Annotated in this window: 89 protein-coding genes, 1 tRNA gene and 3 pseudogenes (1 of these 93 running past the window's edge); 42 read left to right on the forward strand and 51 right to left on the reverse strand. The window is 41.1% G+C overall.

The genetic code is table 11. The annotated features are described in order from the left end of the window. Both N5O98_RS05585 and N5O98_RS05590 read left to right on the forward strand, forming a co-directional pair. The coding region (locus N5O98_RS05585) for a transposase (protein WP_442864632.1) at positions 1 to 240 on the forward strand (240 nt) is incomplete at its 5' end. Positions 241 to 793: 553 nt separating this feature from the next. Next, positions 794 to 2,002: a hexokinase gene (locus tag N5O98_RS05590; RefSeq protein WP_004307069.1), complete on the forward strand. Its 1,209-nt coding sequence runs from the start codon at positions 794 to 796 to the stop codon at positions 2,000 to 2,002. A gap of 153 nt (positions 2,003 to 2,155) precedes the next feature. On the opposite strand, the gene N5O98_RS05595 is transcribed toward N5O98_RS05590, so the two are convergent. From N5O98_RS05595 to N5O98_RS05635, 9 genes are all read right to left on the reverse strand, one after another. Beyond that, positions 2,156 to 4,150, reverse strand: a complete 1,995-nt coding sequence (locus N5O98_RS05595; protein WP_061448170.1) for a glycoside hydrolase family 97 protein — start codon at positions 4,148 to 4,150, stop codon at positions 2,156 to 2,158. A 115-nt stretch (positions 4,151 to 4,265) separates the two neighbouring features. Further along, positions 4,266 to 5,360, reverse strand: coding sequence for a cellulase family glycosylhydrolase (locus tag N5O98_RS05600; protein ID WP_061448171.1), 1,095 nt, complete (start codon positions 5,358 to 5,360; stop codon positions 4,266 to 4,268). A 126-nt stretch (positions 5,361 to 5,486) separates the two neighbouring features. Continuing rightward, on the reverse strand, positions 5,487 to 7,598 hold the full coding sequence (locus N5O98_RS05605; protein WP_008774532.1) for a beta-galactosidase: 2,112 nt from the start codon (positions 7,596 to 7,598) through the stop codon (positions 5,487 to 5,489). Positions 7,599 to 7,733: 135 nt separating this feature from the next. Beyond that, positions 7,734 to 9,782 carry a DUF5125 domain-containing protein gene (locus N5O98_RS05610; RefSeq protein WP_061448172.1) on the reverse strand — a complete coding sequence of 683 codons (2,049 nt, stop codon included), beginning with the start codon at positions 9,780 to 9,782 and terminating at the stop codon, positions 7,734 to 7,736. A 26-nt stretch (positions 9,783 to 9,808) separates the two neighbouring features. After that, positions 9,809 to 10,807 (reverse strand): family 43 glycosylhydrolase, encoded by a 999-nt coding sequence (locus N5O98_RS05615; RefSeq protein ID WP_004310635.1) that lies wholly within the window; start codon positions 10,805 to 10,807, stop codon positions 9,809 to 9,811. A gap of 31 nt (positions 10,808 to 10,838) precedes the next feature. Beyond that, entirely contained in the window at positions 10,839 to 12,494 is a 1,656-nt protein-coding gene (locus tag N5O98_RS05620; RefSeq protein ID WP_061448173.1) for a RagB/SusD family nutrient uptake outer membrane protein, read from the reverse strand. A 10-nt stretch (positions 12,495 to 12,504) separates the two neighbouring features. Continuing rightward, entirely contained in the window at positions 12,505 to 15,870 is a 3,366-nt protein-coding gene (locus N5O98_RS05625; protein WP_118161264.1) for a SusC/RagA family TonB-linked outer membrane protein, read from the reverse strand. A 267-nt stretch (positions 15,871 to 16,137) separates the two neighbouring features. Further along, complete coding sequence (locus N5O98_RS05630; protein ID WP_004307061.1) at positions 16,138 to 17,151, reverse strand: FecR family protein; 1,014 nt, start codon at positions 17,149 to 17,151, stop codon at positions 16,138 to 16,140. A gap of 71 nt (positions 17,152 to 17,222) precedes the next feature. Then, positions 17,223 to 17,813 carry an RNA polymerase sigma-70 factor gene (locus N5O98_RS05635; protein WP_004307060.1) on the reverse strand — a complete coding sequence of 197 codons (591 nt, stop codon included), beginning with the start codon at positions 17,811 to 17,813 and terminating at the stop codon, positions 17,223 to 17,225. 188 nt (positions 17,814 to 18,001) lie between these two features. Between N5O98_RS05635 and N5O98_RS05640 the strand changes: the two genes are divergently transcribed. Then, positions 18,002 to 19,516 (forward strand): SLC13 family permease, encoded by a 1,515-nt coding sequence (locus N5O98_RS05640; RefSeq protein WP_008774540.1) that lies wholly within the window; start codon positions 18,002 to 18,004, stop codon positions 19,514 to 19,516. 61 nt (positions 19,517 to 19,577) lie between these two features. On the opposite strand, the gene N5O98_RS05645 is transcribed toward N5O98_RS05640, so the two are convergent. The 7 genes from N5O98_RS05645 to N5O98_RS05675 form a co-directional block, all read right to left on the reverse strand. Next, a complete protein-coding gene (locus tag N5O98_RS05645) occupies positions 19,578 to 23,609 on the reverse strand; it encodes a hybrid sensor histidine kinase/response regulator transcription factor (protein ID WP_061448175.1) in 4,032 nt (1,343 codons plus the stop codon). Positions 23,610 to 23,853: 244 nt separating this feature from the next. Beyond that, on the reverse strand, positions 23,854 to 26,379 hold the full coding sequence (locus N5O98_RS05650) for a family 20 glycosylhydrolase (protein WP_022200209.1): 2,526 nt from the start codon (positions 26,377 to 26,379) through the stop codon (positions 23,854 to 23,856). A gap of 7 nt (positions 26,380 to 26,386) precedes the next feature. Beyond that, positions 26,387 to 27,460: a cellulase family glycosylhydrolase gene (locus tag N5O98_RS05655; RefSeq protein ID WP_015531699.1), complete on the reverse strand. Its 1,074-nt coding sequence runs from the start codon at positions 27,458 to 27,460 to the stop codon at positions 26,387 to 26,389. 34 nt (positions 27,461 to 27,494) lie between these two features. Next, positions 27,495 to 28,973, reverse strand: a complete 1,479-nt coding sequence (locus N5O98_RS05660; RefSeq protein WP_022200210.1) for a BACON domain-containing protein — start codon at positions 28,971 to 28,973, stop codon at positions 27,495 to 27,497. A gap of 46 nt (positions 28,974 to 29,019) precedes the next feature. Continuing rightward, positions 29,020 to 30,435, reverse strand: a complete 1,416-nt coding sequence (locus N5O98_RS05665; RefSeq protein WP_118161268.1) for a DUF5125 domain-containing protein — start codon at positions 30,433 to 30,435, stop codon at positions 29,020 to 29,022. Next, entirely contained in the window at positions 30,435 to 32,078 is a 1,644-nt protein-coding gene (locus N5O98_RS05670; protein WP_022200212.1) for a RagB/SusD family nutrient uptake outer membrane protein, read from the reverse strand. Before N5O98_RS05670 ends, N5O98_RS05665 begins: the two co-directional genes overlap by 1 nt. Positions 32,079 to 32,110: 32 nt before the next feature. Next, complete coding sequence (locus N5O98_RS05675; RefSeq protein WP_004310626.1) at positions 32,111 to 35,527, reverse strand: SusC/RagA family TonB-linked outer membrane protein; 3,417 nt, start codon at positions 35,525 to 35,527, stop codon at positions 32,111 to 32,113. 327 nt (positions 35,528 to 35,854) lie between these two features. Between N5O98_RS05675 and N5O98_RS05680 the strand changes: the two genes are divergently transcribed. Together N5O98_RS05680 and N5O98_RS05685 are read left to right on the forward strand one after the other, a co-directional pair. Next, positions 35,855 to 36,442: an RNA polymerase sigma-70 factor gene (locus N5O98_RS05680; RefSeq protein ID WP_004310625.1), complete on the forward strand. Its 588-nt coding sequence runs from the start codon at positions 35,855 to 35,857 to the stop codon at positions 36,440 to 36,442. Between the two features lie 53 nt (positions 36,443 to 36,495). Then, the gene (locus N5O98_RS05685; protein ID WP_004310624.1) at positions 36,496 to 37,539 is read left to right on the forward strand and encodes a FecR family protein; all 1,044 of its coding nucleotides are present in this window, start codon (positions 36,496 to 36,498) and stop codon (positions 37,537 to 37,539) included. 130 nt (positions 37,540 to 37,669) lie between these two features. Here N5O98_RS05685 and N5O98_RS05690 read toward each other — a convergent pair whose 3' ends face one another. Then, positions 37,670 to 39,868, reverse strand: a complete 2,199-nt coding sequence (locus tag N5O98_RS05690) for a GH92 family glycosyl hydrolase (RefSeq protein ID WP_032856059.1) — start codon at positions 39,866 to 39,868, stop codon at positions 37,670 to 37,672. Positions 39,869 to 39,900: 32 nt separating this feature from the next. Further along, positions 39,901 to 41,175 (reverse strand): histidine-type phosphatase, encoded by a 1,275-nt coding sequence (locus N5O98_RS05695; protein WP_004310622.1) that lies wholly within the window; start codon positions 41,173 to 41,175, stop codon positions 39,901 to 39,903. 230 nt (positions 41,176 to 41,405) lie between these two features. Between N5O98_RS05695 and sppA the strand changes: the two genes are divergently transcribed. The 5 genes from sppA to N5O98_RS05720 all read left to right on the forward strand — a co-directional run bounded on the left by sppA (position 41,406) and on the right by N5O98_RS05720 (position 46,379). Next, positions 41,406 to 43,184, forward strand: coding sequence for a signal peptide peptidase SppA (gene sppA, locus N5O98_RS05700; RefSeq protein ID WP_004310621.1), 1,779 nt, complete (start codon positions 41,406 to 41,408; stop codon positions 43,182 to 43,184). 10 nt (positions 43,185 to 43,194) lie between these two features. Further along, positions 43,195 to 44,325, forward strand: coding sequence for a tetraacyldisaccharide 4'-kinase (gene lpxK / locus N5O98_RS05705; protein WP_004310620.1), 1,131 nt, complete (start codon positions 43,195 to 43,197; stop codon positions 44,323 to 44,325). Next, complete coding sequence (locus N5O98_RS05710; protein WP_004298940.1) at positions 44,282 to 45,091, forward strand: purine-nucleoside phosphorylase; 810 nt, start codon at positions 44,282 to 44,284, stop codon at positions 45,089 to 45,091. Before lpxK ends, N5O98_RS05710 begins: the two co-directional genes overlap by 44 nt. 16 nt (positions 45,092 to 45,107) lie before the next feature. Next, on the forward strand, positions 45,108 to 46,142 hold the full coding sequence (thiL, locus tag N5O98_RS05715) for a thiamine-phosphate kinase (protein WP_004310619.1): 1,035 nt from the start codon (positions 45,108 to 45,110) through the stop codon (positions 46,140 to 46,142). A 164-nt stretch (positions 46,143 to 46,306) separates the two neighbouring features. Further along, a tRNA-Phe gene (locus tag N5O98_RS05720) sits at positions 46,307 to 46,379 on the forward strand. Positions 46,380 to 46,462: 83 nt separating this feature from the next. Here N5O98_RS05720 and N5O98_RS05725 read toward each other — a convergent pair. The 5 genes from N5O98_RS05725 to N5O98_RS05745 form a co-directional block, all read right to left on the reverse strand. Further along, on the reverse strand, positions 46,463 to 46,669 hold the full coding sequence (locus tag N5O98_RS05725; protein ID WP_004307025.1) for a hypothetical protein: 207 nt from the start codon (positions 46,667 to 46,669) through the stop codon (positions 46,463 to 46,465). 52 nt (positions 46,670 to 46,721) lie between these two features. Continuing rightward, a complete protein-coding gene (locus tag N5O98_RS05730) occupies positions 46,722 to 47,207 on the reverse strand; it encodes a cold shock domain-containing protein (protein ID WP_004307024.1) in 486 nt (161 codons plus the stop codon). Positions 47,208 to 47,260: 53 nt separating this feature from the next. Next, positions 47,261 to 48,385, reverse strand: a complete 1,125-nt coding sequence (locus tag N5O98_RS05735; protein WP_004296138.1) for a DEAD/DEAH box helicase — start codon at positions 48,383 to 48,385, stop codon at positions 47,261 to 47,263. Between the two features lie 89 nt (positions 48,386 to 48,474). Then, complete coding sequence (locus N5O98_RS05740) at positions 48,475 to 49,548, reverse strand: NAD(P)H-dependent flavin oxidoreductase (protein ID WP_004307023.1); 1,074 nt, start codon at positions 49,546 to 49,548, stop codon at positions 48,475 to 48,477. Positions 49,549 to 49,919: 371 nt separating this feature from the next. Beyond that, positions 49,920 to 50,219: an RNA recognition motif domain-containing protein gene (locus tag N5O98_RS05745; protein ID WP_004296140.1), complete on the reverse strand. Its 300-nt coding sequence runs from the start codon at positions 50,217 to 50,219 to the stop codon at positions 49,920 to 49,922. 315 nt (positions 50,220 to 50,534) lie between these two features. On the opposite strand from N5O98_RS05745, the gene ung reads away from it, so the two are divergent. Both ung and N5O98_RS05755 read left to right on the forward strand, forming a co-directional pair. After that, complete coding sequence (ung, locus tag N5O98_RS05750; RefSeq protein ID WP_004310617.1) at positions 50,535 to 51,197, forward strand: uracil-DNA glycosylase; 663 nt, start codon at positions 50,535 to 50,537, stop codon at positions 51,195 to 51,197. Positions 51,198 to 51,244: 47 nt separating this feature from the next. Beyond that, complete coding sequence (locus N5O98_RS05755) at positions 51,245 to 52,018, forward strand: LuxR C-terminal-related transcriptional regulator (RefSeq protein ID WP_004310616.1); 774 nt, start codon at positions 51,245 to 51,247, stop codon at positions 52,016 to 52,018. Between the two features lie 37 nt (positions 52,019 to 52,055). Here the strand turns inward: N5O98_RS05755 and N5O98_RS05760 are convergent, their stop codons facing one another. Next, positions 52,056 to 52,640: a phosphoglycerate mutase family protein gene (locus N5O98_RS05760; RefSeq protein ID WP_118161262.1), complete on the reverse strand. Its 585-nt coding sequence runs from the start codon at positions 52,638 to 52,640 to the stop codon at positions 52,056 to 52,058. 138 nt (positions 52,641 to 52,778) lie between these two features. Here N5O98_RS05760 and N5O98_RS05765 point away from each other — a divergent pair, with 138 nt between their 5' ends. Then, on the forward strand, positions 52,779 to 54,842 hold the full coding sequence (locus tag N5O98_RS05765) for a HelD family protein (protein WP_004310614.1): 2,064 nt from the start codon (positions 52,779 to 52,781) through the stop codon (positions 54,840 to 54,842). A 101-nt stretch (positions 54,843 to 54,943) separates the two neighbouring features. Here N5O98_RS05765 and N5O98_RS05770 read toward each other — a convergent pair whose 3' ends face one another. The 4 genes from N5O98_RS05770 to N5O98_RS05785 all read right to left on the reverse strand — a co-directional run bounded on the left by N5O98_RS05770 (position 54,944) and on the right by N5O98_RS05785 (position 58,554). Beyond that, a complete protein-coding gene (locus tag N5O98_RS05770) occupies positions 54,944 to 56,500 on the reverse strand; it encodes an ATP-binding protein (RefSeq protein WP_004310613.1) in 1,557 nt (518 codons plus the stop codon). Positions 56,501 to 56,648: 148 nt separating this feature from the next. Beyond that, positions 56,649 to 57,569, reverse strand: a complete 921-nt coding sequence (locus N5O98_RS05775; RefSeq protein ID WP_004310612.1) for an N-acetylmuramoyl-L-alanine amidase — start codon at positions 57,567 to 57,569, stop codon at positions 56,649 to 56,651. A 30-nt stretch (positions 57,570 to 57,599) separates the two neighbouring features. After that, complete coding sequence (locus N5O98_RS05780; protein WP_032856058.1) at positions 57,600 to 57,950, reverse strand: hypothetical protein; 351 nt, start codon at positions 57,948 to 57,950, stop codon at positions 57,600 to 57,602. A gap of 85 nt (positions 57,951 to 58,035) precedes the next feature. After that, on the reverse strand, positions 58,036 to 58,554 hold the full coding sequence (locus N5O98_RS05785; protein WP_004310610.1) for an HU family DNA-binding protein: 519 nt from the start codon (positions 58,552 to 58,554) through the stop codon (positions 58,036 to 58,038). Between the two features lie 512 nt (positions 58,555 to 59,066). Here N5O98_RS05785 and N5O98_RS05790 point away from each other — a divergent pair. Next, positions 59,067 to 59,639, forward strand: a complete 573-nt coding sequence (locus N5O98_RS05790; protein ID WP_004310609.1) for a type IV toxin-antitoxin system AbiEi family antitoxin domain-containing protein — start codon at positions 59,067 to 59,069, stop codon at positions 59,637 to 59,639. Beyond that, complete coding sequence (locus tag N5O98_RS05795) at positions 59,636 to 60,505, forward strand: nucleotidyl transferase AbiEii/AbiGii toxin family protein (protein ID WP_004310608.1); 870 nt, start codon at positions 59,636 to 59,638, stop codon at positions 60,503 to 60,505. Before N5O98_RS05790 ends, N5O98_RS05795 begins: the two co-directional genes overlap by 4 nt. A 299-nt stretch (positions 60,506 to 60,804) precedes the next feature. Here the strand turns inward: N5O98_RS05795 and N5O98_RS05800 are convergent, their stop codons facing one another. The 12 genes from N5O98_RS05800 to N5O98_RS05855 form a co-directional block, all read right to left on the reverse strand. Beyond that, a complete protein-coding gene (locus N5O98_RS05800; RefSeq protein ID WP_004310607.1) occupies positions 60,805 to 61,464 on the reverse strand; it encodes an MIP family channel protein in 660 nt (219 codons plus the stop codon). Positions 61,465 to 61,503: 39 nt separating this feature from the next. After that, a complete protein-coding gene (locus tag N5O98_RS05805; protein WP_008649874.1) occupies positions 61,504 to 61,908 on the reverse strand; it encodes a hypothetical protein in 405 nt (134 codons plus the stop codon). A gap of 159 nt (positions 61,909 to 62,067) precedes the next feature. Continuing rightward, a complete protein-coding gene (locus N5O98_RS05810; protein ID WP_004310605.1) occupies positions 62,068 to 63,237 on the reverse strand; it encodes an OmpA family protein in 1,170 nt (389 codons plus the stop codon). A 41-nt stretch (positions 63,238 to 63,278) separates the two neighbouring features. Continuing rightward, positions 63,279 to 63,545 carry an HU family DNA-binding protein gene (locus N5O98_RS05815; protein WP_004310604.1) on the reverse strand — a complete coding sequence of 89 codons (267 nt, stop codon included), beginning with the start codon at positions 63,543 to 63,545 and terminating at the stop codon, positions 63,279 to 63,281. 29 nt (positions 63,546 to 63,574) lie between these two features. Further along, complete coding sequence (locus N5O98_RS05820; RefSeq protein ID WP_022200222.1) at positions 63,575 to 66,427, reverse strand: hypothetical protein; 2,853 nt, start codon at positions 66,425 to 66,427, stop codon at positions 63,575 to 63,577. 30 nt (positions 66,428 to 66,457) lie between these two features. Beyond that, complete coding sequence (locus N5O98_RS05825; RefSeq protein WP_229127974.1) at positions 66,458 to 68,461, reverse strand: hypothetical protein; 2,004 nt, start codon at positions 68,459 to 68,461, stop codon at positions 66,458 to 66,460. Positions 68,462 to 68,508: 47 nt separating this feature from the next. Continuing rightward, complete coding sequence (locus N5O98_RS05830; protein ID WP_229127973.1) at positions 68,509 to 69,066, reverse strand: hypothetical protein; 558 nt, start codon at positions 69,064 to 69,066, stop codon at positions 68,509 to 68,511. A 28-nt stretch (positions 69,067 to 69,094) separates the two neighbouring features. Further along, positions 69,095 to 71,104 carry a hypothetical protein gene (locus tag N5O98_RS05835; protein ID WP_004310601.1) on the reverse strand — a complete coding sequence of 670 codons (2,010 nt, stop codon included), beginning with the start codon at positions 71,102 to 71,104 and terminating at the stop codon, positions 69,095 to 69,097. Positions 71,105 to 71,131: 27 nt separating this feature from the next. Beyond that, a complete protein-coding gene (locus tag N5O98_RS05840) occupies positions 71,132 to 72,106 on the reverse strand; it encodes a FimB/Mfa2 family fimbrial subunit (protein WP_004310600.1) in 975 nt (324 codons plus the stop codon). Positions 72,107 to 72,392: 286 nt separating this feature from the next. Next, the gene (locus tag N5O98_RS05845) at positions 72,393 to 73,964 is read right to left on the reverse strand and encodes an Mfa1 family fimbria major subunit (protein WP_022200224.1); all 1,572 of its coding nucleotides are present in this window, start codon (positions 73,962 to 73,964) and stop codon (positions 72,393 to 72,395) included. 59 nt (positions 73,965 to 74,023) lie between these two features. Further along, entirely contained in the window at positions 74,024 to 75,328 is a 1,305-nt protein-coding gene (locus N5O98_RS05850) for a DUF3868 domain-containing protein (protein ID WP_004310598.1), read from the reverse strand. Between the two features lie 4 nt (positions 75,329 to 75,332). Then, entirely contained in the window at positions 75,333 to 75,902 is a 570-nt protein-coding gene (locus N5O98_RS05855; protein ID WP_004310597.1) for a DUF3575 domain-containing protein, read from the reverse strand. 268 nt (positions 75,903 to 76,170) lie between these two features. Between N5O98_RS05855 and N5O98_RS05860 the strand changes: the two genes are divergently transcribed. Beyond that, positions 76,171 to 77,085: a helix-turn-helix domain-containing protein gene (locus N5O98_RS05860; protein ID WP_004310595.1), complete on the forward strand. Its 915-nt coding sequence runs from the start codon at positions 76,171 to 76,173 to the stop codon at positions 77,083 to 77,085. A 187-nt stretch (positions 77,086 to 77,272) separates the two neighbouring features. On the opposite strand, the gene N5O98_RS05865 is transcribed toward N5O98_RS05860, so the two are convergent. After that, positions 77,273 to 78,493, reverse strand: a complete 1,221-nt coding sequence (locus tag N5O98_RS05865) for a site-specific integrase (protein WP_032852803.1) — start codon at positions 78,491 to 78,493, stop codon at positions 77,273 to 77,275. A 563-nt stretch (positions 78,494 to 79,056) separates the two neighbouring features. Between N5O98_RS05865 and N5O98_RS05870 the strand changes: the two genes are divergently transcribed. Both N5O98_RS05870 and N5O98_RS05875 read left to right on the forward strand, forming a co-directional pair. After that, positions 79,057 to 79,539: a hypothetical protein gene (locus tag N5O98_RS05870; protein ID WP_004310593.1), complete on the forward strand. Its 483-nt coding sequence runs from the start codon at positions 79,057 to 79,059 to the stop codon at positions 79,537 to 79,539. A gap of 146 nt (positions 79,540 to 79,685) precedes the next feature. Continuing rightward, on the forward strand, positions 79,686 to 79,955 hold the full coding sequence (locus tag N5O98_RS05875) for a DUF1653 domain-containing protein (protein WP_004310592.1): 270 nt from the start codon (positions 79,686 to 79,688) through the stop codon (positions 79,953 to 79,955). 386 nt (positions 79,956 to 80,341) lie between these two features. Here the strand turns inward: N5O98_RS05875 and N5O98_RS27575 are convergent. Next, positions 80,342 to 81,333, reverse strand: a pseudogene (locus tag N5O98_RS27575) (DNA cytosine methyltransferase). A 132-nt stretch (positions 81,334 to 81,465) separates the two neighbouring features. On the opposite strand from N5O98_RS27575, the gene N5O98_RS05890 reads away from it, so the two are divergent. The 6 genes and pseudogenes from N5O98_RS05890 to N5O98_RS05915 all read left to right on the forward strand — a co-directional run bounded on the left by N5O98_RS05890 (position 81,466) and on the right by N5O98_RS05915 (position 86,516). Continuing rightward, on the forward strand, positions 81,466 to 81,678 hold the full coding sequence (locus N5O98_RS05890) for a helix-turn-helix domain-containing protein (RefSeq protein ID WP_004310589.1): 213 nt from the start codon (positions 81,466 to 81,468) through the stop codon (positions 81,676 to 81,678). Then, a complete protein-coding gene (locus N5O98_RS05895) occupies positions 81,671 to 82,567 on the forward strand; it encodes a hypothetical protein (RefSeq protein WP_004310588.1) in 897 nt (298 codons plus the stop codon). The genes N5O98_RS05890 and N5O98_RS05895 overlap by 8 nt, the downstream gene beginning before the upstream one ends. A 27-nt stretch (positions 82,568 to 82,594) precedes the next feature. Next, positions 82,595 to 83,101, forward strand: a pseudogene (locus tag N5O98_RS05900) (very short patch repair endonuclease); the annotation flags it as partial. Continuing rightward, a complete protein-coding gene (locus tag N5O98_RS05905) occupies positions 83,081 to 84,121 on the forward strand; it encodes a HaeIII family restriction endonuclease (RefSeq protein WP_342997807.1) in 1,041 nt (346 codons plus the stop codon). The pseudogene N5O98_RS05900 and the gene N5O98_RS05905, both read left to right, overlap by 21 nt. Positions 84,122 to 84,126: 5 nt before the next feature. Then, positions 84,127 to 85,140, forward strand: coding sequence for a DNA cytosine methyltransferase (locus N5O98_RS05910; RefSeq protein ID WP_004310586.1), 1,014 nt, complete (start codon positions 84,127 to 84,129; stop codon positions 85,138 to 85,140). Further along, positions 85,137 to 86,516, forward strand: coding sequence for a DNA cytosine methyltransferase (locus N5O98_RS05915; protein ID WP_022200231.1), 1,380 nt, complete (start codon positions 85,137 to 85,139; stop codon positions 86,514 to 86,516). Before N5O98_RS05910 ends, N5O98_RS05915 begins: the two co-directional genes overlap by 4 nt. 36 nt (positions 86,517 to 86,552) lie before the next feature. Here the strand turns inward: N5O98_RS05915 and N5O98_RS05920 are convergent, their stop codons facing one another. Further along, positions 86,553 to 86,756, reverse strand: a complete 204-nt coding sequence (locus N5O98_RS05920; protein ID WP_061448182.1) for a hypothetical protein — start codon at positions 86,754 to 86,756, stop codon at positions 86,553 to 86,555. Positions 86,757 to 86,769: 13 nt separating this feature from the next. On the opposite strand from N5O98_RS05920, the gene N5O98_RS05925 reads away from it, so the two are divergent. The 4 genes from N5O98_RS05925 (at position 86,770) to N5O98_RS05940 (ending at position 89,213) form a co-directional block, all read left to right on the forward strand. Next, a complete protein-coding gene (locus tag N5O98_RS05925) occupies positions 86,770 to 86,967 on the forward strand; it encodes a helix-turn-helix domain-containing protein (RefSeq protein ID WP_373147953.1) in 198 nt (65 codons plus the stop codon). 83 nt (positions 86,968 to 87,050) lie between these two features. After that, positions 87,051 to 87,659 carry a TetR/AcrR family transcriptional regulator gene (locus tag N5O98_RS05930; RefSeq protein ID WP_004310582.1) on the forward strand — a complete coding sequence of 203 codons (609 nt, stop codon included), beginning with the start codon at positions 87,051 to 87,053 and terminating at the stop codon, positions 87,657 to 87,659. Then, positions 87,656 to 88,345, forward strand: coding sequence for a hypothetical protein (locus N5O98_RS05935; RefSeq protein ID WP_080558409.1), 690 nt, complete (start codon positions 87,656 to 87,658; stop codon positions 88,343 to 88,345). Before N5O98_RS05930 ends, N5O98_RS05935 begins: the two co-directional genes overlap by 4 nt. Positions 88,346 to 88,394: 49 nt before the next feature. Continuing rightward, positions 88,395 to 89,213, forward strand: a complete 819-nt coding sequence (locus N5O98_RS05940) for a 4Fe-4S dicluster domain-containing protein (RefSeq protein WP_004310580.1) — start codon at positions 88,395 to 88,397, stop codon at positions 89,211 to 89,213. Between the two features lie 138 nt (positions 89,214 to 89,351). Here N5O98_RS05940 and N5O98_RS05945 read toward each other — a convergent pair whose 3' ends face one another. Then, a complete protein-coding gene (locus N5O98_RS05945; RefSeq protein WP_032856055.1) occupies positions 89,352 to 90,059 on the reverse strand; it encodes a TIGR02757 family protein in 708 nt (235 codons plus the stop codon). Between the two features lie 42 nt (positions 90,060 to 90,101). Continuing rightward, positions 90,102 to 91,394 (reverse strand): annotated as a pseudogene (locus N5O98_RS05950) (MATE family efflux transporter). Positions 91,395 to 91,833: 439 nt separating this feature from the next. On the opposite strand from N5O98_RS05950, the gene N5O98_RS05955 reads away from it, so the two are divergent. Both N5O98_RS05955 and proC read left to right on the forward strand, forming a co-directional pair. After that, positions 91,834 to 93,147: an amino acid kinase family protein gene (locus N5O98_RS05955; protein WP_004311974.1), complete on the forward strand. Its 1,314-nt coding sequence runs from the start codon at positions 91,834 to 91,836 to the stop codon at positions 93,145 to 93,147. Positions 93,148 to 93,200: 53 nt separating this feature from the next. Beyond that, complete coding sequence (gene proC, locus N5O98_RS05960) at positions 93,201 to 94,016, forward strand: pyrroline-5-carboxylate reductase (RefSeq protein WP_004311973.1); 816 nt, start codon at positions 93,201 to 93,203, stop codon at positions 94,014 to 94,016. 92 nt (positions 94,017 to 94,108) lie between these two features. On the opposite strand, the gene N5O98_RS05965 is transcribed toward proC, so the two are convergent. Beyond that, positions 94,109 to 95,449: a sigma-54-dependent transcriptional regulator gene (locus N5O98_RS05965; RefSeq protein WP_004311972.1), complete on the reverse strand. Its 1,341-nt coding sequence runs from the start codon at positions 95,447 to 95,449 to the stop codon at positions 94,109 to 94,111. A gap of 129 nt (positions 95,450 to 95,578) precedes the next feature. Between N5O98_RS05965 and N5O98_RS05970 the strand changes: the two genes are divergently transcribed. The 4 genes from N5O98_RS05970 to N5O98_RS05985 all read left to right on the forward strand — a co-directional run bounded on the left by N5O98_RS05970 (position 95,579) and on the right by N5O98_RS05985 (position 99,969). Beyond that, on the forward strand, positions 95,579 to 98,083 hold the full coding sequence (locus N5O98_RS05970; RefSeq protein ID WP_022200084.1) for an FAD-dependent oxidoreductase: 2,505 nt from the start codon (positions 95,579 to 95,581) through the stop codon (positions 98,081 to 98,083). Positions 98,084 to 98,114: 31 nt separating this feature from the next. Continuing rightward, entirely contained in the window at positions 98,115 to 98,468 is a 354-nt protein-coding gene (locus N5O98_RS05975; protein WP_004296191.1) for a MarR family winged helix-turn-helix transcriptional regulator, read from the forward strand. A 223-nt stretch (positions 98,469 to 98,691) separates the two neighbouring features. Next, the gene (locus tag N5O98_RS05980) at positions 98,692 to 99,327 is read left to right on the forward strand and encodes a DUF4136 domain-containing protein (RefSeq protein WP_004307006.1); all 636 of its coding nucleotides are present in this window, start codon (positions 98,692 to 98,694) and stop codon (positions 99,325 to 99,327) included. Positions 99,328 to 99,342: 15 nt separating this feature from the next. Next, the gene (locus N5O98_RS05985; protein ID WP_004296194.1) at positions 99,343 to 99,969 is read left to right on the forward strand and encodes a porin family protein; all 627 of its coding nucleotides are present in this window, start codon (positions 99,343 to 99,345) and stop codon (positions 99,967 to 99,969) included. Positions 99,970 to 100,056: 87 nt separating this feature from the next. On the opposite strand, the gene N5O98_RS05990 is transcribed toward N5O98_RS05985, so the two are convergent. Genes N5O98_RS05990 through N5O98_RS06000 form a run of 3 tightly spaced genes read right to left on the reverse strand, consistent with a single transcriptional unit; the run spans position 100,057 to position 104,715 of the window. Next, positions 100,057 to 103,068, reverse strand: a complete 3,012-nt coding sequence (locus N5O98_RS05990; protein ID WP_022200085.1) for a glycoside hydrolase family 3 N-terminal domain-containing protein — start codon at positions 103,066 to 103,068, stop codon at positions 100,057 to 100,059. Then, the gene (locus N5O98_RS05995) at positions 103,065 to 103,904 is read right to left on the reverse strand and encodes a bifunctional metallophosphatase/5'-nucleotidase (protein WP_004311968.1); all 840 of its coding nucleotides are present in this window, start codon (positions 103,902 to 103,904) and stop codon (positions 103,065 to 103,067) included. The genes N5O98_RS05990 and N5O98_RS05995 overlap by 4 nt, the downstream gene beginning before the upstream one ends. Before the next feature lie 25 nt (positions 103,905 to 103,929). Continuing rightward, positions 103,930 to 104,715 carry a 5'-nucleotidase C-terminal domain-containing protein gene (locus N5O98_RS06000; RefSeq protein ID WP_004311967.1) on the reverse strand — a complete coding sequence of 262 codons (786 nt, stop codon included), beginning with the start codon at positions 104,713 to 104,715 and terminating at the stop codon, positions 103,930 to 103,932. Between the two features lie 155 nt (positions 104,716 to 104,870). On the opposite strand from N5O98_RS06000, the gene rplS reads away from it, so the two are divergent. Beyond that, a complete protein-coding gene (gene rplS / locus N5O98_RS06005; protein ID WP_004296199.1) occupies positions 104,871 to 105,221 on the forward strand; it encodes a 50S ribosomal protein L19 in 351 nt (116 codons plus the stop codon). A gap of 273 nt (positions 105,222 to 105,494) precedes the next feature. On the opposite strand, the gene N5O98_RS06010 is transcribed toward rplS, so the two are convergent. Then, positions 105,495 to 106,475 carry an ROK family protein gene (locus tag N5O98_RS06010; RefSeq protein ID WP_004307000.1) on the reverse strand — a complete coding sequence of 327 codons (981 nt, stop codon included), beginning with the start codon at positions 106,473 to 106,475 and terminating at the stop codon, positions 105,495 to 105,497. Positions 106,476 to 106,654: 179 nt separating this feature from the next. Here N5O98_RS06010 and N5O98_RS06015 point away from each other — a divergent pair, with 179 nt between their 5' ends. The 6 genes from N5O98_RS06015 to msrB all read left to right on the forward strand — a co-directional run bounded on the left by N5O98_RS06015 (position 106,655) and on the right by msrB (position 113,549). After that, on the forward strand, positions 106,655 to 107,371 hold the full coding sequence (locus tag N5O98_RS06015) for an ABC transporter ATP-binding protein (RefSeq protein WP_004296202.1): 717 nt from the start codon (positions 106,655 to 106,657) through the stop codon (positions 107,369 to 107,371). 30 nt (positions 107,372 to 107,401) lie between these two features. After that, the gene (locus tag N5O98_RS06020; protein WP_004311966.1) at positions 107,402 to 108,661 is read left to right on the forward strand and encodes an ABC transporter permease; all 1,260 of its coding nucleotides are present in this window, start codon (positions 107,402 to 107,404) and stop codon (positions 108,659 to 108,661) included. Between the two features lie 4 nt (positions 108,662 to 108,665). After that, positions 108,666 to 109,907 (forward strand): ABC transporter permease, encoded by a 1,242-nt coding sequence (locus N5O98_RS06025; protein ID WP_004296204.1) that lies wholly within the window; start codon positions 108,666 to 108,668, stop codon positions 109,905 to 109,907. A gap of 80 nt (positions 109,908 to 109,987) precedes the next feature. After that, positions 109,988 to 111,088: an efflux RND transporter periplasmic adaptor subunit gene (locus N5O98_RS06030; protein ID WP_004311963.1), complete on the forward strand. Its 1,101-nt coding sequence runs from the start codon at positions 109,988 to 109,990 to the stop codon at positions 111,086 to 111,088. Positions 111,089 to 111,097: 9 nt separating this feature from the next. Next, positions 111,098 to 112,435 carry a TolC family protein gene (locus N5O98_RS06035; RefSeq protein ID WP_004311962.1) on the forward strand — a complete coding sequence of 446 codons (1,338 nt, stop codon included), beginning with the start codon at positions 111,098 to 111,100 and terminating at the stop codon, positions 112,433 to 112,435. Positions 112,436 to 112,520: 85 nt separating this feature from the next. Next, positions 112,521 to 113,549, forward strand: a complete 1,029-nt coding sequence (gene msrB, locus N5O98_RS06040; protein WP_004296207.1) for a peptide-methionine (R)-S-oxide reductase MsrB — start codon at positions 112,521 to 112,523, stop codon at positions 113,547 to 113,549. 138 nt (positions 113,550 to 113,687) lie between these two features. Here msrB and N5O98_RS06045 read toward each other — a convergent pair whose 3' ends face one another. Next, a complete protein-coding gene (locus N5O98_RS06045) occupies positions 113,688 to 114,203 on the reverse strand; it encodes a DUF3836 domain-containing protein (RefSeq protein WP_004296208.1) in 516 nt (171 codons plus the stop codon). 360 nt (positions 114,204 to 114,563) lie between these two features. Between N5O98_RS06045 and N5O98_RS06050 the strand changes: the two genes are divergently transcribed. Then, positions 114,564 to 115,343 carry the 5' end (the start) of a transglycosylase domain-containing protein gene (locus N5O98_RS06050; RefSeq protein ID WP_004311960.1) on the forward strand. 1,170 nt of this gene lie beyond the right edge of the window, so only the first 780 of its 1,950 coding nucleotides appear in the window; the start codon lies at positions 114,564 to 114,566; the stop codon falls past the right edge of the window.

Here is a 115,343-nt window from a genome sequence, read left to right on the forward strand (position 1 = left end):
GCCATCAGGCAGCATTGGTCTATTGAAAATAATCTTCATTGGCAACTGGATGTTACCTTTCGAGAAGACTACAGTAAAAAGGTGAAAAATGCAGCCAGAAACTTTTCGGTGGCAACAAAGATGGCACTTACCATACTAAAGAATGAAAAAACAACAAAAGGAAGCATGAATCTGAAAAGACTAAAAGCCGGATGGGATGAAAAATATTTGTCACAACTTTTACAGGAAAATAATTTTTAATGCGTCTGCCCTGTAGCAGGAAGAAATGGCAATGAGTAAGGGAAAACAGTAAGATATAAGGTGAATGATACACAGGAAAGCAGTAAACAATAGGAAGTTGATTAATAAACAACATAAGGAAAGGAATAATCGTAAGTCCGGCGAGAGTTCGGGAAAAGCTGCAGCCATCATGCATGAGAAATAAGCAAAACAGATAAAAGGAGTATGAGAATAAGAGGAAAAATGAGTTGAAACCGATGAGAAATGCAGCTTTTTTAAGGATAAATGATGGAAATACTATGAGAAATACCACTTTACAGTTTATTTTTCATAGCATTATATTATTGATTTACAAACAAATACCATACAACTTATGAGAACATGAGAAATGAAAATGAAAAATCATTTGCAGGAGAACTTGAATTCAACGAAAGGTTATTTTTTAGGAAAGAGCAAAAAAGAAAGAGATAAATCAGGAATCCGGCCGAATCCATATACCGTATACCGACCGAGCAAAATTCCTTTTCAGTTGTTATTCATATATATCATAGTATACACAATAAAAGTCAATATCATGGAGAAGAATATTTTTCAGTTAGATAATGAGCAACTCAAAGAAATTGCCCGTTCATTCAAAGCAAAAGTAGAAGAGGGATTGAACACTGAAAATGCAGAGATACAATGCATTCCAACTTTTATCACTCCGAAAGCAAGTAGTATTAATGGTAAATCGTTAGTGCTTGATTTGGGAGGAACCAATTATCGGGTGGCAATCGTTGACTTCAGTAAAGTTCCTCCAACTATTCACCCCAACAATGGTTGGAAGAAAGACATGTCGGTTATGAAATCTCCCGGCTATACCCGCGAGGAATTATTCAAAGAATTGGCAGACATGATTACCGGAATAAAACGGGAAAAAGAAATGCCAATCGGATATTGCTTTTCTTATCCGACAGAGTCTGTGCCAAGCGGAGATGCAAAACTCTTACGCTGGACAAAAGGAGTTGACATAAAAGAGATGATCGGAGAAGTGGTAGGGAAGCCTTTATTGGATTATCTAAACGAAAGAAATAAAATCAAGTTTACGAATATAAAAGTACTTAATGACACCGTAGCCAGTTTATTCGCAGGACTTACCGACAGCAGTTACGATGCATATATAGGTCTGATTGTGGGAACAGGTACCAATATGGCTACTTTTATTCCGGCTGACAAAATTAAGAAGTTAAGTCCGTCACATAAGGTTGATGGCTTGATTCCCGTTAATCTGGAGTCAGGGAACTTCCATCCACCATTCCTCACCGCAGTAGATAATACGGTAGATGTAATCTCCGACAATCCGGGAAGACAACGTTTCGAGAAAGCTGTATCCGGCATGTACTTGGGAGACATTCTAAAAGCGACTTTCCCTCTGGAAGAATTTGAAGAAAAATTCGATGCACAAAAGCTTACCTCTATCATGAACTATCCCGATATTTATAAAGAAGTGTATGTGCAGGTAGCACAGTGGATATATGGCAGATCAGCGCAATTGGTTGCAGCTTCACTTACAGGGCTTATCATGTTGCTAAAGTCATACAATAAGGAGATAAGGAGAATTTGCCTGGTTGCCGAAGGAAGTCTTTTCTGGAGCAAGAACAGAAAAGATAAAAACTATAATATGATTGTCATGGAGAAATTACGGGAACTCTTCAGTTTATTTGGTTTGGAAGACGTAGAGATCGACATAAAAAGTATGAATAATGCCAATCTGATAGGAACAGGTATTGCGGCATTATCCTGACACGTTCTAATTTGTCATTGCATGGCAGGTCTTCAATCAACCTGTTCATAAAAATTCGATGCTGTATCAAATTTACTGAACAGCATCGAACCTATTTCAAACTTATCAAATCCGGTTCAATATTTAGATAGAATATAGAACCTAAAGTAGCTATTATTTGATCTTCAGTGCAAAACCGCCTCCGGGTGCCAAATGAATCTTCAACTTACTGTCATTCTTTATCCGGAAAGATTCACATTTATAATCACGTCCAACCCGGTGGGCATTCACTCCATCTTTAAATAATGTAGCATCGTATGTCTTGTCGCCCAAGAAGGAACAATCGACTTCAATGTCACGTGCCGTCCAATCGGTAATTCCACCTACATACCAGACATTTCCTGCCCGGCGTGCCGTTACGATGTACTCTCCCATTTTACCATCAAGCACGATACTTTCATCCCATACGGTCGGAATATTGGCAATAAATTCGGTCGATTCCGGTTCGCGCATATAGTTGCTTGGCGCATCGCACAGCATATTGAAAGGAGACTCGAATACCACATACAGAGCAAGTTGGCGACAGCGAGTTCCCTGGCTCATAGGTTCCGAGTTACAAGGATAATAGTTACCTTTCGAAGCATTACGCATCGCGCCTTGGGTGTAATCCATCGGACCAGAAACCTGACGGGTGAAAGGCAACAGTACGTCATACTTCACCTGATCGACCGAAGCCGGACTCCATTTCATCTGTTCCAAGCCATTAACCCCTTCAAAGTTCAACACATTCGGATAGGTACGATTCAAGCCGGCCGGTTTATGCGTTCCATGCAAATCGAGAATCAATTTATATTTAGCACACGTTTCGGCAGCCCGATAATTGAATGCTGTCATATACTGATCGTCACGATCCATAAAATCGACCTTAAAGCCTTTGACTCCCATGTCGGCAAAATAACGGCAAACGTTCTCCATATCACGATCGAAGGCATAATAACCAGCCCAAAGAATGATACCTACATTTTTGGAAGCTGCATAATCTACCAGTTCTTTCAGATTAATATCTTTCACTACTTGCATCAAATCCGCCTGCAGGTTGACTGCCCAACCTTCATCAAGGATTACATATTCTATTCCGTTTGCAGAAGCGAAATCAATATATGCTTTATAAGTCGGATTATTTACTCCGGTGATAAAATCAACGCCATCCAAGTTCCAGTTATTCCACCAATCCCATGCCACTTTACCGGGCTTGATCCATGAAATATCCGTCAGACGGGAAGGAGCAGCCAACAAATAGCTCAAGTTGCTTGCCGCCAAATCTTTATCGGAAGTGGTAACAATGCTCATTCGCCATGGAAAACTTCGGGGGTTATCTACTTTGGCAATGTAAGCTTCACGCTCTTTCACCAACATCTGAAGTTGATTGTGTCCGCCCTGCACCGTCTTCTTGGGATAAGGAGCGAATTGACCCGTCAACCGTTTTTCCCCTTCAGCAGCAGATAAATAGAGACCGGGATAATTCTCCAAACCGGATTCTGTGATACAAATCTTGACACCTTCACCAGCATCCACTACTAACGGCAGAAACATCAAACGTTTTTTATTCAGTTTCGATAATCGATCAGTAGTATAAGTGTTCTCGAAAGAATTGAAATATTGGGATTCGTAATCACCATCTTTCCCCGCTTTTACATACGGAACAGAGGCTACCATATCGGACGGGAAACGGTAATCTACAGTTTCATCCACTACATTGAAAGGTTTCTTCGACCGGCTGACAAAGCGATATGCAATACCATCATTGTAAGCACGAAACTCTACGTTCCAATCTTTCTTAAACCGGAGAGTCAGTTCATTATAGTAATCTCTTAGTTCGTTGGCGCGATAGAAAGGAGAAGGAATCATCTGATCTACTTTTTTCCCGGAAGTGCCGGCCAACTTTGCTTTCTCTCCCCAAACTTCTCCATTCTCCAATGTCATTGAAATTGGAGAAGAAGCCAGTATCTGACGTCCGTCACAATGGATGTCATAAGTCAACTTATCACCGACGGTAATAGTTGTTTGGAGTTTCCCATCCGGAGAATTCAAGGTAAATTGTTTTTGTGCTTGTACCGTAAGCGTACATGCGACAACACATAGAAATAATAAAATCTTCAGTTTTTTCATGGTTTTAATTATAGTAGTTATCAAATCATAAGAAGAATGATGCAAAAATAAAATAATATATGGTAGTAACCTATATGAAAACTAAAAAACAGAAATGAAAAATGAATACGGGATTCTATCTTTTTCCTGTCTGAGATTTTATGCAATCGACTTCTTCCTGTTGAAAAGGTACTCCGTTAGAACGATAAATATCATGGAACCATAACTCCGGCTCTTCTCCCGACGGAATCACTTCATCCCAGGCAAAAATAGTATTTGTCTTTCCTGCAACAAATCCCCAATTAATAGCTCCGGTCTTTTCTTTTTTCATCAGAGGAAGAACATTGCAAAAACGGCTGTCATTGCGGCGGGCCATATATTCGGTACAGATCAACGGACGGTTAAGCATCTTTAGAAATTTGATGCACTCGGCATGCCGTGCCTCATTATCGTAATTATGATAAGAGATAATGTCCGAATGATTCAGCATAAATGCATTCAGAACATTCTTGCGGGAAGAATTATAGTCCCAGATACCGGCAGTAATCGGTTGTGACGGTTTACAGTCGCGTACCCAGCGAAAAACATTGGTCAATAAAGACAAAGAGGTTTCCTCGTGTTTACTATTTCCGGGTTCATTATACAAATCCCACATCAATATCCGATCATCATGAGCGTAAGTGCGTACAATATCTTTGATATACTCTTGTAGAAAAGGATACAAAGTCAGCGTATCCTTGCGCAAGCTGCATGAAGGGTCCTGTACCCATCCGGAATTATGAACTCCCGGCTTCGGCTCCGGTTGTTTGCCATAAGCCGACTCTGGATTCCAACAATCATCAAAGAACACAAACATAGGACGGATTGAATACTTCCGACAAATATTCAAGAATTCATCCACACGTTTTTTCATTCCTGTTGCATCATTTTGCCATACAACACTGCTCAAGAAAACGCGTAAGGTATTAAAGCCCAGTTCATGTGCCCATGAAAGTTCTTTGTCTATCTGCTCAGAATCGAAAGTAACCGCACTCCACATTTCTATCTGATTGATTGCCGTTGCCGGAATATAATTGCAACCTACCAACCAAGGCTGATTGTCATACCATTCCTGTATCTTCTCTTCCGACCAACGGCTGTTGTTTGAAGAATTAGAATCCTGTGTACAGGCGCATACACATATCCCAAAAAAGAATAAAAACACAACATTAACACACCATTTATTTTTCATGCTATTTCAATTGATTAATATATAAATCTATTTGTTCATTTTTTATCTTAAGATCAAACAAAGAGAGTAAACCCGTAAAGGGTATAAAAGACCAAATTCTTTATCTTCATTTTTCCTGTTAGCTGATTATTTATGCCTGTTGTCTGATTTTTCTTTCCACACCACTACTCCCGCAGCTTCGAGGCGTGCACTGCCGATCAGTATCTCCGCCTTGTCGAGAATGGCTATTTCCTGAACGTCCGATGTATAATTTAAAGCGATGTAAAAACCGTCGCGCCATTCTTTCACTACTCCGTACGGCAGATCTTCGGTCGATACTCCTGCTTCCGTATATACACGACGCACTACCTCTTTTTCTAGTTTGCCGTCATCGGTATCCGTTCCGATATAAGTGACCGTTCCTTTACCCAGTTTGCGGTGTATCACGGAAGCAGCTCCCTTATAGAACTGGTCTGTATAGACAGCCCACACATCTGTTCCGGCAGCCGGTGTCAGTACGTCTCCCCAATTATTCCAGGCAAATTCCTTACCCTCGAAATCGATCTTTCCGTACAGATTGTGGGGCAGATGGTCATAATACAGGCTATTTATTCCGGCTAGTTGATGAATCGGAGCAGCCAAAGGAGCCTCCCACAGTTTGGCGTCACGGTCTTTCTGACCGGTACGGCAAGTCAGGATCAGATGTCCTCCCTTCTTCACATATTCAGTCCAACGTTCCACCAGCTTGTTGTCAAGCAACTGATAGGCAGGAGCTATCAAGAAAGGATAACCGGAAAAATCCTCTTTCTCCGAAATCACGTCTACCGGAGCTGCAAAAGATTTTAGCAGATTGTAATATTTATGCACGTGAGCCATCGTCCGCCATTGATCCGTCTGCCGCTGAAACTCCATTTCCCAATAATTACTCATATCGAAAAGTAAACCAATACGCCGGGAGGCCAGTTGACCGGGCATACGATTTTTCTTATCGTAGGCGGCACGCAGTTTTTTCATCTCCTGCGTAATGCGTACATATTCTTCACCGCCCGGAGAAAGAGTTACTCCATCAGTCATTATCATACCGTAATGATATTGCTCACTGCCTTTCAGAGGTTGACGGAAACGGTAATTGCATACGAATTTCCCACCACCTGCAAAGACGTGATACACCCACATACGGATGGCACCGGGTAAAGGTTGGGGGTTATACACTCCCCAGTTCACCTGCCCGGGTTGGAGTTCCATAACTCCAAAGGCTTTACCTACGCGATTACGGAACTGGTCGTTTGAGAAACCGAGATCTTCCGGAATACCCATCCGGAAACCCTGGCTGCCTATTCCCTGATTATGTCCGGTCACCAGATAGCGGGTGTAGGTCAGGAAGTCCGGATGATCGATCCGTACCGGATCGACCGGATTGAAAATAGGTATCAGGTTGGTAGTGATCCATTGGTCTTTGTGGATATGCCGCCGAAGGATGTCTGCCTGCATATTGACAAAGCCTGCCAGTTCATCCGCCATAAAGCGGTTCAAATCGAGCATGGCGTGAGGATTGGCCTTATCAGGTACTTCCTGCTGGTTGGGAAGGCGAACCTGCTCGAAGTTCTGATAGGTTTCACTCCAGAAAGAGGCACCCCAGGTATCATTCAGTTTGTCAATAGTGCCGTATTTCTTCTGTAACCAGATACGGAATTTGGCTTGTGCATTTTCACTGTAATCTACCACCCCGTAGTGTCCCGGTTCATTGTCAATCTGCCAGCCGATAACAGTGGGATTATTGCCATAATGTATTGCCAGGCGGGAAACGATATTTTCTACATAATGACGGTAGCGATCGCTACTCCAGGAAGCGTGCTGACGTCGTCCGTGTTGAATAGTCACTCCATTATCCCGTTGAATCAGTATGTCGGAATATTTTTTCGACAGCCAGACGGGAGGCGTGGGGGTAGGTGTACACATGATTACTTTCAGACCATACTTCTCCGCCAGAGAGACTGCACGATCCAGCCATTCAAAATGATATTCTCCCTCTTCCGGTTCCATCATAGACCAGGCGAACTCTGCAAAATGGGTGAATTTGATGCCCATTTCCGACATTTTCTTCAAATCACGCTCCCATTGGGAGGAATCCCATTGCTCGGGATAATAGTAAGAGCCCAAAGCAAACAACTCTTCCGGAGGAAAAGACTTATCGACCGGAGACTGGGAAAAGGATGATAATGAAAACAATAAAGTTAAGACAAATAGGAAATTCTTCATGAATATTATTTTTAGAATCTATATAATAAGACATTTCTGAAAGAAAAAGCCACATTGCTATTTGTATAAAGAGGTCGTGTTTCGGTGAAACCCGGCCTCTTTATCTTATGTAACACTAATACCTATGTCAGACTATTATCTCTTTGTAAACGTACAGGTATTTGTATTCATATCCAGTTTGACATGATATATACCGGCTCTGAAATTATTTCCCGGTCCAAAGTTCTCTGTTTCCTTCCATTGATCTCCATCCCAATAACCGCCCCGGGCTATTAAATCACCTTCAGATACGATGGTCACATCAAACGAAGTAATTTCATTATTCCAACCTTTTCTTTTATAAAATCTGAACATGAAATCGTTGTTCAGAAGGAGGTTAGTTTCATATACACGATCTCCGGTCTTCACACAACAAATAAAGTCTTTTGGATTATCCCATCCCCAATTTCCAATGTCATCGGGAAGGAGTCCGCTGATTCTAGGATGGCCGAAGGCAGCTCCAGTTATCCATACTGTTTCCGGGAATTCCGTATCGGTCGTTTTCTCTACATATATAAGTTCTCTATCCTTATTATATGAAATCCGATACTTACCGTCCGGAGCGTTAAACTTATATTGTCCATTTTCATTCGTAAAGTATTCCGGTTGAAGCATATAGTCCAGATAACTAAATCCTTCGAAATCGACCACTTGTCCTTTCGTGAGGTTTAACTCTACAGCGGTATAGCTTGGATTAGTAGATTGAGTCAGTTCCGTACCATTTATTTTATAAGATTCCGGTCCAAGTTGTCCTTCATCCACCTTATCAATAAACATACATATATTCTTATTCAAATCTATCCGGACACGATATACTCCCGGTGTGAAATCCGGTCCGGCTACAAAATCACCGGTAAAATGTCCGCCACCAGTGCCACCTGTTACCGGATCACTGTAATACCATCCCTTACCCAATAAATTAACAGGTTGCGTATTGACAATAGTACTAGCCAGTTCACCTCCCCAAGGACGTTGTTTGTAGAATTTAAACTGGAAATCTTTAACCAGATAAAGGGTGGTTTCAAAAATATTGTCTGCTACCTTCACACACTGGAATGCATCACTCGGCAAGTTGAAAGTCCATGCACCGACAGTCACCCGTCCGGCTTGAGGATGTCCGAAACTGGATCCGCAAACCCATAACCCATCCGGATAATTTACCGAGCGGTTTTCCAGATATGTCAGTTTGTTTATCGGATCATAATACAATTTATAGTTTCCGTCTACTCCTATAAATGTAGCTTTATCTTTTGTTATGTTTTCAAAGAAATCCGGTTGAAGCATCTTTCTCACATCACCAAAATTGCTGAAAGTCACTTCATCACCTTTATGAAGTTCCAAAGCAATGCCCAGAAAAGATGAAGCCTCTTCTAATATACCCATTTCCTGACCGTTAACTAGGAAAGATTGTTCTTGAATATTCTCATCTTTCGCTTCAAAAGCACAAGTGTTATTGTTCAAATCGAGCGTGATAAGATAAACTCCGGGTTGGAACAGCGGTCCCGGAATAAAATCTCCTCCCGTCTTTCCGGCAACCAAGAAAGGGGTAGTTAGAGTGATATTATCTTCGGGAAGAGTAGTGATCTCATTGTCTCCCTCTCCCCAGCCTCTATGCTTGAAAAACTTAAATGAGAAGTTATTAGCCAGATAGAGAGTCAGTTGAAAAACATTGTCGGCACTTTTATAACAATAAAGCACATTGTTAGGTCCGTCCATACTCCAACCGCTTGTGGTAACCAGCCTCGCTTGAGGATGTCCCCAGTTGGCTCCGCAGAACCATAATCCGTCCGGATAGGTCGCCCCGGCTTTTTCTATGTACAAAAGCTCATTAGCAGGATCATAAAGCACACTATAATCAGCCGTCTCTCCTTTGAAACGGGCCTTATTTTCGGACACATATTCAAAGTAATCCGGTGAAAGAATGGATTCTATTTCGTCAATCCCCGAAAACTCGACTTCCTGTCCTTTGTCCAGATGAAGCTTTTTTCCCTGAAAATTAGAGTAAATCTCTTCATCCAACACTTGACCTCCTACAGAAAGAGGAGAGGCAAGTTTCCATTCCGGCCATTGATCCCATTTCTGTACGTCATCACTGCAAGATGCCGTTAACAGCAACAGAAGGACCGTATATATATAATATTTCATAATGCAGTCATATTAAGATTATACATTTATTTTTTATATGCTTTCAGCAGAGCTTGATAAACTGTTTCGTTCACCTTCACAATACAGCCGTGTCGTGCGCCGGGTCTGTCCGTACCATCCTTTACATTAGGTCCGGAGAAAGTACGTTCTTTCCATGGCCCGTCCATAGAGGTCGACTGAAACAAATGATACCCATAAGGTTTGGCTGCATAAGATTCCGCATAAATAAACCAACCGCTATGATTCGGCCGTTCGATAAAAATAGGTGCTTCACGCATCATATCATTCGGAGTGACAGGTGCTCCCGGATTGGTATAGGGACCAGTCAGATTGGAAGAGGTGGCAATACGGACTGTTTTCCCTGTTTCCGGAGCAACAGCCGGATCGCGTTCGTCTTTCATAATCGCATAATAAACACCGTTTACTTTACGGATAATAGCATCGATAATAGCCATATTCTCATCCGTACCGGTAAAATTGAATAATTTCTGTGGTTCCGTATAGGTCTCGAAATCCTTTGTCAACACATAGAGAGTGCGCATACTGTCCCAATCGTCCTTATCCGGGTCGTTGCAGGCATGCCAGCTTATAATGTACTGTTCGCTATCCTTGTCATAAAACATTTTGGGTGCTCCCCAATAATAGGTAGTATAGAATCCCTGTGCATTACTACGATTAAAAATCATTTCATTCAACTGGGTAGATGTCCATGTCACCAGATTTTCCGAACGCCACAAAGCCAGCGGATTGACTGCAATCATATAGAAAGCTCCATCATGTCCCTGACAAATATCAGGATGTCCAATGTAAGCGCTATTGATGATCCGGCCTTTATTCAGTGTTTCCCAGTTGATGCCATCCCGGGAAACAGCATAATATAACTTTCCATAATTTGCATTAGTCATGTGGGCGAACAAATATCCGCCATCAGTTTCCACCGGAATTTCTTCTCTGCCTGTTTCTGCATCATCCGAACACGACCAACTCATTAAAGACAATAATAGACCAATTATATAGTAACTCATACGTTTCATATCTTTTATTCAGTTAATAGGTTTAATTTATACTTTGTTGCGCTTTGCTCTTATCCTCCGCCCAACCCGGACGTTCCCAAGTCTGCTTCAGCTCTTTTCCATAAGAAATGGCCTGTTCGACTGCATAGTTAGGAATCGGCATGTATTGATGCGTCGGCATTATGCCTTTCGCCTTATACATTTCTTGCGCGTATTTATTAAAACGGATCAAGTCAATCTTTCGATTACCTTCATAGAAAAATTCATGTCCCCGCTCTATCAGAATAGCGTTTAAAAAAGCGTCTTTTGTATTGGTTGTCACGCTCGGCAAGTCCGACAGCCCGGCTCTTTTCCTCACCTGATTCACCGCATTTATAGCAGCTACGGAAGGTACAGTTCCTGTTTTACGCACTTCTGCCTCTGCATACATCAATAATACATCGGCCCATCTTGCCAAAGGAATATCGGTACCCTGGAAAGTAGTCATCGTTTCCTGCGGGAATTTATTTATAATATATCCGTTCCATCTCACCCCCAGATTATCTTTGTTGATAACGACACCATTCTTGTCCTTATAACTGGTTACAATGGTTTTCAGACGACCGTCGTTGCTTTCGAAAGCATCGTAGTATTTCTTGTCCATACTGAAAGCCTGCATCCATCCACCTCCCATCGGGAAAGGAGCCTCTTTTGCCACATCGGAAGGTAAAGCCCACATCAGGAAAGGGTTCGCATTTCCATGTTTCGGATTACCATCGGCAGTCGGACTACAACTGACAGCCATAATGATCTCTTTATTGAATTTATTGGCATTCTTAAACAGGTCAACGTATGGGGTACTTCCAGTTTTAAACAAATCATATTTACCCGTATTGAGTTCATTATACATATCCATCGCTCTCTGATAATAGCCTTCCATGTGTTCACCCTCGTTCAGACAGTGTTTCATCAGGCAGAAACGGGCATAGTCACGCGTATAGCGTCCCAAATCCGGAGCTGTTTCGGGAGCGTTCTTTGCGGCAAATTCCAAATCATCCGTAATCCATTGAGTCATTTCGTCCAAAGAAGGACGCACGGTATTCGATAACGCTTCCGGATCAATTACTTTTTCGGGGTCTAGGATGACCGGTACAGGACCGTAAACATGTAACAGAAAGTACATCATCAATCCACGACACAGACGTGCTTCTCCAAGCAGGTTATTCTTTTTTTCTTCTGTAAGAGCAGTCAGGGGAGCTTTCTCCAAAGTTCCAATCACTTCAGTCATACGGGTTATTTGAGCCGTTTTCGGAAAATGGTTGAGGTTACTGTTATCTTCCACATTTCCGCGCCAATAATAAAAACAATTACTATAATCTCCTAAACTAAAACGTCTCCAGTCCGCTCCTACCGTCGCTGCATATGCACATATATCAGAAGTAGAATCAAACATACGCACCACTCCGCCTGACGGAATATGAATGCCATGTTGCAAACCGCCCGAACCCATATCATACGTCCAAACTGTGGTGTATGGCAAGTAGCAAATCATCATATAGGAAACATACTCCTGCTCTGTAGAAGGATATTCTCCCTGCAACAAAGCTCCATAAATATAAGGATCAAAATTATTCTCACAACTACCGAATAATAGTTGCAAGGAAACAAGCATCGGTAAAAAAATCTTCTTTTTCATACGACATAATTTGTTAGATTTCATAGCTTGAAGTTTAGAAGGTTAATTTTGCACCTATTGAATAAACTCTCATTTGAGGATATTGCCCTCCAGTCAAATTAGAAGAGGAAGTGTTGATTTCAGGGTCATATCCCTTGTATTTGGTAAAGGTCAAAGGATTCTGAAAGTCGACAAACACACGTATTCCCCTAATATACCCTTTAAATACGGATAATTCTTTGGGACCCAGGTTATATCCCAATGTGATGTTTCTCACACGTATATAAGAGGCATTTTCTCTTGTATAATCAAAGCCCAGATTTTCGGGTAAAGCCACTGATTTACTGATTGCAATACCTGGGAAATATCCGTTCGTGTTTGTCTGGGTATTCCAGATGTTATAAGAATAGATACCAACATTGTGCGCATCCACTCCCCTGGAGAGATTTCCGGCATCTGCACTATAACTATATGCGTCATTCCATTTCTTTACACCTAATTGTCCGTACATAAATATATCCAGATCAAAGTTTTTCCATGTAAACGTATTGCCAAAACCAAAATACAATTTAGGAAGCATGTTATCCATGTAAGAGTCATTCACGTCAATGATTCCATCACCATTTTTATCTTCTACAATAGGATAACCCGGCATACAGGCGGCAGGTCCCAATGAACGTTGAGATTCGGGCATATTACTCTTATCCATATCGATAATACCAGTCGTTTTATAATAATAGAATGCATTCATCGGTTCATTTTTCCTTTTCTGATATTTCTGATAATCATAGTTGGGCATACGTTCGATCCATACTGCATTGTAATGGGACATCGTAATTTGAGAGGTCCATTTAAAATCATGTGTCTGAAGATTCAATGAGTTCAGGCTCACATCTATTCCGGTACGTTTATAATGTCCTCCATTGATAGGACGTGTTCCGTGCATTCCCAATAATTCTGTCGGTGCTGTTCCCAACAAATGGGTTACGTCATTACGGAACACGTCTACACTACCCCAGATTCTATCTCTAAAAATAGAAAAATCCAATCCGATATTTTTCATGACTGTCTTTTGCCAGGTGACATCTTCATAGTTAGCGCCGGACAATATGTAGGGAATGTAAGTTACCGAATTATTATTGAACTGAACATCCTCGCGGGCTGTCGTTACAATACCGTATAGTGTTGTACCCAGGTTATCGCTACCTGTTTCACCGTAACTTGCTCTTAATTTCAACATATTAATCCAGGAGATATTCTTTATAAATGATTCTTCATTCATTTTCCATGCAAGAGAAACAGATGGAAAGAGGGCGTATTTCTTACTGGGAAAGAATTTATCCGTACCGTCACGGCGCAATGAAGCGGATACTACATAGCGTCCGAATAAGTCGAAACTTCCTCTGACAAACTGTGACCTCTTTTCATTCTTATATTTATAGGAAGTCGGATAAAAAGGACCGTCTGCCATACCTACGCTACTTCCCTGTATATGATCATTGGCATTTTCATAAGATATATCCGAACCATCGCCACTATCAAGATAACGTCCCATACCGGCCATCAAATTCATATCTAATAACTCTCCAAATTTATGTTGGAATGTCAATGTACCTTCGAGAGTGCTTTGCTGCCTTTTTCCATATCCTAAGTTTCCTCTGGATTTACGTTGCAATGCGTAGTAAATATCAGAAGGAATGTAAGAATCACGAGAGGTATTTTCCTTGTTCAAGCCATACAATACTTTGGCTGAAAGCATATTCTTGATAATATCGACATCCAGTGAGAAGTTCATGTAGTAACCATTTTGCTCGGACTTATCATTAATATCATGCATGGAAACAGGATTAGGCGTCCGGCTGAATACATTATATTGTCCTTCGGCATCGTACACGGGAAGATAAGAGGGATAGAAGATTGCTCCGAAAAGTGCTCCGGCTCCCTGATCTCTTAAGTTTCCGACATCTCCGCCGACAGTAGAGTTCGTGTAATTATTCTGATTCAAGTTGACAATTGTTGTCAGTTTCAGGAAATTAGTCAGCTGGGATGTGATGTTTGTACGCAGGGAGTATCGCTCCATATCCGAATTATAAACGGTAGCGTCTTCTTTATAGTAGTTAACGCCCAGATAGTATTTAAACTTTTCCGAACCACCGCTAATCGTCAGATTATGATTGGTCACTGCACCTGTTTTCAGTACCTTGTCCAGCCAATCCGTAGTCGGGGCATTGGCTATTTGTGTCGGTGTAAAGATAGGTGTCCATTTATCGTCATAAGCGGCATTTCCATAAGGATACTGGCCTTTGTCATATAAATAATTCTCTTTACTGAACACATTCACCATGTTCATCAGTTCGGGTCCGCTCAATACATCCAGGTAAGGATAATGTTTTTGCACGGAATAGCTTCCTTCATACACGATGGTCGGTTTTCCCTCTTTTCCTTTTTTGGTAGTCACCAGAATAACACCATCCGCTGCTCCGATACCATAAATTGCTGCAGAAGCATCCTTCAGAATTTCAATGGATTCAATATCATTGGGGTTTAATCCGGCCAGTCCGGCACGATTGACGGAAGAAGGAAGTGACGTACTTCCCGTGCCGACTTCAAAAGAGCCGCTAGGCATAACTACTCCATCCACCACATAAATCGGTGTACCACCTCCACGAATGGAGATATTAATACCTCCTCCCGGCTGGGGACTGGCAACGGTTGCCTGCAAACCGGCAGCACGTCCCAGCAACATTCCTGAGATATTGCTAGTAGCCGCTTTGGATATCTTTTCTGTTTTTACGGTAGCGATAGAAGTAGTCAGGTTTTTACAGGAGGTTGTACCATACCCCACCACTACCACCTCGTCCAATATTTGCTGATTTTCAGCCAAGGTGACAGATAAAGATACCCGGTCGCCCACCTTTACTTCCTGTGTCTGATAACCGATATAGGAGACTTCCAATACAGCTCCCGGTGACACTTCCAGAGAGAACTTAGCATCCAAATCAGATGCGGTTCCGTTGGTTGTTCCTTTTTCCTTGATGGTAGCACCGATGATCGGTTCACCGTTGGCATCGCTCACTGTACCTGTGACTTTACGCTTTTTAGTGTCTTTAGAGGTATTCTGCCGCGCTTGCCCTTTTTGGACAATAATATTCTTGCCCTTTACCTCATAAACAACTTCTTGCCCGTACAATATCTGATCGATAGCTTCATTCAATTGTTTTGCCTTTACACTTACAATCTTCCTAGTATCCAGGTCTCCCACTTTATATACGAAAGAATATCCGCTTTTATTCTTCAATTGCGTCATTGCTTCTTTCACTGAAACATTATTCATTTTCAATGAAACGGCCTGGGCTAGTATTGCTATGTTAAGGCAAAAGAGAGCCACGACCATTAATATGGCCTTCTTCCTGTAATTCATAAAATAAACAAATTATTTAATTAAAACTTGAATAACTCGTTTTAAAAGAGATGTATTTTGCTAACTTTGCATAATCTCTTTTGAAAACATGCTCACGTTTGAAAGTTGTTGAAGAAGAGATTCAGGAGCCGGAAGATGTTCGAGATCTTCCGGTTTTTATTTTTCTCTCCTTATCATTCACTAAAGACTATTCAGTATTATTTCCTTTACTCATATTCTTCAATTATAAGGTTAAACAATCATAGTATTATAATCTCTGGTAACCGGTTAATAGATAGTTATATTGCGCTCTTCAATTTTATATTGTATTTTCTCTGTAGATGCCAACGCATCCAACACTTCCTGAATACTTTGTTCCCGACGGACGAAGTTTCCGTAGAACCGGAATTTATTTAATGAATCATTAGCTATGTGGATATTCACATTGTAGCTACGTTCCAGTTCTTTCACGATGTCCGGCAAAAGTTCTTCATCAAAAAACAGATAGCCATCCGTCCATTGGGAGGCATTGGAGGCTGTGACCGTTTCTACGGTCATCAATCCGTTCGCTTTGTTTAATATCGCTCTCTCGTCGGGTGCAAGGAAAGCTTCTTTCTCTTTTTTCAGTAAATTATTTAATTCCACTTTCCCTTCCAACAAGGATACTACCACTTCGTGATCTTCCGGATAATCGCGGAAATTAAATTTTGTTCCCAATACCTGCAATTGCAAATCTTTAGTCTTTACAAAGAAAGGGAGTTTCTCATTCCGTTGGACTTCAAAATATCCCTCACCTTCTAATTCTACTTTACGGTTATCTACTCCAAAGCCTTGTGAGTAGGTCATTCGTGAACCGGCATTCAACCAAACCAATGTACCATCAGGCAAATAAAGTTTCGTTCTTGATCCTAAAGGAGCCTCTACGGATATATCTGCAAAAGTGTCTTTTACATTCACTCCTCCCTGCCAATATGAGAAGCATCCTACTGCAAGTATGACTGCGATAATCGCGGCATAACGCCACAACGCCGACAAACGGAATTCCTGGCGAGGAGCTTTCTCCACTTGCTTCCGGCTCCCGATACGATTCTTAAAGGTATCGAATGCCTTGTCTTTATTGTATTTCGACGCGGCTTCACGGCTCACGGCAGAGAACCAGACTTCCCGTTGCTGAATAAAATAATCCTCATTTTCAGGTGATGCAGCTATCCATGCTTTTAGTTCGGCTAAAGCATTTTTGTCCAAACCTTCGGTCAGATAGGTTGCAATCAATTCATCAATATGTTTCTTTTCTTCTTCCATTTTTCTGCGTTCTATAAAGGAGACAGTAGATTTTTAATTGAGGGTAGTCTAAAAATGACTTTTTTTCGTTTTTACCCGAAAAAAAATAAAAGTAGAGTAATCAGATATTTACTTAGATTCGTTTGTAAAGATGCTAATGCATTCTTTATATGATACTTAACCGTATTGACAGAGATGCCTAACTCTTGAGAAATTTCTTCGTATGATTTTCCTTCAAAACGGCTTTTATCGAACACGCGACGACATTCGTTCGGCAATTTATCAATGGCTTTATATATTTCCTCTTCCAGTTCACGCTCCAGCAATGTCCCCAACGGATGCGAATCGGATATCGTCATTTTATCGTCTGTTATCTCATCGGGCATCAGAGATGAAAACGCAATCTCGCGCTTTTCCCATTCTGAATTAAGATAGTTGATACAACGATTACGGACGGCTCTCAACAAATAGCTACGGATGGAAACGGAAATCTCCAGCGTTTCACGAATCTCCCATAAATGAAAAATAGTATCTCCGACGATGGTTTCCGCGAGGAATTGATCTTTTACATAGCCATTCGCGACATGACACAACAAGGCATAGTGACGGTCATAGATGTATTGATAGGCATCTTCATTGCCTGTCTTCAACTGCTCCACGATTAAAGTTTCAGTATGCTCCATGAATGTATTAGTCAAGTTAACGGCACAAATTTAGAGAAATTGCAGCAGACTACCTAATATCCATATTAATATCTTCAAGGACATCACAACCCAAAAAAATTATAAAAAAACTTCTCTCACTGATTTACGAAATATAGAATAAAAAGTTATTTTTGCACCGTTTTTTAATTTTATCTTAAACTAGTATTATGTACAAGATTTTTCACGGCTTTCATCTAGTGGAAGCTTATCAGGATTTAAAGAAAGCCAAACGGTTGGCAAAAAATCAGACAGTGGCCAGATGTATAAAGTTAACCGTAGCTATTACCCTTTCCCTTATTTTATGGCTCCTCCCAATTGACACATTTGGTATAGAAGGGTTAACCGTTATAGAACAAAGACTTATTTCTATCTTTATTTTTGCCACACTTATGTGGGTATTCGAGGCTGTCCCTGCATGGACCACTTCCGTATTGATTGTCGTTTTATTGTTACTCACCGTTTCCGACAGCAGCTTATGGTTCCTTACTCAAGGAATCTCAACAGAAGAATTGGGACAGACAGTCAAATATAAATCCATTATGCATTGCTTTGCCGATCCAATCATTATGTTATTTATTGGTGGGTTCATACTTGCCATCGCAGCAACTAAAAGCGGATTGGACGTATTATTGGCACGCGTCATGCTAAGACCTTTCGGAACCCAATCACGCTATGTACTATTAGGATTCATTCTTGTTACAGCTGTATTCTCAATGTTCCTCAGCAATACGGCTACAGCTGCCATGATGCTCACTTTCCTAACTCCTGTATTAAAAGTACTTCCTGCAGACGGTAAAGGAAAAATCGGTCTGGCTATGGCTATTCCTGTAGCTGCTAATGTAGGTGGCATGGGAACTCCTATCGGCACACCGCCCAACGCAATTGCCTTAAAATACCTGAATGATCCGGAGGGACTGAACCTGAATATCGGTTTCGGAGAATGGATGAGTTTTATGTTACCCTATACTATTATTGTATTGTTTATCGCTTGGTTCATACTTTTACGATTGTTTCCCTTTAAACAAAAAAATATTGAATTACAAATTGAAGGTGAAGCCAAAAAAGACTGGCGTTCCATTGTGGTTTATATCACTTTTGCTATCACAGTCATACTTTGGATGTTTGACAAGGTGACGGGAGTAAATTCTAATGTAGTAGCTATGATTCCGGTAGCCGTTTTCTGTATAACGGGAGTCATCACCAAACGCGATCTGGAAGAAATCAGTTGGAGCGTACTTTGGATGGTAGCCGGCGGCTTCGCTCTGGGCGTTGCTTTACAGGAAACCGGACTGGCGAAACATATGATCGAAGCTATCCCATTCAACACATGGCCTCCTGTATTAATGATTGTCGGCTCCGGACTTATTTGTTATGCTATGGCCAATTTCATCTCACATACAGCTACTGCCGCATTGCTCGTCCCCATCCTAGCCATTGCAGGAAGCAGCATGCGTGAGAACCTATCTTCCTTAGGTGGAGTAGAGACTTTATTGATTGGAGTGGCAATCGGTTCATCATTAGCAATGATATTGCCTATCAGTACTCCTCCCAACGCATTGGCACATGCCACAGGCATGATTCAGCAAAAGGATATGGAAAAAGTCGGAATAATCATGGGGTTAATCGGACTGATATTGGGATATACCATGTTGATCATACTTGGCTCCAACAAATTATTATAAAAAATACTCTTTCCATACAAATAAGCCCTGTGAGAAGCAATCATTCTTACAGGGCTTTTTGCTAATCAGTCTTACTTGGAAGATTAACTGCCGGAGAAGCTCCTGTCTTTTCCGACTCTCCATACTTGCTCGGACTTACACCATAATATTTTTTAAATACCTCACGGAAATATTTCGCATCCGAGAACCCGACCATATCGGTAATTTCTGCTATTGTATATTCGCCCTGCTTTAGCAATTGTGCAGCATGTTGCAAACGTATCATCCGGATATAATCGGCTGGTGCATAACCTGTCAAGACCTTTAATTTATTAAAGAAACTCGTACGACTCATGTGATGGCGACTACTAAGCATTTCTACATTAAAATCCGGATCCCCCATGTTCTTCTCTATACATTCCTTGACCGAAGCTATAAATTTCCAGTCCAGAGTATTAGTACAATTAACCGGAAAACTCTGTTCTTCCTCTTCGATACTATTATAAACCTGACGGAGCAAAGCACGATTCGCCAGTAAATTCTTAATCGTTGCCTTGAGTATTCCTACACTGAAAGGCTTAGTGATATAAGCATCCGCTCCGATTTCCAGCCCTTCGAGCATATTCTTCTCATCTCCCAGTGCTGTCAGCAAAACGACCGGAATATGAGACATCTCAAGATCCCCTTTTATCGCTGAACAAAGTTCATCTCCGCTCATTTCAGGCATCATTATATCGGATATAACAAAATCCGGATTAAATTCCCTGATTATGATAAGTGCATCCTTCCCATTCGGACAAGCCTGAATATTATAACTCGTCTTCAGCATATCCACCAGATAATTACGCAAATCATCATTATCCTCCACTATCAGGATACGTTGTAAGGAACTGTTTATCTGGGATATCTCCATAGCCGGCAAATCAGAAATACTACCCGGTATGATAGTCTCCGGACGTTCATCCGGCAGCTTGGGAGAAATAAATTTAGCTTTATGAAGATGGCTATTTCCTTTCGGGAAAGTAACTCGTACACAAGTGCCTTGTTGTTCATTGCTCTGAATCTGAATCTTGCCTTTATGTAATTTGACTAGTTTGTATACCAACATCAGCCCTATTCCGCTACCTGTCACTTTTAGATTGACAACATTACTACCTCTAAAACAGTTCCTGAACAATTTCTTCTGTTCGCACGAAGGAATACCAATCCCCGTATCTTTCACCTCAATGCTCCAGGTGCTTCCTTCCTCGCAGGCGGAAATGCAGACACTACCTTCTTCAGGTGTATACTTCAATGCATTCGACAAGATATTTTTCAGAATAGATCCCATCTTGTCACTATCAAACCACACATTCAGATAGTCAAAATTGCTTTCATAAACAAACCTGACATGTTTCATTTCAGCATATTTGCGAAAAGCGGCACAAACATCATTCATAAAAGTATTCAGCTCATACTCGGAAACATAAAGAGTGGATGAATAGACATCTATCCGTTCGAAATTTATCAAGTTAGTCGTCAGTTGAAGTAATGTATTCACATTCTTAAGAGCCATATTCATATGGGGTAACGCCTGTTCAGCCACCATACGATTTTCTACGACTTCCTCCAGTGGAGCTTTTATCAATGTAAGTGGTGTACGTATGTCATGAGCTGTATTAATAAAGAACCGTGTCTTCTCATCCGACACCTTCTTTTGTTTTTGTAACATGATGATACGGAATATGATAACCATAACAAGTATCAACAGGATTGCATAGCCTACCATAGCCCAAACACTGGCCCATGCCGGAGGCGTTATAACAATCTGAATATCTCTTGTCTCATAGGTCTTATACCTCTCTTCATTGGATATGGCACGAATCTGCAATGTATAACTGCCGGGAGGCAGATTTCTGACAAGAATCCGGTTATCCTGACTCGGACGGCTCCATTCTTTATGATAACCGTCAATTTTCCATGAATAAAGAATGTTGGAAGGATAATCATAATTAATGGAAGCTACATCAAGGGAAAAAGTGTTTTGTCCGTAAGCTAGTTCCAGCCGGTCAGTTTCATTAATATCCTTCTTCAGTGGAGAACCGTTATCACCCGGATAAACAGGATGATAAGCGATCATAAAATCGCGCAATAACAGACGTGAATAATGCGGTTCCGGTATCTGTATATCTGTCGGAAATTTGACAGCACCGTCATTACCACCGAAAACAAGCGTACTTTTGTTGCAGGTTGTGGCAGAACCTGCATTAAAATTGACACTCATCAATCCTTGTTCCCGTGTCCAGTTACGAAAAGAATGTTCTTGAGGGGAATAGATGGTGATACCAGTCTCCGTACCCATCAGGAGGCTCTCATCCTGCCGGGGAAGAATTGTATAAATATTGTCGGAAATCAACGCACAGTTATCAGTACGATATTGATGCACAAACTTCTTCTTGTTAATGTCATAAACAAGAAGTCCCGCTCCACGGGTACCAATATACAAGATACCGTCTTCTCTCTGGTATAATGCACATATATAGGGAGATTCAACGGGCAGGTCAATATACCGGTACCTCCCGGATTCTTTATCAAGCAGATAAAGTCCCATTCGCGTACCAATCCACATCAGCCGGTCATCCTTCTCCTGAATGGTAGTAATAGAACTCACTCCCGGATACAAACGTACACTTTTAGTCTCAAGATTGACACGCTTCAGATGATAATATCCACCGGACCAGATATCACCTCCCGAATCTTTTTTAATGTCATAAATATATTGGTCGGGACGTACTCCTGCCATAGCGGCAGGAGAAAGATAAGTTACCTTAAACCCTTTCTTCTTCTCTATCTTGTAAATACCTGATGTATAACCACCGGCCCACATTACACCGGGAGAGACTTCACACAGTGCTAAAAAAATGTGATTCTCATCATTTGGTACCGGATCAAAGGAACTAAAGAAAGAACGCCATTCTTTTGTATCAGTCTGATAGAAACTAATACCGTTACTGGTTGCAAACCAAAGGTCACCGTCACTATCCTCCACCACATCGTGAACCTGATCGTTCACCAGTGACCGGGTATTACCAAGGGAATGTTTTATCAAATCATAACTCCCATAACGGTTGTTGCGGATGGTAATGCCGGTGGGATAATTGGCAAGCCAGATGCGGTCTTCTTCATCCACATAGACATCATTAATATTGTTTCCATTCATCCCGTTATAACTACTATAATCAGCTGTTATATAGGGCTCACTTATGTATGTATTCACATCCAACTTATATACGCCTTTCCCTCCTGTAGCTACTAGAAGTTCATGAGCGTTTAAAGCTACGATCTGGTTAACCTCTACATTATTAGGTGATTGACAAGAGACGATTTTACCTGTTCCCCTCATGTCATATATAAGTATTCCCTCTTTGTAGTTTCCCACAAACAACTGTTTTGAAACAGCATGATAATAAAGTTCATGCACGGGCACAGTGATACTCTCCACTGCTTCATCAGAAACCAACTTCAACTCTCCCCCTTCTATCCCGGCACGGAACAGGCCGCCTCCCGTACCAATAAAGAAATGATTTCCATCCGTTTGTTCAATAGTAGCTATTTCACCATCAACCGGCATCAACATATGTGACGTCGTTCCGGTATGGGTATTATACCAGGTAATGCTATCTTTATAACATAGCCAAATACGGTCATTCTTGTCCAAATAACCGTAATTCAGAAACGCTTGCGACTTATTCCTGATCAGCTCCGGATGCACATAAGCCAGTTCAAACTTGTCATGTTGCGAATCATACCTAAAAATACGACCTTTCTGCCCGATTACCCATAATACATTCTCATTGTCCATATAAAGCCAATTCAAGGCAATCCGTGAATCCAACGTCATGTTATCGTCCGAAAAGTTGTAATGCTTGATATGTTTGCCATCATAACGGTCTATCCCTTCTTGAGTCAGAAACCACATATACCCCCGTCGGTCTTTTTGGATATGGTATATTTTCTGATTATTCAACCCGTCTTCCAGTCCTATGTACTTATAAATCTGTCCCTTGCTTACAGTACAATTAATGAGAAGAAGTATAAACAAAAAGAATCCTCTCATTTTTACAAAATTACTCATGTCTTTCACTAATATTCAAAAAAATACTCTGCAAAAAATATGAAAAAATTAATTAAAACGCAAGTCAAAAATGTATTCATATTTCAACCATCAATTAATATTAATACCCATACTTCCAGTTTTAAATTTGTTGAATATTATAAAGAAGAACTAGAATTTCAGCTACCCCTTAATATGTAAAATTCCATAAATGCATAAATAAAAAGCTATTCTAATATTATTAAAATAGCTTTTTATTCATATATCATCTATTAAACAATACCGTAGTTACACTCTCTTTTCCTAGATAAAAAGCCTTTGCTTTTATCAGTGGAGCATTGCATACTACCGGAGTTTGCCATTGTATGGAACTTTCCGTAGGCTCACTTCCATCGGTTGTGTACCGGATTACCGCATTGGGAATGGCAGTATTAGCCAGTAGTAATCCATCCCTTGTCATAATACCGGGAGGAGACACCCGGAAATTTATTCCTCGCTTTGCCAGACGTGGCAACTCATAATCTATAATACCGGCATTGTATTTCCGTTTGGCATCCATATATACTTTGCCGTCCGGAGATAATGCCCACGATGGTTGAACATTCCAAGCACGTTCTGCCAATCCGAAGACTTTTGGGAAAAGATAATATTCTACCTGTTCAAAACTACGGATTGTTTCCGACCATATTTGTCCGGATAGACCTTTGATATTCTGATAACCTTCCTTTGTCAAGGGTTGTTTTCCGTTTGAAGCAGCTTTCACATCAACAGGTTCACCTTTCAAATTCCGTCGTAAAGACTTATAAATATCAAAAGGCAACATATCAAACGTCACATATTCATCCACATAACCGCCCCAACGCAATCCCGGTTCCTCCACATGATAGCAATAGGCCATATCCAAATAGAAGTTACCCACATTACAGAGTATAACCGGGTAGCCTGCATTAGCTAGCTTATACGGCACTTCATCCCCACCCTGCTCCGGAATGGTGTTCCAGCAATAATTTAATACCTTACTGTTTCTGAAATGTTCGTTAACGGTATTATCAGGATTCATAACAATGTCCTGCCATCCGACTGCCTGTATGTTACGTTTGTCCAGCATTTCCAATATTTGTTCCAGAAAATAATCCTTCAGATCCCGTATCTTAGTCAGTCCGTTCTCTTGCATAAAAGTGCGGCAGATAGAAGAACCTTCCCAAATACCTTCCGGTACTTCATCTCCACCCACATGGAAAGCAGTCAGTTCTACTCCTGCATCCTGATACATCCGTACGATTTCATCAATCACTTTTTCAAGAAAATGATAAGTGGAAGGCATGGCAACATTAATCACATTGTCTGTGAAATTTTGTGCCGACAGATATTGGGAAGTATCTGCAAAGTCAGTCAAAAGATATTCTTCCGCTTTCGATTGGTCTGTAGCTATATATTTCTGATAACGGGCATTCATGGCCTTAATCGCTGCCCGGGAATGTCCGGGAATGTCTATTTCGGGAATAACTCTGATATGCCTTTCTTTTGCGTATTTCAGAATATCCATGAAGTCACTGCGAGAATAATATCCATTGGCCAATGAAGTAGTATCTGTCTCATTCCATCCCCAGGCATACGCAGGATAAAGACATGTCTGTTCATCTATGGTATGTCCTCTGCGAGAAGCGATTTCTGTCAATTCCTCCAATCCGGGTATTTCCACACGCCAGGCCTCATCGTCACTCAAATGCAAATGCAGTACATTCATCTTATAGAATGATAATATATCGATCAGTTTCAGCAGCTCCGCTTTCTTTGTAAAGTTGCGGGCTACGTCCAACATAATTCCCCGATGCCCCATGTCCGGATAATCGGTTATATGAAGATTAGGTATCGGAGAAGAAGTTAGTTCCATGTTATCTAATAAGGCAAGCAATGTTTGACAAGCATTAAATATGCCATGTGTATCACTAGCTTTCAAAGTCAACCGGTTATTCTTTATCACGATTTCGTAATATTCATCGGGATATTGACAGGTAATAGGAACCTCCATTTTCTTCAATTCAATGATTGTTTCTTCATCCTTATCGGAAACGCTGCATCTTAATAATGAAGTCAATTGACTTTTCAATAAAAGAGCTTCCTCTTTAAACGCATCATCAAACTTCAGACAGACTTTTTGAGAGAAAGAAGAAACACCGCCCGTCTTTTCCACTTTTTTAGGAGCAGGAAAAAGAGAAAGCATATCACAATCTACCGGTTTGCTAAAATCATCATTCTGCTTATAGAAATAATTTCCATCTGCATAGGGAAAGCTGTTCCTCGAGCTAACCCATTGGGTATCGGGCTTAAAAAGCTCGATCTCGATGGGGACATTTTGCGGTTGTAACGATTTCCCTTTTTCATCGGTAGTTACCATATAAGCCCCTTCAGGAACCGAGGACACATTAATCACATTTCCTTCACTCAATATGGTAAAAGTGATTGTTTCACCCGGTGGCAATGCCTGGTAGTGTTCAGTCGGGTACATTTTATAGTAAGTCGAACCCAAACATTCAATTTCCAGCGGTGCATTAATAGGTTGCTGATAATAAATAGGTGTCTGATTAAAATAGATCACCCAATTATTAGTCAAGGATTTATTCCCATTATTCGTCAGACAGAATGTATTCTTAAAATATCTGGCTTCCACACTATCTTTTTCCAGTTTCCATGTTAAGGATAGCTGTGAGGAAGGGGGCTGTTTACCAGCCCCGCAACCAAACAGGCATATCCCCAACATCATTATCCATATATTCCTCATAGTTATCATAAGGGAATTATTTAGTTAATGAACGAATACATTCCACTTCTTCTGTCGAATAAGGGGTTCCATCACTACGGAATATATCGTGGAACCACAATGGAGGTTCAACAACATCAGGCAATGGAGTGTCCCATGCAAAGATCGTATTTGTTTTTCCAGCTACAAGTCCCCAGTTGATTGCACCGATATTTTCTCTCTTCAGCATTGGCATAATATCCTGGAAAGTACTATTTTGAGTACGTGCCATATATTCTGTACAAATCATCGGGCGACCGTATTGCTTCAATGTATCAATGAGTTGCTGATGCGAATTCACGCCTTCATACGTGTGGTATGTTATCACATCCGAATTTTCCAATTGGAACTTATTCAGATTAGTCAGGCTCATATCCCAAACTCCGGCCGACAGAGGTTGTGACGGATTCACCGTTCGTCCCCACGTAAATATCTTCTGCAATAACGGCAAACTTCTTTCACCGTATCTATATCCTCCCGAACCTCCGGGTTCATTATATAAGTCCCATAATACGATTCTCTTATCATCCTTAAAGGTAGTCAGGATATCTTTCACATAGCTTTCCAATACCGGAAGTATCACTGCCGTATCGCCTTTATAATACAGATCACCCGGGTCACGTGCCCATCCCGAATTGTGTACTCCCGGCTGTGGTTCCGGCTGTTTGCCAGCCTGATATACAGGATTCCAACAATCATCCAGGAAGACGAAGATGGTAGAGATATGATGCTTGTCGGCAATAGTAAGGTATTCATTGATACGTTTCTTAAAGCCTTCCTTATCTGTTTCCCAAACCAGGTGATGCAAATATACGCGCATACAGTTCATGCCTATTTCTTCCGCCCACCCCAGTTCACGATCAATAGTCACCGGATCAAAAGTATCTGCCTGCCACATCTCCATTTGGTTGATTGCCGTGCTCGGAATAAAATCGCATCCACGAAGCCATCCCCATTGTTTATACCACTCATTAGCCTGCTCTTTTGTCCAGACCTCACGAACAGAGACAGTTTTCTGGTTGCAGGCAATCAACATAACACCAATAAAAAAGGAAAGTAATATCTTTTTCATATAATCGTTTTACTTTATCAAATTAAAAATCTTTTTATTTTCTCCACGTAAATATTACCATATCACCCGGTTCGACTGCTATCGTAGAGCCGTCCGGAGTAGTCGTTGAACCATTTTTCAACACTCTGCTAACAGAACTATCCACATCGATAGACAGGTTCATCACATTACGAAAATCTCTATTTACTACCACAAGATATTGATTACCACCTTTCTCCAGGACAGAGACAACCGCACCTGTATCACTCGTAGTCAATGATTTTATAGGAGTCGGCAGACTTCCCAAAGCCTTCGTGCCTTCAGGTATTTCACTTCCGGTGTGAGATACAGAAATAACCTGTGCTCCCAAGAATATACCTGCAAGCTGTTGTACTTCCTGATTAACAGTCTTGACCAAATCATACACTTCAGTCGGTTCGTCATGTTGAAGTCCGCGATAGGTAAAATACTGGATTGCCTGCGCACCATAAGCCAAATCACTGAAGACTTGTAATCTCAACTCGGGCAATGTCGGTATCTTATAAAAATGAGTTTCATCAAGCTTATGGGAAAGTGCAAGTGCAAATGCCCAGAACGGCTTATTATTCTCTTTAGCAGCAGCCGATATTTCTTCCAGATTCCGATACCAGTCCGGACGGACAATGCTGGGAGCACCATTTATAGATACAATAGGATAATTGTCAAACGAAATAAACGGAACAGGGACTTGTTCTATAAACGACTTTACATTTTCAGAATAAAGTTCTTTCCCCCATGCCCAATTGGGGTACAAGTTGATATAACAAGGATGATGACTGTCGATGGTTTTAATCTTCTTCACCAATTCGCCCAAGCCCGGCAAATCATTCACTTCCGGTTCATCCTTCAAATGATAAGCATACAAAGCCGGATGATTCATCATTGCTTTTACGACCTCTTCGGCAGTACCGACAGATAAGAGGTCCTTACAAGAAGTTATCATTTTCACTCCGGTCTTCTGTGCAGCGTCAAGCACCTTCAATGTTGTTTCCAAATCATCGTACCATCCCAGATAAATATTAATGCCGGATGCTTTCATCACCGGGAATTTCTCCAGCGACTTGTCTGCTTCCACTCCGGTCCATGCTATAATCGGGAATTCTCCATCAGTTGTAGGGATATAAGAATTACCCTGAATGATCTCAATTTCTTGTGTCTTTACTCCATTAGGTACTACGCGGAATACAGCCGTACGTCCGGTTCCTGTATTTGCATTTGCAGTAATTGTCACAGTTCCGTTTCCACTCCCTTTGGCCGGTGAGATGGTAACCCAAGACTGATCCGTCTCGTTTACAAATTTCCATTCCGTATTAGACTTTATCGAATAAACCTCCGTAAAACCGTCATTACCGATCTGTAACTTCTCCAAATTCCCGGAAATTGAGAAAGAAGCTTTCTCCGGATCCATCGAACAAGACATCAATACCATTGGCAACATCGAAAAAAAGAATGCGACCAGTAACTTCTTACTATATGTTTTCATTGATATATACATAATTCTATTGAATATTAAATTAAAGACTATTAATCTTGATCCCTTTTTAATTATAAGGAGTCAATCGTATCACTTCACTGGCTTTATCAATATGTATCGTATAAAGTCCAGCTTTAAAATCAGGACCGGGAATCAGATCGCCGGGAACACTTCTTGTTATCAAGTTAGCAGGCTCAACCGTATACAGATTCTTCGTATCCTCCTCTTGCGCCCAACCATATCCTCTAAAGAACTTAAATCCCATAGTCTGATCAATATACACAACTGCTTCAAAGGCACTTGCCCCTACCTTCTTAAAGAAGAACCATTGGTGAGGATATGCGAAGTCCCAAGCAAGCGTAGCCACATAAGGTTCGCGTGGAAATCCAACTCCAGTACCGACAATATACATCACCTCCGGATAAAAAACATCCCGTGGGCGTTCCATATACATGAAACCATTTGATGTATTATATTTCAAGTTATAAAGTACCGACGGACCATCGAATTTTGCTTTGCTCCCTGAAACATCTTTAAAAAATTCCGGCCGGAGCATATTGGTGACATCACTACCAAAACCTATAAAATTAATCTTGGCGCTTTCCACCAACTGAACATCCAACTGGACATACCCTCCTCCCACATCAAAGAAGCGGGACTTATCAATATCAATGCTGTATGTCAAAGTCTTATCAGCCAGAAAACTCAACATATCAAAAGTGATATTCTCCAATGTATAACTCCCTACCTTAGGAGTCGGAATCGAAGTAGCTGCATCATCAGTCACAATCGCGATCTTATCGTCTGAATATCCCCATACCAAACCGGAATAATCAGGTTTATTATTTATTATCTTTTCGGCAACTTTAAAATGGTCGCCAATCCCTGCCAAATCCGCCGCACTCGTCCGGAAACTATAATCCGTTTCATTCTGACTCTCCTTGTCCATTTCATACACATTTCCCAAATCATCAACAAGGTATAATTGGGAAGGTGTTTCCGGACGGGTCACCGCCACACTTGCGGCCTCATCCAAAGTCAGGGTCGATTCATTGCCACCTAAATCGTTTACAGCTTTTATAGTCACCACAGGACGTCCATTCTGGAAACCAGCAACAAAAGGTAAAGTAGCTTCCTCTTCAATAACCGCAGAACGTCCGCTCAAGCCTTTAGACAAATTCAAGATTTCGGCTCCATCCATTGTCACTAATAATTGGAATGAAACCAAATCATTATATTCATCACTGACCTGTGCGGTGAACTTCACTTTATCACCAGCCGCCACAACCGTTTCACCATTCACTCCCCGCAATACGGCATTTTCTATTTTAGGTTTTGAAGGTGTAGGCCACTCCGGCCATTCACTTGGCTTACTAACATCATCTTTTGCACACGAAAGGAGCAATAACGACGACATGAATAATACATATATCTTTTTCATTTTTCTTAAGATCTCTAGTTTAACAATAATGAATGATGACATTAATTGCGAGCTGCCGCAAGATCCGCTTTCCATCCCTCACGTTCAAATGTCTGTACCAACACTTTTCCATAAGATTCCGAAGCTTGTTGAACCGCATAATTAGGAATAGGCACATATTGATGTGTAGGAGCCACTCCTTTGATCTTCGCTGTACGCTGCGCATACTGATTAAAACGGATGAGATCTATTTTACGCATCCCTTCATACAACATTTCATGTCCTCTTTCCGTAAGTAAAGCATCCAGGAAAGCTTCAACATTCGCTGTTGCCGATGACGGAAGCTCCCCCAGTCCAGCACGCTTACGCACCTCATTGACCGCAGCAATAGCGTCAGCAGACGGAGCTGCATTGTTTTTACGTACTTCGGCTTCCGCATACATGAGCAATACATCTGCCCAACGGGCTAACGGTATATCAGTCCCCTGAAAAGCCGTAGCTGTTTCCACCGGAAATTTATTAATGATAAACCCATCCCATGTAGTAGTATTCCGGTCAATCCAGGTTCCTGCAGTCGTATAATATTTAGTAAGGATCACTTCACGACGTTTGTCCGAAGGATCATACGTATCCCAAAATTTCGGAGACACGTTGAAAGTTTGTCCCCATCCCTGCCCTTGCAGATAGAAAGGAGTCGGATTTCCCTGATCGTCCACTCTGGCTGCATTATCGGGAGTAGCGAGCATCATCAGCGGATTAAAGTTGCCGGACTTATTCGTACCATCCGCCGTTTCATCACAACTGACAGCCATAATCACTTCCGAATTAAAGTTATTGGCATTTTTAAATTGCTCGATATAAGGATTGTCCCCTTTCTTGAAAAGACTATACCGTCCCTTCAACTCGTTATACATATCAATCGCTTTCTGATAATAACCGGACATATAATAGCCTTCATTCAGGCAATGCCGCATGATGCATACACGTGCATAGTCTTTATTGTAACGTCCCTGTTCCGGCTGCGTATCTGCAATATACTGATAAGCATACTCAAAGTCAGCCATAATCCACTCCGTCATTTGCTGCAATGTCGGACGTACCAGATTTTCCAGTTTTGAAGGATTAATCAGGTCGTTCGGATCGACAATCAAAGGAACAGGACCATATACATGCAATAGATAATACATCATCAATCCACGACAAAGACGGGCTTCAGCAATAAATTCTCTTTTACGCTCTTCAGAGACCACTTCGGTAGAAGCCTTCTCCAGTGTGCCGATCACATTGGTGAAGTAGGAAATCTCACTTACTTTCGGAAAGTGGTTCGGGTTTTCATCGCTTAATGTACCGCTTGCGTAATAAACACACTGACTGAAATCGGCTTTAGAAAGGAAATAATATCCGCCTCCCCAACCATTATTCCACACAGCCACCTCATCTGTCGGATAATCAAAGAACTTCAGTACACCTCCGGCAGGGATATACCAACCGTGCTGATTGCCACTTGTTCCGGCACCGATCCAATAGGTCCATGTTGTTGTAAAAGGCATATAGCAGGTCATCATAAATGATTCGTATTCGGCTTCAGTCACCGGATAATTAGAAACATTCAACGTGCCATACATCTTCGGATCAAAATTATCCTCACAACTGCACATGATAAATGCAATCATGACAAACACCTTAAATAATTTATTCTTGTTCATATTTTCAATCTTTTCTTTCGTTACAGGTTTTCTTAGAAACATATTTTTGCTCCGAAGGAGTATGTTCTCGTCATCGGATACTCCGCTTTGGAGCCGTCGCCACCCGTCTTTATTTCAGGATCGACACCTACAAACTTGGTAAAAGTAAACGGATTCTGACAGTCGACAAAAACTCTGATAGAACTCACATAATCACCTACTCTTCCCAGCTTCTTTCCTGAAAGGTTATATCCTAAAGTGATATTCCTGACACGTACGAACGAAGCATTCTGATAATCTTCCTCAAAACCTACGTTACCAGGCAAAGCGACAGCCTTTGTTGAAGCAATACCACGCCGGTTTCCATTCTGATTGGTTTGAGAATTCCAGATAGTATATACATATTTGTTCGAATTCTTGGGACTCGTGTAATACACATCTCCGACAAGTGCCCAACGATATGCATAGTTATAGCGTGTACGTCCGAATTGTCCATACATAAATACATCCAGATCAAAATCTTTGTATACAAATGTATTTCCAAAGCCTATGTGAATTTTTGGAAGTGTATTCCGCATCTTCACATCATCAATCGTTATTTTGTTATCCCCATTTGCATCCTTAATAATCGGATAACCGGGCTGTTGCGCATCTGCCGGCAAAGATTTCTGCGATTCGGGCATATTACTTTTATCTATGTTGATAACGCCTTCCGTTTCATAGTAATAATAAGCATTCACCGGTTCGTTCTTGCGGATTCGATATTCTTCATAATAATAGTTGGGCATCCGTTCTTTCCAAACGGCATTATGATGTGATAAGGTCAATTGTGAGGTCCACTTAAACACACGGGGGATTTCAAAGTTTAGTGAGTTGATAGTCGCATCCCATCCGTAACGTACATAATGTCCATAATTCATCGGGACGGAAGATGTCATACTAAGCGGAGAGGCAGAGTCATATCCCAGCAAGTTGGTTACATCATTGCGGAACATATCAAAACTTCCCCAGATTCTATCTTTCAGAACTGAAAAGTCTATACCTATATTTTTCATGGTAGTCTTTTCCCAGGTAACATTCGGGTAATCAGGACCGCTAAGCAGATAGGGTACATAAGTCACTGAATTGTTAGAGAACTTGATATATTGGGCTGCCAGACTGAAAGTGCCATAAAGCGAACTACCCAGATTATCATTACCTGTCTGTCCATAACTACCACGAATCTTCAACTGGTCAATCCATGATATATGCTTCATAAACGGCTCGTTAGATAATTTCCAAGCCAATGATACTGAAGGGAAATAGGCATATTTCTTTCCCGGGAAAAACTTATCCGTTCCATCGCGACGAATAGTAGCGGCAACTACATATCTGTCGAGCACATCCACACTTGCCCTGGCAAATTGAGAACGACGTTCATCGGCTGCCCTGAAAGAAGTCGGGTAGAAAGCGCCTTCCGCAGCTTCCACCTTATCAGCTGCAATGTGATCGTTAATCTGTTCGTAGTCAAGTTCAAGTCCATTTGAATCGTTCGTATATCTTCCCATACCGACTACGGCATCGACACGTAACAAATCTCCAAACTGTTTTTTGAAAGTCAATGTGCCTTCCATAGTTTGGTTTCTACGTTCAACATATCCCAAATGCCCTCTTGATTTATACATGTCCATAAAATATATATCAGAAGGAATATACAGATTACGATTAGCATTCTCCTTATTAATGCCATACATCAAACGGAAGGACAACATATCCTTGATTATATCCACATCGGCAGCAAAGTTTAGATAATAACCGCTTGTTTTAGTCCGGTCACTAACTTTTATCATTTCCGCCGGGTTAGGGTAATTTGAATATAAGGTAGGCTTTCCGTCCTCACCTCTGATTGGTAAATAAGAAGGATAAGTCAATGCTGATTGTATGGCATCGTACCCATTTCCACCACCACCGCCACCGGAAGTTGAGTTTGTATATTCATTTTCATTTACATTGACAATTGCTGTCAACTTAAGAAATGGAAGCAATTGTGAAGAAATGTTTGTCCGAAGAGCATAACGTTCCATAGCGGAGTTTTCTACCGTACCTTCCTGTTTGTAATAATTTCCGGACAGATAATATTTCAGCAGTTTAGAACCACCCGTAATTGTGATATTATGATTATTGATGCTACCATCCTTTAATACACAATCCAGCCAGTCTGTTGTTTGAGCGGCAGCTATCTGTTGAGGTGAGAATTGAGGTACCCATTTATTATCAAAAGGTTTATCACCATAAGGATACATACCGTTCGTAAATAAATAGTTTTCTTTATTGAAAATGTTGGCAACATTCATATATTCTTCCCCACTCAAAGGTTCCAGATACGGATAGTTTTTCACGATAGAATAATTTCCTTCATAAGTGATTTGGGGACGAGTTTCAGTACCTTTCTTTGTAGTGATTAAAACGACACCATTGGCTGCACCAATTCCATAAATGGAGGCAGATGCATCCTTTAACACTTCGATAGATTCAATATCGGCAGGATTAAGTCCGGCCAATCCCGAACGATTGATAGAGTTGGGCATAACCTGGTTTCCGTTTCCAACCTCTAAAGAAGTGGAAGGCATCATTACGCCATCCACTATAAAGATAGGAGTACCTGCCCCACGAATTGAAAGGTCAACTGCTCCACCCGGTTGCGGGCTTGTCAACGTAGCTTCCAGTCCGGCAGCCCGCCCAAGCAACATCTGTGACATATTACTTGTTGCGGCTCGCGATATTTTTTCCGTTTTTACCGTTGCAATGGAAGTTGTCAGATTCTTACGGGTGGTCGTTCCATACCCCACCACAACAACTTCATCCAACTGTTTTGAATCCTCTTTCATCGTCACATTCAACGTCATCGGTCGGGTAATTTTCTGCGTATATGTAGTGTAACCTATTGAAGTAAATTTCAGTGTCGAGCCTTCCGGAACTTGCAACTGGTAATTGCCATCTATACCGGTAATGGTTCCTTGAGTAGCCCCTTCTATCATCACAGTCACTCCCGGAAGAACCTCTCCGGATTCGTCCACTACCTTTCCGGTCACTTTGACCGGCTGTTTGTTATCCTGTGGTTGAGATGAAACTTTGTTTAATACAATCTGACGTTTTTCAATCGTATAAGATACTCCTTCGCCTTTAAAAAGTTTATCCAGTACCAGAGTCATCCGTTCATTTTTCACAGTAATGCTTACTATACGGCTTACATCAACAATGTCTTTGTTGTATAAGAAACGGTATTCTGTCTGATTTTCGATACTAGTCAAGACCTCCTCTACAGTCACATTTTTCAGTCGCAATGTAATTTTGGCGGATTGTGCCAGGATAGGTATACTGATAGCTTGCAAAGCTATACAAAACAACCATATAGCACAGATTCTCCCCATTTTTACATTCGCAGGTACATTAATTCTCTTTTTCATTTTTCTAATTGAAATAAGTTTCATACCTTTACATGTTTGGTTATTGGTTCTACAAATAAGTTGATTAACGAATAACTGAATCTTTGGAAAGGAAGGTGAGTCAGACCTTCCTTTTTTTATCAGTTGTCGGAAGCTGAATTCACTGATTATGTCTTTCTCATGGCTTGTATTATTTAAAGGTTAATAAATGTGTTTTTCTCTCGTTTCTATCAATAAGACGTTTCTAAAAATAAAAGCCACATTGGATATCGCATTATTTTTTCATCTGCATTATTTTTTCTTCAAACTATCGTTTATCCCAAATAATCTTTCTATTTTTACCCCCGACAATAGAACCTTTACTACAATACTATGCCGAATATCCAACAACAGACTTCCGACGACCGTTTTCTGGTAATAGCACTAAAACAGGATGATAAACAGGCTTTTACCCGACTATTCCATGCTTATTATAAAGATTTGGTATTGTTTGGCGGTACTTACATTCCGGAGAAATCTACCTGTGAAGATATTGTACAAAATATCTTTCTCAAACTATGGAATGACCGGAAATCATTGGTAATTGAGAACTCACTAAAATCATATTTACTGAAAGCGGTCAGGAATTACTGTCTGGACGAATTACGCCATCGCAGGATTATAGATGAGCACATTGCTTACGAACTTAAATCGGATTCTATAGATATAGATACGACAGAAAACTACATACTATATTCTGATTTATGCCGGCAACTTAAAAATGCATTGGAACAATTACCTCCTCAAGAAAGAGAAGTGTTCGAGATGAGCCGATTAGAAAATATTAAATATCAGGAAATAGCCAATCGCCTGAATATCTCTGTCAGAACGGTAGAAGTACGTATCAGCAAAGCATTGAAGCAGCTCCGCATCTTATTAAAAGATTTTTATTTACTACTTTTTTTATTTCTTTTCCACTAATGAATGTGGGATTTTCTTTCTGAAACGTCTATTATATATAAGGTAAAATGCATATGATAAATAAAGATTCAGACATAGAATTTATAATCTCCAGATATCTCTCGAAAGAGGCTACACCAGAAGAAATAAAGGTACTGGATGATTGGATATCGGCTACTCCCGAAAACTATAGGAGCTTTCTATCACAAAAGAATGTGTGGGAAGTCAGTCACCCGGCTTTTAATCCGGAAGAGATAGATGTGGACAGTGCGCACAGAAAAGTAATGGAACAGATTCTCCATCAAAACCAGCCGGTTTCCGTTCGTCCTAAGTTGTCCTTCCTGCACTATTGGCAGCAAGTGGCAGCTATCTTGCTTCTTCCTTTACTGATATTATCTGCTTATCTTTATTTTAAACCCGCTTCTCAAATTGCAGAGACTTATCAGGAGTTATTCACTCCTTATGGCACTTGGTCGGTAGTTAATCTGCCTGACGGTTCTAAGGTTTGGCTAAATGCCGGAAGTTCTTTAAAGTATCCGACTCAATTCAATGATAAGCAAAGAGTTGTTTCGATGCAGGGTGAAGCCTATTTTGAAGTAGAATCCGATAAAGAGCATCCCTTCATCGTAAAAACCAAACAACTGACTGTAGAAGCTACCGGCACAGCATTCAATGTGAACGCATACGCTCCGGATCATGTAGCAGCAGTGACGTTAGTAAAAGGAAAGGTCGCAGTCACTCTTGACCAGAAAAAGACGATTTCCCTTTCACCGGGAGAGAAAATTGACTATAATCTGGCCACTTCTTTATATAACGTCAATAAAACCAACACTTATAAATGGTGCTCATGGAAAGATGGAATACTCATTTTTAGAGATGACCCGCTGGAATATGTATTCAAGCGTTTGGGACAGACTTATAACGTGGAATTTATTCTGAAAGACGCTGAATTAGGAAAGTATTCCTATAAAGCGACTTTTGAAGGTGAATCTTTAAATGAGATTTTGCGCTTGCTTGAAATGAGTGCACCTATTCGCTGTAAAGAGGTTAGTAATCGCAACACCAATAATGAGAAGTTTGAAAAGCAGCGTATAGAGGTGAGTAGGACTATGCAATAAAGGTAGTTTCAGTCTGTGTAAAACGCCGTTTCCGTATGTTCTGACAAGGGATAATTCTCAATACTATGAGAAAAAATACTCATAGGAATGAGAAAAAATACTCATCGCAGTGAGAATGCTTGAGAATTTATTACTTCATCTTATACACCAGTGTACCACCTTTTACAATATCTTCATGCGAGATCGTTTTCTTTGTATATGGTTCGCCATTCAATGTAATACTATCTACATATTTATGTTCTTTCGACAAATTCTCCGCAATAATTGTGAAAGTCTTGCCATCGGCCAAATGCAAGGTCATCTTCGGCAACTGTGGAGCACCGAATACATATTCCGCACTTACCGGATCTACCGGATAGAATCCCATCGCACTAAGCATATACCAAGCAGACATCTGTCCGCAATCATCATTTCCGCAAAGTCCGTCGGGTTTGTTTTTGTATTGAGTATCAAATATTTCACGAACCAATTCCTGTGTACGTTCCGGACGACCAGCCAGTGCATACAAATAAGTCACATGATGGCTTGGTTCATTTCCATGAGCATATTGCCCGATTAATCCAGTAACATCTGCTAAACTTTCACCTTCTAGCTTAACCGTAAACAATGAGTCTAATTTATTCAAGAAAGGTTTTTCTCCCCCAAACAACTGGATTAATCCTGGAACATCATGTTGTACATGCCAAGTATATTGCCATGCATTTCCTTCCGTATAATCTCCACCGACACTTTCAGAATGTGCCAACGCACTTGGGTTAAACGGAGCTTTCCAAGTTCCGTCAGCTTTGCGCGGACGCATGAACTTCGTCTCCGGATCGAAAAGATTCTTATAATAGTCAGCACGTTTCGCAAAATAAGCGGCATCTTCCTCTTTACCCATACGACGTGCCATATCGGCAGCAGCATAATCATCATATACAGATTCTAAAGTGGAAGATACAGATTCTGCTTTTATCAGGTCTGTCGGGAAATAACCATATTTCGTATAAACCTCCCAATCAGACTTCAACGGATGAGATACAGTCTGCGTCTTCTTTATTATATTGAAAGCACGTTCAGCGTCAAAGCCACGGAATCCTTTGCGATAAGCCTCGGCAATGACTGATACGCCGTGATTACCAATCATACAGAAATTCTCTTTTCCCCACAATCCCCAAATAGGCAGGAAGCCTTGCACTTCACCCTGTTCGATGAGAGAATTCACAAAACCGTCCACACGCTCGGGAATCACCAATGTATAAAACGGATGAGCAGCACGGTAAGTATCCCACAAAGAGAATGTAGAATAGAAGGTTCCAGTTCCGGCTTTTACAATAGAGTCGGCGGCATTACGATACATACCATCTACGTCCGAAATTTGATTAGGCTGAATCAATGCGTGGTAGAAACAAGTATAGAAATTTGTCTTTTCATCATCGGTACCCTCTATTTCAATACGGCTCAAATAGTTATTCCATTCATTGTGGGCGGTAGCTCTTACTCCTTCAAAATCCCAGGCAGGAATTTCTGCTTCCAGATTCTTTTTAGCCCCGTCTATGCTGGTGGTGGAAAGAGCCACTTTCATCATCAGCTCGTCTCCCGGCTGCATATCAAAAGAGGCAATGATGCGTTTTCCTTTTTCTGTTTCGCCCATCGGAAGATAAAGTGAATCGACTACCGGACGGTTGAATTTCATCACAAAGAAATAATCCTGGTTGACCCATACCGTGTTATTGACATGTCCTGTCAGTGTTTGAGCATCTTCCCAGTTCACTTCACAACTGTTGACTTGTGAATGATATTGTTCTTCTCTCCATGCAGGGCCATGTTGCAAGTCAATCAATATAGAGGCAGAATCAGCCTTGTGATAAGTATAGCGGTGAAGGGCAGCATGGATAGAGGCAGTCAGTTCTGCTTTTACCTGTGGATCAGAGAGCTCTGCGGTGTAATATCCCGGAGTAGCCGCTTCTTTATCTTTAGAAAAATGACTACGATAAGCATCCCACGCACGGGCACGTGTGCCAGTGACCGGCATCACCAAAATATCACCTAAATCCATACATCCCGTTCCATTCAGATGTGTTTGAGTAAATCCCCAAATCAGGGAATCCTCATAAACATATTCAGAACAATAGCGCCAACCAACTGCTCCCGTCACAGGGCTGGTCTGTATCATACCGAAAGGATAACATGCGCCGGGAAATGTATGCCCGTTGTCTGCGCCACCGATAAAGGTATTAACGTATTGAGTATAATCTTTTGTATCCGTCTTTTCAGCCGGAGTACAAGAAGAATAAAAAAACAAGCCTGCTGCCAGAGTTGCAGCCATAAAAGGGGTTTTTCTTCTCATGGTAAATATAATAATGTTAAGTTAATGTCGCATTATATATGCTGATATTTATCTAATTTTTCACGATAGTAGCTTTCTACATCTTTCCAGTGGTAATAAGGAGCTACGTCTGTTTTCACCGGTAGTTTAGCTTCCTTTTCATTAAGTAATACTTTTACCAATACATCGTTACTTCCTTTTTTATGGAAAAAGACGAATTGCACGTTACTAGCCATCGGGAAAATATCATACGCTCTCCATTGTTCGGATAACTTTTCTACGTCAGGGTAAGATTCTCCATAATGATTCAGTTCCAATAAAGCGACTAACGGTAACAGACAAGACTCATGACCAAATCTTAAAGTGGCCTGGTTCTTACCTTCTTTCAAAGCAGCATCTGCCCTATCTAAAATATTACGCAACAAGTCGGCTTCCCGATAGGGCATCAAACCATCCGTTACAGGAGAACAAGCGTGTGTCAGATACCAATATAAGTTGTTACAACTCCATAAATCATAACACTCTTCATCCGTGAAAAGAGAATATAGCTGCATATCTGTATCATGACTCTGCATATTACAAGCCAAATCAAAAAGACGTCTCATCAGGCGCGCTTCATCAACGTTTGCTTTTACATACGCTTCGTCTGTAAACAATGTTTTCATCAACCGTTGCGGACGTACATGGGTAGCTTCAAAATCTTTCTGAACCTTCTTCACTTTATCGGAACTAGCTATTTTACTCAAATCCTTAGCAGGAGGATTCATGTAATACATATCATGGTAACTTGCATCATTCTTGATACATAGATTAGGATTCATCGCCTGCAATTGGAGGCATTCGGATGTCATGGATAATATACACCGGATGACAACTGTGGAACGGACATCCACTTCTGTTCCATCCGCAAATATCTGTGGGAAATTAGTATACATACGCTTTGCAATTCCTCTGTGTTGGCGTGCTCCCACCGAAGTCAGTTCACCAAGACGACCTTCCGCCATATCAGCCATGCGCAAAACAATATCCAGTGTGTTTTTACCTGTTGCAGTAAGTTTGTTTAAAGAGTCGGCTTTTAATAAAGTTTGCTTGGGGAAACGATAATCATTCGGATCAATCAAATACCGTGAACCATGACGCATATATGTGCTGATATAAAAAGGTTCGTACCCCTTAGGAGCAGCTGTCTGCTTGGCAGTAGGCGTGGGATATGCATAATAATTATTAGCGGATAAATACCGGTTTGCACGGATCTCTTCACGAGCAGTTTGTGCTTGTACCGTCCATACAAACAAAAGCAATAAAAGGATAGATGTGAGTTTTTTCATGATAGTATTATTCAATGTATTAATAGTTGTGCCACAAAATTAGAGATTTCTTCTCATTTAAAAGGATTTGATACAGACAAATATACTTAAATCTTAAATGAAGGAAGTTCCTATTTATATGGATTCGCTGTGATAAAACAAAAATTCGTACGACTTGTTGAATAAATATCAACTCAATTATTTATCTTTGTTAGCTTAATAACAAGCTGGCGCAAAAAACAATAAGTATAATGAAAGATTTCTTGAAATTTACACTTGCCACGGTGACAGGTATCATTTTGTCAAGTATTGTATTATTTATAATCAGCATGGTAACGTTGTTTGGCATCATGTCTGCTTCGGACACGGAAACAATCGTAAAAAAGAATTCTGTAATGATGCTCGACTTAAACGGAACGTTGGTTGAACGTACGCAAGAAGATCCGCTGGATATTTTATCACAGTTGTTGGGTGACGGTTCTAACACGTACGGACTGGACGATATTCTTTCTTCCATCCAGAAGGCTAAAGAAAACGAAAATATTAAAGGGATTTATCTACAGGCAAACTCATTAGGCACCTCCTATGCTTCTTTGCAGGAAATCCGCAACGCACTGCTCGACTTCAAAGAAAGTGGAAAATTCGTTATTGCTTATGCAGACTCCTATACGCAGGGACTTTATTATCTTTCCAGCGCAGCCGATAAGGTGTTGCTCAATCCCAAAGGAATGATTGAATGGCGGGGTATCGCCTCTGCTCCCCTGTTCTACAAAGATCTGCTGCAAAAAATAGGAGTTGAGATGCAGGTGTTCAAGGTGGGAACTTACAAATCTGCCGTAGAGCCGTTTATTGCTACGGAAATGAGTCCTGCCAACCGCGAACAGGTTACCACATTTATCACTTCTATCTGGGGACAGGTTACGGAAGGGGTATCTACTTCACGTAATATTTCTGTAGACTCACTGAATGTTTATGCAGATCGCATGCTCATGTTCTATCCGGCAGAAGAGAGTGTAAAATGTGGATTGGCTGATACTCTGATTTATCGCAATGATGTGCGTAATTATCTTAAGAAATTGGTAGAGATCAATGAAGATGATAATCTTCCTATATTAGGATTGGGCGACATGATGAACGTAAGGAAAAATGTGCCGAAAGATAAAAGCGGTAATATCGTAGCTGTTTATTATGCATCCGGTGAAATTACAGACTATCCGAGCTCTGCAACTTCCGAAGATGGGATTGTCGGTTCGAAAGTAATTCGTGACCTGCGCAAATTGAAAGATAATGATGATGTGAAAGCTGTTGTACTCCGTGTCAATTCTCCAGGTGGAAGTGCTTTCGCCTCGGAACAAATCTGGCATGCTGTGAAAGAGCTGAAAACAAAGAAACCGGTCATTGTCTCTATGGGTGATTATGCTGCGTCAGGAGGTTACTATATCTCTTGCGTTGCCGATACGATTGTTGCAGAGCCTACTACCCTGACCGGTTCTATCGGAATCTTCGGTATGATTCCTAATGTGAAAGGATTGACTGATAAAATCGGTTTAAGTTATGATGTCGTAAAAACGAATAAATACGCTGATTTCGGAAATATCATGCGTCCGTTTAACGAGGATGAGAAATCATTGCTTCAAATGATGATAACTGAAGGATATGATACCTTTGTAACTCGTTGTGCCGAAGGACGTCACATGACGAAGGAAGCTATCGAGAAGATTGCTGAAGGCCGTGTATGGACTGGGGAAACTGCTAAAGAACTGGGATTAGTAGACGAATTAGGTGGTATTGACAAGGCACTGGACATTGCTGTTGCAAAAGCCGGTATCGAAGGCTATACCGTTGTGTCTTATCCTGAGAAACAAGATTTCCTGTCTTCCCTGCTTGATACGAAACCGACGAATTATGTAGAATCACAATTACTGAAAAGTAAATTAGGCGAGTACTACCAGCAATTCGGCTTACTGAAAAATCTGCAAGAACAATCTATGATTCAGGCACGTATTCCGTTCGAACTGAATATAAAATAAACCGTAATACATGGACGAACACTTTATCAAGATACATAAGTGGCTCTACCCTGCCTCCTGGCTCTACGGAGCAGTGGTAATGATGAGAAATAAACTCTTTGACTGGGAAGTTCTTCAATCAAAGAGTTTTGATATACCTATTATCAGCGTGGGTAATCTCGCTGTAGGAGGGACAGGAAAAACTCCACACACTGAATATCTGATAAAGTTTCTTTGTAATCAATATAAGGTAGCTGTATTAAGCCGGGGATATAAACGGCACACGAAAGGTTATGTATTGGCAACTCCGGAAAGTACGGCAAGAAGCATTGGCGACGAACCTTACCAGATGCATCAAAAATTCCCGTCTGTCACAGTAGCTGTCGATGAAAAGCGTTGTCATGGCATAGAAAAGTTGCTTGCACTGCAAAAGCCTTCAATAGATGTTATCCTATTGGACGATGCTTTCCAGCACCGATACGTCAAACCGGGATTGAGTATTCTGTTAACGGATTATCACCGATTATTCTGTGATGACACTTTGCTCCCCGCAGGACGGCTTCGTGAACCAATTAGCGGCAAGAATCGGGCGCAAATCGTTATTGTCACCAAATGCCCGCAAGACATCAAGCCTATTGATTATAACATTATCACGAAACGGCTGAGCCTTTATCCATATCAACAGTTATTCTTCTCATCGTTCCGGTATGGTAACCTGCAACCAGTGTTCCCTACCATGTCTCCGGACACAAATGCAATTTCGACAAACCATGAGGTTGCTTTGTCCTCACTGACAAACACTGATATATTATTGATGACGGGAATTGCCTCACCTGCCCCTATTCTCGAAAGACTGGAAGGTTGTACCAAACAAATAGATTTACTATCGTTTGACGATCACCACAATTTCACTCATCGGGATATACAGCTTATCAAAGAACGGTTTCATAAACTGAAAGGAGAACACCGGTTGATTATTACCACCGAGAAAGATGCAACACGCCTGATTAACCATCCGGCTTTGGACAAGGAATTGAAACCATTTATCTACGCCTTGCCTATTGAAATTGAAATATTACAAAATCAACAAGATAAATTTAACCAACATATTATTGACTATGTTAGAGAAAATACAAGAAACCGCAGCTTATCTGAAAGGTAAGATGCATACCAGTCCGGAAACTGCCATTATACTAGGCACCGGACTTGGCAGTTTGGCAAACGAAATCACCGAGAAGTATGAAATAAAGTATTCAGATATCCCCAACTTCCCGGTATCTACCGTCGAAGGTCATAGCGGTAAGCTGATTTTCGGCAAACTAGGCAATAAGGATATCATGGCTATGCAGGGACGCTTCCACTATTACGAGGGTTATTCGATGAAAGAAGTAACTTTCCCTGTACGTGTCATGCGTGAATTAGGTATCAAAACCTTGTTCGTATCCAATGCCAGTGGCGGTACAAATGCAGATTTCGAAATCGGTGACCTGATGATTATCACTGACCATATCAACTATTTCCCCGAACATCCGCTTCGCGGAAAAAATATCCCTTACGGACCTCGCTTCCCGGACATGAGCGAAGCATACTGCAAGGAATTGATTAGTAAGGCTGACGAGATTGCCAAAGAAAAAGGAATTAAAGTACAACACGGAGTGTATATTGGTACGCAAGGTCCTACTTTCGAAACTCCTGCCGAATATAAATTATTCCATATCCTTGGTGCTGATGCAGTTGGTATGTCTACCGTTCCGGAAGTTATCGTAGCCAACCATTGTGGTATCAAAGTTTTTGGTATTTCCGTCATTACCGACTTAGGAGTAGAAGGAAAAATCGTAGAAGTAACACACGAAGAAGTTCAGAAAGCCGCTGACGCTGCTCAACCGAAAATGACCACGATCATGCGTGAACTTATCAACCGTGCCTAAACAATCATCCCGATTTATGAGAACTGAAATAGCATCTCTTGGTGAGTTTGGTCTGATTGACCGCCTCACCGAGGGAATCAAACTGGAAAACGAATCCAGCAAATATGGAGTGGGCGACGATGCCGCCGTTCTCTCCTACCCTTCAGAAAAGCAAGTACTGGTAACAACCGACCTGCTTATGGAAGGTGTGCATTTTGACCTGACTTATGTTCCCTTGAAGCATTTGGGATATAAATCAGCAGTAGTTAATTTCTCCGATATTTATGCCATGAACGGTACTCCCCGGCAGATTACGGTATCTCTTGGTCTTTCCAAGCGTTTCAGCGTGGAAGATATGGACGAACTTTATTCCGGTATCCGTCTGGCTTGCCAGCAATACAATGTCGACATTGTGGGAGGCGATACCACTTCTTCTCTGACAGGTCTTGCTATCAGCATTACTTGTATCGGCGATGCCGATAAGGATAAAGTAGTTTACCGTAATGGAGCCAAAGACACTGACCTGATCTGCGTCAGCGGCGACTTGGGAGCAGCCTATATGGGTTTACAACTTTTGGAACGTGAAAAAGTCGTATTGCAAGGTGATAAAGATGTCCAACCGGATTTCTCCGGCAAAGAGTATTTATTAGAACGCCAATTGAAACCGGAAGCGCGCAAAGATATCATTGAGAAATTGGCAGCCGCCAATATAATCCCTACTTCTATGATGGACATTTCTGACGGCCTGTCATCAGAACTGATGCATATCTGCAAACAAAGCAATACTGGTTGCCGCGTTTACGAGGAGCATATCCCAATCGATTATCAGACAGCTGTTATGGCCGAAGAGTTTAACATGAATCTTACGACTTGTGCCTTGAATGGTGGAGAAGATTATGAACTACTCTTTACTGTTTCCATCGCCGATCATGAGAAAATTTCACAAATGGAAGGAGTTCGTCTCATCGGACATATTACCAAACCTGAACTTGGCTGTGCATTGATTACCCGTGATGGACAAGAATTCGAACTAAAAGCACAGGGATGGAATCCATTAAAAGAAGATAAATAATAGATTTCATCACATACCTGAAATATTTTTCATCTTATACAACACTGATAATTAGCCGACTAACTTTTTATCAGTGTTTTTTATTTCCATAAGACTTGCAGAATCCAAAAGTTTCACTACCTTTGCAACCGCAAAAGAGATATTACCGGACCGAACAAGCACGAGGTGCCATAGCTCAGTTGGTAGAGCAAAGGACTGAAAATCCTTGTGTCCCCGGTTCGATTCCTGGTGGCACCACTAACGATTCGGTAATAAAAAATCCCTTGAACTTTTGAAGTTCAAGGGATTTTTTTATTCCTCGTATTGCAATTTGCAACCGCCTATACTTTAGAACTATGCAGTTTTTTATAAATCTCCACACGAGCATCTATTTCTGCTTGAGTCAAATGCGCAGGAAGTTCAATGGTAGTCCGCGGAGTTATTGCTACCAATACCATATCTCCCAAACCCTTTTTATACTCTTTAATAACATTTTCAGTAAACTGACTGGATGAAATAACATCACGCATTATATTACCTTTTTTCATATCTCTAATTATTTTGTTTTTTATTTTACACACAAGCAGAATATACACTTCCCTATACAGGTTTAGATTGAGCTAAATCTTCCGATGTAGATTTGTTTTCCAAAGAGATATTGATCGCATTCATGCCTTTCACTCCACGCTCAAGGTCAAATGTTACGATATTATTTTCTGCAATATTGCCAATGACATTGTTTACATGAAAAAAGTATTTCTCAACACCTGAAAGGTCTTTAATAAAGCCAAATCCTCTTGACTCATTAAAAAACTCAACCCGTCCTCTCAAGATCGTCGGCTCCTCTTCTTCCTTTTTAGGAGTTGCTATAATTATTTCATCCGGATTAATTTCTTCCTTCTTTATATCCTCTGTCGGAGGAGTCGAAGTTATCATTCCGTTCTCATCTACATAGGCAATCATATCCTCAAAGCTATTTGAGCTGCCCGATAATTTCTTGCTTTCTTTCTTTTTCAGTTTTTCTTCTCGTTTAGCGAGTCTTTTCTTTTCATTTTCACGTTTACCAACTGTCATGGATTTTGCCATAGAATTTATATTTAGTTTTATATTAATTTTAAAGAGATTGTTATTTGTTGATTTCAAATAGTATAACTGGCTTTATTCAGCTTCTTACCCGTCAGTTTCTGAATATCATTAACGAGTTTACGCTCTTCCTGCGAGCAGAATGTCAGTGCTGTCCCTGTATTCCCGGCTCTTCCGGTACGTCCGATACGATGCACATACGTTTCCGGCACATCAGGAAGATCATAGTTGATAACTAAAGGAAGTTCGTTAATATCGATACCTCTGGCTGCAATATCAGTAGCCACCATCACACGTGTTTTGCCCGACTTGAAATTGCCCAAAGCCAACTGCCGCGCCGCCTGACTTTTATTTCCATGAATCGCCTGGCTACCAATTCCCGCCTTGCCCAGTATCTTTACGATCTTATCAGCATTATGCTTCGTACGTGAAAATACCAACACCGACTGATCTTCTGATTTTTGCAAAATCGAAACCAATAAAAGACTCTTTTCCTTTTTCTCTACGAAATAAACCATCTGTTCAATAGCATCCACAGTCGATGATTTCGGAGTTATGCTGATTCGTACAGGATTCTTCAACAAAGAATTCGTTAAAGAAATAATTGTATCAGGCATTGTAGCGGAGAAGAATAAAGTCTGTTTTTCTTTCGGAAGTTTCGGTAATATCCGCTTGATATCATGAATAAATCCCATATCAAGCATGCGGTCTGCTTCATCAAGTACAAAATATTGTATCTTATCCAGATGGATATGCCCCTGATTCATCAAGTCAAGCAAACGTCCCGGTGTAGCAACCAGGATATCAATTCCTTTGTGTAACATGTCAACTTGAGGACGTTGATTTACTCCGCCAAAAATAACCCCATGCCGCACTTGGGTATATTTGGCATAATCATTAATGCATTCACTTATTTGCAAGGCAAGCTCACGGGTGGGCGTCAAAATCAACGCTTTAATCCCCCGGCACTTGGCTGCCTCTTTATTCATTTGCAAATGTTGTATAATGGGAATAGCAAACGAAGCAGTTTTACCTGTTCCCGTTTGCGCACAGCCTAATATATCTCTTTTTGCTAATGCAGCCGGAATTGCCTCTCCCTGAATGGGAGTGGGCACTGCATATCCTTTTTCTTCAATAGCTTTTAAAATCGGTTCGGTTATATTTAATTCTTTAAATGTCATAATTGTTATTTTTGCTGTATCAAAACAGCTATTAATTTATATTGTAAAGGGACTGACAAACTCCATCATGGGAATGAAAATCCCGTAGGTTAAGCCAGTTTATGGGTTGCCAAGAAAAACTCGCGCTCCAGTGTACTCATTACTTCTTTTACACTACTGATTTTTTCAGCGAGAAAAGCATTGCTACCGGCAAAAGCATAGCCTTTTTTCATATTTCCTTTGGCTGCATTATATAAAGCCTTAATAATGCAATAAGGGCTTTTTGTATAATCACATGTTTTGATACAATGGAATGAGCAACTCTTAGGCCTCTCCAGTCCACTATTCACATTGTGAATAAATTCCCCGTCAATAGCTCGTCCTGGCATTCCCACAGGACTTTCAATAATAAGAACATCTTCGGACTTGGAGTGAATATATACTTCCTTGAACGTCTCGGAAGCGTCACATTCCTGGGTGGTAACAAATATACTTCCCATTTGTACCCCTGAAGCTCCCAGCTCCATAAAATGTGCAATATCTTCACCCGTCGAAATGCCGCCGGCGGCAATCACCGGAATCTGTTTCTGTTCTTTATAACTGGATGCAATCATTACCACTTCCGGAATCAAAGCTTCCAAAGCATAATGCTGATCCTGTAATTGTTCTTTTTTAAATCCTAAATGTCCACCGGCTTTAGGCCCCTCCACCACGATTGCATCGGGCAGATAATTATAGTTCTTCTGCCATTTATCGCAGATGATTTTGGCTGCTCGTGAAGAAGATACAATAGGCACTAGCTTGGTTGTACTCTCTGGAGTCAGATATGAAGGCAGGTCGAGTGGAAGCCCGGCACCGGAAAATACCACATCAATCTTTTCCTCGATTGCGGTGCGCACCATATCCGCATAATTCGATAAAGCAACCATGACGTTTACGCCAATAATACCTTTTGTTTTCGCACGTGCTTTCCGGATTTCCTCTTTCAGCCCGTTAATACATTTTTCAGGATAAGTACCTTTCCCTTTGGGGTATAACAAACCTAAACCTGCGCATGATATAACGCCTACTCCTCCTTCGTTTGCTACTGCCGAAGCCAAACCCGAGAGCGAGATACCTACTCCCATTCCACCTTGTATTACAGGTGTTTTTATCTCAATATTTCCTATAAAGAATGATTTCATATGTTTTATTTTGCTTTAGAGCAATTGAACAAGATAAACAGTGTGAGCACACTTTATTCAAGCGCTCAAGATTGGCCCTGTCATTGACTATTTGCCTTGTTGGGTGTAATTTATTAAACCTTTACTCCTGACTTCTTCAAGAGTATTGTGTATTACAAAAAAGTCTAATAAATCTATTTTCAGAATGGAAAGTGCAGGAGTAGATATTCCTGATATTGCACAGAAAAAGAGCCAGAATTAGCAGAACTTAAATGTAATATGATTTTTTGTCTTCCCCTGTGTCAATCAGAAGACTCCTCCGTTGAATCATGAAACGGAAATAACTTATTAAATAAAAGCAGAAGATAATATCTTCTGCTTTTATTTGGATATTAATATCTTCTAGAGTTATTATAACCACCACGACCACCACCGTTAGACGGTCTTTCAGTACGAGGACGTGCCACGCTTACTGAAATAACTTTCTGGTCGTATTCAACTCCATTCAGTTCGTCAATTGCTTTTTGTCCTTCTGTATCATTCGGCATTTCTACGAAAGCAAATCCTCTGGATCTACCAGTTTCTCTGTCAAAAATTACTTTAGCTGAAGAAACTTCTCCAAACTCTGCAAATAAATTTGTTAAGTCAGCATCATTAGTGCCATAGCTTAAACCTGAAATGTAAATGTTCATTTAAAATTTTATTAAAATAAATACTAATTTGGAGTGAGGAGGATAATTAAAGACAAGGACTGCTTGCTAATAAAATATTATAAAGAAGAACTATACGATAATGATTCGTAACTCAAACTCTTGGTACAAAGGTAACACAATAAATCAGAATAATACATTTATACCCGTTCTTTTTCGGAAGAAAGACGATAATTATCATTTATTAGCACACAATTCATCCTAAATCGGCGAGATACACAATTTTGCCTATCATTCTTGATATTCTCTTGTAATATATCTACTTTTGCCATTACATAAATTATCAAGTCCCACTTTATGGATGTCAGAATAGAACCAAGTTGGAAACAACAATTACAAGAAGAATTTGACAAACCATACTTCGAAAAGTTGGTTACATTCGTCAAAGATGAATACAAACGGGCACACGTCCTCCCTCTCGGACATCAGATTTTTCATATATTCAATTCCTGTCCCTTCGAAAAGGTAAAAGTAGTTATCCTTGGACAAGACCCCTATCCCAATCCCGGACAATATTATGGAGTCTGTTTTTCTGTGCCTGATGGAGTAGCTATCCCAGGTTCACTAAGCAACATCTTCAAAGAAATACACCAAGATTTGGGAAAGCCAATTCCAACTTCTGGTAATTTGGATCGTTGGGTAGCTCAAGGTGTATTCCCGCTAAACTCTGTTCTTACTGTACGTGCGCACGAAACCGGTTCTCATCGAAATATGGGTTGGGAAATCTTCACAGACGCAGTTATCAGGAAACTAAGTGAAAAACGGGAGAATTTGATATTTATGCTTTGGGGAAGTTATGCGAAAGAGAAACGATCTTTGATAGATACCAACAAACATCTGGTACTAACCACTGTTCATCCCTCTCCCCGCTCTGCCGAATATGGTTTCTTCGGTTGTAAACACTTCAGTAAAGCCAATGCTTTCTTGCATAGCAAGGGAATAGAAGAAATTGATTGGTAAATAAACGATTTCTCAAAACAGATTATCAGTACCCAAAAACATTCGCTATGAATAAATCAAACAATATCACTCGGGAAGAAATGTGGGCAAAGCAATGCTTGTCTGCTACCGATATTGATTACGCTGTGTGGGAACGGGATAAATCCATACTTCACCAACTTTCAAAAATCTGTCACAACTGCACATTTGTTGTCGATGTTTACAAATGCAATTACACGTATGCATCCTCGAATTTCGTTGATTTACTGGGGTATGACAGTCACAAGATAGAAACTTTGGAAAAGCAGGGAGATTATTTAGAATCACGTATTCATCCGGACGACCGTGCGCAACTGGCAGCATTACAGGTCACGTTAAGCCAGTTCATTTACAGTCTGCCTCTCGAACAGCGAAACGACTATTCCAACATTTACAGTTTCCGTATACTCAATGCCAGGCAGCAATATATACGTGTCACTAGCCGACATCAAGTTTTGGAACAAGACCGTAACGGCAAAGCATGGCTCGTAATAGGCAATATGGATATTTCACCCGACCAAAAACATTCCGAAACAGTAGACTGCACTGTCCTAAATCTGAAGAACGGGGAATTCTTCTCTCCTTCCTCTTTGCTAATGCCTTCTTCGCTCAACCTCACTAATCGGGAAATAGAGATATTACGGCTTATTCAAAAAGGGTTGTTAAGTAAAGAGATTGCAGACAAGCTATGTATCAGTATTCACACTGTCAATATTCACCGGCAGAACCTGTTACGCAAATTAGGTGTGCAAAATTCTATCGAAGCCATTCGTTTGGGACAGGAAACCGGACTACTAAGTTAATTAACCCATACGCCTTTTCCTGAAGCTACCAGTCTGTCTAAGGCACCCATTCCACCACACCCACCGCCGGATGCAATCTTCTCCATTCCTCAAATTCCGGATAACTACGTACACCATCCTGAATCACAGCTTGATAATACTCCACTCCCATAATTTTTTCCGTATCAGGCGTTTCGTATTTTAATTTCAGGATAGCCAGTCTCATTTCATCTGTCAATACCGCAGAAATGCGTTCGGTCGCCCTTTCAAAATAGCCATCATAACGAGAGCCTTCTTGGATATGAATCATATCCATTTGCCAGAGTTCTCCTTCCATATCCTGATACCATGCATGCCACTCTATACACGCTTCTGCTGTATGTAATAAATTCGTATATTCAATCTTCTTTATGGACGTATTTTCCGCCAATTCAGCCATCGCCCGAAAGCTGGCAGACAAATCCAAAGGAGAAGTATAAATATGAAAATCAATATCCCGATGTTTCATCAATAATCCTGTACGCAACGAACCTACCAGATTCACTTTGGCACCAATCCCCTCCCATATCCGAACAATACGGGTATCCTCTATAATCTCCCAAGCTTTCTGCTGGTTACGTTTTGCCAATTCAAAAATATTCATCTTTTTCCTTATTAAGTAAGTATGCAAAAATAGGAAAAAGGATACATATATAGCTATAAATAACTATTTAATCCCTTGATGGGTTGAGCTAACTTTGTCCGCAAATTCAATTCTTCACCATACAACTAAAAAGAGATTATGATATTCAATCAAACAGAGAAACAGGAAAAAGAGTATTTACAGCAAGTCATAACCACTATCCATGATACGATTAACACTACCAGTACTTCCGTCAAAGAGCATATAGACACCCTGCAGGAGTACAAGGATTATCTATGGTCGAACAAAGATATCGATCCCCACGAAATCCGTTCCATGCGCGAAAGCATATTAAATCATTTTGCATTAGGTGAAAATGTAATTGACAAACGCAGGCGACTAAGCAAAATACTGGATATCCCCTATTTCGGACGAATCGACTTTCAGGAAAAGAAAGACAAAAGCCAAGTTAGTCCGATCTATATAGGAATACATACTTTCTATGACCTCAATCAAAAAAAGAATCTGATTTACGATTGGCGAGCTCCTATTTCAAGCATGTTCTACGATCATGAATTAGGCGAGGCGTTCTACTCCTCCCCGGCAGGCAAAATTAACGGGACGATCTCACTCAAACGCCAATATCGCATTCGCAAAGGAAAAATGGAGTATATGATTGAAAGTTCCGTAACTGTTCATGACGATATTCTGCAAAAAGAACTATGTTCCAATGCCGACAATAAAATGAAAAATATCGTCACGACAATTCAGAGGGAACAGAATCAGATCATCCGTAATGAAAACGCTTCTGTACTTATTATACAAGGTGTTGCCGGTTCAGGAAAAACCTCTATCGCCCTCCATCGTATTGCCTACCTGCTTTATGCACAGAAAGGACAGATTTCTTCCAAAGACATATTAATCATCTCCCCCAATAAAGTATTTGCCGATTACATTTCTAATGTACTTCCGGAACTTGGCGAAGAGACCGTTCCCGAAACCAGCATGGAGCAAATTCTGTCGGACGTAATTGACAACAAATATAAACACCAGAATTTCTTCGACCAAGTGACGGAACTATTAGAAAACCCGACACCCGACTTTATCGAACGGATTCAATACAAAGCCTCCTTCGAGTTTATATCACTACTTGACAAATTCATCCTTTACATGGAAAACAACTATTTCAAAGCAACAGACGTAAAACTCACCAAATACATCACCATTCCTGCCGAATTTATTAACGAACAGTTCAAACGATTCCACCGCTATCCCATACGTCAACGATTTGAGACTATGACAGATTACATTCTGGAAATGATGCAACTACAATATAATCTCACAGTTAGCACTCCGGAGAAAAACCAACTAAAGAAAGAGATAAAAAAGATGTTCGCGGGAAATAACGATCTCCAAATCTATAAAGATTTTTTTGAGTGGATCGGAAAACCGGAGATGTTCAAGACACGCAAAAACCGCATACTGGAATATGCGGATTTAGCTCCTTTGGCTTATCTGCATATCGCATTAAATGGGAACAACGCCCAATCTTATGTCAAACATCTTCTGATAGACGAAATGCAAGACTATTCTCCCATACAATACAAAGTGATTCAAAAACTTTATCCGTGTCGAAAAACAATTCTTGGAGACACTTCCCAATCCGTCAATCCTTATGGTTCTTCCACTGCCGATATGATTCAGAAAGCATTTGCAACAGGAGAAATAATGAAACTTTGCAAAAGCTATCGTTCTACTTTTGAGATCACCAGTTTTGCACAAAAAATTCAACCGAACAATGAATTAGAACCGATTATGAGACATGGGGAACACCCCAAGATTCTTCCATTCAAAAATACAGAAGAAGAGATCCAAGGTATTGCGGATTTAGTAAACTCCTTCAGGAACTCCCATTATACCTCATTAGGGATTATCTGCAAAACAGAATCCCAAGCAAAAGAACTTGTTCAAAAGTTCCAGATATATGCAAACGACATCTCACTTTTGTCCAATCAAAGTTCTGCTTATGTAAAAGGGATTATCATCACTTCCGCCCATATGGCGAAAGGACTGGAATTTGACGAAGTAATCATTCCGCAAACAGATGATAAGAACTATCATTCCAATATTGATAAAAGTATGCTTTATGTGGCAACCACAAGGGCTATGCACAAGTTAACTTTGACTTATTCTGTTTCTTCACCCAGTTGTCGGTTCCTGTAATAGAATATAACATCGAAAATTAAAAGAACTACCCGCAAAACAAGAGCCGCTTGAACAATCTCAAACGGCTCCGTAACTCCTTTAACAACATGGTTATCGAGCTAATACAACCACCGGTCTATATTCCTTTTTTCTGCACTGAACTCCACTCCAACTTTAACCAACTCACGCCCGTCTACCTGATAAGGTATCAGATAGCCTTTTTCATCAATCTGCTGCAAAGCCTGTTCGGCAGTACCATTCAGTTTAAATTCAAATACATAAATATACTTCGGAGTTTTCACCACTGCATCCGCCCGTCCGCGGGCACTACGAACCTCTGCTCCGGTAAATTGCCCCATCAGTTTGAAAACTAAATAAAATACAACCTGATAATGTCGTTCGGTCTTTTCATTCAGTTCATAAGGGAAATCTGCGAAGAAAGCCTGTAAGCGGGTAAGAAAAGCATCAACATCACCACTCTCCAATTCACGTACAAATTTACCAAGATAAAAACCCCGTTCATCATCTACCACTGATGTGTAATAAGGAACCAAAAAATCCATAAATCCATATCGTACTTCATCATTGGGAAATTTCAGCAGGTAGTTTCCAAAACGCTTGTCATACCCCTTTATAGTCAAATAGCCACTCTGATAAATCAACGGAATCGGATTATTAGCATCTACCCTATATTCCATAAACGAAGAAGCATTGGCTTCTACCCCATCAATCAACGTACGCAAATCATACTCACTCTTTTTAAGCAGTTCGACTAAAAAAGTAGGAGTACCGGTTTGGAACCAATAATTACTAAACTTATACCCGTCAAAAACGTTAAGCACACTGAATGGATTGAATACTCCTTCCGCAAACTCACAAAAATGATAACCGTCATATAAAGCCGTCATCTTGTTCAATGTTTCTTCATAAGTCAGTTCATTCGTTTCTGCCAATCGATTCAGTTCAGGAATAAAAGTATCCTCCAATTCTTGTCGCGTAATACCACAAATCGTGGCATACTGCGGCTTCATACTGATATCATTCAGTTGATTCAAATCACTGAACACACTGACTTGCGCAAACTTAGTCACACCGGTAAGGAAAACAAAACGAAGATAACGGTCTGAACTTTTCAGCACACCATAGAACGCCTTCAATGTCTTACGATAGTCATCAAGTAAAGCACCATCATCCAACGCCTGTAACAAAGGCTTATCATATTCATCAACCAAGACTACGACTCCACGATCAGCCTGTTCACTGGCACGACGAATTACACCTGCAAAACGTCCCGAAAGAGTTTCCTCATCCTCTCCTTTACCATATTTCAGTTCCCATTGCGTCAACTGCCTGCTAAGAATTTCAACTAAAGCCTGGGGAGAATCATATTTTTCCGCGTTTAAATCCAAATGAAATACCGGATATGTCTTCCATTCCTTTTCCATATCAGCTATGGCCAACCCTTCAAATAATTCTTTCTTACCTTCGAAATAAGCTTCAAAAGTAGAAAGAAGAAGACTCTTGCCAAAACGACGAGGACGACTTAAAAAATAAGGAGTCTCCGTTGAAGCAATTCTCCATACAAGAGCAGTCTTATCCACATAAAGATAATCTCCTTCGCGAAGTTTCTCAAAAGTCTGTATTCCAATAGGAAGTTTACGTAATATCCCGTCCATGATTTTTCCTCTATTTTGATTATTCAAAGATACGCATTTCCATGGGAATACACATACAAACTCCACAAAAAAGTACACAGTTTCACAGACAGCACTACCATGACTCCGTTTTTCATCAAAACTAACTTTGCACCAGACAAACAACATCTCACTTCCTCTTCACTTTGCAAATCCAACACACAATAACTAGAACCAGCAAAATAATTTCGTACCAATACCCACCTCCGGTTGTCCTATTAGTAGTTTTCTCAACTCCCGTTTTATGAATCTCTGTCTTAGCACTCATATCCGACAAGCTCACAGACTGTGAATTCACTTCTTGAAGCAGTTGTTTCTCATTAACATTTTTCCTATCCACCACAGTCTTCACCACCATCCCAGCCTTCAATCTAAGCGTATCCACAGGAAATACAAACAACACTTGCTCGATATGCTCTTCTACCACCTCCGAATCCTTTTCCAAAGCAACCTTATTTTTAACAAGACTTTTCCCGGAGCTACTATTCAAGCTTGAATCAACCCTTATGTCACTCCCCCTGTTTACTACCTCTTTCTTACTCCTACACCCCGACAACAACACCGGCACAACTAAGGCCACCAGCAGCACAAACAGCAATTCTCGCCCATTCCTTAGAAACGCCCTTACATCAAAACAGGGACAAGCCTTCACATATTCATAAGGTTCAATCACTCCGTCCCCATTCAAATCCGGTGAAGTATCCCGATGTCCCAACACTTGGAGAATATTATATTCCCGCTGCAAATCCATAATAATCTGATAAAGCACCCGTTTTTGAGCATTCGTCCGGGTATCTGCCGGACGCCCGTTCTCATCCAATCCACCGATATAACATATCCCGACACTCCGTTCATTCCAACCTCTACAATGAGCACCAGCCAGAGAAACGTCCCGACCTTTTTCCAATTTCCCATCCAAACGGATCACATAGTGATACCCGATACCGTTGAACCCACGTTCCCGGTGCCAACAGTCAATATCCGCAGCAGTAAAATCCTGCCCGGCTTTCGTAGCCGAACAATGTACTATGATAGAATCTATATTTCTCATGATAATTCATTATTAGTTCAAACGCACCAGTTAATAATCCGAAGGTGGCATACGCTTCACACACCCTCTAATCTCACACTTCTTCACTTCCGACTCCTTCTGTATCAACTCCACTTCATGACATTTATGTATCCAGTCAATCTTCTCTTCCTGCTCCTTGCGAAGTTCAATATAAAGCCCGTCTATCTTCTCGTCACGTTGAGTCAGCCGTTCTTCCAGCCAGTCCACCTTTTTACGGCGATTTTCTTCTTCCATACTGTTCACGGACGCTTCCTCTTTCCGTGCATCCGTCTTACGGCAAGTGATATACCTCACTAACCATTTCACAGCTTCCAAACCACCCATAGCGGTAAAAAAAGCAAGGATTGTAGTTATTTGCATATTTATATTTTTACGTAGTTATAAAGAAAGAATGAGGCCGAAGCCCCATTCCATACAAACCATACAGTTCTCAACGATCTATGAATCAAGCTGCCGGATCCGGTGCTTCACCATTACCACCCGAACCACCATCCGGATCCGGAGTTTCACCTCCATCATCAGAACCGTCACCAATGCTACCCGAATCATTAATATGATCCAAATCCTTGAACTTCAATCCATCCGAACGGGTAGTCGTCCCGGTAAACAGACGAATGTCCGAGTTAGCACGAAAACAGATACGAAGCCCTGAAATATTAGCGATTGTAAAATCTTCCGCCTTCTCCGTCCCTTTGCTTTGAGCAGAAAGGTAAAAATATCCCAGACCGGCGATATTCACCGAACGACCACCCAGCAATGTCTTTCTCAATAACGTACGGAAATCCTTCAATACACTAATCGTTTCACCCTCGCTGACACCGGAAGCAGACGCAATCTCCTTTGCAAACTCATCCAACGTTGCACTCGTATCATACTGATAAGAAATCACCGGATACACTTTCTTTCCTGCTTCTTTATTTGTAGGGTCACACAGGCGAGACACCCTTCTAAATCTAATAGCCATACTACTTTTCTTTTTTTAATGAATACTGTTTTAATTATCACTTCGCTAACGTTAACGATGCAAAGATGCAGCATCTTCCACGGAGATGAAACGACACCTAATAGCCTCATCAGAAAAGTACTAAAAAGCATTTCAGACATACGCAACCGACATAAAGGAACTAAATAAACGACAAAAAGCAAGGAAAAAGCGACAAAACCGATAGCCGGGGGAGAATAATAAACAAACAAATATATTCAAACTAATAAATACCATACTAAAAAGCATGGAAAGTTTTAGGCGCTCAAGGCTGTCAATAGCCAGATACCGTATATTGAAAGAGAGCAAACTGCAATTATGCCGGTATATCGAAAGCAATGAAAACCAAGAATTGCCGAGATTGTTGCGAGATGATTCGGGCAAGATTGTCTGATATATGTTAATATTTCATGGTAAATAAGCATTTCCCTGTACAAATGCACTACAATCACGAATAAATGTAGTATATTTGTACTAAAATAAAGAGTATAGGCATGGAAAGCAAGAGATATAATAACAGTTTTACTTCCTCTAGTATTGTAAAGGAAGAAGGTCGGACAGCCTATTATAAGCTGCTGGACAGTGTGCGTGACGGAGACGCGGTACGCATCAAACGGGGCGTATATGCCACAGCCGAGCAGTTGGCGGACACGATGATAGATGTGGAAGCCATCATTCCAGGCGGTGTGCTGTGCCTTTTCTCCGCATGGAATGTGCATGGGCTCACCACCTCATTGCCTCAGGCATACCATGTGGCGGTAAAAAGAGGTCGCAAAATCACGCTTCCAACATTTCCCAAGATAGAGCTCCATCATATCACAGACACGATGTTTGACATAGGTGTCGAGGAACTGGTTGCAAGCGGTTACCACATACATATATATAATAAAGAGCGATGCGTGTGCGATGCAGTGAAGTACCGCAACAAGATAGGCATGGATGTTTGTTCCGAAGTGGTGAATAACTACATTTCCCAGCCAGACAGAAATCTATCCCTGCTGATGGATTATGCCGACAAACTAAGAGTAAAACGAATCCTCGAACAGTATATTGCAATAAAACTATGAGTGAAATCAAAAATCCTGGAAAGTCCATCCGGGCAAAGCTGCTCAATGTAGCCAAGCAGAAGGATGTGTTCTACCAGACCATTCTGACCAGATATTTTCAGGAACGCCTATTGTACCGTGTCTCACAAACTCATTACCGTGAGAACTTCTACCTGAAAGGTGGAGCACTGATGTATGCATACGAACGCTTTGCTGCACGTCCGACATTGGATATTGATTTTCTTGGCACGCATATCAGCAATGATGGCGAACGCATCGCCGAGGCGTTCCGTGAAATATGCGCTGTAGAGTGTGAGGAAGACGGAGTAAGGTTTGCTGCCGACAAGATTGCAGCACAGAACATCACCGAGTTCAAAGACTACCACGGTATCCGTCTAAGTATTCCGGCGACAATGGACACCATTGCCCAAGTGCTGACAATGGACATTGGTTTTGGAGATGTGGTAACACCACATCCTGTATCATTAGATTACCCATTGTTATTGGAAGAACTGCCAGAAGCAAACATTCTTGCCTATTCCACTGAAACCGTAATTGCGGAGAAGATGCACGCCATCATAGACTTAGCTGACCAAAGCAGCCGGATGAAAGACTATTATGACATCTACCACCTGCTCACATCATTCAAATATGACAATACCATATTACAGGATGCTATCAACCGCACTTTCGAGAATCGTCATACTCTTTATAATGCAGATACGATGTTCTTCAGGAAAGACTTTCCCAACCATCCGCAGATGCAGTTACGATGGTCAGCATTTCTAAAAAAGGCAACTATCAAAAATAGCCTTTCATTCTCCGAGGTGGCACATTGGCTGCAAGAGGCTTTAATGCCATATTGGGAAGCCTATGGACGTATGTAATACTTCCGACCATTAATACATTATACAAAAAGAGTGCACCTTCTTCCCCACCGGGAAAAAGATGCACCACACAAACAAAACAAACAATAGAGCGACCTTCACAGGCAGCGTAGAACCCATGATTCCATTTTTCCTATGCTACTATTATAAAAAGAAAAATGGCAGGGGCACGGATTCTCTTGGGGAAATGAGGCGCTTCACAGCGACATAAAGGATATAGGCCATTAAACTCATTTATTATACTATATGGGAAAAACCTACATCTTTTTCTATTCTCACAAAAACATGAAATGAAACAATTAATTTCCTTTTATTATTTTCCAGACTGGCACTGCTACCACCGCACCGACAATCGGAGCCACAATAAACAGCCAGAGCTGGCTGATAGCCTCCATACCTGCAAACAATGCCGGGCCAATGCTACGGGCAGGATTAACCGATGTCCCCGTAACGGGAATACATACAATATGCACCAGGACCAGAGTCAATCCGATAGCCAGCCCGGCAAAATGAGGACTGCTATTATCCCGGTCGGTAGTGCCCAGTACAGTCAATACAAAGATGAACGTAAACACCGCTTCGGCCACAAATGCAGCCAGCAAATACGGCTCTTCAAAACCGTTGGCTCCCGTACCTTCTATCCCCATTGTGCCGGTAATCAACCACAGCAATGCAGAGCCAAGTATTCCGCCCGTCACTTGCGCTACGATATACACACCGGCTTCCATAACCGACAGTCCGCCATTCAGCCAAACACCGATAGTGATGGCCGGATTGATATGACAGCCCGAAACAGGGTCGATTGTGTACGCCATTGCCACCACCGACAAACCGAACGCGAAAGCAATCGTCAACACAGCGGCTACCGATGTCGCACCGCCATTCAATACAGCAGCACCGCATCCCATTAAGACAAGCACCATAGTGCCCACCATTTCAGCTATAAATTTCGTTTTCATAATCTACTTTTTCTACTCGTATAAGATATACTATTCTCTCTAATCATCCTCCCATTCCGAAGGCGGCAACGACTTCTTCCCATACCATTTCATCCAAGCACGAGATTTCCGCTTTCTCAAATAAAGCGCATCGCTACAATGCTCCAACGCTTCCCAGTCAAATGAAGAATGGTGTCCGAACCACCTCTCCAGCCAGTAAAGCAGATGATAACTCATGAACGCAAGCAACATCCACCACCACGAAAGCCAGACGGATAGCACCAATGCAGGCAATAATGCCAAGAAGAAACATTCCGTATACTGCCGCGCATGAATCTGAAGTTCCATCTCCTCCCACCCTTCCAAATATTTGAACCGGGTGAAACAACATCCGAAAATCATAAAATAATGCCTTTTCTTCCTGTTCAGGAAAGTTTTCGCCAACAGACTATTATATATTATCATATCCTCCTCTTCATTCAAAAAAACAACATTGCAAAGGGCCGTCCAACTACCGGCCGACAAGCCCACCTTGTAACGACAAAGCACTTTCAGTCCCGACGTAGAAGAAAACGAGACAGTCCCGCAATGTTGCCTGAAATACCTTGAAATGAAATAAAACTATTATTCGACGATTACGACGCGGTTCAATTCAGGTTCACTGAAACGGTTGTTCGTATCGCCCTCCGCTTTCTTCACGAGACGTTCAGGGGAAATTTTATACTTTTCGACTAATAAATTGTACACATATTCCATACGTTGTTCACTCAAACGCTGGTTCAGTTCCTTGCTGCCCGTAGCGCTGTCTGCCGAACCAATCAGCGTGAAAGTCTTGTTCTTATCCGCCTTGATGGCGTTGTTCACATAAAACTCAAGATTGGTAAGTTCCTTCTTGTCCAGGGTAGCTTTGCCGATATTGAAGAACAGGGCTACCGGCGAAGCAGTCACTTTCGATTCATTCACCACTTCCGGTTTCCGACTTCTGGCAGCTTCCAGTTCGGCGGCAAGGCGCTGTGCTTCGGTGCTCAAATCATGATTTTTGGCGCGAAGCGCGTTGATACGTTCATTATAAGATGAATAATCTGCAGGAGCCACTTTCTCGACACGATTGAAACGGGTCTTGCCCAACTTCACGCTTAGACCCAGTGTCACCGAACTCATACCTTCACCTTTGCTGCCACTTACAGTTCCGTCAAAACACTCTTTCACTAGCATTTGCCGTCCTTCCAGAGTCAGGTCCAGACGCTTGCCCAGGCGGAACGTATTCAAGATACCGATGTTGGCGGCAATTTCATTGTCATGCGTACTGTTTCCCCACGAACGTGCCCAACCGAAACCTACAAACGGAATCACATTCCACACACGTTTCTCATTGAATCCGAGGAAACCGTTCGACCAGTTCCACATAAAGTCCGCATGGAGATTGGAAACATTGAACTCTTCCTTGTAATAACCACGATGCGCCCCTTTGGCATACATCCCGCTTGCGTCCGTCAGCCCCTTGGCTTTCAGACCCGAATATTGCAGACGCACTCCGTAAGAAGGAGTTATCCACTTGCCCAACGAAACATCTAATGCAGGAGCAATACGGTTGCCCACCGATGTCTTGTTATCAAATTCACCTTCATAGATATTGATACCACCGCCTACACCGATATACCAGTTACTCCAGAAACCATTCGTTTCATACGGGCCACGGAGAATATTTCTGTCCGTGTCACGATTTTCCTTTTGCTGTGCCATAACACAGACTGATGATAATACCAATGCAACTGTAATAATTTTCTTTTTCATGTTTCAATTTTTATGTTCAACATTTAGTTTAACCTGTTTCTTTACTCTAATTTCATTTTACTTCCGGGACGGAATTTCACTTGTCGCTTTGCCGGAATCAGCATTGAGCCGCCTGTGGCAGGATTATGCCCGTTGCGTGCTTTCCGTCCCTGAATGACAAAACTTCCGAAACCGACTAAGGTAACACCCTCTCCTTTATGCATTGTTTCCGCAATGGCTTCCATTATTGCATCTACTGCATTCGTAGCTTCGTTAAAGCTCAACTTACGTTTAAGGGCTACTTCTTTGATTAGTTCTGATTTGTTCATAAGTTTATATTAAGAATGATTTTATATGTTTATTCATCACGGACACAGCGGATAGAACCAGCCGTAGCACGATCATCCCAACCATCACCACCTCCGAATCCATAGTCCGCTACTATAGGATTTTTTATAAATAGCGATAATGTCAATACTGAATTATTACCATTCCTCCTACCTTTAGTACCAGTTCCACTTGTATGTCCTGTATAGAAGAATGGCTTTAACCCTTTGAATTCAATTCTTCCATAACGATGTGAACCGGATATAAAATAGACTGAATGATCTCCATTTTTTCCATAATGAAAATAAGCTCCATATTCTGTAGCTAAAAGAGGATAAAAATCTTCTTTTTGAATATAAGCGTTAGTCTGATTATTGTATTCTCCCACATATTCTATAACAGGATTCTTCAAAAACGCCCCATAAACATCTTGCGGGGGAACTTTATATCCAGCAGGGCACGGATCATAAATTGTTTTCATGATTTTTCCTATGTTTACCATATGATGTACGGAATATGGATTTCCCCATAAATACTGATTCCCTGCAGGTTCTGGCTCATTATAATAAAGCCAGTCATTATCACTATTCTCAACATTTTCATTCATCATAATAAACTCTTCCGGATGCTTTATCGCATATTCTATTGTACCTACATTTTCTGTTTTATTTACTTCCTTAAAATTCAAATCAGATCCTCGTATATCATAGATAGGAGCATTTTCAATACTTCCAAGGGAAGCAGGCCCAATAAAAGGATCTTTACGTCCCCATTGATAACCTAAGCCACATGTAGTCAATATATCTGGTATCGTTGTTGTTGCTCCTAAATCCCGATCCATTATTTTATAGTTTTTTCCACTATAAGTTTCTCCATTAGTAGGTAACCCCAGTTCAATAATATCAGGTTTCTCCGTACACCAGACATGCCAACTCCAAAGCACATTTGCATCTTCCGCGTTCGGATCTGATTTATCATAAACTGCAATGACCCCATTTCCTGCACCGTTACTCAAAAATTCAACCCGATTAGTAGTAGCATTAAATGCAACTTGTGAAATCAGATTTTTCACATCTTGCCAAATCAACTTTGCAGAAAGAGGAGTTATTCTAACATTTTTAGAATTTGAAATATCGTTCCCTAAAGCATCCTTAAAATGATACACTTCTGCATCATCACCTATAATCTGCCCCTTATCTAAACGTCCTTGTTCATCATAAATATAACCGAATGTATATATTCTTGTTTCTCCTACTATACCATCCGTCCCGTTTCCTATCACCGTAGCATCAAACGAATAAAGACCATAAGTCACCGGAGTAATAAAGCAATTTGCCGGACCGTCTTCATCCACAGCAATCGCTTCAGAATGAGGTATGATACTAAAAGGGATATACTTCACAATATTACCTATGGTTATCTCCAAATATCCTTCCTTTAGTGAAGAATCTCCTGGTACATTGCAATAAATCCAATATACATTACTACCTTGTGGAAGATTCGCCTCATTTATCGGAAGTCCATCTTCTCCCTTTACCTGCATCAAGTTCTTATTATCTACGCTATAAAACAGACACACATCAGATGAAGAGACCAAAGTTTCCTTGTCAGAATTTAAAATACGAACTTTACGGGTAGTGACATTATTTAAATCAACATTCCCTGTCTCATCAGCCTGCAATTCAAATTTTACCATTGTTACCGGGTCTGTGATGCCATTCTCTATCAACTTAAGGTCTTCCCTATCCGTTTTTACCAAGTACTGGCCGTTAGAAGCATATCCCCGCGACCAATTATCCGAAACCGTCACCGTATACTCGATATTACTTCCCGGATTTTGAATGGCTTCCAGTTCCGTATCATATCCCTTATTCTTTAGCTCGGCAATAGTAAAGCGATAAGAATGATTACGTATTATATCCAGATACTGCCCGGTTTCCTTATCCAGGAAATCCAAACGATAATACTCTTTATTCGAACCGTCCGGATTCCGGACTACAAGAAGCAACATTGCACGATCTTTGGAGAATGTTTTCTTATCAACCTTATTTCCTAAAGCGTAAATGGAGTGTCCATATTCCAAAGGATAGTAACTTGTCACCAATCCTTTCGTTACATCCAAAGGAGTTGTAGCGGAAAGTAAATCATGCTTTTCTGAACTGCCGCTTTCGTTGATACTGCCCTGATAGATTCCTCCCTTATACTCGCTATCTAACGTAAAATCCGAATAATTCAGATTTCTCCATTCCCAATAGACTTGTTTACCGGAAAACAAATCCGTCTCGGCATCTACTGTAACCTTTGCCAAACAACGGGTCAATAGGCAAACATTAGAGCTAGCCTTTTCATTCCATTCTATCCAACCGTACATCGGAATAGTCCGCCCTTCACTTTGCAGACCGGAAAAGCCCTTCATCATTCCTTGACTAGTATAATTCCTCAACTGCTCTTCACTAGCCGTTTTATTTATAAGAAAATCACCTGCTCCTGATGCAGAAGAACGATTAGTCAGGTTACAAACTACATAAATTCGTTCTTTGTCAGCGGGAATGTATTCTTTCAATGTCACAGTCGGCGATGCGGTTCCATTTCCAAACAAAAAGGACAAATCAGCTTTACCCTCCTGATAATATACAGGGGATGAGGCGTGAGAATCATTGTATACGAACACCTGTATGCCACTAATCTTACATTCCGATTCATTCGCCACACTGCGTACCTGTACCAATTCCGCATCCGGGATAGATAAGCTGATGACATTTTTTTGAGAGGAATTAATCATTTCCATTTCAGTGTCATCGTTACAACCACCTAACAACATATTAAAAGCGAAGAAAACCAACAGACATATCCCGAACAAGTATTGTTGTATTGTTATTTTCATTTCATTCATACTTTTTAGATTTCTAATGAATTATTCCTTTACACAGCGTATCGAAGCAGGCGTTGAAGTAACCACCGGATTATATATATTATATTCAAAGTCCATAGCAGTATATGGATGAAAGTTAAACATGAGCCCACTATGTTCTTTGTCAGCAGGATGAGGTGAAGAACACCAGTAAACTCCCCGTTTTCCTAACTTTATACCATCACCATTAGGTCTATAAGTCTCCGGCAAATAAATTAGCTTCGTTTCATCAATCCCTGCATTATCATAATAAAAGGTTGATCCATTCGCAAAATAACTTTTTATGAAATACATATCCCCAAGTGACGCTCCGGCCGGGGGGAATATGGCGATCTCACCTTTACTCAAGATTTTAAAAACGTCATGCGGTGCAACTTTATAACCATACGGACAAGGGTCATACAACGATTTTAATGTTTCTTTAGGGAAAACATCCTGTTCTCCGTCCGGATTTCCCCACAGATATTTCAGTTCTGTTGTTTTCGTACACCAAGATTCACTCCCCAATCCTCTCCTTGGACTATACAAGGAACTCGGAGTACTTATAGCTTGACCGGCAGTCACTCGTTCATCGGAATATTTATATACGACCTGACCACTTCTTACGTCATATAAAATAGTACGTATGCCATCATAAGTCAATGAACCCGAAAACGGGTCTTTACGCCCCCATTGATAATGCAATCCTTGAACAGTGCCTAAATACGCTTTAGTAGCAGTCGCACCAAGATTACGATCCATCACTTTATAGTTATTGCCCGTATATATCGAAGTGACGAATTCCAGTATCTTTGGGGTAGCCGTACACCAAAGGTGCCAACTCCACAACACTTTCGCATCCTCCGCATTAGGATTAGTCTTATCATAAACAGCTATCACTGCATTTCCCCGGCTTCGTCCCATTTTCACCTGAACCCTGCCATTGACTAAAGCAACTTGTTCCACCAGTTCATCCGTGTCCTGCCAAAGCAATTTGGCCGATAAAGGATGAATATTGGCACCACCGGCTTTTGTCAAGATATTGCCACTTGCGTCTTCAAACTTCCCTTCGTCAATAATACCGTCCACTCCGTTTCCCATTATGGTAGCAGTGAAAGAATAAGAACCTGCACCTCTATCTGCTATATAACTATTGGCAGTCCCTTCCGTGTCTAACGGAGTAAAAGTATCCAATGAACTGACAGGAATATATTCCACATGCACATTGTCGGAAGAAATTTCTATAAAACCACCTTCATAATTGGCGGGAACACTACCGGTGGTACAATAGAAATTCATTACTTGTGCGGCAGTGAGGTCATAAATGCCACTGTTATCCGCCAGTTTATCCGTTTCCGTTATTCCATTGCAATATAACTGTAAATCTGTTGTTGATATTAAATCTGTCTTATTAGGCTTCAAAGCTCTGATTTGTAAGCGTCCCGGAGCATGACAGTCCACTTTCAGCAGTTTCACCGGGTCGACAATATCTTTAATCAAAGTTATTTTTGTCCTGTCTATATCAAAGTCAACGCCTCCTACAATATCACCTGTAACGCCTACATCTTCCCAATCGAGCATATTCGTGAATATTTTCACTTCATCAAGACTTAGCACCCTCACGTCCACTGTATAAATATGATTCCTCAATATTCGATAACTATCATTTGTTTTAATGGGAATAACGCGTTCAATCGTGCGATTTTCTCCAGTTTCATTATTCCACAAAGGAATCCTGACTTTCAAAGCTGTAACATTCGTATTTTCATCATAGTCTGATTCATTCTCTAACCAGTTCTCATAAATATAGCGGTCATAAGACGTCTCCGCTACTTTATCAACATTTACCCCGTCATCTATCGGTAACTCAACGGATGATAATAAATGAGAATTTTCCCATCGAAACCACCAATCAACATTTTTTAAAGTACAATCTATATATCTGTGATATACGTCATTCCACCAATCATTTGCAGCAGGATTACGGTGAGTCTCAAAAGGTGCAAATGGACGAATACACAAAGGCATATGAAGTATTTGAGTCTCTACCTGATTTATATTAATATTCCATGACCCTAGAACGGAGCGTTTTGTAGTACGAACCACGGTTCGTAACTTAGCGACTCCACGAAGTAAATGTACATCAGCCTCAAACTCACGACCACCGCCCACCTATCTCTTATTGTCCCTATCCCGGACATATATAACGGAGTTGTCAATTCCTCCTCTGAAGTGACATCAATCGGATATTCTTGATTTGCCCACACATAAATATTATCTCCATCTCTAAATGTACCAACAGGCACTTCAATACTTGCCCTATATATACTATCCTCATAAACATAGGAATCAAGATATATTGTTCCATTCTGCGTAGAATAGAAATTTCTGTAATGGTCGCCATCATAACAACCTATTTTTACAAACAAGTCTTTTATCTCATTTTCTTTTTCTAAAGCAATGCTGCGTGTATTAGAACCCACAACTTTAGAAGAAGACACTATGACTTTAAAAGTAAGCCTCTCCATTCCTTCCGGTATGCATGAGGTGTCTCCCTTCTCATACACTGAAGTACATGAGAATATAAAACAGCTTACAAAGCATAATATTAGATATACAATGTACTTTTTCATACTATATATTATTTCTGCTATTCTTAGTTTATTCTTTAACACAACGTATAGAACGTCCGTCTGCCCGCCAAAACGGTTGCCATTCTTGTCCCAAGCCATAACCATATCCCCCTAAAGGATAAACTGAATTTACTGAAGCTACAGATGCCCAATGCGACAATCCAGATATAAGACGACCATCTTGAGGCAGACGTTTGTCTGATCTTGGATAATAGCCTGCTTCTGGATGAATAATACCTTGTGTACTCTCAGTTGAACCAGCTTGTAATCCCTTCCAAGGTTGATTGTCTGGGGGAACACGCCAACCTATCGGACATGGATCAAATATTGTTTTATTATTTGGCAACCATAATGAATAATTCATTAATGACACCGAATTTGTATACCAGTCTCCCCAACTTCGCTCATTAGTTATATAAGTTAGAGGTTCACGAACCGACTCTACTAAGTTTTCCACTTCAGCTACTTTAAAACGGACATTGGTTACACTATTTTCCGTATAAAGTGTTTTTTCCTTTTGAGTCCAATTTTCAGCACTAGGAAAAGGATCTTTACGTCCCCATTCATACAGTAAACCTTTTACTCCACCGTCAATTGTATATTCATTAGTCATAGCTCCCAGATTTCTATCCATCCAAACCAAATTATTAAAAAACTTCTGTCCTTCTGTTACATTTGGTTCATAATCTGTACACCAAATATGCCAACTCCAATAAATCTCGCCGTTTACTTTCATCGCAACAACCGCATTTCCCTCTTTTGCCGTCCTTACCTGCAAGTAAGCCCTCTCGCGCTCCAAAGCATTGACCACCGTGATTCCTCCGTCCGCAATAACTCCTTGTTCATCTTGCCATACGAGTTCTGCCATTACGTCTCCATCCGGAATTGGAATATTGCCAAACTCTACTTGTTGAGCCCATATCTTATATACGTTTTCAGTAGGAATATCCACCCTTCCGCCCGGAGCTACCATATAACAATTCGTCATCTTAACTTCTCCCTTCACCTCTTCTGCCTGTGGCGGAAGATATTCCCATGGACACACTGTCAGATTTAGTTTAAACTTAGCTGTTTTTTGAGTAAAACGGCAAAAAAGTTTATATACATGGTTACGTTCTATTTTTTCTAGAATTTCTCCATAGAGATAACCGGTATAAGGATCATATCCGCCCAACTCGACCCAAGCACAACCATCATATCCCGTTTCATATCTATAATGGAAATCTAAGGATAATTTATCATATATACACTCCATTTCCGGAACATAAAAAGAATATAATAATTCTCCTTTATCATCAGAATATACTTCTTCTCTGATTTCTTTTCTGTCCATAAAATAGATATTATCGTAACGGTTATCCGGCACTCGGACAGGCGATATAAATCCAATATCTGATATACGATCCACTCCTAACTCTTCAATATAAAGCCTGTTTTCCCAGTAGTTTTCATCCTGTCCTATTTCCCTCCTCATATAAACATCTACCCTCGCAACAGCTCGGTCTACTTGCAGATTGATTGTTTGTGTCGTCCCTTCCAATGCGTCCACTCCTGTCAGTTCTCCATACATCGGCAAACAATAATCATTATAGTAGCCCATTATATTAGGATTCCAATAATCCATTATATCACGTCTCCTGTATTGTATTTCAGCCAAATCACCCGGATGATCCACTGCTTCCAATAAAGCACGGGAATCCATATCCGTTGGCTCATTTACAATGGCATAAAACGTTTTACCAGTAGCAGCCTTTACTAGAAATATCGGAGTAACGTATACACCATCATTTATATTCAAATCCGACCAATAATACATCTTATCTAAAGTAGAGCCATCAAAAACGTAAAGACGTAACCGGTTGATACGCGTTTCATTTTCGTTCAATACTTCAGGATCATATGTAGCACGTGTACTGATACTCATATTCATTCGCACCTTTCCCGGTTCATCCGACAGAACTGCACGTTGTTCCTCATTCACACATGAGAAACAAAGCAGCACAAGCCACATCATCCATTTATATTTTGTATATCTCATATCATTTGCCGTTATAGTTTACGTTTACTAAAGGTCTTCACCTTTCAACCAGATAGTCCAGCCGTTAATCACAATCTTCGTGGAAAGGAAATTCAATAATTCCGGGTTATAGAAAAAGACAATCGCATACTCGCTCTGACGGTCGAGGTACTCCTGCGCCGGAATATTGTGCCCTTCCATTTTTGTAAGCAGCAGGTAAGGTATTAGGTCAACCTTCATCAGTTCCTTACTGTCCGACATGCGTGTAAGCGTCAGATATACTTTTTTATGTTCGAGCAGGCGCATGGTATTCATTTCCGCCACAATGCCCACATCTTCCACTTTTTCCAAATGATAGGGCTGATAACTAATCACGTCGTCATCCAGCAAGTCATTATTCCAGTCATAATATCCGTTGTCCGCATGGATTTCGAACAGGCAATCACTCATATCCAGTTCTTCTCCCGGACCGGACTTTTGCAAGATAAAGCGGAATTTATTGGTATCCTTTATCAGAGAGACCATTTCCGTCTGTTCCTGTCTGCCGGTAAAGTCGACAGTCTTCACCTCGCCATACCAAAGCGGGTTCAGAGCTTTATTGTGCACCAATGACTCTTTCCGTTTCATTCTTACCATCAAGTCTTCCAATGTTGATTTCCCGGCAACCAGTTCCGGCATTTCAAAGTCATCGCTCACTCCCGCCCAAGCGGCTATCCGGTATTCACCGACCGGAAGCGGCAACGGCATACGGTAGCTACCGCTGCCCAAAGTTTCTCCCTGCTCGCTCTTCTTCATGATAAACGTACCTTCCTTGTCAAATACAAACACGTCGACACGATTCACTTGAGCCGCAAAAGCGTCGGAAAACTCCATGTTATAGTCATACCGGAAACGAACATACAACTGACATTCCGGTAGTGTCTCATCAATGGATGTGCAGGAAAAGAGTACAAGCAATAACAACAGGCAACTTCCATAATTCATCCGTCGGACAGCACCTTTTGTATTCATTATCTTTCTCATAATCTATGGGTCTATTTATTTTTCTAGTTTCATATATAGTGTGGAAAAGCGACTTTTGCCTTTCTCGGAATAATCTGCTTTAGTTGACAAGTCGCGAAACTTGCCTGTATGGTAAGACCTGTTTTTATCAGTTTTTTATATCAAGGTCTTGATTCACGGAAATAAGCCTCCGCCGGCTGAACAAAAACGAAAAGAGGAAAAAAAGAAGGCGTCACAAGACAAGCTGCGCCGTATCATAACGCCTTCTTATTATTTTAATTGTTATTTTAGCCCAATATAGTTATCACTACAAATCCACTCCCTGACTCCAGGTAGTCCATGGATTTATCGTAATACTTACAGAGAGATATGCTTCAGCGTCATCATCATTCTCACCTGGTTTTTCAGGGTCAGTAGGATCTGTGGTATCAGGAATCCAAGGAGTACCCGGTTGTTTCACGCTGTTGATAGTCAATGTGTACCAGTTGTTACGTACAACACCGTATTTGCCAAGTGCCATTGTGGCGGTGATTGCATCGTCATGACGGATGAGGATGTTATAATAGCATACACCTTTCTGGAAGTATTCTACACCTACGGTTTCACCGGCTGTTGCATCAGGCTTGGAGTATTCACCACCGTTCGCAATAGCGTCCAGTTCGGCGAGAGTAATAGCGGCAAAATCAGCACCGACAGTTTTGCCTTGTGCAGTAGCGGCAGCAGACATACGTGCATAGAACTGGTCACAAAGAGTGATTATCTGTGTTTGCAATGCATCCGGTGAAGTAACTGCTTTTGCAGCATTATATACTGCCTGCAAATCAGCCAGTGTCTTATAAGTGACACCCAAAAGGCGGAACCAGCTATCGCCTGCTGTAAATGAATTAGGAGTGTAAACCGCACTTGCTACGGCAGCTGTAGTCTGTGCCTGGGTTTGTGCGTCGGCAGCCATTGTGTTCTCAAGACAGTATTTGCTATCCGTCATAGCTGAAAAATCAGCAGGCAAAGTTCCGTCGTCAGCAACTTTCAGATAGTTGAACTGTGACACATTGAATCCTGCCAGTTCGTAGTTCGGGTCAATTCTATAATCCGCACCTGCAGAACCTCCGGCGGGCATTACGATTTCAGCATACGGGAACATGCTCTTGTTGGTAACATTCAATGCCCAGTTGCCGAATGTACAAGTCACTCCTGCAGGAACCTTGACGCCGTCCGGATTTGTTCCTAAAGAAACCTTGGCTACGACACGGTCTACATGAATAAGTGAACGGTCAGCTTCGGCAGCGGCAATCGCGGCAGTAGCGTCAGCAATAGACGTTCCATCAACCACCTTCACATTAGCTGTCACCAGTGCTCCGTTAGCCGGATTTGCATTGTCGCCGGCATTAATCATCATAAAGTTGTCCTTTGTTGCTCCAATCACTTCGTCAAGTGTCTGCTCTACCGCACCGTTAATGACAGACCAGGAAGCGGAAGCCACACAGGCAGCTTTGAACTTGTCGCTCGGATTGACTACTGCCAGTACTTTGGCGGTAGTAGAAGGAACTTTGAATGCATTTCCGGTCCCTGCTGCAGGATTACCGCCTACATTCAAAATATACTCGGTCGAAGCCAATGTCTTTGTCTCCAAACAAACGTCTGATGCATCAAACAATGCAAGGAGTACTTCGTTTACATTCTGTTCGTCCGCTGTTCCGTGATTTTCTCCAGGAGCGCGTGTTTCCGTACTTTTAGGCATATCTACAACTACGGACATATAAGCCTCCCTGCCGTCTATCGGCAACAGGTCTTGTCCGCCGGTTGCCATCTCTTCATCATTACTACATGCTGCCATCGCCAGTCCGACAAACAGCGTTAAAAAAGATTTGTCCAATTTCATTGTTTTAAAATTTAATGAATACTAAAATGTTAATTACTAAGTATAAGTTTCAGATTATATTATTCAGCTTTTATACCTTCCAAACGTTTCAGGTACACCCGCATCGCGTCGTAATCTCCCATTTCCCAAGCCACGATAGCGGCGTTATTGTTAGCTATCCTGTCACTCGGAAAACGGTCGGCAATCATCCGGATAATCCTGTTGTATTCGTCCGAACCTTTGCCGTAGCTGACTGCGACCTGATACATTTCGTTATGGTTCATCTTATCGGGACGTGTTCTGATGATTTCCCGTCCCTGCTCTACAGAGAACGGAACCACTGTATAGCTGACTGTATATTCCACTAAGCGCAGCTTCGGATATACCTCTTGCAATAAGGCATTATATATTTTTCCGCCATCGATAGCTTTTATCTTCGCATCGCGCGCATCCGGTTCGGGAGTCTGCCCGATAATATCGAGTACTTTCTGCATATAGGAAGGACGGTATTCGCACAACCATGCAGCTAGTCCCTCCCAGTTTTCCGGCACCAAACGGCATTCTATCATACTGTCGTCCAGCTTATAGGCATGTTTCAGGTTTTGTACCAACGCTTTCGCACGTTGTTCGGAAAGGCGGGCATTGCCGTCATAATTGCCTTCCGGCGATGAGTAGCCCACTATCTTAATCCGGGCAATACGATAGTTATCATCTTCACGGATAGAATCAATGGACGAATGGATTTTAGCCAGTTCGGTAGGATTATTCATATAATCGGCAAGCAATGCCGACTGGTTCACTTTAAAATTAAGATATGCACTGCGGGTGAAAGAACGACGTTTCTCCTCTGCCTGTGCCACCATTATTTCCAGATTCGGGCGTTCCACTACCTCTTTGAATAAAGGAAGCTCCGCAACGGGAGCATTACCCAGTGCTTCTCCGCAACCTGCGCATCCCTGTAATTCACGGAATATCTCGACACGTGCTCCGGACATCCACTCCTGTGCCGGAACTGTTTCGTTATATTCTAACAACATATCCCGTTTCCTGTTAAAACGAATCATTTCCTGTCCCTCTCCCGCAGCCGGTTCTTTGCCATACAGACTTTCTTTCCGCTTGTTCATGCGATAACGGTTTCTGCCTGCAATGCAAACTGAAGGCAGGGCGAGTGTATCGCTTTCCGACCGGCTGATTATCAAAGGAGTGATTATCATCTGTCGGCGTGAAGGGAGCCGCAGCGTGCTGCAATCCATATTAAATGAGACTTCCACTTTGTCATCGCTTATTTTCCGGGCAACGGCTTGTCCGATATTTATCTCTTGGGCATGGGCGGAAACTGCGCCTAGCAGTCCCAAGGTCACGTATATACAGATTCTTTTCATCATTAGCCTATTTTATAATGTATATGATACTCACTGCAGCTTTTGTTGGGCCGAAGTAGTTTTTCTTCTCACTTTTCTGAATGGTTCCACATGTGGCACAAGGATATTTGGAATGATCCAACCGCGCATAGCCGACTCCAAGCACAGCCTCCATACTCCAGCGGTTGCCGAGCAGCCACTGGTAGCCGTAGGATATTCCGCCGCCCCACAAATGTCCCTGATAGCGGTGGCGCTCCATGTTATCACTCAAAAATGACATTCCGCCCACATTGTATTTGGCGTAATGTCCGTGCAGAGCCAGAAAATGGCCGTTGAATTTCTCACAAAGCCAGTAGCGAAGTTCCGGCTGCACGCCCCAGTGGCGCAGGCGCGTTTCATCATCAAACTTCCAGGGGTTATAATTTCCGGATAAGTCGAGAGACCATTTCTTGCCCAGGCCTATTTCCAGCCCCAGGTTCATTGTAGTAGTAGCGTCATAAAGCAAATTGGTCTTTACCGCAACCTTTTGGGCATAAGAGTTGGCCGTATTGCAAAGGAGTACTCCCAAGACACCGATTAAACATAGATATTTCTTCATGTCATCTTATTATTTATTGTTGCTTTTCTTGCATCTCTATTCTGTAATAGAGATAAAACAAAAGAATACAAACAATAAAAACCTAATTACCAATGATTTATATCACATAAAGCACCCATATAACGTTTCAGTATCATGATAAAATGAATCATAGCAAACAAAACAGAAAATAATATTCTGATATATAATTCATTAAAAATACAGATACTGAAACAATTGTGAAACAAACAGATAGGTAACAGACCAAACAATCAAAACAGTTATTGCCATGGAAACAAAACTTATGAAAAGCGAATTGCTGTACATCGAAGAACACCTGTCATGCCAAAACTACATGACAACGATTGAAACCGGATTCAAGTATTTGGAGTTCGATAAGAACACAGAATTTGAGGAAGACACTACAAGTAAGAATTATCTTCTATTCTTCCTGAAAGGTGATTTCACCATAACTTGCAACCAGTTCCACAACAGATCGTTTCATGCCGGAGAGATGATACTCATCCCCCGTTCTTCCCGGCTGAAGGGAATTGGAGAAAACGGTTCAAGCCTGCTCTCCATGTTTTTCGATATGCCCGAAGGAAACTGTGACAAGCTCATATTGCAATCTTTATCAGAGCTATGCAACAACATTGAATATGACTTCTCACCGATTAGAATACACTACCCACTGACACCATTCCTCGAAGTGTTAACCCACTGTATCAAGAACGGGATGAGTTGTGCACACCTGCACACCCTGATGCAACGGGAATTCTTCTTTCTCCTGCGCGGATTTTATGAGAAGCGGGAGATTGCAACCCTGCTTCACCCTATCATCGGAAAAGAAATAGACTTCAAGGATTTTGTCATGCGTAACCATACCAAAGTGGATAATATAGAACAGCTCATCTCACTATCGAACCTGGGAAGAAGCCGCTTCTTTTCCAAATTCAACGAGGTGTTCGGAATGACTGCCAAACAATGGATGCTGAAACAAAAGAACCAAAGGATACTCGAAAAAATGACCGAACCGGGAGTATGTATAAAAGACGCCGTTGAAGAATTGGGATTTGATTCGCAAAGTAACTTCAACCGTCACTGCAAACTATATTTCGGATGCACCGCCAAACAGTTAATGGAACGCTGCCAAACCGAAAACAGCCCTATTTATGAGGATAACCACGCAACGTGTACAAAATGAATAAAAAAATGTACTTTATGACAATTTATATTATAAAAAAATAAGCTTACTTTGCAGCGTGAAATAGTTCAAAACAACAAAGAGATTTTAATATAATCTCTATTACAGAATAGATTACAATATCGCAAAGATAAATAAAAATATTATATCTTCTAATTTTCAACGGATTATATTACAAATTTTCATTTCACTTGGATAAATTTGTAACCATGCTGTTCACCTGATTAAGCATGGATACATCGAAATCTTTCAAATAGACGCGTGTCATTTCTTCCGAAGTGTGCCCTAGTCCGGCACTAATCACAGAAATTGGTGCTCCATAGTCACGGGCAAGGGTAGCCCAGGTATGGCGGGCGGTGTACGTCGTCAACGCAACTTTTATATCAGCTGCAACAGCGATTTTCTTCAAATGGCGGTTGATACGCCCTAACGCCAGGCGGTATTGTTTGTATCCCGAAGCGTATTCACCGCTGATTATCGGAAAGAGATACTCATTTTCCGTCTTGTATTTATCCATCAAGCCCTGCATCTGCGGAGTCACCGCTATGCGAATCAACTGTTTCGACTTATGACGGGAATAAGTCAGCACACCATTGCAAATATCGCTCTTCCTCAAAAGGACAATATCGACAAAAGCCATTCCCTGCGCATAAAAGCTGAACAGATACAAATCGCGGGCAAACTCCAGTTCAGGTTCATTCTCCAAATTCAAGTCCGCCAGATTCTGCATATCCGTCCGTGACAAAGCACGTTTCACCGTTTTCGCCGGGCGGGTCTGTGCCTTCGCAAACGGATATTCGCCACGAGGATGATAACCGTCCGCTACCGCCTGGTTGTACAGGGAACGCAAGTTGCGCAGATAATAGCTTACCGTATTTCCGGAAGAGCCGTTACTATACAGGAAATCCTCGTATCTCCTGACGAACGCCGAATCGACCTCCGACATCCGGACATCGGGGCGGCTTATAAATTTTGCCAACGACGAGCGGGTGCTCTTGTAGGCCGCAGCCATCCCCACTTTCTTCAGTTCCTGCTTACGCTCAATCTGCGCATTGATATATCGCAATAAATAAAACTGTGGTTTTCCTGTACCAAAAGCACTTTGAGCCAGAATATCCTCCACTGTAAATTCTTCCCTTGTCCGCTCAAGCTGCCTGATCCGTGTATCAATCCGATTCCGCATCTTCCGCAGCTCGCGGTTCATTTTCACGACCTCTGTAGCCGTAAAAGTAGAACCTACGCCATTCATAATCTTCCCTTCCAGCTCGTCAAACACCTCCTCTTTCACCCGGTAGCCTGTATACAGTAACTTTTTTCTCCGATTGTGGATCACCTGAAATACTAAAGGATAACTGCCATTATTCAATATCCTGCTCTTATTCAGCATAAGTTTCACTGATGTTATCATATCTTGCTTTTTTTGTTTGAAACGTAAAAGTACGAAGTTCACCTTACTTATCAGAACTATTTTTCCGCCTGTTACGCAAGAAACAAGAAATGGAATAAAAAGTTTTTCCACTTTAAGAATAGTTATCTGATAAATATAGTTAAAATACACGTTCTAGTAATCAGTATATTTTTATTACATATTTCCAATATGCATACGCATAAATTAGAGATGTATACTATTTATGATATTTCATTACATAATATAAATATTTCCGCTATTATTCCTTTTGAAAAATTAGAATATTAGGCATAGCTTTGCACTATGGATTTTAGGGAGCCGTCCGTTCCTTTAAAAGGAAGAGGTCCTTCCTCGGTGTGCAACGGGTCGTTCCTTTTAAAGGAACGACCCGTTGGTTTTAAAGGAAAAACCGGCATTTGTAACCATTTGAATTTCAACTTCTTACTGAATTAAAATTCCGTCCCCGTAACCCATGGGATTTTTTCCAACAAACACGACAGAATCTGCCGCACGAAGCGGCAATCAGTATACAACAAATTTCAACAATCCAAAATTCAAATCCCATGGTTACAGCCACGTTTGCCATCAAGCCATATCTGGCGAGGTATATGCATGTCCGGTACGGACAAAGTTTAGAACTTCTATCGCACAACAATCCACCTTCAAGGCTCCCCATTCCAATCCACCTCTCCCACCTCACTCCCATTTATCACTTCCTGCATCAATTATCTGTTCCTCATCCGCAAGGCGTCTCCTGGAAAGAGACTGGAAATATCACTTTTGTTCTTCCCAGCCCAAGGCAAGGGAAGAATCCGGAAGTTTATAATTATTTCGGTCAGGACAGTATCTTTATTATTGAAAAGGAAATTGAGGTGGAAATGAAAGCGGAGCTTTATTCGTTTCTGTTGGAAAATAAGTTCAAAAATGGGGTGATGTATATAAAGTCGATGCATGAGTTTGTGGTAAAGTATGATATGGCGGAGTCGGTGGAAGAGGAAAGTTTGATGAGAGGGTTTCAGAGGTGGAGAAAGAAAATGAAGAGATGACGCTACGAAAAAATCACACCTTATTTAATAGTGATCACTTAATAACGACAGGTTACACAACGTTAAAAAAAAATATCAGAAACAACCGACTCTTATTATCTAAGAATTTACTACTTTTATACCTGCATAAGAACAATGGTAGTATTATGGAAAAAGAACGATATTTCATTCATTTTAAAGGTGGACTGTATAAAATGCTGGGTATTGCCCAGCATAGTGAGACACTTGAGGAGATGGTTGTTTATCAGGCATTATATGGTAAACATGAAATATGGGTCCGCCCTAAAACTATGTTTTTTGACAAGGTAGTCCGAAATGGTATTAAAATGGATCGTTTTAAAGAAATAACAGAAAAAGAAATATATGCCTATTACCCAGAACTAAAAGATTTGAAGGATTTAACATGGGAGGACTAGTAAGTTAAAATAGAATGAATATAAGAACTGATACCAATATAACATACGAGAAGAACAGAGATATTATTCAATTGATGCATATCTTATCCAATCCCAGTACCTCAATTGAGATGTATCGTAATAGATATATACCCAATCTTGTTAAAGAACGAATGGCGCTATAACAGAGATACTCCGTGAATGTCCCTCTTTTTCTTATAAATCAAGAAGAAAGTTTTACAAACACGTCGATCGCTTAAATATCCCCAATATACTTCCCATACTATTCATCCGATTTTCAGATGAACTTCATTATTTACGGTATTACGTTCTGTTTGATAAACAATATTATAAATTACTCTTAAAATATCTACCACAATGTACTTTTTTAGTTTTTCATCCAATGATTACACATGTATTTGAAGTTGCTGTTTGATTGATTCAGCTAAGGCATTAGCCAAATTAACCGGGACTGCATTTCCAATCATCTTATATCCAGCTGCAACACTATTATAATAGAAAATAAAATCATCCGGAAATGTTTGAATCCGAGCGCATTCCCTAACACTTAACCTTCTATAAAGATGTTCCTTCCCTTCTACAAATTTTCTCACATTTTGCTCTACAAATTCCATCAAAGGTGCTTGCGGATGTATAGGAGCTTGCCTGCCCCCAGCCTGAATTGTAAATGATTGTTCATCCCATTTTCGCACCCTATTCCTAGACATGAATATTGGAGAAAATCCTCCTGTCATATATTCATGGTTAGTCACTTTACAATCAGGGTTTGCTTTATTATTCCCAATGGAAGGGACGACATTATCTGCAAGATCTCCAATCGCGTCTTTTAATGTTTTCTTATAAGGATAAGGTTTTGGAAATTCGAACTTAAAATTAAGATCTTTCCTTATACCTATAAAAAATACCCTTTTACGATCTTGCGGGACATTATAATCATGTGCATTAAGCATATTAAATGATAATTCATAGCCAATTCCAGCATTTGCAAACATATTTTTATATTTGATAAAGCTTCCGAATGTCTTCCTAAAAGCATCCCACTAACATTTTCTGCTAAAAAAAACAAAGGCTGTTTATCCTGTAGAATACGTATAAAATCAAAAAACAACTGTCCGCGTTTATCATTGATTCCTCTTAAAGCCCCTGCTTCGCTCCAACTTTGGCAAGGTGGTCCACCAATTATTCCATCACATTCCGGGATGTCAGTTGTTGGAATATCAGTTATACTCCTTTTATCTAATATTGTATTGCTATGATTCTTTTCATACGTTTTCCAAATATCTTTATCATATTCATTTGCCCACACAATATCAAATCCAGCTCTCTCAAAACCCAGGTCTAATCCTCCTGCTCCCGCAAACAGTGAAACTATTTTCATCTTTACCTATTTATTGTTATTCAAGTTGATGGCAAAGATACAATTTAAATTGTATTCTAATCCCCAAAAACATTAATTTGTAGACAATAGTCCGTTGCACAATTGTCGAAGAATAAAGAACTTTGTAAAGTTATGACAATAAATGAATTATTTGGTATTAGAGTGAGAGAACAACGCATAGCATTAAATCTCTCACAAGAGAAATTGGCTAATATAGCCGACATAGACAGAACATACCTTCCTGACATTGAAAATGGAAAGCGTAATGTTTCACTAGCTGTTGCCGAAAAAATAGCAAAAGCTTTAAATGTACCATTAACCAAACTTCTAGAAACACATGAGTAATTTTGGAAAAACAGAACGCAAGATAAAAGACTTATTTTTATCCGAAAAAAAGTTCACTTACGAACAAGCCAACTATTCGGTATTAAAATGTGATAAGCCCACGTCCTCTAAAGGAGAATGCAAAACTGATGTATATGTATTAGCCCAAGATGACCTTGGTAATCAAAAAGAATTTAAAATATCAGTTAAACAAAACAATGCTGATTTTCTAGAAAATAAAATTAGCTTGGATAGAGCAATTGAAATTTTAGGAAGCGACGCACAATCAATTATTGAAAGAAGCATTGCAAAAATAAAGAAAACCTTCGAAGATGATTACCTAGTATATTTCAAGCCATACAAGAAAACGAAAGCTTTAAGCTTGACAATGGGCTGGAAATTTGAGTTTATAAATAAGTTAGGAGGAAAGAAATGTGGAATTATAGATTTAACCGACCAACAAAAAATAGATATATATGCTGGTACAAATTTAAATTTAGATAAAAAAAATTCTAGCGTAAATGGTGAAACTGTCATAAATTCTGGGGTTGCTAATTACATTATAACTATAGATGCGCCCAATAAAGATTTAAATTATTATCTATCTAAGATGCAGCCTATTGAACATTTTGCAAAACAACAAGATGTATATTTTGTTTGTAAAGCCTTAAACTACAGAGCCAACAAAGACAAATGGGATGGGGACAGATCATTGTCTGTGTATGTTAACTGGTTTCTAGATCAAGAAGGAAAACTCCAAGGAAAGCTCGTTTTCGAAAAGCCATTGTCAGTAAAAGGACATAGCATAGGCAAAAATATAAAAAACTTGTTAGCTACTTTGCAAATAAATAAGAACAATTTCCATGAACTAAATAAATATCTACACAAAGACGTTAGAAGAATTCAATAATTCATCGAAGTATTATACCTTTTATAAATGGATATTTGGAGCAAAAAGAAACGTTCTGCCGTTATGGCAAAAATAAGGAGTAAAGACACAAAGCCAGAGTGGATTGTACGACGTTACTTGTTTTCAAGAGGATACCGTTATCTCAAGAATGTAAAAGGATTGCCTGGTACACCCGATATAGTATTGCGTAAGTATGGTATTGTAATATTTATCCATGGATGTTTTTGGCATGGGCACAAAGTAGACGGACATATTCCACATTCCAACAGTGATTATTGGCGTAATAAAATAAAGCGTAACCAACAAAGGGATGAAAAGCATAAAGAGGTTTTAAAGAAAATGGGCTGGAAAGTAATGACTATTTGGGAATGCCAATTAAAACCTGCTGTAAGAGAACAGACATTACATGAAATGGAATACTGGATAAACCATAGCTTTTTAGAACATTATCGGCAAAAGCTTCCTAAAACTTATGAGATTACAGAAAATTCTCCCTGCATTGCAGCCGATAATATAACGGAATATGAAAAAAAGAGAAATAAGAATGCTGTTTTTACAGGAGTTTCAGTAACTTCGCATCTAAATAAACACCCCATAATTATGAGTAGTAAAAGTAATGACCAAGGAAGGGCTTATGAATTCGTATGTTTGCTCACCCTTGAAGAAAAAATCAAAAAGCTTCGTCCTGTCAATATAATAAAAAATAGTAGTTACTCCGCAGCAGAACGTGCATGGTGCACTTTATCCAATGAGATGCAAGAGACTTACAAGGCAAGCTCTTATGTTGCCGTTGCTAAGATTTTTGAATTAGAGCCCCGTATCGTCGAGAACAATAATGACATTTTGGAATTACTGATACAGACAGACGCTAAAGGGAAAAAAGGTGATGTACGAGATATATTAATAATCCGGCACAACATCCAGTGGGAGATTGGGTTAAGCCTCAAGCATAACCATTTTGCAGTAAAACATAGCCGCCTAAGCAGAAGATTGGACTTTGGAAAAGAATGGTATGGAATTCCTTGTTCACAGGATTATTGGAATGGAGTTAAACCAATATTCGACTATCTCATTGCAGAAAAAAACAAACATACAAAATTTAATGAACTGACAGATAAAGAAAATGACGTATACATACCCTTGCTAACAGCTTTTATAAATGAAATCAACCGACAATATCAGGTTCATAAGGACATCCCCGGCAAATTGGTAGAATACCTTTTAGGCAAGCATGATTTCTATAAAATAATTAGCATCGATAAAGAACAAACCACTCGGATTCAATCGTATAATTTGCACGGTACGCTCAATCAAAACAGCGAATCAGAACAAGCATCCATTCAAATTCCAGTAGCATGTTTGCCTACACGCATTGTGAGTTTAGGTTTTGTTCCGGAGAAAACTAACACTGTTGAGCTTTATATGGATGGTGGTTGGCAGTTCTCTTTTCGCATACATAATGCAGAAACCTATGTTGTGCCAACTTTAAAGTTTGATATTCAAATAGTAGGCATGCCTACTGCTATAATCACAATAAATTGCCTTTGGAAATAAATATGATGAACTTGATTAGCCTTTTTTCTGGTGCAGGAGGTCTTGATTTAGGCTTTCATAAAGCCGGTTTTAAAGTAGTTACAGCGAATGAATTTGATGCTAAAATTTGCCCGACCTTCCGAGCCAATTTTTCAGATACTAATCTAATTGAAGGAGATATCCGTGATATACCATCATCCGAATTTCCGGATAATATTGCTGGTATAATAGGCGGACCTCCATGCCAGTCATGGAGTGAAGCAGGCTCTTTAAAGGGCATTGAGGATGCCCGGGGACAGTTATTCTACGAATACATTCGTATTTTACACGACAAACAGCCTTTGTTTTTTGTTGCTGAAAATGTATCCGGCATGTTGGCCAAGCGCCATACAGATGCCGTGCGTGGCTTCATGGAATTATTTGACAAAGCAGGCTATGATGTAAATTTGAAAATGCTTAATGCTAATGATTACGATGTGCCCGAGGACCGTGACCGTGTATTCTATATCGGATTCCGTAAAGATTTGAATATTCATAACTTTGAATATCCTACTCCCCAAAAACACAAACCAACACTACGTGAAAGTATCTGGGACTTGCAATTTACAGCTATACCGGCTCTCGAAAAGAACAAGACAAATGGAAAGGCTTGCAAAATACCTAACAACGAGTATTTCATTGGTGCATATTCGCCTATATTCTTATCCCGAAATCGAGTTCGTTCATGGGATGAACCAGGTTTCACGGTTCAAGCAAGCGGTCGCCAATGCCAACTGCACCCTCAAGCACCTAAAATGATTAAGGTTGAAAAGAATCTGCAGAAGTTTGCTGAAGGATACGAACACCTTTACCGCAGGATGACAGTCCGTGAAGTTGCCCGTGTACAAAGTTTCCCTGATGAATTCCAGTTCATATATGATGATGTGAATTATGGTTATAAAATGATAGGTAATGCTGTACCAGTAAACTTGGCTTATCATGTGGCAATGCAAATAAAGAAAACTTTGGTTGAAAAGGGAATCATTGTTGATTTGAAATGAAAGTAGCATCTTTCTTTGCAGGATGTGGCGGACTAGATCTTGGCTTCGAGCAGGCTGGTTATGAGGTTATCTGGGCGAATGAATTTGATGAAGGTATACACGAAACCTATCAGTTCAATCACCCAAATACATACCTATGCAAATCCGATATCCGTACATTAAAGGCTGCTGATATTCCCGATTGCGATGGATTTATAGGAGGACCTCCATGCCAATCATGGAGCGAAGGTGGTAAACAGTTAGGACTAAATGATGACCGGGGACGTTTGTTTCTTGACTATATCCAATTAATAAAACAAAAACGTCCCAAGTTTTTCATCATAGAGAACGTACAAGGAATGATAAGCGACAAGCATTTTAAAACCTTCCTGTCATTCCTTTCCAGCCTTGAATGTGCTGGTTACGTGGTAAGCTATTCGTTGCTGAATGCTGCTGATTACTGCATACCGCAAGATCGCTTCCGTGTATTTATTGTTGGCTTCATAAAAGAACTGAATGGCGCATTCAAATTTCCGGAACCATCACAAAAGCCTCTGGTAACACTGCAAAAAGCAATTGGTGACATTACTGAAGAACCACATCTATATGACAATGAACGCGTAAACCAAGAATATGAGAAATGGACTAACCATGACGTTTTTACCGGTCCGTTCGATACAAAATTTATGGCCCGTAATCGCGTACGTTCTTGGGATGAAGTATCATTTACCATACAAGCACAGGCTAAAAATTGCCCTTTACATCCGCAGGCACCAGTTATGAAGTACGTTTCCCCCAATCAACGCATCTTTCTTCCCGGTTATGAACACCTCTACCGTCGATTAAGCGTGAGGGAATGCGCCAGAATCCAATCATTCCCCGATAAATTCCGTTTTTCCTATACACATATAAAAGAAGGTTATAAGATGGTGGGAAATGCTGTACCCCCTCGGCTGGCCAGATGCTTAGCTTTAAGCATCAAAGATGCTCTAGGCTCTATGAACGGAAAAAAGGAAGCAGACGTTCTTGTTGCTTATTATAAAGACGAACACCAATTACGCATGACATTGAGGAACAAACTTTATTATGTACGCACAGGGTTTCGCAGAGGAGCATTGCAAATGCCAATAGGAGCTACTTCCCCTAAATATCTGTTGCTACACAATTGCAGTAACAGATATTTGTATGCAATGGTAGAAGATCACCCGAAAGTCATGTCTGGGTCAGAACTATCCTACCTTGGTTTTGCCCCTTCCGGCAATGAATACCTGACGTTCAAACTAAAAACTGCGGAATGTATCAATCTTGAATGCTTGAATTTAGCAGATGTAAAATTCCGAGGCAATAAAAGAGATATAGCAATCCCTTATATCGCCAACATTCAAGAACTTTTTTAAAACAAAGCATACATTACAACTACCTCAAAACAGGAATTATTTAACAATAGCTCTTTCACTCTTTTTTTCAATTTTAAGTATCCCATCATCGGGAAACTGATTTTGAGCAAGTTTCAGTATTTCCCAAAAGAAATGAGAATCTTTCAAAGCTGAAATCATTTTTCCATTAGATACTCTAGGCATCTCCCCTTCTTCGCATTTTCTATATTGGTTATCGCCAAAAACTAAAAAATTAAACATTCAAAGTGCAAACATACCATCCAAGCAAGTAAAGGCTATACGTAAGCAATACAATCTTACACAAATCGAGTTATCTAAAAAATCAGGAGTGGGATTACGTTTTGTTCGTGAATTGGAACAAGGCAAACAGACTCTTCGAGTAGATAAAGTAAACCAAATACTAAATCAGTTTGGAAGTGAAGTAGGCGTAGTGCAAATAAATATCACTTAAATTTCCTACATTTTTTCCTAATGAAGAATATGTCACCACTTTGAAGTCTACCTTTGTCATCGAACAGTGACAATATTTATATTATGAAATTAAGAAATGCAGAAAAACGGCTGCTAATTGCCGTTAGCCAAATTATTGAAAACGAAGGATTCAGTAAAATCGGAGTCAATAAGATCGCCAAGCAGGCAAAATGCGATAAAGTGTTAATCTACCGTTATTTTGGTGGACTGGAAGGTTTATTAGCTGCTTGGGCTAAAGATAATGATTTCTATACTTTAGCTTATCAGGCTTATTCGGAAAGAGTGACAAAAGCGGAAAGTTCTGAAGATATTATTAAATTGACCCAAACCGTCTTATTGAAACAACTGAACTTCTTACGGACAAACAAGCTAATGCAGGAATTGTTAGCATGGGAGTTATCGGGAAATTCTACATTCAGAAGTATTCAGGATGAACGGGAAAGAAATGGTTTCAAACTTCAGGAGGAACTGGAAAAGAAATTGGGAAAAGAATCGAAAGATGTACGTATGTTCATCACTATATTAATTGCTTCTATAAATTACATTGTCTTAGCCACAAGACAATATCGTATATTCAACGGTATCGATTTTAGTAATCCAGAAGCTTGGGAGTTATGCAAGCAAACTATTTATAAATACATTCGTGCACTTTTTGAAAATATCCTGAAATGAAACGATTTTATCATTTAACGACTATGCCACACAATATTATTGAATGTAATACAATATTATCCTGCTTAGTGATATGCTGTTCTATATTGTATAGCATTTCTTGTAATGCACAGGCCCGGCAGAGACATTTTGAATCTGTTTGTGGAAAAGAAAAGAACATAATAATATGGAATGAGAAAACAGAAAACAACATTATTTTTCTGACTACTTCCCAAAATTCAGAAGTTCATCATTATCGCCTCTCGCCTTTATGCACAACTCTATCCTGGCAGTTGACTGATTCAATAAAACATACGAATCTGACTATTGTCTTATATAATAATAACTACTATTTTAAAGGTACACTCAACAACCAGCCCTATAATAAAACGGTTAAAAGCAAAGGCTATCCGTGGTATCAAAATATAGCTTATTCTGCCGGACAAACAATCAATAAGAATAGTATAAAATACGAGTGTTTTCGTCCTGACAATCTGGAATTATATGTCATGCAGGCAGAACGAAAAGCTACCACTGTATTATTCAACAATCAAAAAACCTATGAAATAAAGGTGAGGCTTACAGGCATCTTATCTCACTTTTGGAGTTGCCTCTACTATTTCAATGCGGCAAATCACCAATTCATAGGTTACAAAGGAGTAAACGGCGGTCCCGGTACTCCTGAAACAATTATCAAAGCTAAATAAATAATACTCAATGATATATTCACGATTTAAATTTAAAAAAAATAGAACAATGAAAGCAATTATTATCTATGTTTCTACTTACCAAAGTAATACGCTCAAAGTTGCCCAAAGAATGGCAAACGAACTATCTGCTTTTTTAGCCACTACCCGGGAAGCAGAAAATATCGACTTATCAGATTATGACTTAATCGGACTCGGTTCAGGAATAAACTTTGCCCAACATCACTGTAAACTTCTCTCATTTGCGAAGTCACATGAATTCAGAAATCGCAACGTCTTCATCTTCTCCACCCGCTGCCGTCCATTCCTTGGAAAGTATCATCAAGCACTCAAAAGGATATTGTCAGATAAAGGTGGAAATCTTATCGGTGAATTTTCCTGTAAAGGTTTTGATAGGACTGGTCCATGGGTAGCAATAAACGGATACAACAAGGCACGCCCTAACGAGAAAGATTTATTTAAAGCGAAATTATTTGCCGATAGTATGAAAAGACGCATACATCCATTAGCCAAATTCTCCAAAATGAAGAAATTTATGATTGATAAGATAGACTATTCCCCTATCTACAAGCATCCCTCTAACGCTAATAAGATTGCCGGCAAAACGACATTATTAAATATTACGACTTGTATTCATTGTATGAAATGCATCAATCTATGTCCAATGCATGTGTTTGAGATAAAGGAATATGATAATTCAAGGATTATTCTTCCCACGGGAGAAAGCAACTGTATCCAATGTCAGACATGTAGCAGGAATTGTCCTACGAATAGTATTTTTATTAATGAGTCGTTCATCAACGGGATACGGATTGCTATTCGGGAAGCAGGCAGTGATAAACTACAGCAGGCATATAGATATTATTAGGATTTACCCCCAGTTCGGAGATCAGTTTTGAAGCTATCTGTCTAAGAATATAGCTTTTTTCAATTATAATCGAAAAAGCCAGAGTAAAAACACGTTTTCTCGATTATAATCGAAAATTTCATTTTATAGGATTATGTATTAAATCTCCCCATTCACCCCTAATCCGAACAAGGCAAAATCGCCCAAACATGGATCATCCGGGAAGACCTCAGCCAATGCTACCGTTATCTGGCGGGCATTTTTCAAAGAAAAGGTTTCTGCATCCGTCAACTTGAAATAATGGGCTACCCGGCAGACATGTGTATCCAAGGGAACAATCAAATCCCTGCGATCAAAACTCTCCCAAATGCCCAAATCGACCGCCGAGTCCCGGCGAATCATCCAACGCAAAAACATATTCAGTTTCTTTTGAGGACTTTTGGCAGAGACTTCAAGAAATGCACATAGCTTTTCCATCGGTATTCCGGGGTATGTCTTCAAGGCTTCTTCCAAACTTTCAAACTGTGTATAAGCAATGTATAATCGCTGGAAATATCCATAGAAATCAGCATGTGACAGCATCCGATAAAAACTACCGGTTGCCCCCGGTGGGAAATCCCCCTCCCACTGACGGGACAATACATACTGATAAGGTGAATCTCCCATTAGCCCGTGCAGCTCTTCCGCCTTCTTCAATATCTGTTTGCGATTGCCAAAACTCATAATTGCCGTCAGCAAACCGCTGACTTCGATATCCTGTTTCAGCGTATAACGATGGGGAAACTGCACCGGATCGCTTTGTATAAAGTCTGCGCGATGATACATCTCCGCACACATTAAAAGTTTATTCTTTATATCTTCAGTCATTTCGAGGAAGTATCAAGTATTGAAAGTACAAAAATACATATTCTAGTCGGATTTCCTCTTTAAGTAAATGATAGATTGTATCCCTAATAAAATAACAAACAAATATTCTGCCGTCATATACACAGTCAGAGAAGCATGAAAACATTCACTTAACAGATACAGATAAATCAAATATACAAGAATGGTGATTAACTGGAAGATAAAGGCGAGCTTCGTCTTTCCTGTACCGGTAACAGCATTGATATAAACATATCCGGGCAGTGCAAAAGCATAATTCAACAGCATAACTATAAAAGGATAGAAAGCTAGTCTCACCAGATTATCGTTATTCGTATAAAATCCGATAACCCATTGGTTACCCCAAAGAGCCATAACTATCAATGGAACCCCCACGGCATAACCCAACCTAAGAACTTTATGGCAAACGGGAAAAAGTTCCTTCCCCTACCCCGCCCCAATTAGATTGCTGACTAATGAACCAGTAGTGGATGCAAAAGAGTTGACAATCACAAAAAAGACGGTAGAAACACTACGAGTAATATTGGAAATAGCAAGCTCTGTCCTTCCCAGATGCTCGATAGCAACGAAGAACAGAAACCAGGGAGCAACGCTGATAAAAGAGTGAAGCATACTCCATACAGATATCCTCAACAACTTTATTAACACTTTCCCATCATAAACGACCTTCAGCCCATATTTCACTTTATCTACCCTCACCCACATATATAATAGGAGTACGATAAAAGCTCCGAACTCTGCCAAAGAAGAAGCCATCGCCGCCCCGGATATACCCAGATTCAGTTTGAATATCAGCAGATAGTTAAAAGGCATATTAATACAGATAGCCATGATAGCTGCCACGGACAATGCTTTGGTCGTTGTTATCCCTACCAGAAAAGACCGGAAAGCTAAAAAAGGAAATGAGAATAACAAACCGAAGCTACGCCAATCCAGATAATGAATCACTGCCTGATAAATTTCATCCGAAGTTATCAACCGGCACAGGATCAAGGGAGAAGCCAAATGGAGCAATAGGCAAAGAATGACTGCCATCCCCGACAGGAAATATACTCCCTGAAAAAATGTACGTCCCGTCTCTTTATAATGTTGTTCCCCATTTCTCCGGGCAATCATCACCTGCATCCCGATGCTGAATCCGAAGCCCAGCATATAAACAGCTAAATAATAGATTCCGGCAAGCGCAGAAGCTCCCAGTTCGACTTCTCCCACATGCCCCAGGAAAATAGCGTCGGTAATATTGATTAATTGTTCCATCAGAATGCTCATCATCACAGGAAAGTTGATGAGCCATATTTGCTTATATGTATAATTCATTGCTCAACTTAAAAATAACACGATACGGTATACCACATCATAGCAGCACACAGTTCCGTAAATTTATAAAAATGGATATAAAACTCTTTGGCAGGCGAGTAGTTGCCTGTCGGATAGCTGAATAGCCCTGTTAGAAATGATGCTATTCGTTGAGCGTAGCTATATGCAGAGTTTCATAAATGGATGAATATTGCTGGTTTATCAATCAATTACGCAACAAAGATAAGAAATCTTATTTTCATATCCCAATGTGGTATGGTATTAGCAGATTACTTATAGTAAAGAGATGTATTAAAAACATTGATTGCAACATTAACAGATTGATTTATACAGATATACCATATTCTAAAGCTAAGGAATGATTCTTAAATATCTTTCTCTTTTGAAAAAAGGCATATCATTTTGAAAAGAGTAGTAACCAATAAATAACCAGATAACAATGAAAGTTTGTAAATTCGAGAAAATTAAAGATGAGGATGAAATGAAGCAAGTAATCAATTGTATTCAGAAAGAACATCCTTATGTAGCTGTAGTCCCTATATTGGCACAATTACAGGAGTGGTTACAGGCTATTTCCATCAGTTGGTTTCACGAAGAAGATGAAGTTTCTCATGCCACAGTCAATGCCATCGAAGCATATTGCTGTACCCTTGCCAATCATCTCGTTACAGATTCGCACTTAAATCAGGAAATTAAAAACCGGATTCTGGAGTGTATAAAGAAAATACATATACTTGTAGAAGACAAAGCAGATTTACTGATTGATAAAATGATAAAAGCGGAAGTATACGGATTATCCAGCGATTTATTCACTTATTGCTTACGTCAACAGGGTCTTCGTGCCCAAACATTAGATACCGGCAAACTTATACAGATCAACCTGGAAAGAAAGCCGGATATCCCATATATTCAAGAATCTATCCAACAATACATTGACGAGAACCGGAATGTGGATATTTTTATCGCCCCACTTTCCATTTGCAGGAATGTGTATGGTGAAATAGACTTCATGAGCGAACAACGCAATGATTACTATGCAACAGTGCTTGCCACCCTATTCAAAGCGGACGAAATACTGTTATCCACCCCTATCAATCATATCTACGCAAATCGGAATTGTCTGCGAGAACAACATTCACTAACCTACATAGAAGCCGAACAACTGATTAACAGCGGAGTACACCTGCTCTACGCAGATTGTATCACCCTTGCGGCACGCTCTAATATAGTTATCCGCCTAACCGATACACACGATCTGTCAACAGAACGACTCTATATATCTTCCCATGACACAGGCAACAGCGTCAAGGCCATCCTCTCACAGGATTCGGCTACTTTTGTGCGTTTTACCTCATTGAATGTATTGCCCGGATATTTGTTTATGGGTAAGATATTGGAAGTTATCAACAAATATCAAATCAATGTCATCTCAATGGCCTCATCCAATGTATCCATCTCGATGATGCTGACAGCCAGCCGGGACACCCTGCGAATCATTCAAAGGGAACTACACAAATATGCCGAAATGGTTATGGACGAAAATATGTCTGTAATACATATCATCGGCTCCCTTCATTGGGAACGCACACAAGTAGAAAGCCATATTATGGATACTATCAAAGATATCCCCGTATCTCTCATTTCTTATGGAGGAAGCGATCATTGTTTCACACTATCTGTACATACCACAGATAAAAACAGACTGATTAGTTCGCTATCCAGACAATTTTTTGAGAGTCAGTGCGCAGCCTGATTCAAAGCCGGATAAAAAGAGACATCTGAAAGCCAAATAAAAAAAATAAAGAGATGAAAATAGCTATTATAGGAGCCGGACACATAGGGAGTGCAATCGTCACTTGTCTGGCGCAAGGACATCTTTACAATGAGAAAGACATTATTGTCTCCAATCCAAACATTGATAAACTGGAGAGACTGCAAGAACATTTCCCTGCAATACACATAACGACCGATAACCAACAAGCCATATCGGAAGCCGAAGTAATCGTCCTCGCCATCAATCCCTGGAAAGTAGATGAAGTATTGTCTCCTCTACGTTTCTCACGTACACAAATCCTCGTATCTCTTGTGTCCGGAGTATGTATCTCCCACCTGGCTCATTTAACAGAAGCCGAGATGCCTATCTTTCGGGCAGTTCCCAATATGGCCATTACAGAACGTTCCAGCCTCACTTTGATAGCTTCCCGCGGAACCGATAAAGAATATCAGCAATTAATAAAACAGATATTCGAAGAAGGAGGAAAATGCCTGTTCCTGCAAGAGGAACAACTAGATACCACTTCCGCATTAACTTCCAGCGGAATAGCTTTCGCCCTAAAATATATGCAAGCGGTTATGCAGGCAGGGATTGAGCTAGGAATTCCCGGCAAGGATGCCATGCAAATGGCAGCGTATAGCATGGAAGGAGCGACAGAACTGATTCTGAATCATAACACTCATCCATTGCTGGAAATAGAGAAAGTAACCACTCCGGGCGGAACCACTATAAAAGGATTGAACGAACTGGAGCACAAAGGCTTCACTTCTTCTATTATTCAAGCCATCAAAAGCAGTGCCACAACTTTGATTGATAAAGAGGAAGAAGATGTAAAAATCTTCCAATAGTCCTTATGGTATGGTTTCTCAAGTCCTTTTTGCCTATTTTGAAATGCTATATATCCCAAAGCCTGCATAAAAGGACTTAAGAAAATGTATGCTTAGATTTTATATTCCTCTATCTTCCGGTACAGGGTGGTAAGTCCGATTTTCAACAAACGGGCAGCTTCCGTTTTATTCCCTTTTGTATATTCCAACACACGTGCAATATGTCTGCGTTCCATTGCGGCCAACTCAAAACTGCCTACACTATCATCCGAACATTCATAATGAGTGTTTTGGATTTCCAAAGGAAGATCACAAATATCCAGTCGCCCCCCTTCACACACAATCAGGCTACGCTCAATCACATTTCTCAACTCACGGATGTTCCCTTTCCACGGCTGTTGTTCCAGCGCTTCCAGAAAAGCAGGAGTCATCTCATTGATGGCATACGAAAGTTTTTCGGAAAAACTTTTGGCAAAAGCAGTTGCAAGAATTCTGATATCACCGGTACGTTCACGAAGCGAAGGAAGATGCACCTGAAAAACCGAAAGACGATAAAACAAGTCTTCACGGAAATGTCCTGCTTTGATCTCCTCCTGCAGGTTGCGGTTGGTAGCAGCAATGATACGCACATTGACTCTTGTCGGCTTGGTATCACCGATCTTTATATATTCTCCTGTTTCAAGGATACGCAGTAACTTTGCCTGCAATTCGAAAGCCATCTCTCCGATTTCATCCAGAAAGATCGTTCCGTTATTAGCTTCTTCAAAAAGTCCTTTCTTATCCTTCAGCGCACCGGTAAACGAGCCAGCCTTATGTCCGAACATCTCGCTTTCGAGCAGTTCTTTACTGAAAGACGAACAGTTGACCGCCACAAAATTCTGTTTGCTCCGTTTACTACTATAATGTATAGCTTGCGCAAAGACTTCCTTTCCTGTTCCTGTTTCCCCCGTCAGTAATACGGGAACATCTGTCACAGACACTTTCTGCGCCAGAGATACAGCCTCTTTCAACACCTTTGACTCACCCAGAATAGAATCGAACGAGTACATCTGCCCGACTTTCTTTTCCAGTTTTTCCAAACGGACATTCATCTTTGCTTTCTCCACGGCACGGCTGATTAAAGGAATAATCTTGTTATTATCATCTCCTTTCGTTATATAATCAAATGCACCGTTTTTAATAGCCTGCACCCCGTCGGGAATATTGCCGTGAGCAGTAAGAAGAATCACCTCTACATTGGGAGCTATTTTCTTGATGTTCAACACCAGATCTACTCCGTTTCCATCAGGAAGAAAAACATCGCATAAAGCTACGTCGGGCGATTGAATTTCCAGTTGTTTGATGGCAGCTTTGCAATCACCTGCCTGACACACTTCATAGCCCTCAAGTTCCAGCATACGAGCTAAAAGACTGCGAATCTGGACTTCATCGTCAATAATAAGAATTTTACTCATACAATTTATCTACATTAAATAGAAGAATGAAAAACAGGGTGCGCAAATATAGTTTTTTTATCTGAATCCATGAACATTTCTTCGATACAGTTTGTTATTTCCGCAGGAAACTATTTACGCTATAAACAGATGAAAATAATTATTATTGGGGGAGTTGCAGGAGGAGCCACCACTGCTGCCCGAATCAGACGAGTAGATGAAACAGCTGAAATTGTCCTTTTAGAAAAAGGAAAGTACATATCATATGCCAATTGTGGCCTACCCTATTATATAGGAGGAGTGATAGAGGAACGGGATAAATTGTTCGTGCAAACACCCGAAGCCTTTTCTACACGCTTCCGCGTAGATGTACGCACAGAAAATGAAGTGATTTTCATTGACCGGAAAAGAAAAACAGTGACTGTCCGCCAAAGCAGTGAAGATACTTATGAAGAGAGCTATGATAAGTTAGTCATATCTACCGGAGCCTCTCCGGTACGCCCCCCTCTTCCCGGAATCGACCTAAGTGGAATCTTCACACTAAGGAATGTCACCGACACAGATCGGATCAAAGAATATATCAAGAACCACGCCCCACGAAAAGCTGTTGTCGTAGGAGCCGGATTTATCGGCCTTGAAATGGCGGAAAACTTACAGGCACAGGGAGCGAAAGTATCGATTGTGGAAATGGGCAATCAAGTGATGGCCCCTATCGACTTTTCGATGGCATCACTTGTTCACCAACATCTGATGGATAAAGGAGTAAACCTCTACTTGGAACAAGCTGTCGCCTCTTTTAGCCGGGATGGAAGAGGATTGAAAGTAACTTTCAAGAATGGCCAGTCAATTTCTGCCGACATCGTTATTCTATCTATCGGCGTCCGCCCGGAAACTAATCTGGCACGGGCTGCCGAACTGACTATCGGCCCTGCAGGAGGTATCGCCGTAAACGATTACCTGCAAACCTCTGACGAGTCTATTTATGCTATCGGTGACGCGATCGAGTTCCGCCACCCGATCACCGGCAAACCCTGGCTCAACTATCTCGCCGGACCTGCCAACCGCCAGGGACGTATCGTTGCGGACAATGTCCTCGGAGCAAAGATTCCTTACGAAGGCTCTATTGGTACTTCAATCGCAAAGGTTTTCGACATGACCGTTGCTTCAACCGGCTTACCCGGCAAGCGTCTGCGTCAGGAAGAGATAGACTATATGTCGTCTACCATTCATCCCGCTTCCCATGCCGGTTACTATCCGGATGCCATGCCGATGAGCATTAAAATCACTTTCGATAAAAAGACAGGAAGATTGTATGGCGGACAAATCGTTGGTTACGATGGGGTGGACAAACGGATTGACGAACTCGCACTTGTCATCAAGCACGAGGGAACAATCTACGATCTGATGAAAGTGGAACAAGCGTATGCTCCTCCGTTCTCTTCGGCCAAAGATCCGGTAGCACTGGCAGGATATGTAGCTGAAGATATCATCACAGGCAAAACCAATCCTGTGTATTGGAGAGAATTGCGAGACATTGAAATGGAAAATAAGTTCCTGTTGGATGTCCGCACCCCGGATGAATTTTCATTGGGTAGCTTACCGGGTGCCGTGAATATTCCGTTGGATGAACTTCGCGACCGGTTGGCAGAATTACCGAAAGATAAAATGATTTATACATTCTGTGCAGTCGGGTTACGGGGGTATCTTGCTTACCGTATACTGACACAACACGGATTTGACAAGGTACGTAATCTCTCGGGAGGATTAAAGACTTATCGGGCTGCCACTGCTCCCATCATCATACGGGAAGAAAATGGAAACGAAATAGACGAATCACCCATACAAAAGGAAACCGCTTCCCAAACCAGTCAACCCAACGTTTCTACAGCTCCCGTCACTGCTGCAGCTGATGCTTCCGCTACCCCTGCCAAAACAGTCCGGGTGGATGCCTGCGGGTTACAGTGTCCCGGTCCGATTCTGAAAATGAAGAAAACAATGGATACACTGGTTTCAGGCGAACGGGTGGAAATCACCTCAACCGATCCAGGTTTTCCGCGCGACGCCGCCGCATGGTGCAGTTCGACGGGTAATCAATTGATTTCGAAAGATACCTCCGGAGGAAAATCTATTGTTGTAATAGAAAAAGGAGAACCAAAATCGTGCAATATTGTTACTTCATGTGAGGGCAAAGGAAAAACCTTCATCATGTTTAGTGATGATTTGGACAAAGCCTTGGCTACTTTTGTACTGGCAAACGGCGCAGCAGCTACGGGACAAAAAGTCACCATCTTCTTCACTTTCTGGGGACTGAACGTTATCAAGAAGTTGCACAAACCGGAAACCGAAAAGGATATTTTCGGAAAAATGTTTGGTATGATGCTGCCTTCCAGCTCCAAGAAACTGAAACTTTCTAAGATGAGCATGGGCGGAATAGGCGGAAAAATGATGCGGTATATCATGAACAAAAAAGGGATTGATTCACTGGAATCTTTGCGCCAGCAAGCTCTGGAAAACGGTGTGGAATTTATCGCTTGCCAGATGTCAATGGACGTGATGGGAGTCAAACAAGAAGAACTCCTGGACGAGGTGACCATTGGCGGTGTAGCAACGTATATGGAACGGGCGGATAACGCAAACGTTAATCTATTTATTTAAAAAATGAACTAATAAAATATTCAAATAAGGTATGAAAACAATATGTGCAATGCGTGATGTATTCAAAGCAATGGGAAACTTTGAAACAGCATTTGAAAAAATGTACCAGATAACGCTAAATGAAGCAATGATATTGTGTGCCCTCAAAGAGGCATCGGAGAAAGTGACGGCTACCAACCTGTCCAAGCAAACCGAGCTAAGCCCCTCACACACATCTAAAATGCTGCGAATACTGGAGGAAAAAGGACTGATCGTCCGGTCGCTCGGAAGCGAAGACCGGAGACAGATGTACTTCCACCTGACCCATACGGGCAAGCAGCGAGTAAATGAACTGGAACTTGATAAGGTAGAGATACCCGATCTACTTAAACCCCTGTTTAAATAAACGGATTTTCAAACAATTATCTGTAAATAATGAACGGTGAGCAAACTCCCTGATAATGGGGCAGAGTGCTCACCGTTTTTCTTTAAACAGGGCAAAAGATATATGTTAATTTTCCGGCAAAAGAAATTTCCATCTGAACCTTTTTCCACCTTTCTTGTTGTTTCTATCAAAAGCCCAAGGTACCTGGGCGCGATTTTTATATAACCTAAACATTATAAAAGATATGAAGAAATTAATTCCTATTTTATTGGCGGTCTTTGCACTCGCTTCATGTGAAAAAGACCCGGACATGGGTAAGCTGGATGACAATTATCTGGTATACACTAACTATGACAAGAAAGCCGATTTCAAAGTTCCTACATTCTATCTGGCACCCCAGATTCTGGTGATTAGTGACAGTAAAGAACCGGAATATCTCGAAGGTGAAGGCGCAGAACAAATTCTGGCTGCTTATACAGACAATATGGTAGCCAGAGGCTACGAAGCAGCAGCAGACCAAGAAAGTGCAGATCTTGGTATCCAAGTGAGCTACATCGCAAGTACTTATTATTTCACCAGCTACACACAACCTGAATGGTGGTGGGGTTATCCCGGATACTGGGGACCTGGCTACTGGGGTGGCAACTGGGGTGGTGGATGGTACTACCCGTACGCTGTAACTTATAGTTATAGCACCAACTCCTTCCTGACAGAAATGGTAAACTTGAAAGCCGAACAGGGAGACAGTAAAAAACTGCCTGTTGTATGGACAAGTTATCTGACCGGATTTGAAACTGGTTCCAAAGCTATCAACCGTACTCTTGCAGTAGAAGCTGTCAACCAGTCATTTACACAGTCACCTTATCTTACTAACAAATAAACAACTACAACTGTTATGAAAACAAGAAAAAATATATACTTCAAGGTAGTAGCCTTGGCGGCTATTGCCATCGCCTTCGCCATGCCGGCTAAGGCACAGCTATCAGACAATGGATATGCGAATATCGACTGGCAGTTCAATGCTCCGCTAAGTAATCACTTTGCAGATAAAGCAAGCGGTTGGGGTATGAACTTTGAAGGTGGTTATTTCGTGACTCCTAACATTGGCTTGGGACTTTTCCTGAACTATCACAGCAACCACGAATATGTAGGTCGCGAAACCTTCCAGATGGGTGCCGGTGAAGTGACTACCGATCAGCAACATACCATTTTCCAATTGCCTTTCGGTGCTGCTGCACGTTACCAGTGGAATCGTGGTGGATCTTTCCAACCTTATGTCAGTGCTAAATTAGGTGCTGAATATGCTAAAATCCGCTCTAATTTCAGCATGTTGGAAGCAAGAGAAAACAGTTGGGGATTCTATGCTTCTCCTGAAGTAGGTATCAATGTATTCCCATGGGTTTACGGACCGGGCTTGCACTTTGCTTTGTACTACAGCTATGGTACCAACAAAGCTGACGTACTGCATTACAGTGTAGATGGATTGAGTAACTTCGGTTTCCGCCTGGGTGTATCGTTCTAAAAAGAACTGCAACTATCAGAATATTACGTTAATAATAAAAAAGGTAAAAGGTAGCTTTTAATATAGATACCTTTTACCTTTCTTTTTTTATTTTTTCTTCATCGCATCATAAATAGCTCCCTGTATTCGCTCACGAATGTGCAGCTGGTTCAATTTGCGGTTCGTTACGTCCGGATAAATCCGGTTGCTAAGAAATACATAAACCAGTTCATTCATTGGGTCCACCCATGCACATGTACCGGTAAATCCGGTATGACCATATACTTCGGCAGGTGCAGCAGGCGCACAATTTCCTTTCTTCGGATCATCTGCATCGGGCTTGTCAAAACCTAAGCCACGCCGGCTGATCTTCGAGGTTTCAGTAGTAAACAGCTGGCAAGTTTCTTTGCTAAGATAACGTTGTCCATCTATTTCTCCTCCATTCAGCAACATCTGATAAACGCGGGCTACATCACGGGCAGTAGAGAAAAGTCCGGCATTTCCGGCCAATCCGCCAAAGAAAGCGGAAGCCTCATCATGTACAAATCCCTGCAAAGTCTCTTTACGCAAGAAACGGTCTTTGTTGGAAGGGACAATTTCCGATTTGGCAAAGCGGCGTAAAGGCAGGTAACCTGTATGTTCCAACCCCATCGGCTCATAAAACTCACGTTGCAAATAGGCTTCCATAGGCATACCGGCCAGTTGTTCCACCAACATTCCCAAGAGTATAAATCCGACATCACTATATACATAGCGCTTCTGCTTTAACGGAGCTTCTGCAATTTTCTCTTCTATCACCTTTCGGAAAGAACGGTTTAACCACAAACTGTCACAGATCTGAACAGTATAATCACCGGTCTTGACCGGAGAAATATATTCACTCTTGAATTTGAATTTCGGATTCGCCCACGTAGTCGTACCAATCTGTACCGGATGGTGGACATCTTTACGTGCGCTGAACAATCTTCCGTCATAGCTATCCTTATCGATGGCTTCCTGATAAAAAGGAATCCAGGAAGGTAAACCGGACTGATGATACAGAATTTCCTGAATCGTTATATCTTTCTTATCAGTACGTTGCAAGAACGGCAAATGATCCGAAATTTTATCTGTCAGATTAAAACGTCCCTTATCGTAGAGTTTCATAATGGCAAGCAAGGTACCCGTCGTTTTTGAAAGGGAAGCCAGATCGTAGATATTCGTAGATTCGACACGAGGACTTCCTTTACCCGTATAAGTACCGAAAGCCTTGTCGAACATAATATGACCGTTTTTCAGTACCACCACCTGGCAACCAGGATAGGCTCCCTGACGAATACCATCCAATGCAATGGAATCAATCCGTTTTAGATGAGCAGAGGAAAGCCCGTATTCTTCCGGAACGAAATGCAACGGCGTTTTAGGGGTAATAGTCACTCCTGCTCCCGTTGGGAACAGTTCTCCCAGACTTGCCGACAACTGTCCGTCTGCAGATGCCTTGGCAAATAGCACATCTGCCACCTGGCGCTGCACGTCACTACTATAGCTATGTCCCAGCACCACCGCCGAAGCATGAGCCACCGCGCGCTGAATCTGCAACATCATCTTCCCGGGAGTAAAAAACAGATAAATGGCCGGGCTTTCGGGAACAAACTTAGCAAAGAAAGGCTGATAAGGAGCCAGCCGCTGTTCACTGACGGCTACAATAATCCGTTTATAGGTAGACAAAGAATCACGCAACCGCTGATTTTCCTCTTCCGTCTGATTGGCACGAAGGGAAAAACGAGCCAAAGACGTATAGCGGGAAAGTTGTTTCGCCAACGCATCAGTTTCTCCGGGATCTCCTACCTCGAGCAATGCAATCGCCTGCTCTTTGTCTGTATGCAAGGGGAGAATATGATTCTTGTTGTTCAGAACTGTTATTGCCGCTAAATTCAACCGGCGAACCAAATCACGCGTTTGCGGACTGTTAATCCGTTGTTCCAGACCGGATAATTGTACATACGACTTTTTCTTCAGTCCCAACACATATTTATAAGTCAAGACCTTACGACATTTGCTTTCAATATCTTCGCGGGTCAACTCTCCTTTTTCAATGGCTTCCAGTACGGCCGGTATCTCTTCCTTCAAGTTTCGGGGAGACAATACCATGTCATTACCAGCTTTCAAAGCCTGCAAACTGACATTTCCATTTCCCGCCACTCCTTTCATGGCAAGCGCATCCGTAAATATGAGTCCTTTGAACGCCAACTCATCTGTCAGCAAATCATATACGACATTGCGGGACAAGGAAGACGGAAGTCCACCAATCGGTTCTATCACCGGAACTTGCAAATGTCCTACCATCATACCGCCCAATCCGGCACGGATGGCTTCTTTAAAAGGATAAAGTTCCACACTGTCCAGACGCTCACGAGTGAAAGGAAGTACCGGAAGCGCCTTATGCGAATCAACATCGGTATCTCCATGTCCGGGAAAATGTTTACACACAGATAAAACCCCTCCACTTTCCAAACCGGAAGCATAAGCGATAACCTTATCAGCCACCTGTATCGGATCTTCTCCAAAAGAACGGGTATTGATTACGGGATTTTCAGGATTTATATTCACGTCCGCCACCGGAGCAAAGTTGACCTGTACTCCAATCTGTCGGCATTGACGAGCAACTTCACGCCCGTATTCATAGAGCAGCTTGTTGTCACGGATACATCCCAATACCATATTCCGTGGAAAAACAGGCATACCACGCAAACGCATGGCCAGTCCCCATTCTCCATCAAAGGTAATCATCAAAGGGACTTTTGCCTGCCGTTGCGCCCGGTTTGTCAGTTCAACCTGATTTTGCATCTTCCCACCGGAAAAGAGAAGTCCGCCCACTTTATAGGTGTCGATTACTTCGCGCAACAGTTCCAGATTTCGTTTGGTATCTACCGGGGCAATGGTATAGATGAACAACTGCCCTACCTTTTCTTTAAAGGAAAGCTTATCCATAACCGAATCAACCCAGTGCCGGCAGTCTTTGTCCTGAAGGGCTTTATACACCAGCAGAGGTTCAACGGTTGTAGCATTCTGCGCCGGACTTGAAACCGTGCCGGCCGCAATAAGGAATAAAAGCGTTACTATTGAGGGGATTATCTTCATTTATGTTTCAAAGTCAAATCGAGACGGCCTACACGAACACCATTTTTTCCCGTGTGCATAACAGGCACCTCTTTTCCGTCCATATTCAAGTATGTTTTGGGGCCTTTCATAAATGTATGAGAGTGCCCGCCCAGAATCACGTCGATATTGCGTGTTCCGGCAACCAGATGTTCATCCATTTGAATGCCCAGATGAGACAGGCATACTACCAAATCACAACCTTCTTCGTCTTTCAACAAAGCAGCTATTTCGTTGGATACGCGGACAGGATCTTCATAAACGACTCCTTCGCATTTATTAGCCTGAATCATCCCTTCCGGTTGGGTTCCAAGACCAAACACACCAATTCTCAAACCATATTTCTCAAGAACGACGTAGGGTTTAACTATATCTTTCAATACCGTAGCATCCAGATTATAGTTGGCACAAACGACCGGGAAATTAGCCATCTTGAAAATACGTTCCATATTATCCACATCAAAATCAAACTCATGGTTACCGATAGTCATAGCGTCATAACCCATTTCATTCATTAGTTTAACTTCCACTTCTCCGCGGAACATATTATAATAAGGTGTCCCTTGAGAAATATCTCCGCAGTCGAAAAGCAGCACATTCTTATGCTCCTTGCGGAACTGTTCGAGAAAAGCAGCCCGGCGAAGAAAACCACCTTTATTATAGTATTCGTCCCCCTTCTGATTGACAGGTTCGATACGACTATGCACATCGCTTGTTTGTAAAATAATCACTTCTTTGGTATCCTTATCCTGCGCAAAAATTGAGAAAGTAAAGCTCAATACAAGACATGACAGGAATAATATCTGAAATCTTTTCATATTCAATATTTTTAGATTCTCCTTTTTATTTTATGGTAATACGTCCATCCAGTTTGGAGGTAATCGCTTTGCCTTCGGCAGTCTGTTTGCGTACATAATCAAGAAATAGGCCGCGTAAGGTTGCGTCTTCGGGACATACTCTCTTTTCCGCCTGCAGGAAAGCATCCATCCGTCCGTTTCCATCTGCCAGATAGTCGATAGTAGCCACCGTGTAAAGCTGGTCATCCTTTAGTGGTTTTCCACCGACAAAGGCGTTCAGCAACTTTCCATCTTTGGTGATTTCAAGACGGATACCGCTCACTCCTTCTCCGTGTAGAGATGCAATCGCTTCAAAAAGACGTCTCAAGTCTGTTCCTTTCATAGTCAGTACGCAAAGAGAATTCTCAAAAGGAAGAATTTCAAACACATCGCCTACCGTGATATCCCCTTCGGGCAAGATATTGCGCAAGCCGCCCATGTTTACCAGTCCCATATCGGCAGGTTTCCCCAACACCTGAACCGCTGCTTGCTGCAAAACACCCGCAACAAGGTTGGAAAGCAAACTTTCGGGACCTCCTTTATCCATTTTCATTGCACTGGTACCGATGACTTCATACATCATCGCGTCTACCTTTTCCTTATAAGGCTTTAATATTTCGGCAGCTTTTGCATTGGGATGGGTATCCCAAACAGAATCAATCGTTATCATGCTACCCTCTACTTTGGTTACTTCGTACTGTGCCGTAGTCTCGCGTGCAGTCCGGCAGGAAGTAAACAGGAGGGCTCCTGTCAACGCTGCCACCATCAGATACTTTGCATAAGTCTGTTTCATGTTCGCTATTTTTAGATATGCTACAAATATACAAAAACATTTGGCTATCTGGCAAATAATTCGTTACTTTGCACCGCTTTCGCGCAATCGCTGTCAAGAGAAGAGATACTTGGTATGTTGCGTTGTAACGATGAAACAATTTAATAATAACAACAATGGATTTAATTAAAATTGCAGAAGAAGCATTTGCTACCGGAAAACAGCACCCGAGCTTCAAAGCAGGAGACACTGTAACAGTAGCATATCGTATTATCGAGGGTAACAAAGAACGTGTACAGTTGTACCGTGGTGTTGTTATCAAAATCGCCGGTCACGGAGACAAGAAACGTTTTACTGTACGTAAAATGTCAGGAACTATAGGCGTAGAAAGAATTTTCCCAATCGAATCACCGGCTATCGATAGCATCGAAGTGAACAAGGTAGGTAAAGTTCGTCGCGCTAAATTGTACTACCTGCGCGCTCTTACTGGTAAGAAAGCTAGAATCAAAGAAAAAAGAGCTAACTAATAAGCCGAACTTTTCGATTCGAAATAAAAAAGGGAACTTCATTATGAGGTTCCCTTTTTTATTGTATATTTTCTCAAACATTCTCATGCCTATGAGAAAAAATTCTCATTGCAATGAGAATAATTCCTCAAAGGTATGAGAATATTTTCTCACTCCGGTGAGAATAACCCTTTGTCTGAATAAGCCGTACACGTCAGAAAGGACTAAATAAAACAAAGCCCCGAAAGTCATAAACTCCCGAGGCTTCATTACCTTTATTATAATAATGAAATGTTATTCTTTCAAATCTTTCAGTTCCCAAGCCAATGCACTGGCGCCCAGTACAGCAGCATCAGAATCCTTCAATTCGGAAACGAGCAGTTTAGTCTTGCCTTTATAGATATTCAGGATATTATCATCAATTGATTTCTGAATTGGTTTCATGATATAGTCACCGGACTTAGCCAAACCACCAAACAATACAATTGCTTCAGGGCTGGAGAATGCAATAGCATCTGCCAGTGCTTCACCCAAGATGTTACCTGTAAAGTTAAAGATTTCCTGTGCCAGTTTATCACCTTGTACAGCTGCATCATACACATCTTTTGAAGTGATGTTTTCTGCAGGAATGTTACGAAGCAAGCTAGCATCCGTACGGGCAGCAAGGAATTCACGGGCTGTGCGAGCTACACCGGTAGCCGAACAGTAAGTTTCCAGACATCCCTTACGGCCACAACCGCAAAGACGACCATCGCGACGGGCGATAACGTGTCCCAATTCACCTGCAAAACCGTCATGACCATACACCATCTGACCGTTGATAACGATACCGCTACCCACACCAGTACCCAGTGTAATCATGATAAAGTCTTTCATACCACGGGCAGCACCGTAAGTCATTTCACCGATAGCAGCAGCGTTTGCGTCGTTTGTCAAAGCAGTGGGGATACCCAGTCTTTCTTCAAACATGGCAGCCAACGGAAGAATTCCCTTCCAAGGCAGGTTCGGAGCAAATTCAATCGTTCCCGTGTAGTAGTTGCCATTCGGAGCACCGATACCAATACCTCTGATTTTATCAACACCACCATTAGCAATAATCAATGGAAGCAGACTTTTACACACTTCATCAGCGTATTCTTCTACTGTAGGGTAACCAGATGTTTTGATTGAACTGCTGGCAATAATAGTTCCGCGTGCGTCTACAATTCCAAAGACGGTATTCGTTCCGCCTATGTCAATACCTACTACGTAGGGTTTTTCCATGTTTGAATTCATGATACTTTTATTTAAAAGGGTTAGTTAATCATTAAGTTTACTGCACACAAATTACGTAAAGAAGATTGAGTCTACAAAATGTTTTTTGAAAAAAGTTCAACCTGTTTGCAACTTTTCGTATCTTTCGCACGTCTAATAGTAGAAAATTATCAGAAAACAGAAACTAAATAAAGAAAATTGTGATACAACTAACGAATATCAATAAGACCTACAACAACGGAGCGCCTCTCCATGTACTTAAAGGTATCAATCTCAACATTGAACAGGGAGAATTTGTTTCTATCATGGGAGCATCCGGGTCTGGGAAATCAACTTTACTCAACATATTGGGAATCCTCGACAACTACGATACCGGAGATTATTACCTGAACAACGTACTTATCAAGAACTTGAGCGAAACCAAAGCTGCCGAATACCGGAACCGTATGATCGGATTTATCTTCCAGTCATTCAATCTGATTTCCTTTAAAGATGCCGTAGAGAATGTAGCACTTCCTTTATTTTACCAGGGGATAAGTCGCAAAAAACGAAATGCGCTTGCCTTGGAATATCTCGACCGCCTGGGTTTAAAAGACTGGGCACATCACATGCCGAACGAAATGAGTGGCGGTCAGAAACAACGTGTAGCCATTGCACGAGCTTTAATCACCCAACCACAAATCATTCTGGCAGATGAACCAACAGGAGCTTTGGACAGCAAAACTTCTGTGGAAGTGATGCAGATTCTGAAAGATCTTCATAAACTGGGAATGACGATTGTCGTTGTCACCCACGAAAGTGGAGTCGCCAACCAGACAGACAAGATTATACATATCAAAGATGGAATCATCGAACGTATTGAAGATAATATCGACCATGACGCTTCTCCTTTCGGAAAAGACGGTATCATGAAATAATCTAAAATCCACCACTATACAAACATTATCATGATTGACATCTGGCAAGAAATATATAGTACCATCAAACGCAACAAGCTAAGGACTTTTCTCACAGGATTTGCCGTGGCATGGGGAATCTTTATGCTTATCGTCCTACTAGGTGCAGGCAACGGACTGATCCACGCATTCGAGCAATCGGCTTCCGAACGTGCCATGAACTCCATCAAGATTTTTCCGGGATGGACCAGTAAATCATACGACGGACTGAAAGAAGGAAGACGGGTGCAACTGGACAATAAAGACATGGATGCTACCAGTCATTATTTCCCGAATCATGTCATCAAGGCCGGAGCAACCGTGTGGCAGGGAGGCGTTAATCTTAGTTTCGGACAAGAATACGTCAGCCTGAACCTTTCCGGCGTATATCCCAATCATACAGAGGTAGAAGTCGTGAAGCTTTTCGAAGGACGTTTTATCAATGAAATCGATATCAAGGAACGCCGGAAAGTTATTGTGCTTCATAAGAAAACAGCAGAAATCCTTTTTAACAAGACTCATACCGAGCCAATCGGACAGTTTGTCAACGCCGGAAATGTGGTTTATCAGGTAGTAGGTCTTTATAATGATAAAGGAAATAGCGGAGACAGCGATGCCTACATTCCTTTTACCACTCTGCAAACGATTTATAATAAAGGAGACAAACTGAATAACCTGGTCATGACTACCAAAAATCTGGAAACAGTAGAGGCCAATGAGGCTTTTGAAGCCCATTACCGCAAAGTATTGGGAGCCAACCATCGGTTTGACCCAACGGACCACAGTGCTATCTGGATATGGAACCGGTTTACCAACTATCTGCAACAGCAGAAAGGTTCGGGCATGCTGCGTATCGCCATCTGGGTAATCGGCATCTTTACGTTACTTAGCGGAATCGTTGGAGTTTCCAACATCATGCTGATTACCGTCAAAGAACGTACCCGCGAGTTTGGTATTCGTAAGGCTTTGGGAGCCAAACCGCTTTCCATTCTCTGGTTGATTATCGTAGAGAGCGTCACCATCACCACCATATTCGGATATATCGGCATGGTAGCCGGTATCGGAGTGACCGAATGGATGAACAGCGCTTTCGGCAATCAGACCATGGACACCGGAATGTGGACGGAAACCGTTTTCCTGAATCCGACAGTAGATATAAGAATCGCCATACAGGCTACACTCACATTAATAATAGCTGGTACGTTAGCCGGATTATTCCCTGCCCGAAAAGCAGTTAGCATCCGACCGATCGAAGCACTTAGAGCAGATTAAGACTATGAGAATAGACATGGATACCTGTGAGGAAATCCTCATTACCATTACAAGAAATAAAACGAGAAGCCTGCTGACTGCATTCGGTGTTTTCTGGGGAATCTTTATGCTCGTAGCCCTTATCGGCGGCGGGCAAGGATTGGAGGACATGATGAAAAAAAACTTTGAAGGATTTGCCACCAATTCCGGTTTCCTTGTCTCGCAAAGAACGGGCGAGGCTTACAAAGGCTTCCGCAAAGGAAGATGGTGGAATCTGGAATCTACCGACATCGACCGTCTTCGCTCCCAAGTGAAAGAGGTGGAGATCATTACTCCGTCCGTAGCCCGTTGGGGTTCCAAAGCCGTATACGAAGATAAGAAATATGATTGTAGCGTGAAAGGATTGTATCCGGATTATCTCCACATTGAATCACAGGAAATGGCATACGGCAGGTTCATCAATGAGGTGGATATAAAGGAAGCACGCAAAGTATGTGTCATCGGAAAACGAATTTATGAAAGTCTTTTCAAACCGGGAGAAGACCCGTGTGGCAAATATGTAAGAGTAGATGGCATTTATTATCAAGTGATTGGCATGTCTTCTTCCGAAGGGGACATGAATATACAGGGACGGGCTTCGGAGGCCGTCACTCTTCCTTTTACTACGATGCAGCAAACATATAATCTGGGAGGACGAATTGATGTGATCTGTTTCACTGCGAAGCATGGAGTCAAAGTGTCTGAAATACAACCCAAAATGGAACAGGTCATTAAAGCCGCACATTATATCTCCCCGGATGACAAACAGGCTGTTATGTGCCTGAATGCCGAAGCTATGTTCTCTATGGTCGATAACCTGTTTACCGGTATCAACATACTTGTTTGGATGGTAGGATTGGGAACTTTGCTGGCAGGTGCCATCGGAGTATCCAATATTATGATGGTGACCGTTAAAGAACGTACCACAGAAATCGGTATCCGCCGGGCGATCGGTGCACGGCCGAAAGATATTCTGCAACAAATTCTATCAGAGAGTATGGTACTTACCACCATTGCAGGAATGTGTGGAATATCCTTTGCCGTCATGGTGTTGCAACTTGTAGAAATGGGAGCCAACGCTGACGGAGGGGACACCCGTTTTCAAGTTACTTTCGGACTGGCAATCGGTACTTGTGCCCTTCTAATCGCACTGGGAATGTTGGCAGGTCTGGCACCTGCTTACCGGGCCATGGCTATCAAACCGATTGAGGCGATTCGGGATGAATAAGGAAGTGGAACAGTTATCTGGATATGTGAGGAGTTTAGTTTCAATCATCAATCGTAAATAATAAAATTATAAATAAAATCATGAAAAAGTATCTGAAAATCACATTATTGGTAGTCATTGCTATCATTCTTGTCGGAACATTCGTATTCCTTTATCAGAAATCCAAGCCTAAGGTAATCACTTACGAAACAGTTAGACCGGAAATGACTGACCTCCAAAAAACTACAGTAGCTACCGGAAAGGTGGAACCGAGAGACGAAATTTTAATCAAACCGCAAATTTCGGGTATTATCGACGAAGTATATAAAGAAGCCGGACAAGCTGTAAGAAAAGGGGAAGTTATTGCCAAAGTAAAAGTAATCCCTGAACTCGGACAACTGAATTCTGCAGAAAGCCGTGTGCGCCTGGCAGAAATTAATGCAACCCAGGCAGAAACGGATTTCGCCCGTGTGAAGAAGTTGTATGACGGTCAGTTAATTAGCCGGGAGGAATACGAGAAAAGTGAAGTGGCTTTGAAACAGGCTCGCGAAGAGAGACAGACGGCCAAAGACAATCTGGAAATCGTAAAAGAAGGAATTACCAAAAACAGTGCCTCTTTCAGTAGCACGATGATTCGCTCTACCATTGACGGGCTAATCCTGGACATACCTGTAAAAGCTGGTAATTCGGTGATTATGAGTAATACGTTCAATGATGGAACCACGATTGCTACGGTAGCCAACATGAACGATATGATTTTCCGCGGCAATATTGATGAAACAGAAGTGGGACGTATCCACGAACAAATGCCAATCAAGCTGACCATCGGAGCTTTACAAAATCTGACTTTCAATGCCATTCTGGAATATATCTCTCCGAAAGGGGTGGAAACCAATGGAGCCAACCAGTTTGAAATCAAGGCTGCGATTACCATTCCGGATTCTGTTCAGATTCGTTCCGGATATTCGGCTAATGCGGAAATCGTGTTACAAAGAGCCAATCAGGTTTTGGCAGTGCCCGAAAGCACTGTTGAATTTAGTGGTGACTCTACATTTGTGTACATCATGACAGATTCAGTGCCCGAACAAAAGTTCCAGCGTACACAGGTGACTGCCGGTATGAGTGATGGAATCAAGATAGAAATCAAGAAAGGGGTAACCGTTCAGGACAAAATACGTGGTGCAGAGAAAAAAGATAAATAATTGAATCCTATGAAAATAATTCGTAAAACCATATCAGCCCTTCTGCTTGCCGGAGTCGGAATCACCTCCATCGAGGCACAGAACAACCTTTCGCAAGCGTGGACGCTGCGGCAATGTATCGACTATGCCATTGAGCATAATATAGAAATCCGTCAATCGGCCAACAATGTCGAAGCAGGCAAAGTGAGTGTAAACACCACTAAATGGGCACGTCTTCCGAATTTGAGCGGTAGTGCCAGCCAAAACTGGAGTTGGGGCCGTACCGCTTCTCCGATAGACAACTCGTATAGTGACATTAACAGTGCCAATACCAGTTTCAGCTTGGGAACAAACGTACCTATATTTACCGGTTTGCAATTGTCCAACCAATATTCACTTGCCAAACTGGATTTAAAAGCTGCCATAGAAGATTTGAATAAAGCCAGAGAAGATATTGCAATCAATGTCACTTCGGCTTATTTACAGGTTTTATTCAATCAAGAATTAAGTAAAATTGCTCATAATCAGATCGATTTAAGCAAAGACCAGTTAAAACGTATTCAAGGTCTTCAGGGAGTGGGTAAGGCATCCTCTTCTGAAGTGGCCGAAGCACAAGCCCGTGTCGCACAGGATGAAATGACTGCTGTACAATCAGACAATACGTACAAACTATCCTTACTGGATCTCACCCAACTCTTGGAATTACCCACGCCTGAAGGATTTGTACTCGAAAGTCCTAAGGAAGAATTAGAGTTCGAATCTCTCACTCCGCCGGATGACATATATACACAGGCACTTACTTACAAACCAAGCATTAAGGCTGCGGAATATCGTTTGCAAGGTAGTCTTAATAGTATTCGTATTGCCCAAAGTGCGTTTTATCCACAACTCTCTTTCAGTGCCGGTCTGGGAAGTAATTATTATACGGTTAGCGGAAGATCAGAGAGCAGCTTCGGCAGTCAGATGAAAAACAACCTGAATAAATATATAGGATTTAATTTGAGTGTTCCAATCTTCAACCGTTTTGCCACAAGAAACCGGATACGCACCGCTCGTTTGCAACAAATAGACTTATCCTTGAAGTTGGATAACAGTAAAAAAGTACTCTACAAAGAAATTCAGCAAGCCTGGTACAACGCTCTGGCAGCAGAAAGTAAATACAACTCCAGTGAAGTGGCAGTAAAAGCCAACGAAGAGTCTTTCCGCCTGATGAGTGAGAAATTCAATAACGGCAAAGCTACCTTTGTGGAATACAATGAAGCCAAACTTAATCTGACGAAAGCTCTTTCGGATAAGTTGCAGGCAAAATATGACTACCTGTTCCGGACTAAAATTCTGGATTTCTACAAAGGACAGGTCATTGAATAAAAAAGAAATAAAATTGAGTTTAGTATAGTAGTTCCTTAAAACATATCCGTTGGTTCATTCGTTATTATAGAAAGAACTAACGGATATGAAGTATTTTATCGTCCTAGTGATTATAATGATTAGTAATACATTTTTAGGAGTTGCTAAACCAATGAAGAATCAAGCAGAAATCTATTTTGCGGGAGGATGTTTCTGGGGAACAGAACATTTCCTGAAACAAATTCGAGGAGTAGAAAGTACTCAGGTAGGATATGCCAACAGTAATGTTGCCAATCCGAGTTATGAACAGGTCTGTTCCGGAAAAACCAATGCTGCCGAAACAGTAAAGGTGGTTTATGATCCGAAAACGGTAGATTTGAATTTACTGCTCGATCTATATTTCAAGACAATAGATCCTACCAGCCTCAACCGGCAAGGTAATGACCGGGGAACACAGTATAGAACCGGAATTTATTATGTAGATAAAGAAGATCTCCCTGTCATCAAGCAGGCAATTCAATTATTATCCGCACAATATAAAACTCCTATTGTCCTAGAAGTAAAGCCATTGACTAATTTCTATCCGGCAGAGACTTACCACCAGGACTATCTGGATAAAAATCCGGGTGGATACTGCCATATCAATCCTGCTTTATTCGAAATGGCACGCAAAGCGAATGCGCCGAAAGCTAAAGTGTATCAAAAAGCGGATGATGCAACCCTTCGTAAGAAACTCTCGGCGGAACAATATGCCGTAACCCAAAAGAATGCCACCGAACCAGCTTTCCACAATGAATACTGGAATGAGCATCGTCCCGGCATTTATGTAGATATTACTACCGGAGAACCTCTGTTTGTTTCTACTGACAAGTTCGATTCAGGTTGCGGGTGGCCAAGCTTTTCCCAACCAATTCAAAAAGATCTGATCGCAGAAAAGAAAGATACTTCACACGGCATGATACGTACGGAAGTACGCAGTAAAACCGGAGATGCTCATTTGGGACACGTATTCACAGATGGGCCGAAAGAGAAAGGTGGATTACGTTATTGCATCAATAGCGCTTCACTTCGTTTTATCCCGAAAGATAAAATGAAAGAGGAAGGTTATGGAGAATATCTACCACTCGTTAAATAAATATTGAAGAGTTACAAAAGCTAATCATAACTGTTCATCAGATAAACAGAACGGTGGATTATCCCATAAGGAAATCCACCGTTTTTAATGTAGTTAAATTAAAAGAGAGAGAAGGAGTTTCACAACTCCGATTTATTTTTATCTGCTGGCAGTCAGCAGAGTTGCTTCATTAGTTGCCGGAACAGACACATTCATAGCCCAGCTGGAACCGGATTCTTCAATCCATTTATCATTCCATTTGTAGTTCATATAAGCAACCGGCATATTAGCGTCATTCAGTTCATAAACACTCTTTTCAACAGATGCGTCGTAAGCTCTGTGAGAGTCATTCCAACGTGCGTATACCAAAGTGATTTCATTAGATGAATAAGTATAATCAATCTTGAAGTACGGTATCCATTTTTCAATAGAAGCATCCCATTTGAAAGCTTCTTTGGAGGATATTCTCTTCTGATCGTCATAAGTAAAATCATATTTCATGTGGCGATAGAGAGAACCATCGAGTCTGTAAATCACTTTCGATACTACGAGATCATCTACTTTTTCTTCATTAGTAATGAAGTTATTACCCTGTGCCTTCACTGTTGCATTAGCGATTCCTGCAAATACCATAGCAACTAAAACGATCATTCTGAATAATACTGTAGTCTTCATAATTGTATATTTTTTATTTGTTCAACATTCTGTTTTTATTCTTCTGTTTATTAGACGGATCAAGCGTCTCAAACGGTTGCAACCTTCTGAAGTTTTTTTCATTTTTCTTCGTTGTCCGCTTGCGACTATAGAGATGCAACGAGCGTGCCAAAACGATAACTAACTAATAATCAAGGAAATCATAAAACAGAACGGTGTACGAAAACGAACAGTTGTACGCTTAAAAGCGAACAACTAACCATTTTTTTCGCATTTTCTTCTTTCTACTGATGAATATAACTCTAAAAATGGGAAAATACTCCGCTTGTTGCCCGAATTATTATCTACCTTTGCAGCGATTATCATATCAAGAAAAAGAAGATGGAAACGTCCAGCAAAAAAAGAATTATCATTCTATCGGCTACCGGTATCTTGCTTACCAGCCTTATTTGTCTCTTTGCATTCCGCAATGTCATTTTATGCCATATCGTTGACAAACGAGCTACACGTGCCGAACAAACATACGGTCTACAAATTCATTATCAGGAGTTACGAATGAAAGGCTACAATGAAGTGGCTTTACAAGGACTTTCTATTGTTCCCAACCAACGGGATACCCTCCTGACATTACAATCCGTCAATGTAAAACTAAGTTTTTGGGAATTGCTAAAAGGAGAAATCGAAGTACGGAATGTGCTTATGAATGGCCTTGCAATCAACTTCATCAAGCATGATAGCATAGCTAACTACGATTTCCTGTTCTTTAAACGGCAACAAGAAGCAGAACTCCAACCTGTCATAGAAAGTGACTATGCCAACCGTATTGACCGGATATTAAACCTCATTTACGGTTTCCTGCCTGAAAACGGGCAACTCAGGCAAATCAATATAACCGAACGTAAAGATAGTAATTTCGTTGCAGTCAACATTCCTTCTTTTATTATTGAGAACAATCATTTCCAATCAACCATTCAGATAAAAGAAGATACACTTCCTCAACAACTATGGGAAGCGACCGGCGAACTAAACAGAAGAGACTATACATTAAAAGCATCTCTCTTTGCCCCGGAAAAAAGAAAAATCTCACTACCTTATATTACCCGCCGTTTTGGAGCAGAAGTCACTTTCGACACCCTATCTTATAATATGACTAAAGATAAG

It is taken from the genome of Bacteroides sp. LFL-34, assembly GCF_027257075.1.
GTDB classification, from domain to species: domain Bacteria; phylum Bacteroidota; class Bacteroidia; order Bacteroidales; family Bacteroidaceae; genus Bacteroides; species Bacteroides ovatus.

What these genes read in the sequence shown, in the direction of transcription:
- N5O98_RS05590 (WP_004307069.1), top strand. Translation starts at nt 794, where the DNA reads ATGGAGAAGAATATTTTTCAGTTAGATAATGAGCAACTCAAAGAAATT.
- N5O98_RS05595 (WP_061448170.1), bottom strand. Translation starts at nt 4,150, where the DNA reads ATGAAAAAACTGAAGATTTTATTATTTCTATGTGTTGTCGCATGTACG.
- N5O98_RS05600 (WP_061448171.1), bottom strand. Translation starts at nt 5,360, where the DNA reads ATGAAAAATAAATGGTGTGTTAATGTTGTGTTTTTATTCTTTTTTGGG.
- N5O98_RS05605 (WP_008774532.1), bottom strand. Translation starts at nt 7,598, where the DNA reads ATGAAGAATTTCCTATTTGTCTTAACTTTATTGTTTTCATTATCATCC.
- N5O98_RS05610 (WP_061448172.1), bottom strand. Translation starts at nt 9,782, where the DNA reads ATGAAATATTATATATATACGGTCCTTCTGTTGCTGTTAACGGCATCT.
- N5O98_RS05615 (WP_004310635.1), bottom strand. Translation starts at nt 10,807, where the DNA reads ATGAGTTACTATATAATTGGTCTATTATTGTCTTTAATGAGTTGGTCG.
- N5O98_RS05620 (WP_061448173.1), bottom strand. Translation starts at nt 12,494, where the DNA reads ATGAAATCTAACAAATTATGTCGTATGAAAAAGAAGATTTTTTTACCG.
- N5O98_RS05625 (WP_118161264.1), bottom strand. Translation starts at nt 15,870, where the DNA reads ATGAATTACAGGAAGAAGGCCATATTAATGGTCGTGGCTCTCTTTTGC.
- N5O98_RS05630 (WP_004307061.1), bottom strand. Translation starts at nt 17,151, where the DNA reads ATGGAAGAAGAAAAGAAACATATTGATGAATTGATTGCAACCTATCTG.
- N5O98_RS05635 (WP_004307060.1), bottom strand. Translation starts at nt 17,813, where the DNA reads ATGGAGCATACTGAAACTTTAATCGTGGAGCAGTTGAAGACAGGCAAT.
- N5O98_RS05640 (WP_008774540.1), top strand. Translation starts at nt 18,002, where the DNA reads ATGTACAAGATTTTTCACGGCTTTCATCTAGTGGAAGCTTATCAGGAT.
- N5O98_RS05645 (WP_061448175.1), bottom strand. Translation starts at nt 23,609, where the DNA reads ATGAGTAATTTTGTAAAAATGAGAGGATTCTTTTTGTTTATACTTCTT.
- N5O98_RS05650 (WP_022200209.1), bottom strand. Translation starts at nt 26,379, where the DNA reads ATGATAACTATGAGGAATATATGGATAATGATGTTGGGGATATGCCTG.
- N5O98_RS05655 (WP_015531699.1), bottom strand. Translation starts at nt 27,460, where the DNA reads ATGAAAAAGATATTACTTTCCTTTTTTATTGGTGTTATGTTGATTGCC.
- N5O98_RS05660 (WP_022200210.1), bottom strand. Translation starts at nt 28,973, where the DNA reads ATGTATATATCAATGAAAACATATAGTAAGAAGTTACTGGTCGCATTC.
- N5O98_RS05665 (WP_118161268.1), bottom strand. Translation starts at nt 30,435, where the DNA reads ATGTCATCATTCATTATTGTTAAACTAGAGATCTTAAGAAAAATGAAA.
- N5O98_RS05670 (WP_022200212.1), bottom strand. Translation starts at nt 32,078, where the DNA reads ATGAACAAGAATAAATTATTTAAGGTGTTTGTCATGATTGCATTTATC.
- N5O98_RS05675 (WP_004310626.1), bottom strand. Translation starts at nt 35,527, where the DNA reads ATGAAACTTATTTCAATTAGAAAAATGAAAAAGAGAATTAATGTACCT.
- N5O98_RS05680 (WP_004310625.1), top strand. Translation starts at nt 35,855, where the DNA reads ATGCCGAATATCCAACAACAGACTTCCGACGACCGTTTTCTGGTAATA.
- N5O98_RS05685 (WP_004310624.1), top strand. Translation starts at nt 36,496, where the DNA reads ATGATAAATAAAGATTCAGACATAGAATTTATAATCTCCAGATATCTC.
- N5O98_RS05690 (WP_032856059.1), bottom strand. Translation starts at nt 39,868, where the DNA reads ATGAGAAGAAAAACCCCTTTTATGGCTGCAACTCTGGCAGCAGGCTTG.
- N5O98_RS05695 (WP_004310622.1), bottom strand. Translation starts at nt 41,175, where the DNA reads ATGAAAAAACTCACATCTATCCTTTTATTGCTTTTGTTTGTATGGACG.
- sppA (WP_004310621.1), top strand. Translation starts at nt 41,406, where the DNA reads ATGAAAGATTTCTTGAAATTTACACTTGCCACGGTGACAGGTATCATT.
- lpxK (WP_004310620.1), top strand. Translation starts at nt 43,195, where the DNA reads ATGGACGAACACTTTATCAAGATACATAAGTGGCTCTACCCTGCCTCC.
- N5O98_RS05710 (WP_004298940.1), top strand. Translation starts at nt 44,282, where the DNA reads ATGTTAGAGAAAATACAAGAAACCGCAGCTTATCTGAAAGGTAAGATG.
- thiL (WP_004310619.1), top strand. Translation starts at nt 45,108, where the DNA reads ATGAGAACTGAAATAGCATCTCTTGGTGAGTTTGGTCTGATTGACCGC.
- N5O98_RS05725 (WP_004307025.1), bottom strand. Translation starts at nt 46,669, where the DNA reads ATGAAAAAAGGTAATATAATGCGTGATGTTATTTCATCCAGTCAGTTT.
- N5O98_RS05730 (WP_004307024.1), bottom strand. Translation starts at nt 47,207, where the DNA reads ATGGCAAAATCCATGACAGTTGGTAAACGTGAAAATGAAAAGAAAAGA.
- N5O98_RS05735 (WP_004296138.1), bottom strand. Translation starts at nt 48,385, where the DNA reads ATGACATTTAAAGAATTAAATATAACCGAACCGATTTTAAAAGCTATT.
- N5O98_RS05740 (WP_004307023.1), bottom strand. Translation starts at nt 49,548, where the DNA reads ATGAAATCATTCTTTATAGGAAATATTGAGATAAAAACACCTGTAATA.
- N5O98_RS05745 (WP_004296140.1), bottom strand. Translation starts at nt 50,219, where the DNA reads ATGAACATTTACATTTCAGGTTTAAGCTATGGCACTAATGATGCTGAC.
- ung (WP_004310617.1), top strand. Translation starts at nt 50,535, where the DNA reads ATGGATGTCAGAATAGAACCAAGTTGGAAACAACAATTACAAGAAGAA.
- N5O98_RS05755 (WP_004310616.1), top strand. Translation starts at nt 51,245, where the DNA reads ATGAATAAATCAAACAATATCACTCGGGAAGAAATGTGGGCAAAGCAA.
- N5O98_RS05760 (WP_118161262.1), bottom strand. Translation starts at nt 52,640, where the DNA reads ATGAATATTTTTGAATTGGCAAAACGTAACCAGCAGAAAGCTTGGGAG.
- N5O98_RS05765 (WP_004310614.1), top strand. Translation starts at nt 52,779, where the DNA reads ATGATATTCAATCAAACAGAGAAACAGGAAAAAGAGTATTTACAGCAA.
- N5O98_RS05770 (WP_004310613.1), bottom strand. Translation starts at nt 56,500, where the DNA reads ATGGACGGGATATTACGTAAACTTCCTATTGGAATACAGACTTTTGAG.
- N5O98_RS05775 (WP_004310612.1), bottom strand. Translation starts at nt 57,569, where the DNA reads ATGAGAAATATAGATTCTATCATAGTACATTGTTCGGCTACGAAAGCC.
- N5O98_RS05780 (WP_032856058.1), bottom strand. Translation starts at nt 57,950, where the DNA reads ATGCAAATAACTACAATCCTTGCTTTTTTTACCGCTATGGGTGGTTTG.
- N5O98_RS05785 (WP_004310610.1), bottom strand. Translation starts at nt 58,554, where the DNA reads ATGGCTATTAGATTTAGAAGGGTGTCTCGCCTGTGTGACCCTACAAAT.
- N5O98_RS05790 (WP_004310609.1), top strand. Translation starts at nt 59,067, where the DNA reads ATGGAAAGCAAGAGATATAATAACAGTTTTACTTCCTCTAGTATTGTA.
- N5O98_RS05795 (WP_004310608.1), top strand. Translation starts at nt 59,636, where the DNA reads ATGAGTGAAATCAAAAATCCTGGAAAGTCCATCCGGGCAAAGCTGCTC.
- N5O98_RS05800 (WP_004310607.1), bottom strand. Translation starts at nt 61,464, where the DNA reads ATGAAAACGAAATTTATAGCTGAAATGGTGGGCACTATGGTGCTTGTC.
- N5O98_RS05805 (WP_008649874.1), bottom strand. Translation starts at nt 61,908, where the DNA reads ATGATAATATATAATAGTCTGTTGGCGAAAACTTTCCTGAACAGGAAG.
- N5O98_RS05810 (WP_004310605.1), bottom strand. Translation starts at nt 63,237, where the DNA reads ATGAAAAAGAAAATTATTACAGTTGCATTGGTATTATCATCAGTCTGT.
- N5O98_RS05815 (WP_004310604.1), bottom strand. Translation starts at nt 63,545, where the DNA reads ATGAACAAATCAGAACTAATCAAAGAAGTAGCCCTTAAACGTAAGTTG.
- N5O98_RS05820 (WP_022200222.1), bottom strand. Translation starts at nt 66,427, where the DNA reads ATGAAAATAACAATACAACAATACTTGTTCGGGATATGTCTGTTGGTT.
- N5O98_RS05825 (WP_229127974.1), bottom strand. Translation starts at nt 68,461, where the DNA reads ATGCCTTTGTGTATTCGTCCATTTGCACCTTTTGAGACTCACCGTAAT.
- N5O98_RS05830 (WP_229127973.1), bottom strand. Translation starts at nt 69,066, where the DNA reads ATGAAAAAGTACATTGTATATCTAATATTATGCTTTGTAAGCTGTTTT.
- N5O98_RS05835 (WP_004310601.1), bottom strand. Translation starts at nt 71,104, where the DNA reads ATGAGATATACAAAATATAAATGGATGATGTGGCTTGTGCTGCTTTGT.
- N5O98_RS05840 (WP_004310600.1), bottom strand. Translation starts at nt 72,106, where the DNA reads ATGAGAAAGATAATGAATACAAAAGGTGCTGTCCGACGGATGAATTAT.
- N5O98_RS05845 (WP_022200224.1), bottom strand. Translation starts at nt 73,964, where the DNA reads ATGAAATTGGACAAATCTTTTTTAACGCTGTTTGTCGGACTGGCGATG.
- N5O98_RS05850 (WP_004310598.1), bottom strand. Translation starts at nt 75,328, where the DNA reads ATGATGAAAAGAATCTGTATATACGTGACCTTGGGACTGCTAGGCGCA.
- N5O98_RS05855 (WP_004310597.1), bottom strand. Translation starts at nt 75,902, where the DNA reads ATGAAGAAATATCTATGTTTAATCGGTGTCTTGGGAGTACTCCTTTGC.
- N5O98_RS05860 (WP_004310595.1), top strand. Translation starts at nt 76,171, where the DNA reads ATGGAAACAAAACTTATGAAAAGCGAATTGCTGTACATCGAAGAACAC.
- N5O98_RS05865 (WP_032852803.1), bottom strand. Translation starts at nt 78,493, where the DNA reads ATGATAACATCAGTGAAACTTATGCTGAATAAGAGCAGGATATTGAAT.
- N5O98_RS05870 (WP_004310593.1), top strand. Translation starts at nt 79,057, where the DNA reads ATGGTTACAGCCACGTTTGCCATCAAGCCATATCTGGCGAGGTATATG.
- N5O98_RS05875 (WP_004310592.1), top strand. Translation starts at nt 79,686, where the DNA reads ATGGAAAAAGAACGATATTTCATTCATTTTAAAGGTGGACTGTATAAA.
- N5O98_RS05890 (WP_004310589.1), top strand. Translation starts at nt 81,466, where the DNA reads ATGACAATAAATGAATTATTTGGTATTAGAGTGAGAGAACAACGCATA.
- N5O98_RS05895 (WP_004310588.1), top strand. Translation starts at nt 81,671, where the DNA reads ATGAGTAATTTTGGAAAAACAGAACGCAAGATAAAAGACTTATTTTTA.
- N5O98_RS05910 (WP_004310586.1), top strand. Translation starts at nt 84,127, where the DNA reads ATGAACTTGATTAGCCTTTTTTCTGGTGCAGGAGGTCTTGATTTAGGC.
- N5O98_RS05915 (WP_022200231.1), top strand. Translation starts at nt 85,137, where the DNA reads ATGAAAGTAGCATCTTTCTTTGCAGGATGTGGCGGACTAGATCTTGGC.
- N5O98_RS05920 (WP_061448182.1), bottom strand. Translation starts at nt 86,756, where the DNA reads ATGTTTAATTTTTTAGTTTTTGGCGATAACCAATATAGAAAATGCGAA.
- N5O98_RS05930 (WP_004310582.1), top strand. Translation starts at nt 87,051, where the DNA reads ATGAAATTAAGAAATGCAGAAAAACGGCTGCTAATTGCCGTTAGCCAA.
- N5O98_RS05935 (WP_080558409.1), top strand. Translation starts at nt 87,656, where the DNA reads ATGAAACGATTTTATCATTTAACGACTATGCCACACAATATTATTGAA.
- N5O98_RS05940 (WP_004310580.1), top strand. Translation starts at nt 88,395, where the DNA reads ATGAAAGCAATTATTATCTATGTTTCTACTTACCAAAGTAATACGCTC.
- N5O98_RS05945 (WP_032856055.1), bottom strand. Translation starts at nt 90,059, where the DNA reads ATGACTGAAGATATAAAGAATAAACTTTTAATGTGTGCGGAGATGTAT.
- N5O98_RS05955 (WP_004311974.1), top strand. Translation starts at nt 91,834, where the DNA reads ATGAAAGTTTGTAAATTCGAGAAAATTAAAGATGAGGATGAAATGAAG.
- proC (WP_004311973.1), top strand. Translation starts at nt 93,201, where the DNA reads ATGAAAATAGCTATTATAGGAGCCGGACACATAGGGAGTGCAATCGTC.
- N5O98_RS05965 (WP_004311972.1), bottom strand. Translation starts at nt 95,449, where the DNA reads ATGAGTAAAATTCTTATTATTGACGATGAAGTCCAGATTCGCAGTCTT.
- N5O98_RS05970 (WP_022200084.1), top strand. Translation starts at nt 95,579, where the DNA reads ATGAAAATAATTATTATTGGGGGAGTTGCAGGAGGAGCCACCACTGCT.
- N5O98_RS05975 (WP_004296191.1), top strand. Translation starts at nt 98,115, where the DNA reads ATGAAAACAATATGTGCAATGCGTGATGTATTCAAAGCAATGGGAAAC.
- N5O98_RS05980 (WP_004307006.1), top strand. Translation starts at nt 98,692, where the DNA reads ATGAAGAAATTAATTCCTATTTTATTGGCGGTCTTTGCACTCGCTTCA.
- N5O98_RS05985 (WP_004296194.1), top strand. Translation starts at nt 99,343, where the DNA reads ATGAAAACAAGAAAAAATATATACTTCAAGGTAGTAGCCTTGGCGGCT.
- N5O98_RS05990 (WP_022200085.1), bottom strand. Translation starts at nt 103,068, where the DNA reads ATGAAGATAATCCCCTCAATAGTAACGCTTTTATTCCTTATTGCGGCC.
- N5O98_RS05995 (WP_004311968.1), bottom strand. Translation starts at nt 103,904, where the DNA reads ATGAAAAGATTTCAGATATTATTCCTGTCATGTCTTGTATTGAGCTTT.
- N5O98_RS06000 (WP_004311967.1), bottom strand. Translation starts at nt 104,715, where the DNA reads ATGAAACAGACTTATGCAAAGTATCTGATGGTGGCAGCGTTGACAGGA.
- rplS (WP_004296199.1), top strand. Translation starts at nt 104,871, where the DNA reads ATGGATTTAATTAAAATTGCAGAAGAAGCATTTGCTACCGGAAAACAG.
- N5O98_RS06010 (WP_004307000.1), bottom strand. Translation starts at nt 106,475, where the DNA reads ATGAATTCAAACATGGAAAAACCCTACGTAGTAGGTATTGACATAGGC.
- N5O98_RS06020 (WP_004311966.1), top strand. Translation starts at nt 107,402, where the DNA reads ATGATTGACATCTGGCAAGAAATATATAGTACCATCAAACGCAACAAG.
- N5O98_RS06025 (WP_004296204.1), top strand. Translation starts at nt 108,666, where the DNA reads ATGAGAATAGACATGGATACCTGTGAGGAAATCCTCATTACCATTACA.
- N5O98_RS06030 (WP_004311963.1), top strand. Translation starts at nt 109,988, where the DNA reads ATGAAAAAGTATCTGAAAATCACATTATTGGTAGTCATTGCTATCATT.
- N5O98_RS06035 (WP_004311962.1), top strand. Translation starts at nt 111,098, where the DNA reads ATGAAAATAATTCGTAAAACCATATCAGCCCTTCTGCTTGCCGGAGTC.
- msrB (WP_004296207.1), top strand. Translation starts at nt 112,521, where the DNA reads ATGAAGTATTTTATCGTCCTAGTGATTATAATGATTAGTAATACATTT.
- N5O98_RS06045 (WP_004296208.1), bottom strand. Translation starts at nt 114,203, where the DNA reads ATGAAGACTACAGTATTATTCAGAATGATCGTTTTAGTTGCTATGGTA.